The sequence below is a fragment of the Halobellus sp. Atlit-38R genome, from assembly GCF_003665925.1.
GTDB classification, from domain to species: domain Archaea; phylum Halobacteriota; class Halobacteria; order Halobacteriales; family Haloferacaceae; genus Haloquadratum; species Haloquadratum inordinatus.
In genome coordinates this window covers 56,472-170,350 of sequence record NZ_QXIJ01000008.1, presented here as the reverse complement: position 1 = coordinate 170,350, position 113,879 = coordinate 56,472, and the positions used below count along the sequence as shown (strand labels likewise).

The following is a 113,879-nucleotide window of genomic DNA, read 5'->3' as shown; positions in this document are numbered from 1 at the left end:
GTGTGAGGATCTCGACCTCCCGGTCGTGTATCACACCGGCGGCTCCGGGCTCGACGAGTACGTCCGCGCGGGGTATCAGGAGATGATCGAGACGCACACGCTCGGGTTCCTCGAATCAAATATGTCCCAGATCGTCAGCGTCGCCTGCCAGGGCGTCCCCGAGAAGTACCCCGACCTCGACATCGTGTTTATGGAGTCCGGCGTGACGTACATTCCGGGCCTCGTCAGCCGTCTCGACGAGGAGTACCTCAAGCGCCCCGAGGAAGCGCCGCTGCTCGATACGCGCCCCAGCGAGTACATCACGGACTTCTATTTCGGCACGCAACCGCTCGAAATCTCCGCACGGAACGAACTGCTCGAACTCTGCTTCGATATGATCGGGACCGACCGACTCCTGTACGCCTCCGACTACCCCCACTGGGATTTCGATAGTCCGTCCATCATCAACGATCTACCGATGCTCGACGACGACGACCGACGCGCGATTCTGGCGGGCAACGCCGAAGGGGTGTTCGGACTATGAGCGACGGCCTCGTCGAGGTCGGTCCTGCGACCGAGTTCGAGGACGGCGACCACGCCATCGTCGAGGTCGGCCGCGCGGAAGTCGGCGTCGTCCGCGCCGACGGGGAGTTCTACGCGCTCAGAAACCAGTGTCCGCACGACGGCGGCCCTGTCTGTACGGGCACCGTCCAGCGCGAACTCCTCGGCGAGTTCACCGGCACCGGCGAACGCGTCGAGCAGTACTACGGGGAGGAGTGCATCATCTCCTGCCCCTGGCACGGCTGGTCGTTCGAGTTGGAGACGGGGACGCACATCGGCGACGAGCGCATCCAACTGCCGATGTACGACGTCGTCGTCGAGGACGGGATCGTCTACGTCGACACCGCCGAATGAACCGCACGGGGCAATCTACTTGTGTCTCAGCGGTGAGGTGATCGTATGCACGTCGCGATCATCGGCGGCGCGAGCACCATCGGATCGACGGTCGCCTACACGCTCGCCGGGCTGGCACCGACCGTCGACGTCTCGCTCGTCGACATCGACGAAGGGGCGGCCTGGGCGCACGCGACCGACGTCTCTCACGCGGGCTATCACTTCGCGAACGCTCCGGGTGCGTCCGCGGGGTACAACCCGGACTCCGTAGGGACGATCGACTCTGCGACGCCCGGGGAGTTGCCCGCGCTCGATCCCGACCTCCTGATCTTCAACGCCGCCGCCCCCCAGCCGGAAGACGCCACCGACCGCGGCGCGCGCGAGGCCGAACTGGAACGCAACCGCGAGATCGTCGAGGACGTCGCGGAGGACCTCACTGCGCTGGATCCGACGCCGCTCCTCGTCGTCACGAACCCGATCGACCGCCTCGTCTATCACTTCTACTCGCTCCTCGGGTGGCCCCGGCGCTGCTTCCTCGGCTACTCGCTCTCGGAGACGGCGCGAGCCGCGGACGCTCTCGCCGACGGACTCGGCGTCCACCGAAACGACGTCTACTGTCCGATGATGGGCGAGCACGGGGAGAACGTGGTGCCCGTCTTCTCGCGGGCCCGCGTCGATGGCGAACCAGTCGAGATATCCGCCGACGAGCGCGCGGACGTCCGCGAGTTCGTGCGCGACGTACCATTCGAGATCGCGAAGAAGCGCGGCGTCGGCGAGACCTCCCGCTGGGTCACGAGCGCCGGCGTCACCCGCGTGGTTCGTACGATGCTGGCCGCAGACGAACAGGCTACGCGCGATAGCGACGGGACCGGCCCGTTCTGTCTGTCGACACCGCTCGCAGGCGAGTACGGGTTCGAGGACGTCGCGCTCAGCGTCCCCGTCGACGTCGACGCCGGCGGCGTTGCGGCGATCCACGAGTGGGAGCTCACCGACGAGGAAACCGAACAGCTCACCGACGCGTACGACGCCGTCCGTGCAGATCTCGCGTAGGATTCTCTTCAGGACCGCTGTCTCGCTACGAAAAAGAGAACCCGACAACCTGCGGGCAGATCACGCCGTCGTCGGTCGGCGTGCTGCTGACCGCCGAGATGGCGTGACCGAGCGAAACGTCGTCCGGTCGATGGCGTCGACCGCGGCTGGGGTGCTGTGATCGCGAGGTGATCGTGCGTTCGCTGTGTGGATGTGGTGGGGTATCGGCGTCGCTAAGCCGCTGGGTGCCTCTGTCGGTGGTGCCTCTCGAGCGTCCTGCGAGCACGTGCCACGAGTGTCTCTGACTTCCGGTTTCGTGGATCCCCGTGCGATCCTTCTGTCCCATATTACAAAACGTTTGCCCTGGTGTCGTTCTGCTAATCGGAACGGACGCCGCTGGAGTTGCGTCAGTTCGAGGGGACGAACTCGTTGGTCGCGTACTCGCCCACGTCGAAGCTCTCTTCGACGAAGCCGAGGTCGACCAGTTCGTCGATCGCGAACTGGAGCCGTTCGATGTCGATCCCGATGTCCTGTCGGTAGTAGTCCTGGTTCGTGAGGAAGAACCCGTCGACAAGCGACTCGGGTAGCTCGAAGTGTTCGGCCGCCAGCGAGACGACTTCCGAGCGGTTGTCGTAGCAGTAGTTGACGAGTTCGTCGAGGTCTTCGCCCCACGCGCTGATCGCGTCGGACTTCTGGTCGATGGCGTTGTTCGACGCGACCGTGTACGCGAACGGGTACGCTTCGTCCCAGAGGTCCTGACTGCGGTAGACCTCGGTGAAGCCTTCGGCGCGGGCCGACACCGCGAACAGGGCGGGGAAGATCCCCGCGTCGATCCGCCCGTCGTTGATCGCCGAGACGAACGTCGGGAACGGCAGTTCGACGATCTGCGCGTCGCTCCCGAAGCTCAGATCTGCCTGCCGGATCCCCTTTTCGAGAATCGCGTGCGTCCCCGTCCCCTGTGCGTTGACGCCGACGTTCTTCCCTTCGAGGTCGGCGATCTCGGTGATGTCGGAGTCCGGACCTGAGAAGATGGTGAACCCGTACCATTCGGGGTGGGCGTCCCAGAAGTCAGTCGAGATCATCGTGATGTTGCCCGGAACGGCTTCCTGGCGGACTGCGGAGGCGTAACTCACCGTAGTCAAGAGGGCCATATCCACTTCGCCGGCCGCCATCGAGTTCAGCGAGTCGGGCGTACTCTCGTTACGCGTCACGCTGAGTTCGTATTCGGAACCCAGATTCGTGAGCTGATCTTGAATCTCCGGAATCGCGAAGAGCGAACCCAAGTTCTCGACCGGGACGGTAAAAGCGAGCCCCAGCTCGGGGGTGCCGCCGCCGCCCGTGATGCCGGAACAGCCAGCGAGACCCGCTAATCCAATTGTACCAGCCGCCGCACCGGACTTCAGGAACGACCGGCGCCGAATGTTATCGAATGCCATCATCGAATGGGATAGATACGGGAGTATATAAAATCACCTGTCTCCCTGGAGGGATGCAATCGTCATACTGCGGCCAGACGCACTGGCCTGTTTCGGCGCCAGCGTACACGCGGTGCTGACAATCGCTCGCCGTCCCGTACCCTCGAACGGAGCTGTCCCAGTACGGCGGAGTGTCCCGTCACCGCGAACGCGGTGGCGGCCTCTGTTCATCTCACTCCTGCGACATCCCCGTCACGACGGGGCGGTCCGCCTCCAAGAGGATCGACTGCGTCTTGCTCCCGAAGACAGCCTTGCCGACCGGGGTGCGCTGTCGCCCACCGATGACGAGATACTTCGCGTTTCGTCTGTCGGCCTCAGCCAGGATTTCCTCGACCGGTTCGCCCACGCGCCCTTTCAGGACCGTATTGGATGGGCCGTCGAGTGTGCCACGGACGACGTCGCGTGCGACACCGGTGGCGTGGCGTTCGCCGTCGTCGACGGTGTACTCCTCGGTCTCCTCGTGGGGGTGCTGGTCGGCGCCGCCGTACGAGGCCGGCGTCGTGACCGTCAGCGACGACCCGCCGCCGGCGGCGCTCCTGAACTCCTCGAAGACGTCCTGCGGCATTACGTGCAGTACCACGTGCTCGACGTCGAACGCCTCGGCCAACTCAGCACCGCGTTCGACGGCGTGGCTGGGAATCGTTTCGCCGTCGACCGCTGTGAGTATCGTCATACACGATACTCTAAGTGGGAGCTAATAAATCGTGGTGCCGATTCTACACCTCTCGGCCGGTCGCCATCGGGCGGTTGCTCACACTCTGAGGGACATTCGGCACCAAGGCGTCGAGAATCGCAACCTCGTCACGCTCGATAGAATCACCGAACGTCACCACCCGCGATTTTATTACCGGGCCCACGAAACACCCCGTTCGTCGAATGAGCGATAGAGAGTCAGACATACGTGCATCTCCAGCTGTCGGCGACGACGGCGGTGGCGAGGTGCGGTATCTCTCCCAGCGAAATCTGGAGGTACCCACCCATCAGATCGTCTCCCCGGACGGCACCTACGACCAGGGAGCGATCCCGGACCTCGACGACGAGGAGTTGTGCGACCTGTACCGGTGGATGGTAACAGATCGGGTGTTCTCACGGCGGATGGTGAACATCCAGCGGCGCGGTGAACTCGGGACTTTCGGGTCTACCCGAGGTCAAGAGGCGAGCATCATCGGCAGCGCGTTCACGCTGCAGCCCCAGGACTGGCTGTACGTCGGGCGCGCGTGGACGCCGATGTTTATGCGCGGCGCGTCGATGAAAGATATGATCCTGTTCTGGCGCGGCATCGAGGAGGGCCAACAGGCCTTCGCGCGTCAGAACTCCCAGATCGCGATCTCGATCGGCTCACACCTCCCGCTCGTCGCGGGCATCGCGTGGGGAATGCAACTCGACGACGCCGACGCGGTCTCGACCGCCTATCTCGGCGACGGCGCGACCAGTACCGGCGCGGCCCACGAGGGCATCAACCTCGCGGGATCGCTCGGACTGCCGGCGCTGTTCTTCTGTCAGAACAACCAGTACGCCATCTCGATGCCCTTCGAGCAACAGAGCGGTGCGAACACCATCGCCCAGAAGGCGCTCGCGTACGGTATCGACGCCATCCGCGTCGACGGCCAAGACGTGCTTGCGGTGTACGACGCGGTCCAGAGCGCGCGCGAACGCGTCAAGAACGGCGATCCGGTGTTCGTCGAATCCGTCACGTACCGCCTCGACGCGCACACGACGAGCGACGATCCCACCCGGTACCGTGACGACGAGGAAGTCCAGCAGTGGGAAGAAAACGATCCGATCGAGCGCTACCGGATGTTCCTGAAGTCCGAGGGCCTCTGGTCGGAAATCGACCACGACGCCATCGTCGAGGACATCGAAGCCGAGGTCGACGAGGCGCTCGCGGCCGCGAACGAGTTCGAAGAGCGCGGCGTCGCAGAGATGTTCGCGTACGTCTACGACGATCTGCCGCCCGAACTCGCGCGCCAACTGGACGAGTTCGAGGAACTGCTCGAACGCCGACCCGAGATGTACGACTACATCGAACAGCGACCCAAAGGATGACTATGCAGGCTACTATCGTACAGGCGGTCAACGACGCACTACACACGGAGATGGAACGCGACGACCGAGTCGTCGTCTTCGGCGAGGACGTCGCCGAGAGCGGGGGCGTCTTCCGCGCCACCGACGAACTCCTCGAGGAGTTCGGAAGCGACCGCGTCGTCGACACGCCACTCTCGGAGATCGCGATCGTGGGCGGCGCGGCGGGAATGGCGATGTACGGCTACCGCCCCGTCGCCGAGATCCAGTTCTCGGGCTTTCTCCCCCCGGCGTTCGACCAACTGGTCACGAACGCGAGTCGGATTCGCTGGCGAACCCGCGGCGAACTGAGTGCGCCGATGGTCGTCCGGATGCCTTACGGCGCGGGCGTCCGCGCGCTCGAACACCACTCCGAGAGCCTCGAAGGGGCCTACGGCCACATTCCCGGCCTCAAGGTTGCGGTGCCGAGTACGCCCGCGGACACGAAGGGACTGCTCACCGCGGCGATCCGCGACCCCGATCCGGTGCTGTTTATGGAACCGAAGCGGATCTACCGCTCCGTCCGCGACGAGGTCCCCGAGGGCGAGCACGAAGTCCCGCTCGGCGAAGCGGCCGTCCGTCGCGAGGGCTCGGAGTTGACGGTCGTCGCCTGGGGCGCGATGATGCCGGCGACGCTCGAGGCGGTCGAGCAGAGCGGCGTCGACGCCGAGGTGATCGACCTCCGCACTATCTCGCCGATGGACGCCGAGACGGTCGTCGAGTCGGTCAAGAAGACCGGCCGCTGCTGTGTCGTCCACGAAGGACCGCGAACGCTCGGCGTCGGCAGCGAGATCATCGCCCGGATCAACGACGAGGCGCTGATGTACCTCGAAGCCCCGGTCGAGCGCGTGACCGGCTTCGACACGCCCGTCCCGCTGCTGTCGATGGAAGACTTCTACTTCCCGCACCCCCCGCGGATCGTCGAAGGCATCGAGCGCGCGCTGTCGGTCTGACGACGCCGTCACACTCTAACTCCGGACTCACCGGCTCGGATCATCCTTCGGTCTAGATTCGACGTATCGACCACAGCGTTTTTATTTTCGTTTTGCCGGAGTCCGAAACCCGTGATCGCAGGGAAATACTGAAAGGGGAGTGCGTCGACCGAAGCGTATGGTTGAGCGAACTTTCGAGCTGCCGGACCTCGGGGAGGGTATCGCCGAGGGCGAACTCGTCTCGTGGCTCGTCGCAGCGGGCGATACTGTGGAAGAAGATCAGGTCATCGCCGAGGTAGAGACAGACAAAGCGCTCGTCGAGATTCCGAGCCCCTACGACGGGAGCGTCACCCGACTTCACCACGACGAGGGCGAGATCGTTCCGGTCGACGCCGTCATCGCCACGTTCGAGGTCGAGGGCGACGAAGAAGCGGCGACCGAGCGCGACTCGTCGAACACCAGTGCCGACGCCGAAAGTAGTCCCGGAGAGACAGTCGCCGACGCAGCCGACACCGACGCGGCGGCCACAGGCACACCCGCCGACGCGGCCGCAGACGCTGGCCCGGGCGAATCGCCTGTCCCGTCGGGTCGCGTGTTCGCGTCGCCGAGCACCAGAGCGCTCGCGCGGGAACTCGGCGTCGACATCGGCGCCGTCGAGGGCAGCGGTCCGGGTGGCCGCGTGACCGGCGCCGACGTCCGCGCCCACGCACAGGGTGCCGAAACTCCCGAAGGCGAGGAATCCACTGCTGGGGCAGCGACCGCAAGTGCCGCAGCTGCCGACACCGCGACGACGACTACCGACTCCGAAGCGGCGGCCGCAGTCGGAAACGGCACGGCCGAGGCTGTCGAGCAGCGAGGGAGTGGCAGTGGCGCTGCTGCCGAGCGAGACCGCACGCTCGCGATGCCGGCGACGCGACAACTCGCGGCGGACCTCGGCGTCGATCTGAACGCCGTCCCCGCGAGCGAGGAGCGGGAGGGCGAACCGTTCGTGACGCCGGACGACGTTCGAGCGTTCGCGGCGGAGGGTAGTGACGGGGCCAGCGGCGCCGCATCCGGCGTCGCCGGCGCGACGACCACCGAGGAGGCGAAGTCGGCCACTGAACCGGTGACGGCAGCAGACGAGCGGGCCGCGGCCGAAGCGTCTGACGAGGGCGCCGCAGCCGGCGATCTCGCCGACCGACCGGGCGAGCGAGTCCCGTACCGCGGCGTTCGGCGCACGATCGGCGAACAGATGGCGGCGTCGAAGTACACCGCCCCGCACGTCTCCCACCACGACGAGTTCGACGCGACCGACCTGGTCGAGTTGCAGTCGGAGTTAGCAGCCGCCGCCGAGGACGAGGGCGTGAAACTGACGTATCTCCCGTTCGTCGTGAAAGCGATCACGACGGCGCTCGCGGAGTTCCCGTACCTGAACGCGAGCCTCGACGAGTCGGCCGAGGAGATCGTCCTCCACGAGGAGTACAACGTCGGGATCGCCGTTGCGACGGACGCGGGGCTGATGGTGCCAGTCGTGAAGCACGCCGACGAGAAGGGGCTGAAGCAACTGGCCGAGGAGATCCGCGACCTGGCCGAGCGGGCGCGGAACCGACAGATCAAGCCCGAGGAGATGCAGGGCGGCACGTTCACCATCACGAACATCGGGGTCATCGGCGGCGAGTTCTCCTCGCCGATCATCAACCACCCCGAAGCCGCCATCTTCGCGATGGGGCCGATCAAGAAGCGCCCGTGGGTCGTCGACGACGAGGTCGTCGCCCGGAACACGATGCGCTTCTCGATGTCGGTCGATCACCGCCTCGTCGACGGCGCAGACGCCGCGCGGTTCTCGAACCGCGTGAAGGAACTGCTCGCAGAACCCTCGCGACTCCTCCTGGAGTAACCACAATCTCGGTTCCATCCGCGGATTCGCCCCGCCGACGCGGACGGATGACTTTTTGACTGGGGAGCGAGACGAGAGGGGTATGGTAATGGGCGATATCGCGACGGCGACGGATCTTCTCGTGATCGGTGCAGGACCTGGGGGCTACGTCGCTGCGATCAGAGGCGCACAGTTGGGTTTGGACACGACGCTCGTCGAGAAAGACGCCTACGGCGGCGCCTGTCTGAACCGCGGCTGTATCCCATCGAAAGCCTTCATCCACGGCGCCGACGTCGCCCACGAGGCGCGCAACGCCGAGGAGATGGGGATCCACGCCGATCCGGCGATCGATATGGTGCAGATGCAGGAGTGGAAGTCCGACGTCGTCGACCAACTCACGAGCGGCGTCGAGAAACTGTGTAAGGCCAACGGCGTCTCACTGCTCGAAGGGACGGCCGCGTTCGAGGACGAACACACCGCCCGCATCGCCCACGGCGGCGAGGGACAGGGGATGGAGACCGTCGAATTCGAGCACGCGGTGATCGCGACCGGCTCGCGACCGATCCAGGTTCCCGGGTTCGACTTCGCGGACGACCCCGTGCTCTCGTCTTCGCAGCTCCTCCGGATGGAGTCCGTCCCGGATCGACTCGTCGTCGTCGGTGCGGGCTACATCGGGATGGAACTCTCGACGATGCTCACGAAACTCGGCACCGACGTGACCGTCGTCGAAATGCTCGACGACGTGCTCCCGGCGTACGAAGCCGACGTCAAGCGAATCGTCCGCAAGCGCGCCGAGGAAATCGGCATCGACTTCCACTTCGGTGAGGGCGCGACCGGCTGGGAGGAGACGGCCGACGGCGTGCTCGTCTCGACCGAAACCGAAGCCGGAGACGTCTCCGAATACGCGGGCGACGCCGTCCTCGTCGCGGTCGGGCGACAGCCAGTCACCGACACGATGGAACTCGACGCGATCGGCCTCGAACCGAACGACGCCGGATTCATCGAGACGGACGACCGCGCGCGAACGGACGTCGAGAACGTCTTCGCAGTCGGGGACGTCGCGGGCGAACCGATGCTCGCGCACAAGGCGAGTGCCGAGGGAATCGTCGCCGCCGAAGTCGCCGCCGGCGAACCGGCCGCGCTCGACCAGCAGGCGATCCCCGCCGCGGTGTTCACCGATCCTGAAATCGCCACGGTGGGTCTGACCGAGGACGATGCCGCAGACGCCGGCTTCGACCCCGTCGTCGGGAAGATGCCGCTCCGTGCCAGCGGGCGCGCGCTCTCGATGGGCGAGTCCGACGGGTTCGTCCGCATCGTCGCCGACGAGGCGAGCGAAATCGTCCTCGGCGGGCAGATCGTCGGCCCGAACGCCTCCGAGATCGTCGCCGAGGTCGCGCTCGCAGTCGAGATGAGTGCGACGCTCGAAGACGTCGCCGGCACGGTGCACACGCATCCGACGCTCGCAGAGGCCGTGATGGAAGCCGCCGAAAACGCGCAGGGACAGGCGATTCACACGCTGAATCGCTGACCTGGAGCCAGCCCAATCCGCGGCGCGCTGCAATCATTTCGTTTCCATCCAAGGAACTATCCCTCCGCAGTCGGTGGATCGGGTATGCCGCACGATCGAACGATCCAGCGCGTCGGTATCCACGAGTGGGGAACGCATCCGGTTCCACCCGCACATCTCCGGGACCTTCTGCGGGAAATGGACGGACTCGATTGCGAGTTCGCGGTGTGCGACACCGACGACGTAGCCGACTTCGACGGCGTCGTCACGCTCTTTCACCACGACGAGTTCGTCGGGGCCGTCGAGTGGGTGCACAACATCCGGTCGGGGTACGACGATTTCCCACTCGACGACTACCGCGAGGCCGGCGTGACGATGACCAACAGTACCGGCGTCGCGGGCGACCTCGTCGCCGAGACGGTCACCGGTTTGGTCCTGACGCTCGCGAAGGGACTCCACCGCTTCCGCGACCGACAGAACGACGGCGAGTGGGAGCGACTCCCCTGGCAGCGGCCCTTCGAGATCAGCGGCGCGAACGCCTGCGTCGTCGGTCTCGGCGAACTCGGGGGCAGCGTCGCGACCCGACTCGGCGTGCTTGGAATGAACGTCGAGGGCGTCGACATCCGTCCCGTCTCGGGTCTCGGACTCGACCGCGTCCACGACGTGTCGCGCATCGAGGACGCCGTCGCCGATGCTCGTTTCGTCGTCCTCACGACCCCACTGACGGACGCGACCCGCGGACTCGTCGATGGAGACGTCCTCGATGCGATGCGCGAGGACGCATATCTGGTCAACGTCAGCCGCGGGCCGATCGTCGAGCAACACGCGCTCGTCGACGCCCTCGAAAACGACGACATCGCGGGTGCAGCACTCGACGTCTTCGATCCCGAACCGCTCCCCCGGGACTCTCCGCTCTGGGAGATGGACGAAGTCGTCGTGACGCCGCACGCCGCCGCCCAGGCGAACACCTACGGCGATCGGATCGCCGACCTCGTCGAAACGAACATCGGCCGACTCAACGACGGTGCGACGCCGTGGAACGAGATCGTGTGAGTCGAAGCGCCCGCGGACGCCTTTCCACTCCCTCGCTCGTCGCTTCCGATCCGGGTCATCGGAACCGTTCCCAGATTCTCGCCGGACGATACGACGTGTGATTCACGAGACTGACGACAATCGCTACGAGTGGCTTGGCAGCTTTCGCCTACGACGTAGTCGCGTTCCGATCTCGCGAAATCTGCTAGCCAAGAGAGGATCTCACGATCTGGACCCCTCGTTCTTCGTGTACGTCATCTCCCAATTGACGATTCTTCCGTGGTTCGATCGGGAACATTCCTACAGAGTCGTTCTTCTCTTACGAACAACTATTCGTATCTAGTTTGGGTCGAGTAGTCTCTCGATGCAAATGGGTTCGTCCGAAGGCGTGGTCCGACGCGATCCAGATGCCGACGCGCGTCACTGCTCGATACGTTCCGCCACAAAAAGCGGCCGACGGGAACTACGAATGTGTCTGGTTGAGTTCGATGATGTTCGCGGCCCGCCGAAGTTCCGGAAGGATCTCCTCGTCGATGCGCTCTTGATCCATTCGGCTGACCGGGCCCGACACGCTCAGCGCGCCGGTGATGTCGCCGTCGCTCAGGATCGGCACGGCCACGCAGTTGAGTCCTTTGATCCGTTCTTCGCGGTCGTACGCGCACTCGCGCTGTCTGATCTCGGTCAGTTCCTCGAACAGTTCCGCTCGATCGGTGATCGTCCGGTCGGTTTTCGCCGGGAGGCCGTGGCGCTCAATAATCGCGTCGACGCGGTCGCGCGGGAGGTACGCGAGAACCGTCTTTCCGAGCGCGGTCGTGTGCAGTCGGACGGACTGTCCCGTGTACGAGTCGAGGCTGACAGCGTTCTCTCCGTGCTCGCGGGCCAGAAACACCCCGAGGCCCTGCTCTTCGACCAGTAGGTTGGCGTACTCGCCGGTGGCCGCCGCGAGGCGCTCCATCTCTGGGGTGGCAACCGTGTAGAGTCGCTCTCTGGACCGTGCGTAGCCGCCGAGGTCGAGGAACCGAAGCCCGACCTCGTACTGTTGGCCGTGCTGTACGACGTAGCCTTCGTGTTCGAGGGTCCGGAGGTAATTGTGGGCGCTGCTCTTCGGGATGTCGAGGTGGTTCGCGAGTTCGGTGACGGTCGCGCCGTCGCGGGACTTGAGCGCCTCGACGATCCGAAACGTCGTCTGCGCCGTCTTCACGGGCGTTTTCGGCTCCGCGTTCGTTCCATCCATACGATGTTCATAATCGTTCGGAACATAATAGTTGTCGTTCGTTTCTCGTGTACGACCGTTCGAACACCGGGGTATCGCGCTATGATTGGTCCCACACCGAGCATCACGCAGGGCGTCCCACACACTGGGACGCCGACCGCCGTGTCCCGAATCGGGCTAGCGGACCCGGTAGACGGCCAGTCGCACGCCGTTCGGCTGGCGAGTCCCGGCGGCGACGAAGACGCTCTCGGTGAGCCACTCCAGATCGGGGGCGGCCGTCTCGAACTCCGGGACGGACGCGAAGTAGACGTCGTCGGGTTCGACCGGGAGTCCGTCGCGCAATCGCTGGCTCGTCTCCGGATCGGCGAGTCGCATCCCGCGGTTCTCGACGTACACTCGCTCGCCGTCGGTCGTCTCGAACGCGTACTTTGCGACGAGTTCCGTCGGTCGCCGCTCCCGGTAGAGTTGGTAGTCCGCCCCCGCTTCGAGAACAGTCCCTTCGACACGCCCCGACACAGTCCCGCCCAGGATGGGGATGATCCGTCGCTGTCCGTCGCCGGTTTGACCGATCTCGATCGGCGACTCGACGTCGATCTCCAGTTCCATCACGCGTTCGAGGCCCAGTTCCAGGTTCGGATCGTCGGTCTGCCAGGTATCGTCTGCCATATTTTCCCTGTACCTCGAATATACATAACCGTTGTGCGTGAAACTCGATCCGCCGTCGGTCAATCCATCTCCGACGGCGGGTATAACATATGTACCAGTGTTATCTTAATGTACTTTCGCCGCCAAGTGAAATCCAAACATAACGGTATAAGTAGTATATAATCTATATTTTAAATCTCTATTAGTATATTCACTTAGAGCTCTTGAGTACCCGATTTCTAACTGTCATTGAGGACCAAATTTAGTATATGAAATATGGTATAACACCGTAAATAACACTGAACAGATTGTACCCGGATGCAAAAGCCTCGACCAGTTTCGTCGACTCGCTATCTCCGACTCGGATGGGACGCCGGTATTCGGCTCGGCGGGTCGAACGCCCTCAGGCTCGCAACTCCGCTTCGACGAGCTCGACGGCATCTCGGACCGCGCCCACCGAGCCCAGGTGTCCCGCACCGACGGCCGTCTTCATCGCTTTCGCTGCCGCGCCGGTCACGACCTCCGGACCGAGTTGGGCCACCGTCCCCTCACCGATTGTCACGATCCAGCCCGGGACCTCGAAGCGGTAGGGATCGAGTCTGGGATCGAAATCGTCACCGTTGGCACTCTCGTAGTCGACGAGGCGGGCGATGTTTGCAGCGACCGTTCGCGCCTCACGGAGCGCGGCGGACGCAGAGGCGGGCACGGGCTCGCCGTCGGCGTCGACGGCGCGAGCGGCGTCGCCGACCACGAACGTGTGCGTGTCGAGTCGGAGGCCCTTGCGAACGATCGGACGGTCCCCAGCCATCGCGTCCGTGCCTCGGATTCCGCCGGTCCAGACGAACACGTCGGCGTCGAACCTTCCGCGATCGGTCTCGACAGCGTCCGCCGTCGCGCGCTCTACCGTCGTTCCGGTCGAGATCGACACCCCACGGGATTGGAGCTCGTCGCGAACCGCTTCTCGGAAGTTCGGCGGGAAGTTCGGCGCGACGTCGTCCAGTTGTTCGAGAAGCGTGACCTCGGCGTCGACGCCTTCCTCGCGTGCCAGCGCGGCCAGTTCGCCCGCGGTCTGGACGCCCGACAGGCCCGCGCCACCGACCACGACGTGAATCGGCTTCCCTCCGCCGTCTGTGGAATCCGTTCCGAGCGCGTCGAAGAAAGCCTCCCGGATCGCGAGCGCGTCGTCGACGGACGTCAGCGGGAGTCCGTGTTCTGCGACGCCCGGGATACCGTAGTCGGCGGTCGTCGATCCGAGACAGACGGCCGCGTAGTCGTACGCAACCACATCGCCGCTGGCGAGATGGACCCTCCGTTCGTCGCGATCCACATCGGTTACGTGGTCGGTTCGGACCGCCGCTCGATCGAAAAGCTCCGACAGCGGGACTCGAATCGCGTCGGCGACGCTCGGGCGTCGGATGACGCGGTGGACTTCGTGTTTGACCAGGTGCGTGTCAGATTCGTCGACGACGACGAGGTCGACCGATGGCGGGAGTGTCGATTCGAGACGGCGCGCCAGCGTCACGCCGGCGTAGCCGGCTCCGAGGATCACGACTCGCATAGCTTATCGTTCGGACCGGAGGGCAAAAGGGCGAACGGCCGTTTTGCGGCGACGACGGGAAACGCGGACCGAGACGGGGCGACGCACGAGGGGCAGAGACGACGCGAGCGGCTGTGGCGGCGCGAGCGCGGTCAGAACAGGGCGTCGGACTCTGAGAGGATCTGTGCGGGGCCGCCGACCTCCCAGACGTCGGTGTCGACGCCGACCGCTGCGATCCGGTTCTCGACGGTATCGACGTGCTCTGCGGTCGTGTTGACGTAGACGCTCGCGCCCGTGTCGGTCGAAAAGAAGACCGGGACGTTCTCGTCCTCGCGCAGCTCGCGGACGGCGTTGAACACGGCAATCGTGTCCGGCTGCCAGTAGACCCAGCCCGCGGGTCCGGTCATCGTCGTCGCCGTCAGAGACAGCGAGTCGTGTTCGGCCAACTCGAACGCGCGGTCGAAGTCGGCGTCGTAGAGCGCGTCACGCATCTCGTCGATCTGGTGGTGGACGTGCGCCATCCGCGCCTGGAACATATGGCTCTCGGCGGCCTCGCGGTGGGCCTGCTCGGTCTCCTTGTAGGCGGGGACGTGCGCGGCGACGATCCGGAGTTCGTCTTCGAGGTCCGTCTCGATCCGTTCGGATCGGCAGTCCCGATCGTTCATCCCCGAGTAGAGGTGCGAGAACGCGCCGGTGACAGCGCGGGCGGCCGACGACGAACCCCGACGTGCGATCGTCGAGACCTCGGGGCGAGTCATATCGAGGCCGGCGGCTTCCGCGAGGGCCATCGCGGCCGCGGCAAAGCCCGAAGACGAGGAGCCGAAGCCGATGTTCGAGGGGAAGGAGTTCTCGGATTCGAGTCGGACCGGGTGTTCGACGTCGGCGAGGTCGCGGACGTGCTCGACGACGGCGTCGATGCGCTCGGCCCCGCGGCCCTCGACGCGGTCGCCGCCGATCAGGTAGACGTCCTCCTTGGCGTCCGGCTGAAATTCCACTGTCGTCGTCGTGGCGCTCGGTGCGGTGCAGACGCTGATGCTGTCGTGATACGGGAGGCGAAGCTCCTCGTCGCGCATCCCGTGGTACTTGATCAGTCCCTGGATCGGATGCGCCTTGGCGGTCGCCTTCATACCCCTACGCGGGAGGGACGGCGGGTTAAACGTCCCGATGACTCGATCGGGTGGGCAGAAACGCTCCGTTCAGCGAGTACTTACAGTCCTATACCGACCGCGTACGGCCACGGAGCCCCGGCGAGGGCGAGAAAGACGAGCGCGCCGCCGAGAAGCGCGACGTTCTTCAGGAAGTTCGTCATCTCCGACTGCTGCTGCTCTTGAGGCACGGCCCAGAAGTCGTGCATCGCCGGGGTCGAGACGAGCAGGAACAGCGCGACTGCGCCCGCAGCCAGCGCCGGGAACGCGCCGATCGCGATTCCGAGGCCGCCGAAGAGCAACATCCCGCCGCTGAAGACGACAGCCAGGCGCCCGGCCGGGATGCCCTTCGACTCGGCGTACCCGGCCATCTGGTCGACTCCCTGGAAGTGATTCAGTCCCATAAACGCCAGTACGACGCCGAAGAGAACGCGTGCCAGGAGGAACGCGATTCCTTCGGAACCTGCGTCCAGTTGCAGTACCATCGGTGAGATATCTGGTATCATCACAGTATGTAGTTCGTAGACGAACCGATATATAATTTTCCTGACTTTAATGATACCAGGTGACGTCGCCGTAACGTGCTGAAGCGGCCAACGCTTTCTTATCCTGATAGCGAGAATCGGGATGGGAAACAGCCACTACGGGCCCGAGAGAGCATTTTCGCGTTCAGACGCCGAGAACACGAATGCTGTTTGTAGAAATTTACAATACCTTATATAGCAGGCGGTCGATGGTGTGGTATCGACCGTAATTCGCGTCGACAGTCGGTGGACTGTAGTGGTAGCACGCCGACTACGCCGGCGACGCGAGCGGGTCCCCACCTATGACACGCAAGGCACTGGCAGTCCTGATCGTCGCATCGCTCCTCGTAAGTACGGTTCCTGCCGCTGCGCTCACCTCCAATCCGAACATCCAGACAATCACGCCCGATCCCTCGCTCCAACCCGGCGGCGTGAACGAACTCTCCTTCCAGTTGGTGAACGACGGCGAGGGTGCCGAAGACGAAACTCGCTCGGCGCACAACGTCCACATTCGTCCGCGTGACGTCGGCCGGATCGACGTCGAGACCAGACACCTCTACGTCGAACAACTGCCCGACGGCACGCCCGCCGGTCTCTCGCTGAAACTGAACGTCCCTTCAGACATCGAGAGCGGCACCTACCGGATCCCCCTCCGACTCTCGTATGAGTACGACAGCGGCGCGGGCAACGACGTCGAACGGAAGACCACCATCTACCTCCCCGTTCGCGTCGAGTCCGGCCCCCGATTCGACGTCGTCGACACCAGTTCGACGGCGACCGTGAGCGGACAGGGGACCCTCGAAGTGACGGTCCAGAACGTCGGCGACTCCGCGGCGTACGACTCGACGCTCACGCTCTCGTCGTCAGCCCCGGACGTGCAACTCGGGTCCAGCCAATCGAGCACGCGCTTTGTCGATACCTGGGAACGCGGCGCGAACCGGACTTTCGAGTTCGAGACGACGCTCGGTGACAGCGCGACTGTCGGCAACTACTCGCTCGGCGCGCAGATCGACTTCGAGAAGCCCAGCGGCACGACCGGATCGACGCCCTCCCTGACTGTGCCGTTGCGGGCGCTCCCCGAGATGACGTTCTCGGTGGACGACGTGAGCAGTTCGCTCCGCGTCGGTGAGACCGGAACGCTCTCCGGGACGGTCACCAACACGGGTCCGAAGGCCGCAAACAACGCGGTCGTTACGTTCCCCGATCCGGGTCCGACAGTCACGCCGATCGAAACGTCGGTCGCCGTCGGGTCGCTCGAACCGGGTGAGTCCGCGCCGTTCGAGTTCGACGTCGAAGTGACGAGCAGTGGGTCCGCAGGCCCGCGACAGTTCGATCTCGCCGTCGACTACCGCGATCAGGACGGCTCCTCGCGACAGTCCGACGACATTCCCACGCGCGTCGAAGTCGGTCCCAAGACGCCCGAGTTCGACGTCGAACCGGTCAACGGGACGCTCAGCGCGGGCTCCGACGGTGAGTTCGAGGTGACTGTGACGAACACCCGCGACTACGCGGTCTCGGACGTCTCCGCGAAGATCTACATGGACTCGCCGCTGTCGTCGTCGGACGACGAGGCGTTCGTCGACCGCCTCGAACCCGGCGAGTCGGAGACGGTCGTCTTCCAACTCAGCGCCGGCGGCGGCGCGACGGCGAAGACCTACCCGGTGAAGATGGACTTCCAGTACGACGACGAGGACGGTGACACGATCATCTCCGACACGTACCAGATCCCCGTCGACGTGACCGCTAGCTCCGGCGGCGGGCTTCCGATCGTCCCGATCCTCGTCGTGGTGGCGCTCGTCGTCGTCGCCGGCGGATACCTCTACTACCGCCGGCAGGGCTGACCGATGCGGCTCGACTACCAGCGGTTCGTCGACTGGGCCGACGACAAGATCGTCAACTACTCGACGCGGGTGATTCTGACGTTCCTGCTCGTCACGGCGGTCTTCGCGGTCGGCCTGGGTGGCGTTTCGACCGAGGCGGGGACCCAGCAGTTCGCCGAAGACATCCCGGCAGCGAATGCGCTCGAACGGATCGAAAACGAGTTCCTGCCGGTGTTCTCGCCGAGTCCCGGTAGCACACAGCTCGTTCAGAAGGACGCCAACGTCCTCTCGAAGCGGTCGTTGCTCACGATGCTCAGGGCACAGGAGGCGCTCGAAGATCGAAACGATATGTACGTCTCCGAGACCTCTTCGGCGGCGTCTGTCGTCGCCCAGACGATCGACCCGTCGGCGACGACGCTCGAAGAGCAGATCATCGCGTTGGAACGAGCGACCCAGACCGACGTCCGCCGGGCCGTGCGTGAGAACGCGGACAATCCCGGCTTCACGGGCACACTGAGCAACGATTTCAACCGGAAGGCGGCGTCGGCGTCGTCGACGATCGGCGTCGTCACGCACGATCTGCCGCAGGACGTCGGCGGCGGCGGGGCCGGACAGTCGGGTGACAGCCCGATGACGTCGATCCAAAATCAGGCCCAGCGGATCGTCGACGCCGAACTGGACGCCGACATCACCGTCTTCGGGAGCGGGATCATCGCCGACGAGTTCGGGACTGTCGTTACCGATTCACTGCTCATCGTCACGCCCGCGGCCGTCCTCCTCATCGTCGGCTTCCTCGTCGTCGCCTACCGCGACTTGCTAGATCTGCTGTTGGGCGTCATTTCGCTCGGGATGGCCGTAATCTGGACGTTCGGCTTCCTCGGACTTGCAGGCATCCCGTTCAACCAGATTATGATCTCGGTCCCGCCGCTGCTCTTGGCGGTCGGGATCGACTTCGGAATCCACGCGATCAATCGCTATCGGGAGGACAGAGCGACCGGCCTCGACGTCGAGGAGGCGATGACCGTCGCGACCGATCAGTTGCTCGTCGCCTTCTTCATCGTCACCGGCACCACCGTCATCGGCTTCCTCTCGAATCTCGCCTCGGACCTGCCGCCGATCCGCGACTTCGGGATCGTCGCCGGCGTCGGCATCATCTTCACGTTCCTGATCTTCGGCATCTTCCTGCCCGCCGCGAAGGTGTGGCTCGACCGCCGCCGTTACGACTGGCCCATCCCGACGTTCAGCCAGAGCCCGATCGGTGAGGAGGGGTCGGCGCTCGGCGAGGCCCTCTCGGTCGGCGTCACGCTCGCGCGGTACGTGCCGATCGTCGTCCTCGTGTTCGCGCTGGTCTTCAGTGCTGGCGCCGGCGCCTACGCCACCGGCGTCGACACCTCGTTCACCCAGGAGGACTTCCTCCCGCCGGAGGAGGTCTCACCGCTGTTGAAGTCGCTCCCGGAACCGTTCGCACCCAGCGACTACGGCGTCGTCGGGACGCTGAACTTCCTCGAAGACAAATTCACGAGGACGCAGGGGGGGTCAGTGACCATATACGTCGAGACGCGGATGGAGAACGACGCCGCGCTCGAACGGATCTATCGCGCCGGACAAGATCCGCCCGACGAGTTCGTCAGCGCGGACGACCGGCGCGCCGAGGCCACGAGCATCGTCACCATCATCCAGGACTACGCGGAGCAGGACCCCGAGTTCGCCGCGCTGGTCGAGCGGAACGACCGCAACGACAACGGCGTCCCGGACGACAACCTCCCGACGATCTACCGGGAACTGGCGACCTCACCGGTCGGCGACCGCGCGTCCGAGTACCTCTCTGAGGACCGCCGGAGCGCGCGGATCGTCTACTCGGTCTCCGCTGACGTGTCCGACGACGAAGCGACCGTGGCCGCGAGAGAGGTCGCAGAGCGGTTCCGCGGGGACGCGACGGCGACTGGCAACACCATCGTCTTCCAGGAGGTCTCCGATCTCATCTTCGAGTCCGCGGTGACGAGCCTCGGACTCGCACTCGGGGCCACGGTCGTCTTCCTCGTGGTCATCTACTGGGTGCTCGAAGGGCTCCCATCGCTCGGCGTCGCGAACCTGGCCCCGATCGTCGTCTCCGTCGCGGCCGTCGCCGGGACGATGCGAGCGCTCGGCATCTCGTTCAACGCGTTCACGGCGACGATCCTCTCGCTCACGATCGGGCTGGGGATCGACTACTCGGTGCACGTCGTCCACCGGTTCATCGACGAGCGTCGTGAGCGGGCGCTCATCCCGGCTCTCAGACGGACCGTCATCGGGACCGGTGGCGCACTCCTGAGTAGTATGGCGACCACGGCCTTCGGAATCGGCGTCCTCGTCCTCGCAGTCCTCTCGGTGCTCGGACAGTTCGGCGTGTTGACGGCGATTTCGATCATATACTCGTTCCTCACGTCCCTGCTCGTGCTCCCCTCGGCGCTCGTCGTGTGGGATCGGATCGTCAACGACGACCCCGACGTGCCGATGGGGCATCCAACGGGCGAAACGCCCGAGGAAACCGTCGCCGAGCCATCGCTCGACGAATCTAACGGCATCGACGGAGGCCCGTTATGAACGCTGGCCCCGGCTCCGATACGACCCAGAATCTCTCCGAGCACGAGGCGGTTTCGTCGCTCGAACGCCTCGGCCTGTCGAACTACGCCGCGCGGGTGTTCATCGCGCTGCAGCGACTCGGCGTCGGCACGGCCAAGCAGATTCACGAGGAGACGGACGTCCCGCGCTCGCAGGTGTACGGTGCGGCCGAGGAACTCGCGGATCTCGGCCTCGTGGAACTCCAGCAGTCCACGCCGAAACGCTACCGTCCGGTGAGCCTCGACACGGCGCGGCGGCAACTCGCCGAGTCGTTGAAACGGGAAGCCGATCGCGCTTTCGCCTTTTTAGAAGCCCAACGGGCGGCCCGAACCGAAGAGGAGACGCGCGACGACGTCTGGACGGTCCGCGGCCGAGAGCCGGTGAACCGGCGGGTCGTCGAACTGGCCCGGCAGGCCACCGAGACCCTGTTGTTCGGCGCCCCTGCCCCCGAGTTCGTCCCCGAGGACTTCGTCGGGATCGTCGAGGAGCGTCGTGACGCCGGCGTCGCTGTCCGGGTCGTCAGTGAGAGCCCGACTGTCCGCGAGATGTTCGCGGAGGTCGAAGGGATCGAAGTGGATACGCCCGTCCAAACGGAGGGGATGAATCACATCGGCCGCGTCCTCCGAATCGACGAACGCGCCGTTCTTCTCTCAGCCGTCTCTGCGGACGATTCTTCGGAGGAAACAGCGATCTGGTCGGCCGACACCGCGATGGCCGAAATCCTCGCCGGCGCGATCGCGGGGAGTATCGATTCGCTCGTTCGCGGTTCTAGATGAGGCCGAGGGCCGCCACACCGTGCGTCAGGGCGGCGGCGATCGGGATCAACAGCGCGGTCCGGAGCACCAGGATGAGGGTGAGATCACGGAACCGCATCGGGACGTCGTCGAACATATCGACCATCATCGGAGCCGACGCGGCGAAGAAGATCGCTTGCGCGCTCGTGATGATCACGACGAACACCTTCGTAGCGATGTCCGTCCCCACGGCGAGCGTCGCGCCGATGAAGTACTCGGCCGCGCCGCCGATGATGGCCGTCGCGGCCATCTGCGGATCCGGAATCGCGAGCGCCGACATCACGGGCACGAGCGGGGCCGCGAGGTACTCGAAGACCGACGTGTGGGCTTCGAGCAGGAGCACGGTCGTCGCGATCGTCAGGACCGTTCCGAGAATCATCGCGGTGAGCTTCGTCCCGTCGACGAAGCCATCGATCGCGGCGCGGTGGATCGGATCGCCGTCTTCGGCCGTCTGCATCGCCTGATTGAGGGCAAAGCGGAAGTACTCGCTGACGGTCCCGGTGAAGGCCGGCTCGGGGTTTGGTTCGGCGACGTACTCCTGTGGGACGTTCGAGAGCGGCGGCACACGGACGAGAATCGCCGCGACGATGAGCGTCGCGATCATATAGAGCGCGACGAGCAGCGGGAAGATGTGGAGGAGTTCGAGTACGGCAGCGACCGCGCCGACCGTCCCGAGGTTCGCCGTCGCGAAGCAAGTACAGATCACGAACACCTCGCGCTTGTCGTAGCCGCCCCGATCGAAGACGTTCCGCGTGAGGTAGTAGCCGACGCTGAACGATCCGAGCCAGGAGGCGGCGCTGTCGAGCGCCGCGCGTCCGGGCAGATTGAACAGCGGTTTCATAATCGGCTGTGCGAGCGTCCCGATGAACTGGAGCCCGCCGAGTTCAGCGAGCAGGTTGACGAAGATCCCGCCCAGCGGGATCACGAGGACGATCGTGATCATCAGGACGTCCCAGACGATCCCGGCGATCCCGTCGGCGAGGATCAGTTCGGGACCGAACCCGAAGAACATCGGTACGCCGAGGAAGATCGCGATGACGCGGAACGCCCAGAACGGCTTCGACGTCTTCCAGTAGCCGATCTGGAGCAGACGTTGCGTCCGGTCGTTCAGCGAGATCGTGCCCTGGTAATGCAGCATCGAGATCGTCGTCAGGATCCCACCGGCGAACAGGATCAAGAGCACGAAGACCTCGACAGCAAGGAACGATGCGTCCGTGATGAACGACATCAGGATGTCGAGCGGGATCGTCGTCTGTCCCTCCCACTGGACCGGGAAGAGGAAGAAGAACCCGCCCGTGATGAACGAAATGAGGAATTTCAGTAGCGGTCGCGTCCGCCATTCGATCGTTACGTCGTCTATAGACTTCTGTTCGGGTTGAACTGACTCGCCCGAGATGTGGTCACTGTTTTCCCAGCTCTGGCCACCTATCATAGGTTGCCAAAAAATAATGCTATAAAAAAATACTCCGATCTTCTGTGAGCAACGACTACATTATTTATGAACAATACGGGGAAATTGTGTTACAATGCGTAACAATTCTTTATTCATCCCGTATTCCATCCCGTATCCCGGGACACCGTCCAGTGGCGTTGGCGCCTGCGTCACTCAGCCGTACTGAGGATCACCGGGCGGTCGGATTTGAGGCTGACGTCCTGGGTGACGCTCCCGAAGAGCGCTTTGCCGGCAGGCGACCGCTTTCGTCCGGCGAGACAGAGCATCGCGGCGTCGACTTCCTCTGCCTTCTCTATGATGTGCTGGACGGCGTCGCCGCTGGATTGACTCACTTCCACGGGGAACCCGGCCGCTTCGAGACTCTCGGTGGCCGCTTGCACCGATTTGAGGTCTTCGGCGTTCGCCCCCTCGTCGTCGGTCCGGAAGACGTGATAGATCACGACCCGGACCTGCTCGGTATCCATCGGCAGCGCGGTGATCGCTGAAACCTGTTCGTTCGCCCGTTCGACGTCCGTATCGATGCAGAGTAGTATCGTTTTCATCGTGGGTCAGTTGTGTGATTGCGGGTGGCACGCACGGTCGGCGTCGGAGACCGACGGTCGCACTCCGCCGTGTTCGGAGTATCCTCTCGGTCTCCCATTAATGCCTATCGTTACCGCGGTCCCGGTCGTCGAAGCCGCGGTTCCGGCCACCCCTGCCCGTTGCGTGCCGCGTTCTCACCAGCGGACCTGGAAGCCTGACTCATCCGCGGGTGCTTCGTACTCGACCTCGACGTCGTCGACTGAAGCGGCCGAACTGCCGGTGTGGCACCAATCGATCATCTCTTCGACTGCGGATTCGGGACCCTCGAAGACGGCCTCGACGCGGCCATCGTCGAGATTCTTGACCCATCCGTCGACGTCGCGCTCGCGGGCCGCATCGCGTGTCGACGCGCGGTAGTAGACGCCCTGGACGGTTCCGCTGACGAAGACGTGCGCTCTGGTTCGCTCGTCGCTCATCCTGCTCGACGATTGCGGCGGCGGACAAAAAGAGGCTGTCGTCAGGTGGCCTGTCGGACCCGCCTCGAAAACACAGACGCGAGCCTCTCCCCGGAACCCTCGGCTGAGCGGCTGTCCCGAGTGGGTCTCGCTGGCGTGCGAGTCCGACCCGACGGTCGTCATCCTCGGCGTGCTCCTCACGCTCGCGCTCGGCGGTCTGTCTCAGCTATGCGACGGCATCTGCTCCTGTGTGATCCGGATCAGCACCCACACCGAGAACCACGCGAAGATGAACAGGAAGACGAGCGCGGTGGTCGACAGCACTCCGAGAGGGTTCGCCAGCTCGACCAGGATTGGCATCGCGAACAGGAAGACGACCGCGACCGTAGCCCCACCTGCGAGGAATTCGAGGTACGTCGAAAGCGTGATGCAGTCCGCACTGGGCTCTGGCTCCCGGCGACTATGGTGCTCCGCTTCCGTGGTGTCTGGTGTGAGCATACATACCACTGTTTAAAATTACAGGGTCGATTGTGATAAATATACCTCGTCGCCGATCGTACGTGTGACGACGTGCTCTAGGCGGGATCCGGTGTTACCCGAGTAGATATCGCGCCCAGGGGTACCGTTCGACGAGCGTCTCTCCGCCGAGATCGTACTGTTCGATGTACTGACCCAGGCCCAGAATTCGACCGGCACCGAACGCCGCGACCGAGAGGAACACGAGCATATACGCGAAGTCGCCGTTGATGTACCCGTGGGAGACGCTCCAGTTCCCGAGATAGAACAGGAGCATCAGGAACGCGCCGAAGAACGCCGCGAGGCGGGTCAGGACGCCGAAGAGGAGCCCGAGCCCGATGAGCACCTCGCCCCACGGGACGGCGACGTTCACGAAGTCGACGAACCAGGGCGTCTGCCCCATCGAGACGAACAGTCCTGCTACGGGGCTGCCGTTCGCCGGCGGTGCGTTCTGGAGGTAGCCCGCCGCGCCGAAACTCCCCGAGAGCACCTTGTCGAAGCCGCTCTGGAAGAACGCCAAGCCCATCATCAGTCTGAGCGCGAGGATGAACCAGACGCTCAACGAGTGGAGTTTGCCTTCCGCTGTGTACCCTGCAAGCGTACTCCGGAGTTGAACTTCTTGTACAGACATCGTTGAAGCATCTCGAAGACGGTTATTAAATGTATGTGCCCAAATTGAAACTGATTGCGGAAAATAGCGTGAATCCACACACTATATTCCCAATATTGTACGATATATAAAATATGGGGGGGCGGGTTCGTTTCGGACCGCGGGCGACGCCTCCGGACCCCGTAAATGCGGTCCGAGCCCGTCGCGATTCGGAACGCAAGCGTGAGTTTATAGGCGATCGGCGGGCCAGATAGCGTATGGAACTTTTCGGGACCGCCGGGATTCGCGGATCGGCCACAGAGCGGGTGACGCCTGAACTCGCACTCGACGTGGGTCGGGCGGTCGGCGCCGACGCCGTCGAATCCGCGGGCCCACCGACGGTCGTCGTCGGCCGCGACGGACGGACGACCGGCCCGGCGCTCGCGGCGGCCGTCGAGGCGGGACTCGAATCGGCCGGTGCGAACGTCAGGCGGGTCGGGGTCCTCCCGACGCCGGCACTCGCATATGCCTCACAGGGACGACACGGCGTGATGCTGACGGCGTCGCACAACCCACCGACCGACAACGGGATCAAACTGTTCGTCGACGGCGAGGAGTACGATCAGACGCTCGAACAGACGATCGAAGCGCGGGTCGCGAGCGATCACCCGCCCACCGCGTGGGACGAGTGGGGAGCGTCCGAGGGTCTCGCAGTCCTCGACGACTACCGTCAGGCGATCGTCGAGTACGCCCGCGACTACGGTGCGGACGCCGACGAACTCGACGTCGCGGTAGACTGTGGGAACGGGATGGCCGCCCTCGGAACGCCGCAAGTCCTCCGAGAACTCGGCGCTCGCGTCGTCACGCTGAACGGACAGGTGGACGGTCACTTCCCGGGTCGAGAGTCGAAGCCGACGCCGGAGTCCCTCGCCGACCTCCGGGAGTTCGTCCGCGAGGGTGCGTTCGATTTCGGAATCGGGCACGACGGCGACGCCGACCGCATCGTGATCGTCGGTGCCGACGGGGAGGTCGTCCACGAGGATACGATCGTGGCGATTCTGGCCGCACACTTCGTCCGCGCCAGCGACGCGGCCGATCCGGTCGTCGTGACGACGCCGAACGCCTCCGGTCGGATCGACGAGCGGGTGCGCGACGCCGGCGGGCGCGTCGAGCGCGTTCGACTCGGAGCCCTCCACGAGGGGATCGCTGCGGCCCGCGCCGAGGGGGGCGACGTGGTCTTCGCCGCCGAGCCGTGGAAGCACATCCACCCGCGACACGGCGGCTGGATCGACGGCGTCGCCTCCGCGGCCGTCCTGACGCGTCTCGTCGCGGGCGAAGGCCTCGACGGCCTCCGAGAGCCCGTGACGGAACGGCCCTACCGGAAAGTGAGCGTCGACTGTCCCGACGACCTGAAATCGACTGTGATGGAGCGACTCGAGACGGCGCTTCCGGAGGCGTTCCCCGACGCCGGTGTCGACACCGAATACGGCGTCCGACTGGAGTTTCCCGACGCCTCGTGGACGCTCGTGCGACCCTCGGGGACGGAGCCGTACGTCCGTGTGTACGCGGAAGCCGACGACGTGAACGCGCTCGTCGGCGAGGTGACCGACGTCGTCGCGGCTGCCGTCGACCGGGCGGACGCCTGATCTGCGCCTTCCGGGCTGCTCGACACGCACTTGCTGGCCGACGCACACCTCGCTACTCGACGCATACCTCGGCTCCGCGAACGTTCGGATGCGTGTCCAGTTTTTCGTCCACACAGAGACGTGTGCAGACGCGGAAACGACGAATTTATGCACATCTCGCTGCCCAGTGTTCAATAGGAGTCCATAATATGGATAGACGTACGTTTGTCAAGGCCACTGGTGTCGCGGGAATCGCTGGACTAGCCGGCTGTAGCGGCGGTCCCTCTGGGGGATCCACGGCCGAACCGACGACCGAGTCGGGCGGTTCTGACAGCGGCGGCGAGGGCGGCGAGACGACCGCTGCGGAGACGACCGAGAGCGACGTGGCGGCCAACGTCGGGATGGTCTACGCCACTGGCGGCCTCGGCGACGGGTCGTTCAACGATCAGGCCCAGCAGGGCGCGCTTCAGGCCGAAGAGGAGCTCAGCATCTCGTTCAACGAGGCACAGCCCGACGAGGTGGCCCAGTTCAAGACGTTCCAGCAGCAGTTCGCACAGTCGACGGACCCGAACTACGACCTGATCTGTGCGATCGGGTTCCTGCAGGCTGACGCGCTCTCGCAGACGTCCGAGAGCTATCCGGACCAGAACTTTATGCTGGTCGACAGCGTCGTCGACGCGCCGAACGTCGCGAGCTACACGTTCAAGGAACACGAGGGCTCGTACCTCGCGGGCCTGATGGCGAGTCTCCTCACCACGCGAGACTTCTCGGCCGGCGCGGGATCGACCGCCGGCGACTCGACGAGCGTCGGCTTCGTCGGCGGCGTCGAGTCCGACCTGATCAAGAAGTTCCAGGCCGGATTCGAGGCGGGCGTGAACGCCGGCAGCGGCGACGTCGACGTCCTGACGAACTACGTCGGCGGCTTCAACGACGTGGCCGGCGGCAAAGAGGCCGCGACGGCGATGTACAACAGCGGTGCCGACATCGTCTATCACGCGGCGGGGAACACCGGCACGGGCGTCTTCCAGGCCGCCCAAGAGCAGGGCAAGTTCGCGATCGGCGTCGACCGCGACCAGTCGATCACGAAGCCCTCTTACGCCGACGTCATCCTCGGGAGTATGGTCAAGCGGGTCGACACCGCCGTGTACAACGCGATCGAGTCGGTCGTAAACGACAACTTCCAGGGCGGTAGCGTCGTCTCTCTCGGCCTCGAACAGGACGGCGTCGCGCTGATCGAAGGCGACCAGCTCGGCTCGGAGCTTCCGCAGGACGTCACAGACGAGGTCGCCAGCGCACGTGAGAGCATCATCGCGGGCGACATCTCGGTCCCCTCGACCCCGCAGTAGGCCGACACAGCGACGTTCGAGCCACTACACATCCAAACCTATTCGTTTATCACCGAACCACGGAGAAACAGATCTATGGCCACAGCCGTCCACCTCGACGGAATCACGAAGCGGTTCCCCGGGGTCGTGGCGAACGACGACGTGGACCTCGCCGTCGAGCGCGGGACCGTACACGCACTCTTAGGAGAGAACGGGGCCGGGAAGACGACGCTTATGAACGTCCTCTACGGACTCTACGAACCCACCTCGGGCCGCGTACTCGTCGACGAGGAGGTCCGCTCGTTCGACTCGCCGAGAGACGCGATCGACGCCGGCGTCGGGATGATCCACCAGCACTTCATGCTCGTGGATCCGATGACGGTCACCGAGAACATCACCCTTGGCAACGAGCCGCGGAAGTGGGGCGGCCTCGCTGTCGACCGCGCGGCCGCCCGCGAGGCGGTCGTCGAACTCTCGGACCGCTACGGCTTCGACGTCGACCCCGACGCCCGAGTGGAGGACATCTCGGTCGGCGAGCAACAGCGCGTCGAGATCCTCAAAGCACTGTATCGAGGCGCCGACGTACTCATTCTCGACGAACCGACGGCCGTCCTGACGCCGCAGGAAGTCGAGGAACTGTTCGGCGTCCTCGAAGAACTGACCGCTCAGGGCAAGACGATCATCTTCATCACGCACAAACTGGGCGAAGCGATGCGCGCGGCCGACGACATCACCGTCCTCCGGGACGGTCGCAACGTCGGCAGCGTCAACGCCGACGAGACGACTCGCGAGGACCTCGCGGAGTTGATGGTCGGTCGCGAGGTCTTACTCGACGTCGATCGCCCACCCGCGGAGACGGGCGACGTCGTCGCCTCCGTCTCGAACGTCGTCGTCGACGACGACCGGGGCGTTCGCGCCGTCGACGACGTCTCGTTCGACGTTCGGGCGGGCGAAGTGTTCGGAATCGCCGGGGTGGACGGCAACGGACAGTCCGAACTCGTCGAGGCGCTGACGGGGCTTCGACGCCCCCAACACGGCCGGATCGAATTTCTGGGCGACGACGTCACCACCGACTCCCGCCGACAGCGAATCGAGGAAGGGATGGCATACATCCCCGAAGACAGACAGGAACGCGGCCTCGTGATGGACTTCGACCTCACCGAGAACGCGCTGTTGGGGAGTCAGCATAGCAACGAGTTCGGTCCGAACGGCCGCATCGACTGGCCGGCGACCAGAGCCCACGCCGAGGCGATCATCGACGAGTACGACGTTCGACCGCCGGACGCCGACGCAATATCGGAGTCGCTGTCGGGCGGGAACCAACAGAAGTTCATCGTCGGCCGCGAGTTCGAGCGCGACCCCGAACTCGTCGTCGCCTCACACCCCACTCGCGGCGTCGACGTCGGCTCGATCGAGTTCATTCACGAGCGGCTCTTGGAACTCCGCCAGCAGGGCGTCGCTATCCTGCTCGTCTCCTCGAAGTTAGAGGAGGTACAGGGGCTCTCGGACCGACTCGGCGTCATTTACGAGGGCGAGTTCATCGACGTGGTCGACCCCGACGAGACGACAGAAGAGGAGCTTGGACTACTGATGGCCGGAGAGCACCCGGACGAAGACGACGCGGACGTATCGCCCGACGCGACAGAGAGCAGTTCGGCCGAGGCCGCCACGGGCGGTGACCGCCCGTGAGCGTCGGTGACCGCGTCCGCGACGTGCTCGCCCGCCTGGCTAACGCCTCGGCGACCGAGCGGATCCTCATCAGCACGGCGGCGCTCCTGCTCTCGATCTTCGTCGGTGCCGTCCTGGTGCTCGTCGCCGGCCGGATGACGGCGTGTACGCCGAACGAGGCGGTCTACTACTTCGGCACCGGCTTCTGTTACGACCCGATCCTCGTCTTCGATCGGCTCTTCCTCGGTGCACTGGGTGATCCCCTCAGCGGCGGCTGGTCGCCCGACGGGCAGTTCTCGGTCACGCTCCGTGAGACGACGCTCCTGATCTTCGCTGGGCTGTCGGTCGCGCTCGCGTTCCGCGCCGGCATCTTCAACATCGGGACGCAGGGCCAGATGGTCGTCGGCGCGCTGGCGACGGCGGTCGCCGTCCTCTGGGGTGCGACGCTCGTCTCGGGCGTCCTCGGAACCGTCGTGTTGGTCCCGTTCGGAATCCTCGTCGGCGCGGTCTTCGGCGGCCTCTACGGCGCCATCCCCGGGTTCCTGAAGGCGTACGCCGACGCCAACGAAGTCATCACGACGATTATGCTGAATTTCATCGCGACCGGGGTGACGCTGTATCTGGTCAGCGGTGTGTTCAAAGACCCCGAGAGCGCGGCGAATCAGACCGTCCCGTTGCCGGAGTACGCGCAGTTCCCGACGGTGCTCTTCGGCGGTCGCCAGGACTTCTCGCTCGTGGCGCTGTTCTTCGGACTGCTCGCGATCGCCGGGCTGTACTACCTCCTCGAACACACGGCGTTCGGATACGACGTCCGAACCAGCGGCATTCAGCCCGAGGCCGCCGAGTACAGCGGCGTCGACGCCCCGCGGACGGTCGTCGCGAGTCTGACGCTCTCGGGCGCGCTCGGCGGCGTCGCCGGTGCGATGTACGTGATGATGATCCTCGGGACGTTCCAGACGGGCGTGCCCTCCTACGGATTCGACGGCATCACGGTCTCGATCCTCGCCGGCAACAACCCGCTCGGGGTCGGTATCGCCGCGCTCCTCTTCGGCGTGCTCAAGAGCGGGACGACCGTCGTGCAGTTCGCGACCGACGTTCCGCCGCAGCTCGTCGGCGTGCTCCGTGGGCTCATCATCCTCTTCGTCGCGATGCCGGAGTTCTTCCGGCTCGTCGGCAAGCGCATCACAGACACCGGATCTCGCGCGGTAGCAACCGACGGCGGACGCCCGGAGCCGGCCGCCGGGAGTTCTGGCACGTCCGGCGACGACGGGGGTGAATCAGATGAGTGAGGCGACGGGCAGCGCGTCGGAGGAGCCCCGACGCGACGAATCGGACGGCCTGCTCGATACGCACTCGCCGCGGAAGATCGTGGCGTGGGCCACGGTCGGCGGACTGGCCGTCCTACTCGCGGCCGGCGCGCTCTTTCCGGACTCGCTCGCCGGCACGCTCTCGGACGTCATCACCAGCCGCAACACGCTCGCGTCGGCGCTGCGGCTCTCGGTTCCGATCGCCTTTGCCGCGCTCGGCGGCATCTTCGCCGAGAAGTCCGGCGTGATCAACATCGGACTCGAAGGCCTGCTCATCATCTCGGCGTTCACCGCCGTCTACGTGACCGACGTCACGGGCGGCGTCTGGCTCGGCTTCGGTGGCGGCATCATCGCGAGCACGCTGCTCGCGGCGCTCTTTGCGGTCGTCACGATCCGATTCCGAGCCGATCAGATCATCGCCGGCCTCGCGGTGTGGCTGATCGCGCTCGGTCTCGCGCCGTTCGCCTCGCAGGTCATCTACGGCGGGCCGAACACGTCGACCGTTCCGACGATCGGCGCCATTTCGGTACCGGTCCTCTCAGAGATCCCGTTCTTCGGAGCGCTCTTTTCGGCGTCGCCGTCGGTGTACCTGCTCTTTCTGGCGGTCGCACTCTCGTGGTACGTCTTCGAGCGCACGTCGTTCGGGCGGTGGATCCGCGCCAGCGGCGAGAACCCGAAGGCGCTCGACACCGCCGGGGTGAACGTCGCACACGTCCGCTACGCCGCGGTGCTTCTCTCCGGCGTGCTCTCGGGGATGGGTGGTGCGGCGCTGTCGCTGGACCTCGGGCAGTTCACTGGCAACGGCCCGACGATGGTCAACGGCAAGGGGTTCATCGCCATCGTGGCGTACCTGTTCGGCAACTACAACCCGATCGGCGCGTTCCTCTCGACGATGCTGTTTGCGGGCCTGGACGCGATGCAGACTGCGCTCCAGTTGCAGGGCATCGGGGTCCCCCGACAGCTCATCCGGATCACGCCGTTCGTAATCGTGATCGTCATCCTCGCGCTGGTCGGCCGGACGCGGACGCCCGAGGCGGCCGGCGAGTACTACGAATCCGGCGAGGAGTGACCTCCCGACCGGTCCACTCGGGCCGTCGCACAGATAAAGAGTTTTCCGCTCGCACGCGAGAGACGGAACGATGAGTACCTCCTACGAGTACGACGTCGTGGTCGTCGGTGCGGGGACGGCTGGCTGCTACGCAGCGGCCACCGTCGCCAGAGAGGGCCTCGACGTCGCCATCGTCGAGCGGAAAACAGCCGAGGAAGCCGGACACATCGCGTGCGGTGACGCGCTGAAGGGCGCGGACGCGTTCCCGGAGGCGATACCGAAGTCCCAGATCGAGGGCGCCTTCACGAACACGGGCGTCGATCACGGGCGCTTCGAGATCCCACAGGAAGACACCGTCCTCGATATCCCCGTTCCCGGTGAACTCGCGGTCATCGACCGCTGGGAGTACGGTCGTCTGCTCATCGAGGGTGCAGAGTCCGCCGGCGTCGACTTCCACTACGACACGGTGGTTCAAGACGTCACCCAGGACGACGAGGGGACTGTCACCGGAATCCGCGGGACGCACAAGGGCGACGTCGTCACCTACGACGCCGACGTCGTCGTCGACGGTGCGGGCTCGCTGTCGCTCCTGCAGGACAAGACCGACTTCTCGAACGCCACCTTCGATACGAACGTCTCGTACTCGCAGTTCTGCTCTGCGTATCGGGAGATCGTCGAAGTCCCCGAGCCCGTCGAGTGGGACGACGCGCTCGTCTTCAAGCCCACCGAGCGCGCCGCGGGCTACCTCTGGTACTTCCCGCGCACCGAGACCACGATCAACGCCGGATTGGGCTTCCAGATGAACGAAGAGCCGATGAAGCTCGTCGACGACTTGCGCCGCGACCTCCAGCACCGCCCCGAGTTCGAGGGTGCGACGGTCACGGACAAACTCGGCGCGGCGCTGCCGACGCGCCGCCCCTACGACTCCGCGGTCGCCCCCGGCTTCCTCGCCGCTGGCGACTCGGCGGGCCACGTCAACCCCACGACCGGCGGCGGTATCGCCGGCGCGGCCTACGCCGGCACTTACGCCGGCGAGCAGGCGGTCAAAGCCATCTCGGAGGGCGACGTCGGCGAGGAGAACCTCTGGCGCTACAACGAGCGCGTGATGGACCACTTCGGCGCGCGCTACGCCGGCCTCGACGTCTACAACATCCTCTCTACCGCGGTCGACGTCGACGACCTGATGGGCCTTCTCGCGTCGCTCCCCGGCGAAAAGCTCGCCGAGGCGCTGTACTCCGGCACGACCTCTTTCGGCCCGACGCTGCTCGCGAAGACCGTCAAGGATTCGTACGGCTACTGGGGGCAGATCCTGCACTTCTACAAGACGAAGAACCTCGCAGACGACCTGATGCAGCACTACGGCCGGTATCCGGGTCGCCCGGAGGCGCTCGACGTCTGGCAGGCAGAGCGCGACCGCCTGATGGACGACATCTATGCGGTCACCGGCGCGGAACCGAAGTACTGACCCGCGGAACAGAGTACCGTCTACGCGCCGCCTCTCACCCGATCGTACGCTGCCGGCCGCGACGGGGGCTGACGCACCGAAGACACTTACACCGCACCGGAATACGTGCAGGGGTATGGACCGACGAGTCCTCCTTGCGAAATCTGGTGCCGCCCTCCTAACCGCCCTCGCCGGGTGCGGGACCGACCGCTCGCCCGAAACCGCCGATCGAACGCCGTTGACGACGACGGACCCGCCTCCGTCCTCGACAGCTACCGATACGCCGGAACCAACGATTCCGATCCAGACGCCGGCGGAGGGCAACTGCGATCCGGCTGACCGACTCCGTCCGATGCCTGATTCTCCCCGAGCGAGAGAGTATCCGACGCATCCGGGCAGCACCGACCCACCGACCGTTCGATCGTTCGCGACCGGGTACGAGCGCGCTTATCGGTACAACTCCAGACTGCCCGAATTCGAGAGTGTGCGGGTCGACGTCGATTCCCCCGAGTGGGCCGTCGCCGACGTACAGAACGGACTCGCCGTTGGTCTCGACGGACGCGTCCAATTCGACGATACGTCGACGTCGTCTGCGACGGCCACGCCGCTGCCGTCTGGGTTCTTCGAGTTTGCCGTTTGGTACTACCTCACTGAGCGATTCGCGCTGCGGACTGAGGCACACACTGGGCCTCTCGAAGAAGGAGACGAGCCAGATCTTCGGAGTGGAACCATCGTCGCGTGTGGATCGCCGGGCGGCTGAATCGCGTCGTATTCACCGCTTGAGCGACGCGACGGTGTCGCCGTCACGACGTTCGATCCCCACCAACCCGTCCTCTGCCAGGTCCTCGAGAAGCCCCCGGAGCCACTCTCTCCCGTACGCTCCGTCCGGCGCGTAGTCGACCCGCACCCGCGGCCCCAACTCGTCCAGCGCGAGTTCGTCGTACTCCTTGAGCGTCGAGACGACCCGCCCGCGCATCTGTCGACGGCTTCCCTCGAACTCGGGCTGGGTCGGCACGTCGGGGGCGGTGAAATCGCCCGTTTCGTAGGCGTGACACCACTCGCGCCACGGGCACCCGGCTTCGTCGCACTTTGGAACCTTCTCGCAGGCGACGCCGCCGAGTTCCATTATCGCGTTGTTCCAGACGCGAGATCGGCCGCCGGGCATCAGTCGTTCGGCCCCGCGTTCGAACGCCGCGTCGTCGTCGGGGAGGTCGAAGGCGCGGTACAGCACTCGCTTGACGTTCGTGTCGACGACGGCGTCGCCGTTGTTGAACGCGAACGACGCGACCGCGTTCGCCGTGTACGGGCCGACGCCCATCAGTTCGGAGAGTTCGTCGGGCGTCCGCGGGAACGCTCCCTCGTACTCGTCTCTGACCTGCTGTGCCGCCTCGTGGAGGTACTTCGCGCGGTTGTTGTAGCCGAGCGAGTGGTCGCTCCAGAATGCGACGACGTCGGCGCGGTCGGCGGCCGCGAGGTCGGCCGCGGTCGGCCACCGGTCGAGGAAATCCTCCCAGGCGTCGACGACGCGGTCGAGTTGCGTCTGCTGGCTCATCACCTCCGAGACGAGAATCTCGTAGGGGTCGTCGGTCTCCCGCCAGGGGAACGCGCGGTGGTCGGCCTCGTACCACGACACGAGCGCCTCGCGGACGCTCGATAGGGTTTCCTCGTCGATCCGGAGCGCCTCGCCGTCGGTCATCGTCGGAGTCTGGGACCGGCGGGGCTTGTGAATTCTGATCGGCGCGTGCGACCCCGTCGAGAGCGCACCGAGACGAAAGCCGTTTGGCCGCGCCACCCGAGAGCCTGGGGTATGAGTCTCGACGAACTCACCGCGGACGTGGAGTCGGCCTACGGCGACCTCGACGAGGAGCAGTCGGTGTCGCTGGACCGGGAGACGCGCCACGAACTCGCGATGCTCGCGTCGGCGTTCGGCACCGAGGAGACAGACGAACTGCTCCGGCGCGCGGTGCATCTGCTCTTTCAGACGACCGTCGACCGCGGGACGCTCGATTTCCACCTCCGACAGGGCTACGACGTGACCTACGACGAGTACCTCTCCGGAATGACGTTCGAGGAGATGACCGGGCAGAACCAGTACCCGCAGCGCGACGACGAACGCCGCTATCAGATGTAGCGTCCGCCGCCGGTAGCGGGCGACATCGTCGAAGCGGAGAACTTTATCCCGACTCGCCGACGAAATTCGGTATGGACACCGACGAAGTCGAACGACGGATCGAAGCGGGGATCGAAGACGCGGACGCACAGGTCACGCTCCCGCGCGTCCCCGACGAGGACCACGAGGACGCGCACTTCGCCGCCGTCGTCGTCTCGCCCGCGTTCGAGGGGAAGTCGCTCGTCGAACAGCACCAGATGGTCTACGACGCGCTCGGCGACGCGATGACGACCGAGATCCACGCACTGGAGATGAAGACCTACACGCCCGCGGAGTACGAGGAGTTCGCGGGCGACGCGGCCTGACTCTCGGGCGATCGCGACACGGCTCTCACGTTTGTCTCGACAGCGTCAGCCGCTGAACTGCCGCTCGAACCGCGTGATGGCGTCGTCGGTGCCGGCGACGACGGCCTCGTCGTCGGCCCGGAAGGTGAACTCGGCCGGCTCGAACTCGGTGACCGTCGCTTCGTCTCTGATGATCGCGACGACTGTACTTCCGGTTTCGGCCCTGACGTCCGCCTCGACGAGCGTCTCACCGGCGAGGCTCGCTGCCGGCATCCGGACGACGCTGATCTGTTTGTCGTACGCGAGCACCTCCTCGTCCTCGAACGCGGTCGACGCCAGCATCCGGCCGCTGACGGTGGCGAGCGATTGAACGTAGTCTGCGCCCGCGCGGTACAGTTTCTGCACGTCTTCTTCCTCGTTGGCTCTGACGACGATCTGGAGGTCGGGATTCAGTTCGCGGGCGATGAGCGTCGTGAAAATCGCGGTCGTGTCGTCGGCGACCGTGAGGACCAGCGCCGACGCGTCTTCGATGCCCGCTTCTCGCAACACGTCCGGGTCGCGCGCGTCACCGATCACGTCGACGTTCTTCGCGGCCTCGACGTCGAGGACGGTCAGCCGAGAGCTGGTTCGTGCCAGCGCCTCGTAGGCTGCTTTCCCGGAGTCTCCGTAGCCGGCGAGGACGATGTCCTGTGAGGAGAACCGCCGGACGGCCGAGGTCGTCGCCTCGCGAAGTTCCTCCACCTGCGAGTACTCTCCGGCCACCAGCAATCGCGTGCCGTCCTCCAGTACGTCCCCGGGCTCGATCGGCGTCTCGAACTGGCCGTCGAACCAGACGCCGATGACGTTGACGCCGAAGCGTTCGCGCAGTCGCGCTTCGGCGAACGTCTGGTCCGCGAGGTCGCTGTCGGCTGCAACCGTCACCTCGATTACCTCGAAGTCCTCGTCGATAGCGACGCCGGCGTCGAGGTTCGTCCTGACAGTCGTCGGCACCTCCTCGGCCAGGCTCTCGCCGAGCAACTGCCGCGGCGAGAGGACGCTCTCGGCGCCGGCGACGCGGTGGTACTGCGCGAGATCCGTGTCCTGGACGAGCGTGATAATTCGTACTTCGGGAGCGGCGTCGCGCGCCGCAAGCGCGATGCTCGCGTTAGTGTCGTCGGCGACGTCGGCGACGACGGCGACCGCCGACTGCACCTGCGCGTTTTCGAGCGTCTGCGTCGACTCCGGGTCGCCGTGGATGACCTGATAGTCGTCTTCGTGTAACTCCCGCGCCGTGTCGGCGTCGGCTTCCACGAGGACGTACTCGCGGTCGCGGGCGTCCAGTTCCGTGATGAACGTGTCCGTGTGCGGCGTGTGGCCGCAGATGACGACGTGGTCTCGAAGATCCGCGATCGACTCGGGCGCGGAGGGGGTGAGCACGTCGCGGAGCCACGGCACGGCGAGCACGTCGACTGCGGTGAGGATGAGACCGATGCCGGTGAGTTGCATCACGATCGCTAAGGCGTTCATCCGGAACGTCTGCCAGGGGGCGTCCTCGCCGTAGCCCGTCGTCGTGAATGTCTGGATGACGACTTCGAGCGACCGATACAGCGGCTGTGGCCGGTTCTCCCAGTGGGCCATCCCGGCGTTGTACACGGCGGTGAAGACGAGCGTCGTCAGGACGACCAGCGCGAGGTAGTAGACTCCCCGACGGGTACGGAACGCCATATCTGCGCGTACAGGGCACCGATAGTTATACTGTCGGACGCGGGCCGGGACGGCGACGCGTCGGGAGCATCAGAAGCGTCGGGCGCGCCGGGAGCGGCGGGAGTGCCGGTACGACCCTGTCAGGACACAGGAGAATCGAACCGACGGGTTTTACGCGCCGGCCGGTCGTCGCTCCGAGTATGTCCGACGACGAGTATCGCATCGAGCGGGACAGCCTCGGAGAGATGCAAGTGCCGGCGGACGCCTACTGGGGCGCACAGACCCAGCGGGCGGTCGAGAACTTCCCGATCTCGGGGATCGGCTTCGGCCGGCGCTTCGTCCGGGCGCTCGGCGTCGTCAAGAAGGCCGCCGCGCAGGCGAACCGCGACCTGGGCCTCCTCGAAGCGGAGACTGCCGACGCCATCGTCGAGGCGGCCGACGAGGTCATCGCCGGCGAGCACGACGACCAGTTCCCCGTCGACGTCTTCCAGACGGGGTCGGGAACGTCCTCGAATATGAACGCCAACGAGGTCATCGCCAACCGCGCCGCGGAGCTCCGCGGCGAGTCCATCGGCGACCGCGTGGTCCACCCGAACGACCACGTCAACTACGGCCAGTCCTCGAACGACGTGATCCCGACGGCGATGCACGTCGCCGCGCTCGAAGCGGTCCAGAAAGACCTGGTGCCGGCGCTGGAGACGCTCGCGGAGGCACTCGAAGCGAAAGAAGCGGAGTTCGACGGCGTCGTCAAGACCGGCCGCACGCACCTCCAGGACGCGACGCCGATCCGGCTCGGCCAGGAGTTCGCCGGCTACCGGACGCAGGTCGAGAAGGGGATCACCCGCGCGGAGAACGTCAGCGACCACCTCGGCGAACTCGCGCTCGGCGGCACCGCCGTCGGGACCGGCCTCAACACCCATCCGGAGTTCCCCGAGCGCGCCGCGGAGTACATCTCCGAGGAGACCGGTCTCGAATTCCGCCCGGCCGACAGCCACTTCGAGGCGCAGGCCGCCCACGACGCGATGAACGAGGCCCACGGCGCGCTGCGGACGGTCGCGGGCTCGCTCAACAAGATCGCGAACGACCTCCGACTGCTGGCGTCGGGGCCGCGAAACGGCCTCGGCGAGGTCGAACAGCCGGAGAATCAGCCCGGCAGTTCGATTATGCCCGGCAAGATCAACCCCGTCGTCGCCGAAGCGGTGAATCAGGTCCACAAACAGGTCGTCGGCAACGACGCCGCCGTCTCGGCCGGGGCCGCCGAGGGTCAGATCGATCTGAACCTCTACAAGCCGGTCATCGCCCACAACTTCCTGCAGTCGAGCGAACTGCTCTCGAACGCCTCGGAGGTCTTCGCCGAGCGCTTCGTCGCCAAACTGGAAGCCAACGAGGACGTCTGTGAGGAGCAGGTCGAGCGCTCGATGGCGCTGGCGACGGCGCTGAATCCGACGATCGGCTACGACAAGGCCAGCGAGGTCGCGAAGACCGCGCTGAAAGAGGACAAGACCGTCCGCGAGGTCGTCATCGAGAAGGGCTACCTCTCGGAAGCAGAGGCCGACGAGGTGCTCGACCCCGAGACGATGACGCACCGCGGGATCCTCGGCGACGACTGAGCCGTCGATCGGAACCGACGATTTCGATTCACGCGCCGTTTTCCGCCCCGCCCACGTCCAGAATTTTTACGCTCGCCGTCGTATCAGGGGCTATGGCGGGCCCACATCCTCAGGAATTGCGCCGCGTCGTCGAGCAGTTCCCGACGCCGCCCGACTCCGAGCAGTTCGACCGCGCCGACGACCTCCTCGACGGCGTCTACAGCGCGATGGCGAGGTCGTGGTACCCCGAGTTGGAGCGCCGCGTCGACGCCTACGCGGACGGCGACGTCCTTCGGGAGACGGTGCTCGAACACGTCGAGTCGGTGCCGTCGTTCCGACTGTCCGACGGGGCGACGCCGCTGCGTGACCGTCGTGACGCGCTCCGGCGGGCGGCCGACACTCTCGACGAGATCGCGGCGGTGTCGGCGTGGTACGCGGACCTGCGGGCGTTGCTGTCGGACCGACCCGAGGAGTTGACGCGCTTCGAGCGGGTGCTGCACGATTTCGGGTACACCTTGGCACACGGGTTGTTTCTGGGCGCGTCGTCGCCCGAACAGGTAGTGCGGCGACTCCGCGTCGCCTACCGCTCGGTCGGCGTCCGGATCGACGACACCGGCTCCGAGGCCGGGTGCGAGCGGACGACGTTCACCTGCCCGTATCGCAACGTCGCGGCCGGTCGCTACGGCGACCGGTGGGTGTGTCACGAGAAACTGGACCGCGTCGACGACGGCTACGTGACGTACCTGCGAGAGCGCGGCATCGACTACCAGCGCCCGCGGGGGTGTACCGACTCCGAGCAGTGCTACTCGACGGTCGCCAGAGACGGACCGCGGCAGTGGTGGCCGCGCACGCCGCCCGCGGCGGTCGGGGAACACGCCGACCCGTGACCCGAAGCGAGCGCTCCCGCGACGCTATCGGATTCGAGGTCGAGAGCGTTCGGCGCATCCAGCGCAACTACGGGGCCTGGGCGCCGCTCTACGATTGGTTCGCGCGAGCGACGTCCTCGATCGGCGGCGTCCGCGCCGGGTGCGTGGCGGCGCTCGGTCTCGGCCCCGGGGACACGGTCGTCGAGTTCGGCTGTGGTCCCGGTGTCAACCTCCCCGCGCTGCGTGAGGCCGTCGGCCCCACTGGGCACGTGGTCGGCGTCGACATCACGGGGCCGATGCTCGACCGCGCGCGGTCCCGCGTGGCCCGACACGGCTGGGAGAACGTCTCGCTCGTGCGGGGCGATGCCACGACGCCGCCGATCAGCGCGGTCGACGGGGTCCTCGCAACGTTCGTGACGTCGCTGTTCGAAGATCCCTACGCAGTCGTGAGTCGGTGGTGCGGCCTCGCCGACAGCGTCGTCGTGGCGAACTTCGTCCCCCGGGGGAGCCGCCCCGCGAACGCCGCACTCGATCTGTTCGTTCGCCTCAACGGCCGGCTGTTCGACGTCGAGAGCGCGGACGCGCTTTCCCTCCTCGACGAGCGGACGGCCGACTCGCGACGCGCGCTCGTCGACTGTATGGACGAGGTCGCATCCGAGGAGTACGTTTTCGGGACCATCGCGGTGAACGCCGGCCGCAGAAGCCCCGAACACAGCGCCCGAGAGTAGCCTGTCGCGAACGCGACACCGACGCGGTACCGCACCAGTTCGTATCGCGGCATACCGTTTCTCGTCCCCGCGAAAAGATCGATACGTTGATACCCGAACCCGTCGATTTTCAGGTATGCAGGGTCTCCAGTACAGTCGCGACAGCGGTCGGGATCTCCTCGAATGCCGACACTGCGGCGCGACGTTCCCGGAGGGAAAGGCGACGACCGACGGCTGGCACTACGCCTGCCCCGAGTGCGAGGAAGGACGCGGCATCGGCGACGGACTGCGCCGGCTGTAGTCGACGCCGACCGCTCGCCCGTCGCGGTGTGGATGCGCCGCCCGTGAACGCGACCCCGTCGCGGGTACGAACGTGCTACCCTAAACTGCGACCCCCGCCGTACCCGCCGGCGCGGACTGAATCATTTTTTACGCCGGGGGTTCGCACTCATTCGTAATGACCGCGTACGACTACGACGATCTCGGCCTCGTCGCGGGCCTGGAGATCCACCAGCAACTCGATACCGCGACGAAGCTGTTCTGTGGGTGCCCGACCGAGGAGCGCGACCCGGACGCGGCGACGCGCTCGTTCACGCGCTACCTGCACCCGACGAAGAGCGAACTCGGCGAACTCGACGAGGCGGCGCTCGAAGAGAGCCGCGTCGAACGGGAGTTCGAGTACCTCGCCTACGACACGACCTGTCTCGTCGAAGAAGACGAGGAACCGCCGCACCGACTCGACGACGAGGCGCGCGAGGTGGTGCTGCAGATCGCCGAACTCCTCGATATGGAACCGGTCGATCAGGCCCACGTGATGCGAAAGCTCGTCATCGACGGCTCGAACACTTCGGGCTTTCAGCGGACCTCGCTCATCGCTCAGGACGGTGCGATCGAGACGAGCGACGGCCCCGTCGGCGTCGAGGACCTGATGCTCGAAGAGGAGTCCGCCCAGCGCGTCGAAGAGCGGGGCGACGACGTCACGTTCTCGCTTGATCGCCTCGGCGTTCCGCTCGTCGAGATCGGGACGCGCCCCGACATCGACTCGCCGGAGCAGGCCCAGGAGGCCGCCGAGACGATCGGGATGCTCCTCCGCTCGACCGGCGCGGTCAAGCGCGGCCTCGGGACGATCCGCCAGGACGTGAACGTCTCGATCGCGGAGGGTGCCCGCGTCGAAATCAAAGGCGTGCAGGCGCTCGACCAGATCGACGAGATCGTCCGCCAGGAGGTCGGCCGCCAGGTCGAACTACTGGACATCCGCGAGCAACTGCACGAGCGCGACGCGTCCGTCGGCGACGTGACCGACGTCTCTGCGGTGTTCGCCGACACCGACTCGGGCGTGATCGGCGGGGCGCTCTCGGACGGCGGTTCCGTGATGGCCGTCCCACTGTACGGCTTCGACGGACTCGTCGGGCGCGAGATCCAGCCCGACCGCCGGCTCGGAACCGAACTCTCCGATCACGCCAAGCGGCACGGCGCGGGTGGCATCTTCCACACCGACGAACTGCCCGCCTACGGCGTGACCGAAGACGAAGTCGACGCGCTACGTGAGGCGGTCGACGCCGGCGACGACGACGCGGTCGCTATCGTCGCGGCCGACACCAAAACCGCCGAGATCGCCATCGAAGCGGCCGCCGAGCGCGCGGAAACGGCCATCGAGGGCGTGCCCGAGGAGACGCGCGGCGCCAACGACGACGGGACGACGCGCTACCTCCGGCCCCTCCCCGGCGCGGCGCGGATGTACCCCGAGACGGACGTGCCGCCGGTCGGCCTCGACCCCTCGGAGGTCGAGACGCCGGAACTCCTCACCGAGAAGGTCGAACGCTACCAGTCCGAGTTCGACCTCGACGCCGGACTCGCCGAGCAGGTCGCCTACGGCCGGCGGATGCCGCTGTTCGAGCAGGCAGTCGAGGAGGGAATCGACGCGACGTTCGCGGCCGGACTCTTGGAGTCGACGCTGACCGAACTCCGCCGCGACGACGTCGCCGTCGCGGAACTGACCGACGAGCACCTCCTCGCCGTGATGCACCTCGTCGAGGACGGCGACCTCGCGAAAGAGGGCGTCCAGGACGTCCTCGCGACGCTGGCCGAGAACCCCTCGCTCTCGGCCGAGGAAGCCGTCGAGGAAGCCGGCCTCTCCGGCGTCTCCGAGGACGAAGTCCGCGAGGCCGTCTCGGAGGTCGTCGACCGCAACGCAGACCAGGTGGAAGCCGAAGGAATGGGCGCGTTCTCGGCGTTGATGGGCGAAGCGATGGGCGCGCTCCGCGGGAAAGCCGACGGTGAGATCGTCAGCGACGTGCTACGCGAGGAGATCCAAAAGCGGGCCTGAGGGCCGACGCGACCGACAGGACCGTATACATCCGCGTACCGGTTTCACCGACTGCTCGGTGCGCAATCAGTTGCAAACGCTACTATATCTGTGCTACCAATTCTCAATACCAGATGTGATATCTGGTGGCAACTCTTTTCACCGTGGTGATATCTGACGGTATATGGCGGAGATTACGAACGAATGGGAAAATACTGCGGGGAGCGGGGACGGACACGAGGGGATCTTCGAAAAACTCACCAAGTACACCCCGAGCGGTCACTCGATTCCGGAGGACACCTGGCGCGGTCGGCACAGAAATATCGTACTGCTGTTACTTGCGCACATCCCGTTTCTGTTCGCGCTCGGGCTGTACGAGGGGACCGAATCGATCAGTGGGGCGACGTTCCCGGCGTACTCGCTGCCAGAAATCTTCCTGCGGCTGGGCGTCCTGTTCGGGTTCGCCCTCCTCGCGAGTTGGCCTCGACTCGGCCGCCGCGTCCGGACGTCGCTCGCGACGATCGGGCTGGCGACGGGGTCTGCCGTCCTCGTGTACTTCTCTGGCGGCCTGATCGAAGCGCACTTTCACTTCTTCGTCGTGATGGGCGTCGTCGCCGTCTACGAGGACTGGCTGCCGTTCCTCGTCGGTATCGTCTACGTCGCGATCCAACACGGCTACTTCGGGATGACGGCACCGGAGGCCGTCTACAACCACACCGCGGCGATCGCAAATCCGTTCGTGTGGGCGTTCATCCACGCGGCGTTCGTGCTGGCGCTCGCGGCCGCGCTGATGACGAACTGGTACTCGATCGAACGCTCCCGCGAGCAGGCCAGACAGCGGTTAGCCGAGACGGAAGCGGCCGAGGAAGCTAAGGCCGAGGTCGAGGCGAAACAGCGGGAGGTCGAACGCCTGAACGAACACCTCGAAGCCAAGGCAGACGCCTACAGCGCGACGATGGCCCGCGCCGCCGACGGCGACCTCGGCGCTCGACTCGACGCCGAAAGCGAGAGCGAGGCGATGGTTCAGATCGCCGAGGGCTACAACGAGATGATGGACGAGATGGAGACAGCGGTCCAGGACATCCAGGCGTTCGCACAGGAGGTGACGGCCGCGAGCGAGGAAGCCTACGTCGGCGCCGAGGAAGTCAAACAGGCGAGCGCGGACGTGAGCGAGTCGGTTCAGACGATTTCGGAGGGGACCGACGAACAGCGCGAGATGCTCGAAGAGGTGTACGCGGAGATGACCGACCTCTCGGCGACCGTCCAGGAGGTCGCCTCGTCTGCCGAAGGGGTCGCAGAGACCTCACACGAGACGGCAACCATCGCCGACGCCGGCGAGGAGACCGCCCGACAGGCGATCGACGACGCGCAGGGCGCCCAGTCGTCGATCGACTCGACCGTCGAGCACGTCGAACGCCTCGAACGCCAGATGGCCGAGATCGGCGAGATCGTCGAACTCATCAGCGACATCGCAGAACAGACGAATATGCTGGCGCTGAACGCGAACATCGAAGCCGCGCGCTTCAGTGGTGGGAGTGGCTCCGGCAACGGGGACGGCTTTGCGGTGGTCGCCGACGAGGTCAAGCAGTTGGCCGAAGAGACCCAGGAGTCGGCGAACGACATCGAGCAACTCATCGAGGAGACGCAAGCGCAGACCGAGCGCACGGTCACGGAGGCTCGCGCGGCCGACCAGCAGATGCAGGAGGGCGTCGAGGCCGTCCAGGACGTGCTCGACGCGTTCAGTCAGGTGGCGACGAACACCGAGGAGACCGACAGCGGCATCCAGGAGATCAGCGAGGCCACCGACGACCAAGCCGTCAGTGCCGAGGAGGCGGTCGCGATGGTCGAAGAGGTCTCCGAGATCAGTCAGACGACCGCCGAGGAGTCCGCAGACGTCTCCGCGGCCGCAGAAGAGCAGGCCTCCTCGATCACCCAGGTCAGCGCCAACGTCGAGTCGCTCACCGAGCAGGCCGAGCAACTCCAGGCGCTGTTGGCGAAGTTCGAGGTCTCCGCAGCGCCGTCACCGGCCGAGAGCCCGAGCGCGACGTCGCCAGCGGGATCCGATGTCGCGCTGGGCGACGGCGGCCGCTGATTCGGCCATAGTCTCCGTTTTCTGATTCCTCGCCACTCTCATTCGATCGGGACCCGAACTGCCGATTCTTCCGCGCGTTCCCGGAGCCGTGCGATGCGGTCTTCGATCCGTGGATGCGTCGAGAAGTACTCGCGCAGTCGACGTTCGTCCTCTGAGGGGACTTCGCCGTGCGTCCACAGCGGCGAGGCCGAGCCGATATCGGGCCTCGTGGCTCGATCGAGTTTCTGGAGTGCGCTCGCGAGCGCGAGCGGTCGACCCGTCACCTCTGCGGCGCGTTCGTCGGCCGCGAACTCCCGTCGGCGCGCGTGCGATCTGAGGAACAGCGTCGCCGTCAGGCCGAGGAGCCCGACTCCCATCTCGATCCGTGCTCTGAGCCGTCCGGGAATCGTCTCGGCCCACGACTGGGGCTCGCCGCGGAGCCACGCGACGCCGAGCGCGGCCCCCGTCACGAGGAACACGAGCGGTGAGAGGAGCAACTCCAGCGTGATGACCACGAACTGAGTGAGGCTGAGCGCCGTGGTCTGGACGAGACTGTCGTGCCGTTCGAGGTGCGCGAGTTCGTGGGCCAACAGCGCCTCGAACTCCGCGGCGTCGAGCAGGCGAAACAGCGAGGCGTCGACGACGAGCGTCCCACGGCCGGGCGTCGCGAGCGCGAGCGCGTTTGGCATCCCGAGCCGTGCGACCAACAGCCGCGGGCGTTCGACCGCCATTTCGTCTGCGACCGCCGCGAGCAGATCGTAGACGACCGGCGCACGCGACGCCGGCAGTTCCCACGCGTCGACGGTAGCGAGGATCTTCCGCGTTCCCAGACGAAGGCTCAGAAACGCGACGACGAGCGTCCCGCCGCCGACGCCGAGGACGAGTACGACCGGACTGGGGCGGAACTGCCAGATCGTCGTGAGAACGACGATGCTCCCCAGCGCCAAGAGTCCGTAAAACGACAGCACTGCGACCCCGACGGTCATTCGCTGGAGGCGGCTCGGCCGGGGTGAATCTCCCTGGTGCCGACTTCCGGACGGGGGTGCCGACATCTGTTTCGTTACGGTTCCGTTAGGCCGCTCGTTCAGTCTGTGTGGACGCTGTCCGCTGCCGTCTGGTCCTCGCGCTCAGAGTCAGACGCGTCGGTTTCGACGAGGTCGGTTTGGTCGTTGTCGGGGTCGTCTGCGGCGTCGCCGTTCGTGTGATCGCCGAAGGTACGGTCGCCGAGCAGGTCGTTCGCCCGCCGGAAGATTCCCGTGAGGGTGGTGATCTCCCGCTCGGTCGGGTGCGCGCGGCCGAGCAGCCGTCGCATCATCACCCGCGTCTTCTCGCGTTTGTGCTCGCGGCTCTCGATGGAGCGGTGGAACTCCTCGAAGAAGTCGTAAAAGCGGTCGATGTCGGCTTCGTCGGCGCGTTCGCGCTCGACGTCCGGCAGTTGCGTCTCCTCGACGGTCAGCGACCGGAGTTCGTACAGGAGGATCGTCGCCGCCTGCCCGAGATTCAACACGGGGTAGTCGCCGCTGGCGGGGATCGAACAGACCTCGTCCAGTCGGGTCAACTCGTCGTTGTCGAGGCCGGTCCCCTCGCGCCCGAAGACGAGCGCGGTCTGTGTGTCGACCGTTTCCAGGCTCTCGCGAACCTCGACGGGCGTCTTGAACGGGAACCGCTCGTGCTTTCGGCTGTCCTCGTTCGTGATCGCCGTGGTCCCGATCGTGTGGTAGTTCTCGACGATCTCCTCGAAGGTGACCTCGTCGGCGTTCGGAAGGACGTCCTCGCGAGCGTGCCCGGCGAAGCCGTACGCCTCGCCATCCTCGCTGAGTTCCGGGGGATCGACGAGCTTCAGGTCCGTGAGTCCGAAGTTCTTCATCGCGCGGGCGATCGTGCCGACGTTCCCGGGCGTCTTCGGCTCGACGACGACGACGACGGGGTCGTGACTGCGTCCCGTCATCTACTTCGTCGGGTACTCCCGACCCAGATCGACGTCGTCGAGCGGTTCCTCCTCCGCATCGTCGTCGACAGTCGTAATCTCGCCCGTCCGCAGGTCGATACGCTTGCGTTCGCCCTCGTACTCCTCGTTCAGGCGGCGGTTGAGCTCTGCCGGGTCCGGCGGCGTCGGCAGTTCGTCGGGGTCGGTGTCGACGTGTTCGAGGCCGCCGTAGCCCTCGGGAGCGCGGTTGCCGGCGACGAACCACTCGTGGAACTCGTCGCGGAACGTCTCCGTGCCGGCGGCGTCTTTCCCGTTCGCCTCGCGGAACCAGTAGAGGAAGTCGGCCTCGTGCTCCGAACAGAGGAGCACTTCCTCCATCGGCTCGCCGTAGACGATCTCAGCCTGGTTGCAGCGCTTTTTGTTCTCCTCGCCGTGGACGAGATAGCAGGCGTCGCAGGGTTTTCCCTGCAGGTACGTCAGACGGATGAGTCGCTTTCGCGTGTCCTCCGGTACGTCGTCGAGCGACCGGAACTCGCCGTCGTCGGTAAACACCTCCTCCTCGTCGAAACGCCAGCCGCGGAGGCCGATGCTGACTTTGGCCATCGAGGAACGGTAGCGTGCGATCGGATAAAAAGAGCGTGCCTCGGGGGTCGGCCGTGACGTTCCAGAAGAAGACGCCGGGGGAAGTATCAAGGCGCACCGTCGGAAACGCCCTTCTATGCCTGCGGACGAGCCCTCGTCGTCTTCGTCATCATCTTCGTCGTCGCCTTCGACGCCCCCGCGTTCCGGCACCGAGCAGTCCTCGTATCCCGACACCTCGCCGCTGTCGCCGCGGATGGAGGCGCTGCTACTCGGCCGCGACCCCGACACTGCGGTTCGCCTGTCGGCCGTCGCGGGTACGCTCTTCGCCGTCACGTTCGTCCTGCACCTCCCCCCGCGGCTCGTCGGCTGGCTGTCGTTCCCGTTTGGACTCTTTTTGCCGCTTCTCGTCGGCACAGCCTTCCTCGCGGCCGCGGTCGGTGCGTATCGCAACGACGGCTTCTTCGTCGCGCTCTCGCTCGCCGGCGGTCCGAGTTTCGGATTTTACCTCCCGCTCGGGCTCTTCGAGTTGACGTATCCCAGTGCAACGGTCCTCGAAGGGCTGACGATCGGCGCGACGGTCACTGTCGTCGCCGGCACGGCCGGATTCCTCGTCGGCGCGGGCGGGCGGCGAGCGATCCGCCGAATCCGCGACTGACGACGGAACTCGGCGGCCGATTCACCGACGCGCGGATCGATTCACCGTCGGCGCTCGGAGCGTGCGCCTTTTCCTTCCCCCGCGAGAACGCAGGGGTATGGACCCGAAGCGGGAGCTCACGAGCGTCGACCTGGCCGCCCTCGTCACCGAACTGAACCGGTACGAGGGAGCGAAGGTCGACAAGGCCTACCTCTACGGCGACGACCTGCTCCGCTTCCGGATGCGCGATTTCGACCGCGGCCGGGTGGAACTCATCCTCGAAGTCGGCGACGTCAAGCGGGCACACGTCGCAGACCCCGAACGCGTCCCCGACGCACCCGGACGACCGCCGAACTTCGCGATGATGCTGCGGAACCGACTGTCGGGCGCCGACTTCGCGGGCGTCGAGCAGTTCGAGTTCGACCGCATCCTCGTCTTCGAGTTCGAGCGCGGCGACGAGAACACGCGCATCGTCGTCGAACTGTTCGGCCAGGGCAACGTCGCCGTCCTCGACGAGACGGGCGAAGTCGTCCAGAGCCTCGAAACGGTCAGGCTCAAATCACGCACGGTCGCCCCCGGCTCGCAGTACGAGTTCCCCTCCTCGCGTCTCAATCCGCTCACGGTCAGTTACGACGCACTCTCCCGGCGGATGGAGGACTCAGACACCGACGTGGTGCGGACGCTCGCGACGCAGTTGAACCTCGGTGGCCTCTACGCCGAAGAGCTCTGCACCCGCGCGGGCGTCGAAAAGACGATGTCGATCGCGGACGCCGGCGACGACGAGTACCGCGCGCTCCACGACGCGATCGAGGACCTCCGGACGCGACTCCGCTCGGGTGACTTCGACCCCCGCGTCTACACCGACGACGACGGCGCGGTCGTCGACGCGACGCCGTTCCCGCTGGAGGAACACGAGCGCACGGGCCTCGACAGCGAGGCGTACGACACCTTCAACGACGCGCTCGACGAGTACTTCTACCGGCTCGAACTCGAAGACGACGAACCTGAGGAGACGGGTCGCGAGCGCCCGGACTTCGAGGCGGAGATCGAGAAGAAAAAGCGGATCATCGACCAGCAGGAGGGCGCGATCGAGGGGTTCGAAGCGCAGGCCGAAGCCGAGCGCCGTCGCGCCGAGTTGCTGTATGCGAACTACGACCTCGTCGACGAGGTGCTCTCGACCGTCCGTGAGGCTCGCGAGAACAGCGTCCCCTGGGACGAGATCCGCGAGACGCTCGCGGCGGGGGCCGAGCAAGGGATCCCCGCGGCCGAAGCGGTCGTCGACGTCGACGGCGCCGAGGGAACGGTCACGATACAACTCGACGACACCGAGGTGGAAGTCAACGTCGACACCGGCGTCGAGAAGAACGCCGACCGACTCTACACCGAAGCCAAGCGCGTCGAAGAGAAGAAAGAGGGCGCACTCGCGGCAATCGAGAATACCCGCGAGGAACTCGAAGCCGTGAAACAACGGCGCGAGGAGTGGGAAGCCGACGACGAGGACGAAGACGAAGCCGAGGAGGAAACCGAACCCGAAGACCGCGACTGGCTCGAGATGGAGTCGATCCCGATCCGCACCTCCGAGCAGTGGTACGAGCGCTTCCGGTGGTTCCACACCTCCGACGGCTTTCTCGTCATCGGCGGCCGCAACGCCGACCAAAACGAGGAGATCGTCACGAAGTACCTGAACAAACACGACCTGTTCTTCCACACGCAGGCCCACGGTGGTCCGGTGACGGTCGTGAAGGCGACCGGGCCTTCGGAGCCATCCGAAGCGGTCGAGTTCCCGGAATCGACGAAACAGGAGGCCGCCCAGTTCGCGGTCTCGTACTCGTCGATCTGGAAAGAGGGCCGCTACGCCGGTGAGGCGTATATGGTCACGCCCGATCAGGTCTCGAAGACGCCCGAGTCCGGCGAGTACATCGAGAAAGGCTCGTTCGTCATCCGCGGCGACCGGACGTACTTCAGAGACGTCGCTGCCGAGGTCGCGATCGGCATCCAGTGTGAGGGGGTCACGCAGGTCCTCGGCGGCCCGCCGTCAGCGATCGAAGCGCAGGTCGAGACGTCGATTCGCGTCCGGCCCGGTCGCTACGCTCAGAACGACGCCGCGAAGATGCTCTACCGGGAGTTCCGCGAACGCTTCACCGACCAGAAGTTCCTCCGAAAGGTCGCGACCCCGGACAAGATCCAAGAGTTCCTGCCGCCCGGCGAGAGCGAACTCGTCGAGTAGCGCGATTCTCGTACGGCAGGCAGTCCCGAATTTGACTGCGACTGCTGTTATCACCAATCTCGGGGGTAAGCCGCGCGTACTGTCCGTACGTGGTCTATATTTATCTTTGATGACATCGTACTGTACGCTTGGAGCAAATCGGCTGTTCTGCGTCAGAGGCCAGACGGGACGCCCGTCGACGGTCACAGCGCAGCAGACGGCCACGCTCGGTGATCATTATGATACAAGACTCGCTGCAGTACCTCAGAAACGACGAGAATTGGGTTACGACCGTCCTCATCGGAGGGATCCTCAGTCTGCTGGGCGTCCTGGTCGTCCCGACGCTTTTGGTCCTCGGATATCTGGTACGGGTCGTCCGCGGGACGATGCACGGCGAGGAACAGCCGCCAGTGTTCGACGAATGGGGCGACCTGTTCACTGACGGACTCAAGGCGTTCGTCGTCGTCTTCGTCTACGGGCTGATCCCTGGACTCATCGCGGCGGTCGTCATCGGCGGCGGGATCTTCTCGTTCGTCGTGGGCGGCGGATCCGACTCTGCGGGCCTCGTCGGCCTCGGAATGGCAGGGATTCTCCTGGGAAGCCTACTCGCGCTCGTGTTGAGCCTGCTGGCGGCGTACGTCGTCCCGGCGGCGATTTCGAACCTCGCGCAGACCGATCAACTCGGGTCCGCGTTCTCGATCAGCGAACTCCGTCCCGTACTGACCTCGGGCACGTACGCGACCGCGTGGGTGTACGGCTTCGCGCTCATCATCGCGGCCAGCCTCGTCGCTGGCGCGCTGAACGTGATTCCGTTACTCGGACTCCTTGCGGGCGGATTCCTCGGATTCTACGCCGCGGTCTCTGCGTACTACCTCATCGGCCAGGCGTGGGGCGAGATCCGCGACGTCGAGATGCGCGAGAGCGACTCCCTCGACGAGCAGGCGGCCGTGTGAGGCGAGCGCCGACGAAAGTACCCACCGATCTTTCCGAAACCAAATCCCCCACAGTTACTTACTCGCACTGATTCCTCTCAGCCGATGCTGTCGGATGCCCTCCACTATCCGCTCGATAGCGACGACTGGCTTCGCACGATACTCATCGGGGGACTGCTGAGCGTCCTCTCGGTGCTCGTCCTCCCGGTCCCGCTCCTCCAGGGGTACTACGTTCGCGTGTTGCGCGGCACGACCCGCGGAGACGCCGCCCCGCCGGCCTTCGACGAGTGGGGCGACCTGTTCGTCGACGGCCTGAAACTGATCGGCGTCAACATCGCCGTCTCGATCGTCGTCGTCGTGGCGATGTTCGTCGTCGGGATCGTCACTGGCTTCGGCTCCGCGATCGGGTCCGGCGCGGGCCCCGTGATCGGATCCGGAGCGAACGGCGGTCTCGGCGGACTCGGCGGGCTCTTGACCGTCGTCGCGTTCTTCGCCTTCGTCGCGTTCGCGCTGCTGCTCGGCTACGTCGCGCCCGCGATGTTCGCGAATTTCGCTCGCGAGGACTCGATGGCGTCCGCCTTCGACGTCTCGACGGTGCTCGCGGCGGCGACGACCGCCGACTACCTGATCGCGTGGGTGCTCGCCGTCGTCGTCGCGCTCGTGCTCGGGACCATCGCGAGCCTGTTGGGTATCGTCGTCGTCGGGATCTTCGCCCTCTTCTACGTGCAGGTCGTGACGTACTACCTGTTCGGCCGCGGGTTCGCCGACGGCCTGGCGGACGCCCAGCGCGGGTCGCTATAGCAGGATCTTTCTCCCCGCGTCCGAAATCGGGGATATGCGAATTTCGAGCCGCGGCCGCGGCGAGGAGGGGCGCGAGCGGATGACGCTCGTCCCCGAGAACGTCGACGACCTGTGGCACCTCTCGCACGTCCTCGAATCCGGCGATCTCGTCTCCGGCGACACCACGCGCCGTATTCAGCGCGACGACGAGAACCTCCGGGACACGGGCGGCCAGCGCGAGCACCTCTTCGTGACGATCGACGTCGACGACGTCGAGTTCGCGCGCTTTGCGAACCGCCTGCGCGTCGGCGGCGAGATCGTCGACTGCTCGCGCGAGGACCAGCTCGGGCACCACCACACGCTCAACGTCGAGGAACACGACGAGATCACGATCGAGAAGCACTTCAAGCCGGACCAGGTCGAGCGGATCGAGGAGGCCGAAGCGGCGGCCGAGAACGCCGACGTCGCGATCGCGACCGTCGAGGAAGGTGAAGCACACATTCACACGGTCGCACAGTACGGCACCGAAGAGCGCTTCTCGTTCACTGCGCCGACCGGCAAGGGCGAGTACGCCCGCCCGCGCTCGGAACTGTTCGCCGAGCTGGGGAAGGCGCTCGCGCGGATGGACGTCGACGCGATCATCCTCGCCGGCCCGGGCTTTACGAAGCAGGACGCACGGGATTACATCGCGGAGAACCACCCCGACGTCGCCGACCTGCTCACCGTCGTCGACACGGCGGGCGTCGGCGACCGCGGCGTCCACGAGGTGCTGAAACGCGGCGCCGTCGACGAGGTCCAGACGCAGACCCGGATCTCGAAGGAGGCCGAACTCCTCGACGATCTGATGGAGGGCATCGCGACCGGCGAGAAAGTCGCCTACGGGATCGACGAAGTCGCCGAGGCCGCGGAGTTCGGCGCCGTCGAAGAACTGCTCGTCGTCGACGACCGACTCCGACAGGAACGGCAGGGCGACGGCGACTGGGACGTCGACGTCAACGAAGTCATCCAGTCGGTCGAACGGCAGGGCGGCGAGGTCACCGTCTTCTCCGGCGAGTTCGACCCCGGACAGCAACTCCGGAATCTGGGCGGCATCGCGGCGCTGCTGCGCTATCGGCTGCAGTAACGGTTCTGTCGCTTCGCCTCCGACTTATTCGCCGGTGAGCGCCTGGCTGCCGGGCGCGAAGTCGATCGTCTCCCCCAGGCCGGCCTCCGTCGCCTTCTCGTAGAGCAGGTACGCGCCGGCGACCGTTTCGATGCCGGTCCCGCCGCTGTCGAAGACGGTGATCTCCTCGTCGGACTCCCGACCGGGGGCGTTGCCGGCGACGACGTCGCCCAGCTCGGCGTGAACGTGGTCCTCGTCGACGACGCCTTCGTCGAGTGCGTGGAGGAACGAGCCGGCGTCCTGGAACGCGCGGTCGCGGAGGTCGGGCACGTACTTCGCGCGCTCGATGGTCGCGGCGTCGAGTTCGCGCTTCTCGGGGTTGTACTGGCCCATCGCGGTGACGTGGGTCCCCTCTTCGAGCGCGTCGCCGTCGAAGACCGGTTCGCTGGCGTTCGTCGCGGTCACGACGATGTCAGCGCCCTCGATGGCCGCGGTGGCCGAGGCGACGGCGGCGACGCTGCCGTCGAGTCGGCGGTCCATTTCGCCGGCGAACTCTTCGCGGTGTTCTTTGGTCGGCGAATAGACCCAGACGGTCTCCAGATCGCGGACCGTCGCCAGCGCCCGAAGTTGGCCGCGGGCCTGTGCGCCGCTGCCGATGATCGCCGCGGAGCTGGCGTCCTCGCGCGCCAGTTCGTCGGCCGCGACGGCGCCTGTCGCGCCGGTCTTGAAGGGGTTCATACTCGCGCCGTCGAGCAGCGCGAGCGGTTCGCCGGACTCCGAATCGAAGATCGGCGTCGTGAACCACGCGTCCTCGGCTCCGAAGCCGGCGGTGTACATATAGCCGCCCATCGCGCCGGTGTCCGGGAGGATCGCCGCATACGTCGTGAGAAAGCCCGGCGGATCGGCGTTGCCGAGCTTCGTTCGCGGTTCGGCAGGAGCCCCCTCGCCGCGCTGTCGGTACGCGTCGCGGACGGCGTCGACGAACTCCGCGGGCGTCGCGAGGCCGTCGACGTCCGAACTTTCCAGAAACAGCGTCTCAGTCATACGACCGCGTTCGACGGCCAGCGGTAAGAACGTGCGGGAAACTGTGGGACGCGGGATTCGGAAACGAATACGCGGGACGTATCGTGCAACAAACGGCGATGCGACAGGGAGCTGAACGTTCAGTCGGCGTTCTGTAGCCGAACGTTCTGTCGGGTGTCGGTCCCGTCGAAACTGGATCGGGCACCGGAAACCGGCGCGCGGACGAAGAGTGCGTGTCCGATGATTCCTGCCGCGACGGCGGCCGCGATGGGCACTGCTTGGGTGAGAGAGAGGCTGGTCTGCATAAGGCCGCCGGTCAGGCCGAACAGTGCGAGTGGAATGAGTCCGAGAACGTAGTCGTAGTACCCTGTCATAATACAATATATACTACGGGAGTAGGGAATATAATTGTTTTCCATCTCTAACTGATATATTTGTCGTCGCTGTTTGGATGGTTTTTCATAAGTTATGAGCCCCGATTCCGGCTCAGAGACACTCAGACCCGAAATAATTGGGTCGCCGAATTGTACAATTTGTACGTTTTTGCCCGCGTATTAGTGTGACAAAGTAGCATACCAACCGATGCAGCGTGTCTCACACCGGAGCGTTGAACTGACCGGTCGCCGGAACGTACGACGTGAACTCGAACGATCGGTCGATCGTGGCGTTGGTGATGCTCGCTCACGGGATGGTCCACACCTACGAGCTTTCGATCCCGATCTTCGTCTCGATCTGGCTCACGGAGTTCGACGTGCTCTCGCTCGGCGTCGCCGAGTTCGAGGTGACGGCGGCCACGCTGGGACTGGTCGTGACCGCGGGCTACGGCCTCTTCGGTGTGGGTGCGCTCCCCGGCGGCGTCCTCGTCGATCGCATCGGCTCGCGGCGACTCATCACGCTCTGTCTGTTCGGGATGGCTGGCTCGTTCGTCCTCCTCGGCGTCGCGCCGAACCTCCTCGTGGTCACGCTCGCGCTGCTCCTGTGGGGCGCGGCCGCGAGCGTCTACCACCCGGCGGGTCTGACGCTCCTCTCGAAAGGCGTCGAAGAACGCGGTACGGGCTTCGCCTACCACGGAATCGCCGGGAACGTCGGCACCGGCTTGGGACCGCTGCTGACGGCGATTCTCCTCCTGTTCGTGGACTGGACGATCGTCGCCGTCGTTCTCGCCGTGCCGGCGCTCGTCGCCGGCGCGTACGCGATCCGCGCACGGTTCGACGAGACTGCGGCCGTCGCATCTGAGGACACCGTCTCCGACGGTGGAGGTGGGTCTGACGGCGACAGCAGAGCCGAAGGCGGCGTCGCCTCGCTCCCGGAGTTCGTCTCCGAGACGCGGCGGCTCTTCGCTGGGGCGTTCGCGCTGGTCTTCGTCGTCGTGATGGCGTCGGGATTGTACTACCGCGGCGTCCTCACCTTCCTCCCGAACCTTCTCGAATCCTTCCCGGCGTTCGCACCAGTTCCACTGACGTCGCTACTCCCGCCGTTCCTCACCGACGCCCTGGGAATTCCCCCCGGATCGGGACGCTCGCTCAACCCGGAGCGGTACTTCTACTCTGGACTGCTGATCGTCGGCGTCTTCGGGCAGTATCTCGGCGGCAAACTCACCGATCGGATGCCGGTCGAATACGGGCTGGCGGGCGGCTTCGGCCTGCTGGCCGTCCTCGCGGTCGTGTTCCTTCCCGCCGCGAACGCGGGGCTCGCACCACTCTTGGTCGTCGGTGCGATCCTCGGCTGCGCGCTCTTTCTCGTCCAGCCCTTCTATCAGGCGACCGTCGCGGAGTACTCACCGGCCGGCACGCGCGGCCTCTCGTACGGCTTCACGTACCTCGGCGTGTTCGGCGTCGGCGCGCTCGGCGGTACTGTCGCCGGCGCGATTCTGACATATGCGACTCCAACAGCTCTGTTTGCGACGCTCGCCGGGTTCGGTGCCGTCGGATCGGGAATCGGCGTCGTACTCGCCCGACGCGGCCGATAACAGCGACGTGGCGACGACGCTCGACGAAAAGAACGGCCGGCAATTACCGGAGTAGGGCGAAGAACAGCCAGCGACCCGCGATCAGTGCGACGCCGCCGACCAGCAGCACGACGACGCCGAACGAGACCTGGAAGCCGCCCGAGAACAGCGGCGACGCGCGGAGCACGAAGCCGATAATCGCTGCCGGAATCCACGCCCGGATCGCGAGCGGGATCGCTGCCTTCGCCGACTCGGCTGCGCCGGCGGAGTACGCGCCGATGAGCGGGCTCGCGACCGCCCAGCCGACGAGGAACGGGACGAGCGTCAACAGCCACGCGACGGGGGCAGTCGAGAGGTACTCGACGCCGTTGTGGTTGATCACGCCGATCGTGAGGACGGCCGAGAGCGCCAACACGTCGACGACTGCGAGGGGAAAGGCCTCGGCGTCGATGCGTCGTGCGAGGAACGACTCCTCGGATGATGCCATACTCGTCGATTTGGACGCTCCCTAATGGCTCTCTCGGATTCCATCTCGTAGCAGGTGCGGATCGAGTCCCGACTGGCTCTCGACTCACTCTCGGGGGACGCGGCCGACGACGACGTATCCGAACCCCTCGCGGACGATCCGCGCGTCGAATCCTGCCTCCAAAAGCGCCTCGCAGAGTTCCTCGGGCGTCCAGAACGTCGGGTCGAAGCCGACGAGTTCCTCGGCGGCGACGAGCGCGCGGCCGCGGACCCCCCGCGGGTGAAACTCCTGGACGACGAGCACGCCGCCGGGACGGATGACGCGCGCTGCTTCGGCCAGCCCCGCCATCGGGTCCGGGAGATGATGCAGCGCGTCCACGACGACCGCGGCGTCGACCGCGTCGTCGGCGATCGGCAGGTCGCCGGCGTCGCCGCGGACGGCCTCGTGACCCGCGGCCCGAGCGCGCGCGAGCATCCCGGCGGAGACGTCGACGACGACCGGATCGATTCCCACGCGAGCGAGCCCCCGCGAGGCTCGACCGGTCCCGCCCGCCAGGTCGATCACGCGGTCGATCGGCCGGTCGGCGAAGGCGAAGGCGTCGCGCAACCGACCCACCCGCGCCGGCGGCATCGCGACGTCGTAGAGTCGAGCGACACGGTCGAAAAAGCGGACGTCGCCGGGGCCGAAACGAGAGGACATAGATTCGCTACGGCAGCGGCGGGAAAGGAACTGTCGGACCGCCGCACTCTTTTCTATGCCCGCCGTCTCCCTCCACGATGGAGTACGTCGTGCTGGGCTGGCCGTCTGACGGGCCGACGCTCAGGCTCGATTACAGACGGTTCGCCTACGCCGGGAAGTTCGTGATGTCGAACACGGGCAAGGCGGTCGTCCGGGATGGAAGCAGTGACACCGAGGAGTTCGACACCGACGTACGGGCCGCGCTCGCGTTCAACGCCGACCGGACCGAGTCAGACACGCTCTGGTACCGCTACGTCACCGTCCGCTCGGACGCGAAGGGCGAGGGGCTCGGCCCCCGGCTCGCGGCGTTCGTCGCCCCACGCGCTGCCGAACGGGGCTACGATCGACTGCGGATCGCCGTCAACAACCCCTTCGCTTACGAGGCGATGTACAAAGCCGGGTTCGAGTGGACCGGCCGGGAAACCGGCCTCGCCGAACTCGTTCTCGAACGGCCGGCCGACGCGTCCGAAGACGTGCTCGCGACGGCGGATACGGCGACGTACCAGGACGGACTCGACCGGTACCGCGAGCGCGACCTCGGGGAGCCGGAGGCGTCGTTTCTGGCCGACCGCGTCGGCGCCGATCCACCCGCCGCCGTCACCGCGCACCGTCTGTCCTGATCCCGTTTCGGAAGCCGGCTCGGACCCGGACGATTAAATTGCCGTGCGGTCGAATTCCGGACAATGGGTAACGCAGATCTGCGGAGTCTGGCGGCGCTTTCGGCGGTCGACTTCGACGAGGTGGCCGGGAGCGTCGTCGCCGTCGACGCGCACAACTGGCTGTACCGGTATCTGACGACGACGGTCAAGTTCACGCGAGAGGAGGCCTACACCACGGACGCGGGTGAAGAAGTGGCGAATCTGATCGGCCTCGTGCAGGGATTACCGAAGTTCTTCGAGCACGACCTCGTGCCGGTGTTCGTCTTCGACGGCGGCGTGACGGAACTGAAAGACGACGAAGTCGCCGAGCGACGCGCCGCTCGCGAGAAAGCCGAGGAACAGAAGGCAGCGGCCGAAGAGCGCGGCGACGACGTCGCCGCCGCCCGCCTCGAAGCGCGGACCCAGCGCCTCACGGACGTCATCCACGAGACGACGCGGGAACTCCTCGAACTCTTGGACGTTCCGGTCGTCGAAGCACCCGCGGAGGGGGAGGCTCAGGCGTCGCATATGGCACTTCGCGGCGACGCCGACTACGTCGGCAGCGAGGACTACGACACGCTGCTGTTCGGTGCGCCATACACGCTCCGACAACTCACCTCGAAAGGGAATCCGGAACTGATGGACCTCGAAGCGACACTCGCCAAACACGAGATCACCCGCGAGCAACTCGTCGACGTCGCGATCCTCTGTGGCACGGACTTCAACGAGGGCATCTCCGGCGTCGGGCCGAAGACGGCGCTGTCGGACATCCGCGAGCACGGCGACCTCTGGGCGGTGCTCGACGCCCGCGAGGCGTACATCGAGAACGCCGACCGCGTCAGAGACCTCTTTCTCGACCCGCCTGTCACGGACGATTACGCGTTCGATACCGACCTCTCGCCCGATATCGAGGCCGCACGCGCGTACGTCACCGCGGAGTGGGAGGTCGCCGCCGACGAGGTCGCACGCGGCTTCGAGCGTATCGAGTCCTCGCTCGTCCAGACCGGCCTCGACGAGTGGATATGATCGGTGAGCGTGTCGGGAGCGTGAACCAGACGGCTGTGAATCGAACACGAAAACCGGGAGACATCGGATCTGTGACGCCCCGTCCCCACCGCTAGCCGGTAACTCAAACGAGCGTTCCACCTATCCCAACTGGTATGATACCGTCAATCATCTGTGGTGACAATGCGTCGCCGCCGCCTCCTCTCGCTCGCCTCCACCCTCGCGTTCGGCTGTCTGTCGGGGTGTCTCTCTCCGACGGGATCCGGCCCCGCCACGAGGTCGCAGACGCCCGAATCGCTGCCTCCGAGTGGCTACGGAACCATCTCGGAGTTCGACGCCGGCGACCCGTTTGCGACGCGGCGCGTCGGTGACCCCTCCGAGGAGCACCACCACCGCGTCGTGGTCTGGAACGACGACTCCGAGCGCCGATCGATCGGCATCCGCCTCCGGGACGTCGACGCCGACGCGTCCGTTCTCGACGCCGCGCCCACGTTCCCGGCCTACGGCTCGCTGCTCGTCGAGGTGTATCGCCCGACCGACTACGTCCTCGACGTGGCGCCGCCGACGGACACCGACCGCACGCTCGGCATTCGCCGAGACTTCGTCGACTGCAACGACTCGGCGACGCACGTCGCCGTCCGTCCCGACAGCAGCATCCGCGCACGCGTCGTCTCGACGGCGCTCGCCTGCAACGTCGGATCGACAGCGGCAGGCGCAGCCGAGGCGACGCCCGCTTCGACCGCGAATACGACCGGAGACCGAGCGTGATTCTCGTCCGTTCGCGCCGCGTCCTGTCGCGTTCGCACGTCTTCGGGCACCCGATCGCACCACGCCGTCGATTTGCGCGGTAGCTTTTTGTCCCGTCGCGGTCCCTCGTTCGGTATGTCCGTTCTCGAGATGGGTCGTTCGCGACTCTCGTGGTGGGTAGTGGGACTCGCCCTCGGAGCGGCGCTCGCGTACATCGTCTACTCCTTTATCGGGACGTTCGTCTTCGGCCTCTTCCTCTATTACGCCACTCGGCCGATCTACCGGCGGATCAAAAAGCGGATCCGACCGCCCAGCCTCGCGGCCGCGATCGCGCTCTTCGTGTTGGCGTTGCCCGCGCTCGCGCTCATCACGTACACGGGAGCAGTCGCCGTCAGCGAACTGGTTCGACTCACGAACCAGGGCGTCTTCGACCTCTCGCGGTATCCGATCTCGGCCGATCAGCTCGAACGGTTGACGGACTTCGAGCGGCTCCTCACCTTCGATCCAGCGTCGCTGACGTTCGCGCAGGTCCAGCAGGTCGTCTCCTCGATCGGCTCTGCGAGCAACGTTCTCGCGTTCGTCGGCGTCGGCCTCGTGCATCTGTTCGCGATGATCGCACTGGCGTTCTACCTGCTCAGAGACGATGCGAAGCTCTCGCGCTGGCTCAACTCGCGGATCGCCGACGACCGCGGTGTGATGGAGGCGTTCCTCGGCGGCGCCGACCGCGATTTCACGAACATCTTCTTCGGAAACATCCTCAACGCCGTCCTCACGGGGACGATCGGCGTCATCGCGTACTCGATCCTGAACCTCGTGGCTCCGCCGGGCGTCGCAATTCCCGCAGCGGCCCTCATCGGCCTGCTCGCTGGCGTCGCGAGTCTCATCCCCGTCGTCGGGATGAAACTCGTCTACGTCCCCGTCGCCATCTATCTCGGCGGTACGTCGTATCTCTTCGATCCGGCGACGCTGTGGTTCACGGCCGTCTTCGTCGCCGTCTCGTTCGTCATCGTCGATACGATCCCGGATCTCGTGCTTCGTCCGTACGTCTCCGGCCGCAATCTCCACGTCGGCGCGGTGATGATCGCCTACACGCTCGGCCCGTTGCTGTTCGGCTGGTACGGCATCTTCCTGGGGCCGATCGTGCTCGTGCTCATCGTGAACTTCGCCCGTCACGTGCTGCCGGTGCTGATCGCCCGGGAGCCGCTCGTTCCGTACACGGTCGATCCGGGTGTGGTGACGCCGCGGGGATCGACACAGGTCCCAGCGGCGAACCCCGACGTCGTTGCCGACGGGCCGAAAGCCGAATCTGACGAGCCAGCCGATGATCCGGGAGATGACACCCCGGAGACGGACGGTGGCACGGAGACGGCAGGCGGCTCCTCACGCGGCGACCGGGACGATGGCAACGCTACTGGCGAGTTCGAGTTCGGAACGGAACTGGCAGACTCACGAGACCAAGAGCCGACCACAGAGTGAGGTACCATCCCGGGCGCGCGGTGGCGCACTGCCCGGATCGACGATTACGGGTCGACGACGGAGCAGCCACCTCGCGCCGTTTCGTACTGTCGGACAGAACGATGTGGAGCGTATCGACACCCCGTGGGTGCCAACGTGATTCACGAACTGCTGTCCGACAGTATCAGTCGTCGATGCCTTCGAAGGAGACGTTGATGTACGTGCTCTCCCAGTCTTTGCGTGCCGCGATCTCGCGGCGGCCGCGGCGGGTGAGCGTGTAGTAGTTCGTACGGCGATCACGCTGCCCTTTGTCGACGAGTCCTTTCTCGACGAGCGTGTCGAGGTTCGGATAGAGCCGGCCGTGATGGATCTCCTTCTCGTAGTACTCTTCGAGTTCTTCTTTGATCGCGAGCCCGTGGGGTTCGTCGAGTCCGGCGATCACGTACAGCAGGTCGCGCTGAAATCCTGTCAGGTCGTACATCGGTGGATTCTACTTGTATATTAGTGTTCTCCAAAATAAACATATCGACCCACTGTGCGCTTGGGAGTGCCGATCACGGGCCGAAAACTCGATACGTATCGATGAGCTTTCCTAAACATATCGTTACGCTTACCACTACCTGATCAGGGTCCTAATATGTCTGATTAATTATTATTACACGCCCGGTAGCGGACTCCATTCGCGGCCCGATCGCGGTCGACCACCGTTACAGATACCTTACAATTCCACCCACCACGGATTTCGCTCGTCGTCGACGCCCGAGCACCGGAGGCGACACTGTTCCCCGAGTGATCGGTCTCCGGACAGGCGAGTGACAGAGACGTTTCTCGACGATAATAGTCGGAAAAGGAAGCAAGCCGCGTGAAAAGCACGCGGATGCTTGCCGCCCTGAATTGGTCCCCGCTGACGCTTCGGCCCTCCAGACGAAGCGTCACCCGATTGTAACCGACTCCTGCACATAAATATGTCGGCTACGACGAGGATTCGTTCTCCCCACGCGCTCGTCGAGAGCCGACGTATCCCGGCCGCTCACAGCTGTCATCGCCGTTTTATCGATCGTGTTTCGGCGCAAACCCCGTACCTGTCCTGCGGTTTTGCTTCGTGACTCTATCACGGCGCGGAGTCGGCATCGCCATCGCGACGCGTTTTTCTCGCTCGCCGGAGAACGGCCGGTATGCGAATCCGTGGCCGCCGCCGCTGCAAAGACTGCGGGCGCGAGTGGTCGTACTTCGATACGGGCCGGGTAGACTGCCCGGACTGCGGGAGTATGCGGAGCGTCGGAACTGGCGACCGAGAGCGACACACCGACAGCGCGGTCGAGTTGGACCTCTCCGTCCCCCGCGCCGAACTCGATGACGCGACCGACATCGACGATATCGCCTCGGAGTTGAAAACGACTCTCCGTGATTACGTCCGTCAGCGCGGCTTCGTCCGCGCCGGCGAGCTCCAGTCGGTCGACGACACGGTCCTCGCCGCCGCGGAACTGCTCCACGCGGTCGACGTCTTCGGACGGACCCGAGACCCGGACGACGAGATGCAGTGGTACGTCCTCGAACTCCTCCGTGGCGCCGACGACGGCCAGCGCCCCGATCCGTCGTCGGTTCCGGCGTCGATGACCGACGCGCGCGGCCTCGCGTACGCCGAGGTACTCGACGCCTTCTGTTCGGACCTCGGGACGTGGCTCGACGACAATCCGGACCCGGCCGCGCGACAGGTCCGAGAGGCGCTCGCGACCCACGTCAAACGCGTCGACGCGGTCTACGGTGACGTCCCAGCCGAGGAGTCCGAACTCCTCGTTCGAGCGGCGCGCGACCTCGTCTCGTATCTCGTCGACGACGACGAGATGGCGCTGACGACGGCTCAGGAACGCCTCTCTCGACTCGGCTGAAGAGGGGCATATGCAACACCGACCGCACGACCTCGACCGCGCGACGGCAACGACTTTATCGCCCGCAGGCACTTCTCCCGCTGATGGCTGATCGCTTCGACCAGCACGCCGTCCGGCATCGAATGAAACTCCTCCGCGAGGACGGCGACGTGACGCTGTACGAAAATCGGGACGGCGTGGAATGCCCGGCCTGTGGGGAACCCTTCACGCGACTGCTGCTGACCGAACGCCGAACGCACTCGTTCGGCCTCGACGGCTCCGAACGACTGTGCGTCGCCCGCGAAGACGATCGGCTCGTCGTCTGCACACACAGCGAGTAGTGCCGCGACACCGATCACTCCCGGCCCCTGCGAGGCATTTTATACGATACCGGGGCCAGCACCCGCGTGTTCTGAACGCAGACCGTGACGGTCACGGCGGGTGTGTGGCGCGCCGTCACGGCGTCGTAGTCGTCGGAGGCGCCACCTGCTCGCCCTCTCGCCACACAGAGCGTCTGCTGGCCCCGTGGGAAATCAGCCCTTGATGTTACAGACCGGGAACGTCCGTGCGACCTTGTCGCCGATGCCGAGTTCGTCTGAGACGCGGACCACCTCGTCGACGTCCTTGTAGACGCCCGGGGCTTCCTCGGCGACAGTCGCTCCCGACTGCGCTTTCACGTAGATCTTCTGCTGGTCGCGCAGTTCCTCTTGGACGGTCTCGCCCCAGAATTCGCTTTTCGCCTGCGTTCGGCTCATCGTCCGCCCAGCGCCGTGTGCGGTCGACCCGAACGAGAGCTCCATCGAGTGCTCGCCGCCGCGGAGGACGTACGATCCTGAACCCATACTCCCGGGGATGATGATCGGCTGGCCGACGTCACGGTACGCCGACGGGATCTCGGGCCGCCCGGCCGGGAACGCGCGAGTCGCGCCTTTCCGGTGGACGTAGAGCTCACGTTCGGCCCGGTCGACCGCGTCCTCGGGGTTAGTCGGATGGCCGTCGGCGTCGACGGCGACCTCGTGGACCTCCTTCTTGCCGATGTTGTGGGCGACGTCGTAGAGGAGTTCCATCTCCATCTCCTCCCAGTCGCGGTCGAAAATGCGCTCGAAGACGCGGCGCGTCCGATGCATGATCAGTTGCCGATTCACCCAGGCGAAGTTGATGGCCGCACACATCGCGCCGTAGTACTCCTCGGCGAGGTCGGAGCCTGCGGGCGCCGCTGCCAGCTCTTTGTCCGGGAGCTCTGCGAGCAGGTCGCCGTGTTCCTGTTCGATCTTCCGGAGGTAGTCCGAACAGATCTGGTGACCGAGTCCCCGAGAGCCACAGTGGATGAGGACGACCACCTGGTCCTCTTCGAGGCCGAACTCCGCGGCGACGTCCGATCGATAGACGTCAGTCACGCGCTGGACTTCGAGGAAGTGATTTCCTGAGCCGAGGCTCCCGATCTGGTTTTTCCCGCGGTCTTTGGCCTTCTGGGAGACGGCGCTCGGGTCGGCGTCGGGGCGCATCCCCTCGTCTTCGCAGTGGGTGAGGTCGTCTTCGACGGCGTAGCCGTGTTCGAGCGCCCAGTCGACGCCACGGTCGAGAATCTGCTCCATCGTCTCTATATCAGATTCGACGACGCCGCCGCCACCGAGTCCAGATGGAATGTTCGAAAAGAGGGCGTTGACGAGTTCCTCCTCGTGCCCGCGGAGGTCGTCGTACGTCAGGTTCGTGCGCATCATCCTGACGCCGCAGTTGATGTCGTAGCCGATCGACCCCGGCGAGATACAACCGGTTTCGACGTCGGTCGCGCCGACGCCGCCGACGGGGAACCCGTAGCCCTGGTGCCCATCGGGCATACAGACGGCCCGTTCGGCGATGCCCGGCAAGTGCGTCGCGTTGCGGAGTTGCTGGAGCGTCTTGTCGTCGCTGATCTGTTCGAGCAACGCTTCACTCGCGAGCACCCGCGCCGGAACGCGCATCTCGCCTTCCCGCGGAATCTCCCATACGTGTTCGCGGACGCGTTCGAGACGAATCCCGTCGAACTCGCGAACGTCGTCGCTATCGTCGGTCATACTCCAACAAACGATAGCCTGTGAGGAAAGCGTTCTCCTCGATGCCCGCTTCGACTGCCACCGATCGCTTGATCGCCTACTCCAGGTACGCGTTGCGCACCTGCTCCCACTTGTTCTTCGACTCCAAGTGCTTCTGGAGCGCGTCCGCGTAGGCCTGCGTCAGCCGCTCGGCGGCATCGACTCGTTCTTGGTCGGTCCCGCTACTGCCGTTGCCGAGACCGAGCGCACCCTTGAGAGAGTCCATCAGTCCGCCGCTGCTCGACTTCTCCTCGCCAGGGGCGCCACCCATCTGCGCCATCTGGGAACGGACGTTCTCCAGTTCGGGCATAATCTGCGGCAGCTTCTCCGTGTCGGCGACGATCCGTGCCCGGTCAGGATCGTCGGCATGTTCGATGTCGAACTCGGTCGCCGTCATAATGAGGCCCCACTCCTGGCTCGTAAACCGCGAATTTTCGACCCGATCGTTGAACTCCCTGTCGACAGTCATCCGATCGCCGACGATGCTGTCGGTCCAGTCTGCCATACCCCGGTGTACGGCGGTCGCTGGTTTGAGCGTTTCCCTCACCGGAACGACTGGTTGTGGACCCGCTTCGAACTCGATTTGGCTCCATTACCGCCTCGGCAGGTGTGCTTTTACCATCGGAGGACGGGGACTACGTATGGACCGGTACGATCTCCTCTATCGACTCTATCAGGAGTACGAGACGGATACGCTCCGCGATCTCCAGAATTTCGTCGATCTCTTTCCACCCGTCGACTCCCGTGTCGCACTCGAATACTGGCAGGATGCGAGCGACGATCTGGAGGCGCGCAAACGCGAGATCGCCGAGTCGTTCGCCGCCGGCGAGACGCTCGCCGACGTCGCGGCGCGAGCCACGCGCGAACAGACGTTCACGGCGCTGGACCTCTACTCGAAGTACGGTCGCCCGGTCAACGCGCTCGTACTCGACGTTGACGAGACGCTCCGTTCGGCCGGCCGTACGGACAACGAGATCCCTCGTGAGACGCTGCATCTCCTCACTGAACTCCACGAGGCGGGCCTCCCGATAATCATCTGCACGGGACAGACGCTCGAAAACGTCAAGGGATTTATGATACAGGGGCTCGGAACCGAGTTGGTCCACTCGGGGTCGTTCAGCATCGTCTACGAGGCGGGCACCGGCGTGTTCACGCCCGGTCACGGCTCGGACACGAAGCGACTCCTCTACGAGACGCTCGAAGAAGAGGTGCGTGAGGTCTTCTCGCTCGTGCGCTCGCGCGTGTTGACGGCCGCCCCGGAAGAACTCCGCCGCTCGGTCCACCTCCAGGGCAACGAGTTCAACGTGACGCTGAAGCCGAACTTCGACGTGGGCAGCGACGCCGCCGAAGCCGTCATCGACGAAGGCCTCGTCTATCTTGTCGACCTGCTCGGACGGGCAGTCGTCGAGGCCGTCGAGGGCATCAGCGACGTCGGCATCGAGTCGCGGACGGGCGACAGCGAGGGGCCGGGGCGCTCTGCGGACTGGGCACGGGCGTACTACGCCGCCTCCGACCCCGAGATCGCCGACGTCCTCGACAGCGAGGACGCGACGCCGTCACGCGAGGTCGAGGACATCCCCGCGGACGTGCAGGCTCGCTTCGATCGGATCGACGTCGCCTACTACCACGCCGACGCGGCGGAGATCGGTTCGCTCGACCTCGACAAACCGACCGGCGTTCGCGGCGCGCTGGACGTCCTGGGCATCGACGACCCGTTCGTGTTGATGATGGGCGACAGCAAGTCCGACCTGCGGGTGATGGAGTGGGCCGAAGACGTCGACGCCGGGATCGCGGCGGCACCGAAACACGCCTCCGAATCGGTACTCGATCACGTCCGCTCGACGGACGAACTGGTCTACGACCCCGGCGACGCGGGCTCCGTGCTGCGAATCGTCTCGGTACTGAACCGCCTGGACGAGTGGTGATGGCGTCCGACGCGATGAAGCGCTTACGCGGTGCGCGAAAGTACCTCGCGCCCGACGGCAGCCTCGCCGAGTCGTCCAACTTCGTTCGCCTGTGGGTGCTCGCGCTCGCGACCTACGGTGTCGGCGACATCGTCACCACGATCGCGATCATCGAACACAGCCCGGATCTTCGCGAGGCCAACGCGTTGGTCAGGCTCAGCGTCGACGCATTCGGCATCTACGGACTCGCGCTGTTGAAGTACGCCGTGTTCGGCATCACACTCGCCATCTCGCTGGTCGCGGCGGCCGACGACGACGAGTTCTTCGCGTACCTCCCACCGGTGGTTCTCTCGCTCGTCGGCACGTTCACGATGGTCTACAACGTCCGACTGTTGATCGGGTGAGTGGCGCACTCACCGCAGGCAGCGGCGACGCCCACCGCGACTCCCTCTATGCAATCGCTTCGAGGAGCGTCGTCGACGGCTCGAAGGTACAGTGGACCGAAAGCGTCGTGCGGTCCGATTGGATCTCGTTGCCGACCGCGGCGTCGACCCGCCACTCGACCACGACGCTGACGGTCTCGTTCGGGTCGAGTTCGAGCGACCGGGTCGTCTCCGCAGCGTCGGCCAGCGCCACGTACCCGTCGGTACTGCCCACGAGGTACGAACGGCCGCCGCGTTCGCGCGTGATCGCGATCCGGACCGCAAGGTGATCCGAAAGCTCGCCCTGCGTTGCAGTGTCGTCGACGGTGGCTTCGGGTTCCGTCAGCCCGTTCTCGTCGTCGACCGCTCCGCCGACGGCGAACGTCGCGGTCACGGACTCGTCTCGCGGATTCGATACCTGAGCCGTGCTCGTTCCGCGACCGCCCGGGAGCACGTCCTGCGCACCGAACAGCGCCGTGGTTCGGTTCGCCTCGGCGCCGTTTTCGGTCTCCGATCCGCCGTCTTCGGTCTCTGACCCGCCGTCTGATCCGTCGGACCCGCCGGACTCGCCGCCGGCGCTCCCGGTCGAATCACTCCGGGTTTCCGCTTGGTCGTTCGACGTCGAGGCGCTGTCACCCGAGGCGGTGACTGTGTTCTCGTTCGGTCCCCCAACCGTCCGTCCGGCGGGCCGATCGACGACGAACGCGTACCCGTCAGTGTCGGTCACGGTCGCAACGCTGCGACCGTCGGCGTAGAGGCGCGCCGTCACGGCAACGGCGCCCTCGCGGCGGGCTGTCGATCCGGGCGTCGCCACGTCGAACCCGTCCGACTGCGTGTGATCGAGGTACGTCGTATTCGGTCCTCCGACGACCGTCGCGAGGTCGATGGCGTCCGTCCCCGACTGGACCGATTCGACCGACGCGCGGTCGACGACGACCCACGTTCCGTTCGGGAGTCGGCTCCGCACGACGAAGTCGACCCGACTCACGTCGCGTTCGAGATCGAGGCTCCCGCCGAGCGCTCCGGTGACGACGCCCGCGTCGCCTGCCTCGTTGCGCACGTTGGACGGGTCTGTCGCCGTCACAGTGATCCCGGCGACCTCGGACGCGGAGTCATCGCCGAGGAGAGCGGGAGACGGTGGGCCGGTCGCGTCGAACACGCCGGTGGATACGAAGCCAGCTCCCACGCCGCCGAGAACGGTCGCGAGCACGACGACGGCGAGGAGTTTCGTCCGAGTGATTCCGACGGGCACGTCGATGGCGCTCATCTATGCGTCCTGCGACGACGGTGTCGCGGTCGTCTCTCCGTCTTTTGTCGCCGTGGGCGTACTCGCGGACTCAGTGCTTTCAGAGTCTGTGCCCGCGGACTCAGTGCTTTCAGTTTCGGTGGTGGTTTCGTCAGTTTTGGGTTCGGCCGTTTCAGTTTCGGTCGCCTCAGAGTCGTCCGTTTCAGTTTCGGTCGCTTCGGACTTGGGCGTCTCTGTTTCGGCTGTTTCAGTTGTTTCGGGGTCGGAAGCCGCAGATTCGGTCGTCTCCGCCTCGGCCTCGCCGTCGGTGGTGGCCTCGTCGCCGGAACCGCTCTCTGATCCGTTGCTGTCAGCGCCGTTACTGGGTGCGGTCCCGTTCTGCGCAGTGTCGTCGTCCGGCGTGGTCTCGTTCTGTGACGCGCCGTCGGGGTCAGACGACGGTTGCGCCGGCGTCGAGGCGTTCTCGGCCTTTCCGTCCGTTTGGTTTCCGGTGCTCGCGTCGTCGCCGGCAGTTTCGTTCGTCGAGGCGCTCCCATTGGCCGGCACGCTCTCGTTTCCGTCGCTCGGCTCCGGTGCGTCGCTGACTTGGGTACCGCCGACACTCCCGTTTCTCTTGGTGTCGTTGCCGGCCACCGTCCGGTTGCCGTCGACACTCTCGTTTTCAGTCTGGTTCACGTCCGCGTCGCTGTCGAACGCCGCCGCGGCGTCCCCTCCGTTCGATCCCGCTGGTGACGCTCGCGACTCGTTCGGCACGAACAGCCCGAACGGACTGAAGCCGGTCGTGGTCGCGGTCAGTTCGTACCAGCCGTGTTTCTGTTCGCCGACGGCAGTTTCTAAGAAGACCCAGCCGCCCGCGCCCTTGTGGCCGATGACGACGTCGTCGACGTCTTCTCCAGTCCGATCGAGCCACGACTCAGAGACCCACACCGAGAGCTTCGCACAGCCGTCGCCTTCGACTTCGAATGTCGCCGCGGCTTGGAGGTCGCTTTGGCTTTGGTTCACCGTGGCGTTGCCGACCGTACAGGTGTCGAGCGGTTCGACGTCGAATCCGGAGACACCGCCGCCGGCGGTGTCGGCGTTCGAGGCCGTGAGCCCGACCGCTATCGACTCGTTGTCAGACAGCAGTGCGACGGTCGCACTGCCGGACATAGACGCGACGACGACCAGCGCGAGCACGAGTGCGAGGACCCGCCGGGCGTCGATCGAGAGATTGCTGCTCATTCGCTTCCTCCGTTAGTGTCGTCCGTCCCGATCGCCCACTCGGCGTCCTCGAAATTGTACTTCACCCAGTACTTGTCGGGGCACGGGTCGTTGGTCGCACGCGGCGGGTCGCCGCTCTCGGGGAACTCGCTGCCGTCCTGCTCGTAAGTCGCTACCAGAGTGAGGTCGGAGTTCTCGCCGCCGCTGTTGATGCTGAACGGCGTCGATTCCCCGTCGTACGCGAAGACGTCCAGTTTCGTCCCGTGCTTGAGCAGGACGTGATCGACGTGCGACGGGATCGTCGTCACTTCGAGCGTCGCCGCCCGGTCCGTGTCGCCACAGGTCCGTCGAGTAAATTCGACGTCGCTCTGTGTGACTGACTTCTCGCTACAGAACGCGGCGAAACTGATCCCCTTGCCACACGCGACATTCTCGTCGCCGCCGTCGTCGCAGCCGTCACACTCCGGGAGGCCAAGATCGTAGGCCATCGGATCGTCGAGGTACCGCTCTTGCACGGCCCGGAACTCGAACCCGAAGTCGACCCCGACGTCGCCGTCGACGACCTCGGTCAACTCCCACGAGAACGAGACGGTCCAGGTCTCGTCGCCGTCCGGAAGCGCCTCCGTCGAGAGCGCGCCGCCCGAACCGTACGCGGCGCGGAACTCCCGGAGGGATCCCTCGAACAGCACAGTCGTACTGCCGTCGTGGTCCGCCAGCTCGACCCGCACGTCGATTTTCTCCTCGGTCGGTGTACACGTCGGACAGGGAGCGACGAGCCAGACGTACGCTGGGTTGTCGTCGACGGCGAGTTCGAACGAGGCGGTCTCGGGTTGGTAGAGTCCAAGCGATGCGGTGTACGAGTCGTTCTGCCACTCCGCGGGGGACAGCACGTCGACGTCGAGATCGAACGAACCGGTGGTGAATTGCGCCTTGGTTGTCTCGGTGTCTGTGAGCATCGCGGCGACGCCGCTGCCCGAGCCGGCCGCCGCACCGGTCGCAGCGAGCCCGTACAGGAGTTTCCGCCGCGACAGTCCGCCCGGCCCGTCAGCCACCGTGCGTCCCCCCGTCAGTTTCTACGGTGGTGGTCTCGCCGGCGGCTGCGGCCGCGGCTCCGCCGTCGGGATCGTCTGGAGGGCCGTCTTCGGTGTCAGCAGGGGGAGCGTCATCTCCGGCGGTGCTCGCGTACAGGCCGCCGACGAACAGGAAGCCGATTCCCGTCGCAACGGCTCCCGTGATCGCCCAGGCCTCCGTGAGCTTGTACGCCGCGTACGCGCTGTAGGGGAGATACAGCGCGAACACGACCGCGAGGAGCTGGAGGCTCGATCGAGTCAGCGTGATCGCCGAGCCCTCGCTGTCGACGTCGGCGGCACTGTGGCTCCCGACGCTCCCGGCGGCTCCGCTATTCCCGTCAGTCGCGGCCGCGTGGCCGCCCGCAGTCTCCGGTCCGCCGTCGCCGCCCGTCTCCACGTCGTCGTCGACAGAGTGCAGGAGGGTCCACAGCTCGGAGCCGACGAACAGCGCCAGCGGCACGACGACGGCCGCGACGAACCCGACAGGGGTGTTGACGGCGTTGACGACGTATCCGATCAGCGGGATGACGAACAGCACCTCGCCGATCACCCGATCGTACGGCACGGTTCCGCTGTCGGGGTCTTCGTTGGCGTCGCCTTTCGTCACGTAGGCCTCGCCGCTCTCACGCTCGACCACGTCGACGACGCGGTGGGTCGTCGGCGTCTCGCTGTCGGTTTGGAAGGTGATGATGTCGCGTTCGGTGATCTCGTCGGGTGATGCCTCGCGGACGATCACGGCGTCGCCGGGGCTCATCGCGGGCTCCATACTCCCCGAGAGAACGACGAATCCGTGATCCGCGCCGACGACCTGGGGGACTCCGTACACCACGAACGGCGCGACGGCGGCGATCAGGAGGATCACGCCGACGACGTGCACGGCGGTCCGGAGCCACTCGTCGTCAGTCACACCCATCGTCGTTCACCTCGTGCGGCTCCCGAGAGACTGTCCGGTGTCTGTGTGTCGTCGCGATGCAGGTGCTGATCGTGCCCTCGTGACCAGCTGCCAGCGGGTGAGGTGACAGTGAGCGATCTCCACCCCTCCGTTCGTGCGATGTTCCCCGTGCACACGACAGGAATGCGGAGTATCGGGCTTAGCTATCGACCGATTAGCGGCGTTTGGCGACCGCGTAACCGGCTGTTTAACGACCGACCCGGCTCTCGGGCCGTTCGGCCGGGGGTCCGCGGACGCCCGTAACAAGCTGTTAATCCATCTCATACTGTCCGTTCCCATCCTGTCAGTCATCTCTACACGCCTCCACGGTGACGCCGACGACGAACTGGGCCGAGTCGCCCTGAATCACGTTCCCCGCGCGCTCCGGAATCGACCACCGGAAGGTGACGTAGACTGCATCGCCGACAGACAGACACGACTCGCCGCTCCGACTGAGCGGATACCCCTCATCGAAGACGGGATCGGCGTCGACTTCCGCGAGCGTGCCCGAAGCGATCATCTCGTCGCCGTCGGTCACGAACGGGATATTCTCGTTCGCGCCGTTCCCGGTGCCGAGGCCCATATCGCGCCAGAGTTCGATCGTCGCGAAGTCCTGGAGTTCGCCCGTCTCTGCGGTTTCGTCGCCGGCGGCACGCTCGGGCTCGTTGCGCCCGTTCTCGGCGGTGTCCGTGAGCGCAAAGTGGAGGGAGACCGCAGCCGATCGAGCGGCGGTTCCGCCTGGCGTGTCGTCGGCGAGGCCGGCCCGGAGCGTGACGGCTCCGGTATCACCCGGGAGCACCGCCTCGTCGACGACGAGGCCGACGTCGCCGGTGTGCCCGGTCGAGCCCGTCGACAGGTCAGTGTCCTCCGTGACGACGCCGTTGACGGTCTCGCGCCAGTCGAGCGCGACCGTCGGCAGCGACTCACCAGCCTGGATCTGCGTCGACTGATTCGGCTCGACGGGGTCGAGACCGGCGGCGCTCCGCGCGGGGGCCGCCCCGAACGCGAGCAGCGCAGTGCCGGAGACTGCACCGAGTACCTGTCGGCGTGTTGGATTGTCCATCGTCGGTTCGGTACCTGATCGCTACTCCGCGTTCGACTGGTCGTTGTGACGACACTGCTCGGTGTAGAAGCCGAGGTCGAAGCCGACGGAATCGGACTGGATCTCGTTGCCGACGTCGGTCGGGAGCCACCACGCGAGGCCGATGTAGTGGTCCGTCGACGGCTCGAAGCAGCAGTCCTCGCCGTTCGGCTCGTCGCCGTTGCCGTCTCCGGTCGAGGCGGCGAGACAGAAGTCGACGTGGCTGATGTCCTGACCCGTGGGAGTCTGCAACTCCGTATCCTCGTCGCTCTTGGCGCCGATCGCCCCGTCGTCCTCGGTGAAGTCGTCGTCGCGGTCCTCGTTGTCGTAGCTGTAGACGTTTGCGCCCTGATTGCCGCCTTTGACGATGACTTTCGCGACGCAGTAGCCCTCGTCGCTGTCGATCGACCAGTCGGTGACGGTCTGGTCCCCGTCGACGAGAGCGGTCGTCACCGTGATCGTGCCGTAGGGCGTGTCGTATTCTTTCTCACCGCTCTCTGGGAGCGGTCCCTCGGGCGCCTCGTCCGTCTTGAGACCCTGGATAAGGCCGAAGTCCGCGCATTTGGGGTTGAATCCGATCGTGATCTCGGTCGAGCCGTCAGTCAGCGGCGTGTCGACAGTGACGTCGTCGTCGGTGGCGTGCAGACTATCGTAGACCTTCTCTTCTGGACAGTCTCCCGCCGGCGGTTCGACGATCGGTCCGCCGGTGTCGCCGGGACAGAGCTGAACGCCGTTTCCGCTTTCGAGGAACAACAGGAGTTCGCCGAGCGAGAGCGTCGGCGTCAGATAGCCCGCGCCGTCACCGCCGTCGCCGACTTCGGCGACGTTGTCGCCGTCGTCGTACCACAGGCGGGTCTGGATCGCGTCGAGGAGTTCGCCGTCCGATCCCGGACTCTCGACGGTCCCGTCCTCTGCGGCGGACTCGCCTTCGGGCTCTGTCACGCCGCCTTCAGCGTTCGATCGGAGCGCCCCGCGGAGCCAGACGTACCCCGGATTCCCGCAGAGGTGATAACTCAGCGTGAGCTCGCCGAAGTCGCCGGGTTTGACGTCGTCGAGACTGACGAGCGGCTTTGGTTCCTCGTTCTCGGCGTCCCAGGTGTCGTCGTTGTCCGTTCGGAGCGCACCCTCGGCCTTCGGATCGAGGTCTTCGTCCATATCGGCGCCGTCTTCGCAGATGTAGCCGACGTCCCGTTCGGTCGTTTCGCCCGGCTCAGACGCGAACGCCTCCTGGATCCGATCGCCGTCCGGGTCCGGGTACGCTTCGATGGACGTCGCGCCCATATAGTCTCCGAGGTCGCCCTCAGCGACCCAGACCATCGGATTCTCCGGGTCGGGGAGCGGGACGTATCCCGAGGTATCTGCAGGCTCGGATCGGGTGACGTCGAGGCCGCCCGTCGGGTCGGCGAATCCGTACGCCTGCGGGAACGAGTAGTGCTCTTCCCAGTCGACTTCGAGGTCGAGTTCGCCCGCGGTGAGCGTGTTGTTCTCGAACGATTCGGTGTCGTTGAAGTACGCACTCGTGCCGAGGCCAGCGCCGGCTGACGCCGCGCCGATGGCACCGAGTGCGCCCAGCACTTTCCGTCGTGAAAGTTCCATTTGACTTTTTGTCATCTGAACCCTCTCCCCAGTAGCGGGAACACCCACCGGCAGAGTCGAACTGCCGACCGCGAAAAAACCGCGACGCACCGGCCTGGGCAGTGACGTAGTTCAGGTCTATTTCCTGGCGGCTACGCCGTCACTAGGTGTTATTCGAGCTCCCCGCAGTGCTGTCGATCTGACCGTTATCTGGGTTTGGACCGAGAATCACATCCTGGTCGGCAAGCGACATAAATGCGCCACTAGAGTACTCGTCTGCCCACGGGTTGGTCGGGTACTTCCCGTCAGGAGTGACAGAATCGCCGTTCTCATCGGTTCCGCGGAAGCGGCCATTGGGGTTGTGGCGGGACTGCTCCGAGTAGAAGTCGAAGCACACCGTGATGGCGTCACTCTGCACTTCGTTGCCGACCTCCTTCGGGAGCGACCAGCGGACCGTGATGTACTGAGACGTTCCGTTTCCGAACGGATCGATGGGTTCGCCGTCCGGATACGCACCACCGACGACGTCCGGTGAATCTCCGTCACGAACGCCGTCGAGAAGCACGGGGATCGAGCCATACTGACCCTGTTCCTGCGTCGCCTTCAGATCGAGCGGTTTCTGGATGTAGCGGTCGTTCCAGATATTGCCCGTCTGCTGTCCATCGACCACTGTCGCGTTTTGGTTCTGGTCGTAGAAGGAGCGGAACGCAAGGTTCTCGTCAAGCTCCCCGTAGCCGTCAGTATCCTCTCCTTCGGCTTCGAGCTCTGCATCGGTCTGACCGTTTTCCATCGAGTTCTTGAGACGGCCGCGGAACCAGACCCACGCGGGATTGTGCTCATTCAGAATCTCGAACCGGATCCATCCGGAGTCGCCTGGTTTCACATCGTTGAGTTCGATTCCGAGCCCATCCCCATTGGTGTCGGTCGGTTCGACGAGTTCTGGGTCGACGTTGTTCCCGTAGTGACTGACCTCCCACCCGATCTTGAGGTCGAGCTTACCAGCGGTGAAGGATCCGCTCGTGCTCTCCGAGTCACTGAAGAACGCCGTCGTTCCCATACCAACGCCTGCGGATGCGATACCGATCGTGCCGAGCGCTCCGAGCGCCTTTCGGCGCGAGAGCTTGAATTCGTCTTTTCCGGACATTCTCATTCATCCCCCTGCGGGGGAAACCCACCGGCGGAGTCGAACCGCCGCCGCAGCCGTCGTCGAGGCGCCGACTGCGGACCCAGTGTGGGTGAGTCCACACTCCACCCCACAGGAGACACCCCATTAGCTAATCGCGAGTTTGCGCAGCTAACACCCGGGTTGTAGGATTATCGCCGTATTTTCGGCACAAAGAGCGGCTGAAACGGTGGCAGCAATCACTTGCTGCGACGAAGACTCTGGACTGAGTGTAGCACCCATCTACTCACGACAGCCGCGAAAAATAGCGTATTATCGACGCGGAGTGGGGTCGCAACAGTGATTCGAGTCTCTACAGCGTCGTTGAACCCGTGAAAAACCCGATTAACGACTCGTTGAGGGTTCTTGCACGACGTTAATCGGGTTGATTACTATATGCTTACCTCGTTGATACGCAGGTAGACCTGTCATATGAGTATCCGATCGACGCAGACGGGCCAGGGGCTTTCGGAGACGGATATCCACGACCTCCTCCGGAACGACCGGCGGCGACACACGATCAAGTGTCTGCAAGAACACGGACGCGAAGTGATGCTTCGGGATCTCGCCGAGGACATCGCCGAACTGGAGACTGAGGAGTCGCCGCCGCCGCGGAACATCCGCGACAGCGTCTACATCTCGCTGCACCAGAATCACCTCCCGAAGCTCGACGACGCCGGCGTCGTCGACTACGACCAGGATCGAAAGACGATTCGGCTCAAAGACAGCGCGCGTGCGGTCGACGTGTATATGGAGGTCGTGACGAAGTACGGCGTGACGTGGGCGACGTACTATCGGGCGCTCGGCACGGTCTCGCTCTTTCTCGTCGTCCTGTCGCTCACCGAGGTACCGCTCGTCTCCGCGGTCGATCCGCTCATTTTCGCCAGCGTGTTTCTCGCGATCATCGCCGGCTCGACGCTCTATCAACTGTGGTCGCGTCGCTGGCTGTATCTGAATCAGCTCTCGTGAGCGTTCCGTTCGGATCGACGAGCAAGCGAGGATACGAGACGTTCCGATAGTCGCCTCCTCGGAATCAACGTGCGTCGAAAAAGTGTCCTGTCCCGTGTCGGTGCCGCGGCCGTCAGTTCAGAGGGCGTTCGGTGACAGTTGCGCCTCGAACAGGCGCGTCCCGCAGTCGTCACACGTCGCGGCCACGACCTCGAAGGACCGACAACACGACTCAACCGTCTCCTCGTCCAGCGTGACTGCGCCATCGCAATCGGGACACTGATCGAGCCACAGACGGAGCGCGCCGAGCACTTCCAGTCGGGTTTCGTAGTCGAGTTCTTCCCACGCTGCCGACCGCGCGTGGAGCACGGCGTCGGCCGCGACGTCCGCGCGGTAGGCGGATTCGGACTCCCACCGACCGATCGTCACCGAGTCGGCGACCGCGACGAACGCGTTCGGCTGCCGCTTCGTTTCTATCTCCGCCCGGTCGACGCCGAGCCCCTCGAATAGCAACTGGTCGCCAGGTTCGCTATCGCCGACCGACTGGCGCGCCATCTGCGCGTCCCACGACTCGCGGAACGCCGGCATCAGACACAGGTCTTCGCCTCCCTGGCACCGTTCGAGGACGTCGAGATCGACCAGAAATCGCTCGATGTCGCCCGGATCCTGTTTCCCCGCGCCGAGCGGGGCCGGAGCCTCGTGGGCGTCGAACAGCCCCAGCACCGAATCTGGGAGATAGCGCTTGGTCAGCGTCGGCGTTCCGGGGATCAGATACCCGCGGAAGTAGATCGCTGCGACCCCGACGACGAGCAGCGCGATGCCGAGCGAGAGGCGGATCGAGGCGAGTCCGATCGCCAGAATACCCGCGATTGCTACATTGACCACTGTGCACGGGAGACACCGGTTCGCCCCGGTGTACTCCGGCTGCCGCCACCTGAACTGCGTCTCTCCGATCGCTTTCATCGGTCGTCTGGTGACTTCCTGTCACTATAGCTAATCGTCGCTTAACCGACACAGTGCGTCTGTTCAAGACGGGTCGGACGTGAAGCGGTAGTGGATCGAGGCCGTCGTGCTGTCTGATTGGATCTCGTTCCCAACCGTGGGGTCGATCCGCCACTCGACGACCAGCGAGACGGGCTCGTTCGGCTCGATCGCCAGCGACGCTGTCGCGCCGGCAGCCGTCGACAGCGGGACGAATGCGTCTGCACTGCCGGCGACGTACTCCCGATCGCCGGACTCTCGAACGAGGACGATCCTGACGTCCAACTCCGACGAGAGTTCGCCATCTTCGGGCGTCTCGTCGACCACCGATTCGGGCTCTGTCACGCCGTTTTCGGCGTCGATCGCGGCCCCGACAGTGACCTCTAGCGTAGTCATCTCCGCCGACGTCGGCTCCAAGACCGCCGCCGACTTGCCGGCACTCCCCGGGACCACGTCCCCGGTCCCGAAGAACGCCGTCGTCGGAGTGGTGCTGTCTGTCGTCTCGTCCGCGTCGCTTGCGTCGGCTCCACTACCTGATTCGGGACCGCCGTCCGATCCCGACCCGGTCTGAGTGATCGTGCGTCTAGTCGTGTCGGTCGGATCGCTGGCTCCGGTGGCGTCGCTGTTTTCCTCCGTCGCCGACTCGTCCACCGGCGCGAACGACATCGTCGCCGGTGCTGGTCGATCGACGGTGAGTTCGTAGCCGTCGACGTCCGTGACTGTCGCAATCACTTCGTCGCCGACGAACAGTCGCGCCGTGACCGCGATCGCGCCGCGGCGGACCGCGACGGTCCCAGGTTCTTGGACGTCGAAGCCGTCAGACTGAGCGGCATCCAGGTAGATCGTGTCTGGCCCGCCGACGCCGGGCTCCAGGTTCAACTGGCCGGCCGGAACCCCCGTCGCGGTCCCGGACGCTGCGACCGCCCACGTTCCGTTCGGCAGTCGCGTCTGGACGACGAATTCCACTCGGTCGGCTCCCTCGGCGAGCGTGAGTGTCCCGCCGAGCGTCCCGCTGACGACGCCTACATCACCTGCGTCGTTCCGGATGGCGACGGGGTCGGACGCCGTGACCTTGATCGTCGCGAGGGGCGCCGCAGCGTCACCGACCTCGGCCGGGCCAGGGCCTCGCGAAAGGGTGAAGCCGTCCGAGAGAACACCGACGCCCGCTCCCGTGAGTGCCATCGCAATCACCACGACCGCCAGGAGGTGTTTCCGCGAGAGCGTCGCCGGGACGCCCGATGGGGTCATCACTCCGCGCCCGTGCCCGAGTCAGCTCCGCTCGCTGCGTCGCCCGTGTCAGAGCTGTTAGACGCCGACTCGCTGTCTTCGTTCTCGGCCTTCTCATCGTCTCCGCTGCTGCTCTCGCCGGTAGCCGTATCGGACGCACTCTCTAGTTCGTCGCCGGGTTCACTCCCGTCCGGGTTCTCGGACGCGGAACCGCCGACTGGCGCCTCGGTGGACTCGTCGGCGCCCGGATCGCCGTCGCTCGATTGCTCGATGCCGGCGTCGCTCTCTGTCTCGTCGTTTCCGTCACTACTCGTCGCGGCGGCGTCCTCACTCTGGGTTTCGCCGCGAGCGTCGCCGTCGCCGCTCGCTCCGTCAGTGTCGGCCGTGTCGTCACCAGATCCGTCCGCGTCGGTTTCGGTGTCGTTCGGCTCCGACGGCGATTCGTCGGGCGAGTCACTCGCCACGGCGTCGCCGTCGCCTGACGGCTCGGGCTCTTCGACGGTCGCACCAGCCTCCGAAGTCGACGCGTCCGTGGTCGCGTTCACCCCTGACTCTGGCGCTGCGTCCGGCCCACCGGACTCGTCGTTCGCGCCGTTCCCGGACTGCGTTGCGTTTCCGACGATTCCGCCTCCGGCCGTCGCGTTCCCGGCGGTCTCGTCTTCGACCGGGTCTGCGGCCACTTCACCGACGGTTTCGTTGGCTGGGTCGCTCCCCGTCACATCGTCCGAGACGTTCAGATCGCCGCGGTCACCGGGCACGCCGGGAGCGGCCGCTTCGTCCGGTCCGCTCGCTCCGGTGGCTGCCGCGCCTGCGGCGGTGTCCACGAACGTTTCGTTGGGCACGAACAGCCCGAAGGGGCTGAATCCGTCCGTGACTGCAGTCAGTTCGTACCAGCCGGCCTGCTCGCGCACGACCGTCGTCTCGAAGTACGCCCATCCGCTCGCGTTCTCGTGACCGATGACGACGTCGTCGACGTCCGTGCCGACGCGGTCGAGCCAGGACTCCGAGACCCAAACCGAGATCTGGGCGCAGCCGTCACCCTCGACGTCGAACCGCTCTGTGAGCTGCAGCGTCGCGGCTTCGTGCTCGACCGTTTCGACCGGACAGGCCGCGACCGACTCGACGTGGAACTGGGAGACGCCGCCGTGATCGTCGACGGTCAAGCCGACGTCGATCGACTCGCGATCCGACAGCAGTGCCGTCGTCGCACTGCCTGATACGGAGGCGACGACGACGAGCGCCAAGGCGACTGCGAGCAGCCGTCTGCCTCCGTCGCGCCGCCAGCTATCGAACGTCATCGCGCCACCGCCAGTGTCGTCTGATTTCTCATTCCTCGTCACCGCCACTCGAATCGCTCTGTCCGTGATCGATCTGGTCGTCGCCGTTCGAGGCTCCGAACTCGTGTTTAAGCGAGTACGTGCCCGGGCACGGGTCGCTGTTACTCCGCGGCGGCGTCCCGCTGCCTGGGTACTCGTTGCCGTCCTGCTCGTAGGTCGCCACCATCACGAGATCGGACTGGTCACCGCCGGTGGTGACGCGGAACGGCGTCGCCTCGCCGTCGTACGCGAAGACGTCCAGAGTCGTCCCGTGTTTGAGCAGGACGCGGTCGACGTGCGCCGGCAGGGCAGTGACGTCGAGCGTCGCGTATCGATCGGTATCTCCGCACAGATGACGCGCGAAGGCGACGTCCGCGGGGTCGATCGGCTCGTCGCTACAGAACGCGACGTAGCTGATGTCCTTCCCGCAGTCGCCGGTCTCGTCGCACGGTGCACACGCCGGGAGGCCGAGATCGTACGCGCGCGGGTCGCCGAGGTGTCGCTGCTGGACGGCCCGGAACTCGAATCCGAACGCTACGTCCGTGTCTGCGACCGGCTCGGTCAGCGTCCAGGTGAACGAGACGGTCCACGTCTCGCCGTCGCTTGCGAGCGCCTGCGTCGAGAGCAACGCTCCCGATCCGTACGCCGCACGGAACGCGCCGAGCGTCCCGTCGAAGAGCGTCACCGTGCCCGCTCCCGGAATCGTCAGGTCGAGCCGCACGTCGAGTTTCGATTCGATCGGCTCACACGACGGGCAGGGGGCGACGAGCCAGACGTACGCCGGGTTGCTGTCGACCGACAGCTCGAAGACGGCCGTCTCCGACTCGTTGATCCCGAGCGACCCGGTGTAAGCGCCGTGCTGCCAACTCGACGGCGAGCGCACGTCGACGTCGAGGTCGAGCGTGCCGACCGTGAATTGTGAGCCAACGCGTTCCGTGTCGGTGAGCATCGCGGCGACGCCGCTGCCCGAGCCGGCCGCCGCGCCGGTCGCAGCGACCGCGTACAGGAGCTGTCGCCGCGACAACCCGAAACCGATACGTCCCTGCCCTCGATCGTTTTCACCTCGCTGTTCGTCGGTTCCGCGCTCTCGTGTCACATCTATCGTCTCCACTGTGTTCGATGGCCGTTCCGGGAGAGATTGCCTCTCTGCGCCGGCAGGCGCAGATTTTCCGGTGGACAGATCACTCCCGCTCTGTTCTGTCTCGAAGTTACGCATCGTCGTCTCGCCCCCTGAGTTCGCTACCGCCGTCGGCAGCGGTCGATCGGTCGGGATAGACGGCGTCGGCGTCGTCGCCATCGACCGGCGGCATCGGAACTTCACTCGGCAGGTCGCTGTCGGCCCCCTCGGTGGAACTCTCCGCGCTGCCGTCCGCGTCGCTGTCGGCATCCCCGTTTGCGTTCTCGTCGCCGCGGGTGCCGACGTACAGGCCAACGGTGAACAGGAGCCCGATCGCAGTCGCGATCGCAACCGCGATCGTCCACGCTGCGATCGTGGTGTACGCGACGTACGCGCTGTACGGGAGGTAGAACGCGAACACCAGCCCCAGGAGTTGGAGGCTCGACCGCGTCAGGGTGAACGACGCAGTCGCCGACGTCGATCCCGATTCGGCTGGGGTCGGCTCCTTCGACGCTGCCTCAATCGGCGCCGGCGCGTCGTCTCTCGCCTCGGCCGCTGCTCCCCGTGACGACGTCCCGCCGCTCGTCGCCGCACCCGTCTCGCTGTCTGCCGATCCGCTGTCTGCCGATTCGCTGTCCGCCGATCCGCTGTCGATCGACTCACTCTCGACCAGCTCGCCGTCGACCGATCGGACGAGCGTCCAGACCTCCGAGAGGACGAAGGCGACCAACGGTCCGACGACGACCACGGCGAAGCCGACGGGGGTGTTGACGAACCGGACGACGTAGCCGAGCAGCGGGAGCGTCACCAGCACCTCGCCGAGCACCTGCTCGTGAGAGACGGTTCCGCTGTCGGGATCTTCGTTGGCGTCGCCTTTCGTCACGTAGGCGACGGTCCCGTCCCGTTCGATGACGTCGATGACGCGGTGGGTCGTCGGCGTCTCGCTGTCTGTCCGGAAGGTGATGACGTCCCGTTCGGTGATCTCACCCGGCGCGGCCTCACGGACGACGATCGCATCGCCGGGGCTCATCGCGGGTTCCATACTGCCGGAGAGGACGACGAAACTGTAGTCGGCGCCGGCGACCTGCGGCACGCCGTAGACGACGAACGGAGCGACGAGACCGACGAGCAAGAGCACGCCGAGTACGTTTGCGACCGTTCGCAGCGCGCTGCGCTCACTCGTCATCGTCGCGGCCCTCCAGTCTCGCCAGCAGGTGAATCATCACTGGAGGAGAGATGGACGCTATCGGGCATAGCTATCGCCGCGTTAGGGGAGTTCCCCGTTTCGGCATCGTCGTCTTGAACGCCCGGAACGGTCGTCGATCCGGTGGCGCGGAAGTGCATTCCTGCACGTAACGAGGCGTTAAACGCGCTGCACCGCGATGTGATCGCGCTGAGGCGCGACATATCTTGGACGGCGGTCATACGCGACACCTCCGAGCGGCGAACCCGACGGTGAACCGCGCACTGTCGCTCTGAACGACGTTGCCTGCGTCGATGGGAATCGCCCAGCGGAACGAGACGTAGACCGCCTCGCCGACCGTGAGACACGATTCACCATCTCGGGTGAGTCCGTACCCGCCATCGGCGAACGCAGGGTCGTCAGCGACCGTTGCGAGCGTACCCGACGCGATCACGTCGTCGCCGTCGGTCAGAAACGGGATGTCCTCGTTGCTGCCGTTCCCGGTCCCGATGCCCATATCGTTCCAGATCTCGATCTCGGTGGCGTCCTGCAGTTCGCCGACTGTGGGCGTCGTGTCGTTCGCCTCCCGTTCGGGCTCTGTGAGGCCGTTCTCAGCGGTTTCTGTCAGCGAGAAGAGGAGGGCTAGCTCGGCGGATCCGACGGTCTCGCCCTCCCCGGCGTCGACGAGCGTCGCCCGGAGCGTGACAGCCCCAGTATCGCCCGGCAGGACCGCTTCGTCGACGACGAGGCCGACGTCGCCCGTACGGTCGGTCGAGACCGCAGTCAGACCCGTGTCCTCGGTAACGACGCCGTTGACGGTCTCGCGCCAGTCGAGCGCGACCGCCGGTAACGAGTCGCCGGCCTGGATCTGCGCCGATTGGTTCAGTTCGACCGGCGCGAGTCCACTAGCCGCTCGCACCGGCCCCGCGCCGACCGCAACGAGGCCCGTGCCAGCGACCGCCGCGAGTATCTGTCGTCGTGTGGGTGTCTTCATTTTGAATCCGTTTCGAGAAGTCACACGCCGGAGCACGAACCGGTCGTCTACCGCACCTGCGCGGCAGCGATCCGGTGTTCCAGCAGTGATGCTCGCTTGCGTCGGTCTATGCCGCCTGGTCGACGCCGTCGTTGTGGCGGCACTGCTCGGTGTAGAACGACAGGTCGAACGCGACCGAGTCGCCCTGGAGTTCGTTCCCGGCTTCGAGGGGCAGAGACCACGCAAATCCGATGCAGTGGCCGACCTCGGGCTCGAAGCACTCGATCGTCTCGGGCGTCGTCCGGTCGCCGTCGAGGTGGATGCCGTCGCCGTCGAGCGCGCCCAGCGCCTCCGCGAGCGTCCCCTCGAAGAAGACGATCTCGCTGGTGAACAGGTCCGCCAGCGTCTGGAACGTCGACACGAGGTTCGTCGGGTCCGGGACGTCCCGGAAGTACGCGGGGTCGTCGCCGCTGCTATCCGCCGCACCGGCCATCTCGGTGAGGATGGCGTCGTTCGCGTCGGCACCGACACCGATGGTGTAGACGTTCGTCGCGGGTGCGGGCGAGGACGCGCGAGCGTCGTCCGCGGCACTCGTCGGGGAGGCGTACGGCGTGCCGTCGCCGCCCTGGAAGGAGTTGCCGTCCGAGAGGACGACGTTGATCGGCGTCGTGTCGACTCTGCCGTTGTTTGCGAGTTCCGCCTGGGCTTCGAGGACGCCCTCGCCGATGTACGTCCCCGTGCTGATGCCGGCGCCGCCCGAGGGGTCCGTCGTGCCCGCGCCGACGATGTCGGCGAGGACCTGCCGGAGGCCGTTGAGCGCGCCGCCGGGCGCGATGAGACCCGCGAGATCGGACGTCAGCGGCGACCCGAGTTCGATGTGGGGATCGCCGCCGGAGGAGCCGTTGAAGTAGACGACGCCGACCCGCGCGTCCGCGTCGGTGTCGATGAGCTCCTGCACGAGCGCCGCCGCACCGACCTCGGCCAAGTCGATCTTGGTCGTCTCGTCGTAGCCGAGAATTGGGTCGTCGTTGACGACGCCGCCGTACTGGCTGTACAGCATCGACCCGGAGACGTCGATCGTGAGCATAATGTCCGCACTGTTGAGGCGGTTGTCGCAGTTCTGATCGTACCACATCCGCACGTCGACGTTCTCCGCGAGGTCCGCGTCGTTCGCGTCGTCGCCTTCGGCGACCCGTTCGGGCTCGGTGTTCACACCGCCGCTCTCGACGATGTCCGCGGCACGCATCCAGATGTACCCTGGGTTGTCACAGAGGTGCAGGCTGAACGTGACCTCGCCTTTGTCGCCGGGCTTCACGTCGTCGAGTTCGATCAGGTGCTCCTGACCGTTGTAGCTGGCCGCGTAGTTCTGATCGAAGTTCGTACAGGTCAGGTAGTCGACGAGATTCCGACTCTCGTCGCCGTAGGTGTACGTTTCCCCGCCGATCTCGATCGACTGCTCGCCGTCGCCGTCGTGGTCCGGGTGCGCGTTGACGTACTCCCAGGACTCCGTCGGCCCGTAGTAGGACTGCTGCCAGTCGATCTTGAGATCAAGCGTCCCGGCAGTGAGCGTGTTGTTCTCGAACGATTCGGTGTCGTTGAAGTACGCGGTGGTGCCGAGGCCGGCGCCCGCCGAAGCGATGCCGACCGCGCCGAGGGCTCCGAGCACTTTGCGTCGCGAGAGTGCGTACGTCTGATCGTTGTCTGTCATAGGTGAGTTCCCCTGCGGGGGACACCCCGTCGCGGAGTCGAACCGCGTCGCGGCCGTGGCCGCTCGCAACCGAGGTTGCGAAGCACCGGCACGAGGTTGAACGTCGCCAGCACCCGTGCTACGGCGACGTGGTGTTCGTCTCGTTCGTCCCGCCAGCGACCCCGGGGCTGTCGCCCATCTCGTTGTGGCGCGACTGGACGGCGTTGAAGCCAACGTCGAAGGAGACACTGTCCGTCTGGACGTCGTTGCCGACCTCGATGGGGAGTTCCCACTCGAAGCCGACGCACTGGGTGGTCTGGCCGGGGTACGGCTGTCGACCATCGGCGGAGCGGTCGCCGTCGAGTTCGACGCCCTCTTCGAGGAGCGCCATCACGTCCGCGAGCGACCCCTCGGCGATCAGCAGTTCGCCCGCGAGGACGACCTGCGCGATCTCCGCGTAGACGGTGTCGAGATCGGCGGGGTTGGGCGCGATGAACGCGTCGTCGGGCGAGGTCGCGATGTCTTCGAGCAGGCCGGTGGCCGCGTTGCCGAGCGCGATCGTGAAGATGCGGATGCCCGCGTCCTTGGCGTCGTCGGCCTCACTGAGTGCAGCCGATGCGTTGGACTGGCCGTCGCTCAGCAGGATCATCACTTTCGACGCGCCAGCGGTGGCGTTCGTGCCGTTGAGCAGTTCGTCCGCCCCTTCGGCGATACCTGCGGCTATCGAGGTCCCGCCGCCCGCGGAGTAGCTGTTGATGGCGTTCTTGACCGCCTGGTAGTTCGTCGTCAGTTCCTGGTCCGTCGTCGCAGTGGTCGAAAACGAGATGGCGGCAGCCTCGTCCGGGCTGGAGAGGTTGTCGACGAACCCGTTCGCGGCGGTCTTCAGAGCCGAGAGCGGGGAGCCGCCCATCGACCCGGAAACGTCGCTGACGAGCGCGACTTCCAGTTCCTGCTGTTCACCGGTTCCGGTCGGCTCGTAGACGTTGTCGCAGTCTTCGTCGTACCAGACCCGAACCTGCATTCGGTCGGCGAGCTCGCCGATCTCGCCCGCGTTGAGGTCGTCGACGCCCATCTCGGGCTCGGTCATACCCATCTCCGCGTTCGAGCGGAGGCCACCGACCATCTCCAGCCAGCCGGGGTTGTCACAGATGTGGATGCTGATCGTCACCTCGCCGTAGTCGCCCGGCTTGACGTCCGTGAGCGTGAACACCGGGATGCCGTCGCCGTTGACGAGGAACTCGTCGGCCTCCGGCGAACAGAACTGGAACTCCTCGCCCGTCACGAAGTCTTCCCACGCCTGCATATCCGCCGGCGAGGGGGCCTGATCGAGGAGGTAGACGCCGTCGCCGAGGTCCTCGGCGTCCGGGTAGCCCATCGCTTTGATCGCGTCGAGCCGACCGGGGCCGCCCCTGTAGGTCGATTTGTAGTCGAGCTTGAGGTCGAGGCTCCCCGCCGTCAGCTGATTATTCTCGAACGTTTCGTCGTCCGTGAACAGCGCGCTCGTGCCGAGGCCGGCGCCGGCCGAGGCCACGCCGACCGCACCGAGTGCACCGAGGACTTTCCGCCGCGAGAGGTCGAATTCGTGTTCTGTCATTGGTCTGTGTTCGTCGTCCGGCCGCGGACGCTCCCCGTTCGGGGAAGACCCACCGACGGAGTCGAACCGTCACGACCCGCCGTCGGGTCGGTCCACCGGGGTGGGGGAAGCGCAGTGCAGGAACCGCCGGCTCAGATGACGTAGAGCGGGCCCTGCCACGGCTTGTCGTCGCCGGGCGTCGCGACCGCCTGCGTGGTGCTCGCGTTGCCGTCGACGATGTTCGCGATGACGCCGACGGAGCCGAATCCGGCCGTGTCCATTCGGATCACGTCGCCGTCGAGCATCGGGCTGAAGTCACCGATCGATGCCCCAGCGCTGTTGTTCGCGAGGACGAACGTGCCGTCGGACTCGAGCTTCACTTCGACACTGTAGGCGCCGCTCGAATCGCCGAGGAAGACGCCGACGTTGTCGCTGCCGGCGGTGTCAGCGGGGAAGGATTCCGCGAGACCGGAGAGGTCGACTTCGACGACGTTCTCGTTCGCACGGAGGGTGAAGGAGCCGGGGTAGCCGGCCTGTGCGTCGGCGGGCTGGGTGACGACCGTGCTCGACGCGTCGACGTCGACGAAGGGGCTCATCGGCGAGCCGTTGTGCCGCGACTGCTCGGCGACGAAGGTGAAGTCGAAGTCGAGGGCGTCGGTCTGGATCTCGTTGCCGATCTCGACCGGGAGCTCCCACTCGATGCAGAGACACGGGCCGGTCTGCGTCTCGACGTCGGGCGAGCCGGGGTACGGCTGCGGGCCTTCTTCGTTCCGCGCGATGTCCATCAGGAAGCCGAAGAGGAGTTCCTCGCTGAGGTCCGCGAGCGTGTAGTCTTCGGGGTTGTTCAGCGCCACCGGGTTGACGCAGTCGAAGCCGACGAGCTCTCCGTCCTCTTCGATGGGGGTGATACCTTCCGCGTACGAGATCGTGACCTGGATGGACTCGCTCAGTTCGCCGAACCCCGCGCCGTCGTTGGGGAGACCGATCGAGCCGCCGCCGCTCGCGTCGGCGTCCATCTCGGGTTCCGTCTGGCCGTTCTCGTAGTCGACGACGCCGCCCGAACCCAGCCAGAGCCAGGCGGGGTTGTCGACGATCTTCGGGCAGAACGCCAGCGCACCGCTGTCGCCCGGCTTGACGTCGGAGAGCTCGTACGCGTATATGGCGTCTCCTTCGCCGTCCACCTGTCCGCTGCTGGCACTGCTCCCGTAGCTGCCCTGGTCCGACGACGTCCAGTAGTCGACGAACAGGTCGAGGGAACCAGCCACCAGGGAGTTATTCTCGAACGACTCCTCGTCCGTGAACAGCGCGCTCGTACCGAGTCCTGCGCCCGCAGACGCGACGCCGATCGTTCCAAGAGCCGCCAGTGCCTTCCGTCGTGAGATTTCGAACCGTTCTGTCATGGTTTGTGTTCCCCCGTGGGGGATGCCCACCGGCGGAGTCGAACCGCCCTCGCGAGGACCGATCGTCGCTGGTCCGCCGCGGCGCCCTGAGTGGGTGTTTCCACACTCTACCCCCACCCCTCATACCCCCATAGCTAATTGCGAGTTTTCCTGGCTAACGGTACTCACGGGCTCTTAACGCGACGTTTTGGAGGCTCGTAGAACTCACAGACAACGGAATCGACTTCGGAGATCGACGAATCCGGGGCGGGCGGGGAATGACGGCATTGAACGGCAAATCAGAGTGGAATGACGATCTTGCTGCCGCCGAGTGAGATTCCAAGAGGATCGATCCGCGGTTAACGATACGTTCAGCGCTTCTGCTTTGTTTTCTTGAAGATGATTACTATATACTTGTGTGAGCAATGAATAATTACCCGAGGGCAGGTATGAGTTATAGATCACAATCCACGAGGCAAAGAATCTCAGAAACGGATATTCACGACTTACTTCGCAACGATCGACGCCGATACGCGATCAAGTACCTCCAGGATCGCGGGCGCGAGGTGATGCTCCGGGACCTCGCCGAAGAGATCGCCGAAATCGAGACGGGGGAATCACCGGCGCCGCGGAACATCCGCGACAGTGTCTACATCTCGCTGCACCAGAGTCATCTGCCTCGACTGGATTCGGCCGGCGTCGTCGACTACGATCGTAATCGAAAGACGATCAGACTCCGCAAGGAGGCACGCACGGTCGACGTGTATATGGAGGTCGTGACGAAGTACGGCGTCACCTGGGCGACGTACTACCGGACGCTGGGAACGCTCGCGCTGTTTCTCGTCGTGCTCTCGCTCACCGGCGTGCCGTTGTTCGCTGCGGTCGACCCGCTCGTCTTCGCGAGCGCGTTCCTCGCGATCATCGCAGGCTCGGCGCTCTATCAGATCTGGTCACATCGGTGGTTCTACCTCTCTCGGCTGTCCTGAACGCTCGTTCACCGCCCGCGCTATTGTCCCACTGCCCGAACCGCCGACCGAACCCGTCCGTAGCCATAACGGATCCGACAGAGAAATACGATCGATTGCTGCTTTGACCGAGTCGCGTTACTGTCTCCTCACGTCACTCTACCTGGATTTCACCCGGCGGGAGCCGCGCCTCGAACACCCGCGTCCCACACTCGTTACACGTCGCGGCGACGACCTCGAAGGAGCGACAACACGACTCGACCGTCTCCCCGTCGAGCGAAATCACTCCACTGCAGGCGGGGCAGCGATCGAGCCATAATCGAAGCGCGCCGAGCACCTCCAAACGCGCCTCGTCGGTGAACCTCCGCCAGGCCGCCGTGCGGTCACGAAGCACTGCGTCCGCGGCGCAGTCAGCGAGGAACGCGGCTTCTGACTCCCACTTGCCGACTGTCACCGAATCGGCCATCGCGACGAACGCGTGCGATCGCCGCGCTGTCGAAACGGGCTGGTCGCCGGCGGTGCTCTCGAAGAGTAACTCGACCGCTTCATCCGGGTTTACCCGGTCGATCTGCTCGAACCACGCATCCCGAAACCTCGGCGAGAGACACAGGTCCCCGCCACCTCGGCACGGTTCGAGAGCGTCGACGTCGACCAGAAACCGCTCGATATCGACGACTGCGGGCGGTCCCGCGCCGAACGCGACCCCCGGTGTGTCGTGCCCGTCGAACAGTTGGAGCACCGAATCGGGGAGATACCGCTTGGTCAGCGTCGGCGTTCCCGGCACGAGGTACCCGCGGAAATAGATCGCCGCAAGTCCGACCACGCCGACCGGTACGCTGACGAAACTGATGCCGACAGCCAGGACTCCGGTTAATGCGACGTTGACGGCAGTACATGCGAGACATCTGTTCGGTCCCGTGTACTCCGGCCGTCGCCACTGTATCCTCCGCTCGCCGACGATCCTCATCACGCGAATGCTTCGCAGGGTGGCGGCATAGCTAATCACCGCATAAGTGACGGAGCCGGTATTCCCGTGCTACCTGACGTGATAATCTCGTAACACGAAGGGAGATACTTATGCTGTCGAAAAATAATGTCCGTTACGTGAAACCTTCTGGCGTTAGTGTGCGGCCCGCGACACTCGACCCAGAACCCGACGGGTCGATAGAGGCCCTCTCCGAGGAGGAACTCTTCGAGGTGCTCGCGAATCACCGGCGGCGGTACGTGTTGCGGGTTCTTTCGGGGTCGGACGCCCACGACATCGGGTCGCTGGCGGAGACAGTCGCCGCCTGGGAGAAGGGAACGACCGTCGAGCGAGTCACTCGCGAGGACCGAAAGTCGGTCTATACGGCACTCCAACAGCTTCATCTGCCGAAACTTCACAACGCCGGGCTCGTCGTCTACGACAAAGACCGCGGAACGGTTCGGCCGACAGCCGCCAAAGAGGAGGTCAATATTTATCTGGACGTCGTGCGGGGCAACGACCTCCCCTGGCACGAGTACTATCTGGCGCTGTCAGCCGTCAGCGCCGCCCTCCTGCTCGTCGCGTGGCTCGATTTCTTCCCCTTCGGGCTGCTCCCCGACGCCGGCTGGGCGGGACTCGTCGTACTCAGTTTCTTCGTCTCCGCCGTGTTTCACTACCGGTCACACGAGCAGGCGCGAATCGGCGTTCGCAACCGTCCGCCGCCGGAGTGAGATCGACTGCCGGCCGACGACCAAAGACTTTCACTGTACCGAGTAAACCGACTGCTATGGGAACGGATTACTCCGAGCTGCACGACCCGAACGCGGAGTACACGATGCGAGAGCTCTCCGCGGAGACTATGGGCGTGACGGCGAGACGCGGTGGCGGCCGCGACGTCGAGATCACCGACGTGCAGACGACGATGGTCGACGGGAACTTTCCGTGGACGCTCGTGCGCGTCTACACCGACGCCGGCATCGTCGGGACCGGCGAGGCCTACTGGGGGGCCGGCGTGCCGGAGCTCATCCAGCGGATGAAGCCGATGATCGTCGGGGAGAACCCCCTCGACATCGACCGGTTGTACGAACACCTGATCCAGAAGATGTCCGGCGAGGGCTCCGTCGAGGGCGTCACCGTCACGGCTATCTCCGGTATCGAGGTCGCCCTGCACGACCTCGCGGGGAAGATTCTCGAACTCCCGGCGTACCAACTGCTCGGCGGCAAGTACCGCGACGAGATGCGTGTCTACTGTGACTGCCACACCGAAGACGAGGCCGATCCGGAGGCCTGCGCCGACGAGGCCGAGCGGGTCGTCGAGGAACTCGGCTACGACGCGCTGAAGTTCGACCTCGACGTGCCCTCGGGGCTGGAAAAAGACCGCGCCAACCGGCATCTCCGCCCCGGGGAGATCCGGCACAAAGCCGAGATCGTCGAGCAGGTCACAGAGCGCGTGAAGGACCGCGCCGACGTCGCCTTCGACTGCCACTGGACGTTCTCGGGTGGGTCCGCAAAGCGCCTCGCGGCCGCGATCGAAGACTTCGACGTCTGGTGGCTCGAAGACCCCGTCCCGCCGGAGAATCTCGACGTTCAAGAGGAAGTCACGAAGTCGACGACGACGCCAATCACCGTCGGCGAGAACCGCTATCGCGTCACGGAGGTGCGCCGGCTGATCGAAAATCAGGCGGTCGACATCGTCGCCCCCGACCTGCCGAAAGTCGGCGGGATGCGTGAGACGCGGAAGATCGCCGACGTCGCGAACCAGTATTACGTTCCCGTCGCGATGCACAACGTCGCCTCGCCCGTCGCCACGATGGCGGCTGCCCACGTCGGCGCGGCGATTCCGAACGCACTGGCCGTCGAGTATCACTCCTACGAACTCGGCTGGTGGGACGAACTCGTCGAGGAGACGGTTATCGAGAACGGCTCGATCGAGGTCCCCGAAACGCCCGGTCTCGGTGTGACGCTCGATATGGACGCCGTCGCGGAGCGAATGGTGGACGGCGAGGAGTTGTTCGACGAGGCGTAGGGGCGGCCCGATTCGAACTGCCCGCTCTCACCCGCTGTTCGACACTGCCGGGTCGATACCCAGCCGCCGAAGCGCGTCGGCCGTGTCGTCGCCGGCCAACCGGATCGTGTACGTCGCGACGAGCCTGGCGGTCTCCCACGCCGAATCGCTCGCACACCGCGTTTCGAGCAGTGAGATGCCGTCGTCGAGGACGGCCGCCGTCTCCGCGCGGAGGTCTCGAAAGAGACCCGCGCGCCGGTCGTCGCCGCGGGCGGTGAAGAAGGACACGAGCCGCTCGTGGGTCCGGAGCGTGACCAGTGGACGGCCGACCATCCCGCCGGCGATGCGCTCGACAGTCGCGTCACGGGCGCGGAGATACGCGTGCATCGGCCCTGGGGGCCCGCTCTCGGGGCTCCAGCCGTCCAGTTCGCTCGCGACCCGGCTGCGGTGTTCCGTCTCCTGCTCGGCGACCGACTCGAACGCAGCGCGGGCGTCGTCGTCTCCCTCGTCTTCGGTCCACTGTCGGAACGTTTCCCGCGCCGCGTGTTCGCTCGCTGCGGCGGCAACGAGCAGCGCCTCGGGAACCGGATCGCCCCCGGCGGCCGCGTAGAGAAACTGTTCGGACCCGAGCAGCGCCAGCGACGAAGCTTCCGCTGATTCGACTTTCTCACGGAGCCAGTCTCCGTCGCGAGCTTCGCGGCTCATATCGAAAACGAGCGGTCGCAGCACCTAACGGTTTCTGCCGCCGTTGCGACAGTGCGTCGCACGCGCCGCACCGTCGTCGGCGGAGGAGTATCAGACCTGATACCGGGGAGCGAACAATCTTATGTCGAGATGTTGGTCCCCTACATATGAACGACCGAGGCGTCGTAGTAACCGACGACACGAGGGGCCTCGTCGACGGCGACGAGCTAATCGACGCATTGGGAATCGACGAGTCAGAACGGGAGTGGCGCAAGTCCTTCGTTCGCCTCACGGAGGCGGACAAAGAGCGGATGCGTGCGCTCGAACCGACGTTCGACGACATAGCCGACGAGATCGTCGACGAGTTTTACGACCACCTGACGAGCGATCCTCGGGCCACTGAGGTCCTCGGTCGGTCGAGCAAGGGCGTCGATCAACTGAAAAAGACCCAATCACAGTATCTGCGCTCGCTCGCCAGCGGCGAGTACGGTCGGGACTACTTCGCACAACGCGCTCGCATCGGCAAGATCCACAATATGTTGGATATGGGGCCGAAGTTCTATCTCGGCGCGTACAGCATCTACTACGACGGTCTGATGTCGGCTATCGGGGATGCGGTCAAAGAGGAGTTCGGTGGCTCCGCTCAGAGCGACACGGACCGATCTGCTTCCACGACGCAGTCCGGCGGGGACGACACCGACCACGCAACCGACGGCCTGTTCTCACGGATTGTCGGCGGCGCGAACGAACGCGGCGACGAGGGCGGAGCGGGCGGTGCCGACGCTGTTGCCGACGCCGACACGAACGGCGACGTCGACGCCGCAGTCGACGCCGTGGTCGACCGGGCCAGTTCGCTCCTCAAAGTGCTCGCGATCGATCAACAGATCGCGATGGACACCTACATTCACGCCTACAGCGAGGAGGCGCGCCGCGAGGCGGAACACCGCGAGGAGTTGGCCCGCGAGGTCAAACAGGACCTCAAAGACCCGATCGAAGACGTCTCCTCGGCCTCGTCGGTCGTCGCCGAACGCTCCGCGACGATCCGCGACATCGCAAACGACCAGGCGGGCGATATGGAGGAGGTCGCCGCGGAGGTCTCACAGATGAGTGCGACCGTCGAGGAGATCGCTGCGACCGCCGAGGACGTCGAAAACACGAGCGACGAGGCGGTCTCGCGTGCGCGCTCCGGCGAGACCGCCGCCGACGAGGCGATCGACGTGATGGAGGAAGTCGCAGACGCCGCGAATCAGGCCTCAGCCGATCTCGAACGGCTCCAGGCCCAGATCGACGAGGTCGACGAAGTCATCGAAGCGATCGACGAGATCGCAGAACAGACGAATCTGCTCGCACTGAACGCCTCGATCGAGGCCGCGCGGGCGGGCGAAGCGGGCGACGGGTTCGCCGTCGTCGCCGACGAGGTGAAACAACTCGCCGAGGAGTCCCGACAGCGCGCAAGCGACGTCGAGGAGACGGTCGGCCGCGTCCAAACCGACGCCGCCGAGACGATCGAGAGCCTCTCGGAGACAACCGACAAACTCCACGAGGGTATCGACCGCGGTGAGGACGCGATGGACAGCCTCGACGAGATCGTCGACGCGGTCGAGCGAACGACCGAAGGAATCGCCGAGGTCGCGACCGCGACCGACGAACAGGCGGTCAGCGCCGAGGAGGTGACGGCGATGGTCGAGACGACGCGCGAGCGCTCCGAAGAGATCGCAGACCGCGTCGACGACGTCGCGGAAGCCAGCCGCGAACAGACCCAGCGAATGGACACGATTCAGGACGCCGCGGATCGCCTCGTTACGGCCGACAGCGACGCCGAGTCGACCGGCTCCGGAGGGAGTGGGATGCCCTCTGACCTCGATTTCGACGCCGAACCGCCGGCTGGAATCGACACGTCAGACGCGGATGGCCCACCGCGTGAGGTCCTCTCGAACGGCAGTTCGATCGAGAACGGCGAGGACTCTGAATCCGACGAGTCGTTCGCGTTCGTGGGAACCGATGGCGGCGTCTCTGTTAGCGGGCCCGGAGACGACACGGACCGATCCGACAAATAGGGTTCTCTCGCTCTTCTCCCCGCCAGGGAAGCGACCTCAGTCGTCGTCCGCTGCAGCAGCGGCGCCGGCCGCGTCTTGCTCGATGCTCGGTGGGTAGACGCCGCGCTTCAGCTTCAGGTCGCTCTGCGGGCGGGCCATACACGTCAGCGCGTAGTCTTCCCGCTCCTCGTCGGTGAGCCCACGTGCGGCAGGTTGGGTGACCTCGCCCTCGACGATCTCCGCCGAACAGGCGAGACACATCCCGACGCGGCAGGAGTACTCCTGGGCGATGCCCGCTTCCAGACAGGCCTTGAGAATCGTCTGCTTGTCCGACACGTCGACGGTCTCGCCGGTGCCGACGAACTCGACGGTGTACTCGGTCATACCTCGCCGTTCGGTGGACCGTTTCAAAACTCTTTGCGAAGCGGTCGCGTCCCGGTCGTGTCGGCGTTTCGACCGGATTATACCTCGTCGACCGCGGGGCCGCCGTCGGCTTCCGCCTCTTTGTCCTCCGATCGGACCGTCATCACCGGCGCGTCGGCGGTGCGGACGACCTTCTCGGCGACGCTCCCAAGGAGGAAGCGGCCGACGCCGGTTCGGCCGTGCGTCCCCATCACGACGAGGTCGATTCCTTCCTCGGCCACGTAGTCGACGATGACGCGGTGTGCGATACCCGTCTCGACAGTCGTGACGACGTCCACGCCGACCTCTTCGCCGCGCTCTTCGACCTTCTCGACCGCGCTGTTGCCTTCCTCTTGAAGAGCCTCGATGACGATATCCGAGCCCATCTCCAGCGAGGAGTACGCACCCGTGTCGACGACGTACAGCGCGTGTACCGTCGCGTCGTACTGTTTCGCGAGTTCGATGGCGTGTTCGACTGCGCCCTCGGTCGCGGCGCTTCCGTCAGTCGGAACGAGAATCTTGTCGTACATCGTCTCACCCGGCCCTACGTCGCGAAGGTTTTAGAAGGTACGCTCGATTGTCATCCGGTTTCGTCGGCCGTCGATCCGTCCTCGTCGACAGCTACTCGTCCTCGGCTCCGGTAGCACCGTCGGCGTCGGCCGACTGGTCGACCTGCGGTTCGTACGTTCCTGGTGCGTTCTCGGCCGTCATCTCCTCGGGGTCGTCGCCGCGGAACCGAAGGATGGCCGCCTCGCAGGCCTGCAAGCCGTCGACGCGCTCGACGCCGTCGTCGAGGGCGACGGTCTCGACGACGGTCCACGACTCCGCGTCGGCGTCGAAGGCGAGTCCTTTCACCCACTCACCGGTGGCGACGAGCACCCCGGAGGCGCGGCCCTCGTCCTCGATCGGGACGGCCAGTTCGAGCGCCTCGGCGTCGTTCAGTTGGAGCAGTTCCTGGGGTTCCAGCGGCCGCGGCGGCAGCGCGTCGACGACGGTCATACCCGCGCTGGGTCGGGACGCCGTTTGTGCGTTGCGGATCGGCTCGACGGTCGCAGTCGTGACTGTGTGGATCGACCCGGGACGTCGCGGTCGTCGCTGACGGAGACACGGTCGGTGTCGGCGGCCCCTGGATCACAAAGTTTCTACCCTCCGGGCCGCGATGGATCGCTATGTCTCGCGAGGGCGACGCCGCGCCCGGAGGTTCCGAGCGAACGCCGGTGTCGCTCGCCGGCCTCTCGTTCCGACGTGACCGCGTTCTCGGCGTCGTCGTCGCCCTCGCGTTCGCTGGCCTCCTCGTCCGACTCGTCGGCCTCGGCGCGCGCCCGTTTCACTGGGACGAGGCGCGTGTCGGCTACTGGACGCTCCGCTATCTCGACACCGGTGCCTACCAGTACCGTCCGATCGCCGGCGGCCCGCTGCTCCCGCTCGTCGGTCGCACGCTGTTCGCCCTCGTCGGCGTCTCAGAGTGGGTCGCCAGACTCCCGATCGCCGTCTTGGGGGCGGCGCTCCCGCTCGTCGCACTGCTCTTTCGCGACCGTCTCGACGACGCCGAAACGGTCCTGTTCGCCGCTCTCCTCGCGTTTCAGCCGCTCGTCCTCTACTACTCACGCTTCCTCCGCGGCGACGTGCCGCTTGCGCTGTTCGGCTTCGCGTTCGTCGGCTTCGCCCTGCGGGCGTGGGACCGCGACAGCCGACGCGACGCATACGCTGCCACCGTCACACTGGCGCTCGCGGCGTCGGCATCCGGATTCGCTGCCGGCTATCTCTGCTGTTGGCTCGCGGCGTGGGTCCTCGTCGTCGAGCAGCGCAGCGTCGCCGCCGACGGCGGAGCGAGCGCCCGAGCGGCGGTGGCAGCGCTCCGAGCGCGACTCGCGGGGACGACGACGGCGGCCGCCCGCGCCGCGCTGCTTTTCGTCGGGACGACCGTCTTTCTGTTCGCCCCCCGGGCAGGTCCCGGCGTCGACGTCGGACTCTACGATCCGACGGAGTTCCACCTCGCGATCTACGAGGGGACGGTCGGCGCGCTCTGGCGCTTCGTCGGCGTCCGCGTCGTCAACCGCTATCCCGACGGTACGCACTCGCTGCTCCCGTACCTCGGCGACGCGGCTGGAGCCCTGACTGCGGTCGCGCTCCCGGTCGTCGCCGTCGGCGTCGGAACCACGCTCTGGGTGCGCTACGCGTCGGCCCGCCGGCCGCTGGTCGAGGGCGTCGGCTACTGGGGGCTTCTGGCGGTCGTCCTGTTCCCGACGATCGCGGAGGTCTCCGCCTCGTGGACGCTCGTGCACGTCGTCGTCCCGCTGTCGCTCCCCGCGGCGGTCGGCTTCGCAGCGCTCCTCCGCCGCGGAGTCGCTGCCGCATCCGGTCCCGACGTCGATACCGGAACCGTCGTCGCGGTCGCACTCGTCGTCCTCGCGGTCGTCGCGCAGGTGGGTGCCGTCACCGCCGGAAGCGTCTACGGGCCGTCGGACCGCGACAACCGACTCGCGCAGTTCGCCCAGCCGAGTGACGACCTCGAACCGATCGAAGCGGCGGCACGCGCTGCTGCCGACGGCGACTCGTCGACGGCAGAAGTTCTCTACGTCGGTGCGGCGTACCACGTCACGCCTGACCGGACGACCCGGTTCCCACCGGTGAGCGACGCCTGGGGGAACCGACTGCCGCTGCCGTGGTACGTCGAAGCGGCGGGCGCGGACGCGACGAGCACGGCGAACGTCTCGACGTTCGGTTCGGCGTACGCGAACGCGTCGGAACCGCCAGTCGTGATCGCTGCGCCCACACACCGAACCGAGCTCGCGGAGCGACTCGGATCTGACTACGAGGCGACGACGTACCGCCTTGGCCTGTGGAACCGCGAGGTCGTCGTGTTCACGGCCCCAGAGAGACGATGACCCACCCGTCGGAATCAAACTGCCCCATTTATACCAACAGTAGCCAAAGTCCACTTGGTATGACTGGCGGGATACGAGTGTTGCACGTCGACGACGACCCCAACTTCTTAGACCTCACGTCGACGGTGCTCGCTCGGCAGGACGACCGCCTGGAAGTCGTCACTGAATCTGTCGCGGCCAGCGGTCTCGAACGGCTCACGGACGGCGGGGCGTCGTTCGACTGCGTCGTCTCGGACTATCAGATGCCCGAAATGAACGGGCTCGAACTGCTGGAGGCGGTCCGCGAGCAGGCTCCCGACCTCCCGTTCATCCTCTTCACCGGCGAGGGGAGCGAGTCGATCGCGAGCGACGCCATCACACGCGGCGCGACGGACTACCTCCGGAAGGGCACACAACTCGAGCAGTACGAACTCCTCGCCAACCGGATCACGAACGCCGTCGAACGGTACCGCAGCGCCCAGCGCGCGGCCGAACTCGAACGGATCCGTCGCGTGCGCAGCGAGATCAATCGGGCCGTCGTACACGCCGACACCCGAACGGAGATCGAACGCCAAACGTGCCAGCTCATCAGCGAGGCCGACCCCTATCGCTTCGCGTGGATCGGCAGGCACGACGCGGACGCGAACGCCGTCGACCCCGTTGCCGCCGCGGGCGTCGATCAGGGCTATCTAGACGCCATCGAGATCACGACCGACAGCGGTCTAGAAGAGTCCGGTCCCACCGCGAAGGCCGTCCTGACGCGGGAACTCTCGGTCGTACAGAACATCCCGGAAGACGCGACGTACGAACCGTGGCGCGCCCACGCGCTCGACCGCGGCTATCGGTCCAGCGCGGCCATTCCGCTGGTGTACGACGACGGCCTCCACGGCGTTCTCAACGTCTATGCGGACCGAACGAACGCCTTCGACGCGCAGGAACGCGACCTCCTCTCGGAACTGGGCGCGGACGTCGCACACGCACTCCACCGCGTCGATGCCGACGCCCACCGCGAGCGCTACGAGCGATTAGTCGACGCGTCCTCGGCCGGCATCTTCCGGGCGACCCCCGACCCGAACGGCCGGATCGTCGAGGCGAATGCGACGCTCGCGACGTTACTCGGCGCTGACACTCCCGAAAGAGTCACGGGGCACGCCGTCGAGGACTTCGTTCGCGGGGCAGCAGACCTGGCCGAACTACGCCGTCGACTCGACCGCGACGGAGTCGTGCAGAACTACGACGTGCCGATTCGGACGCTGACAGGCGAACACCGCTGGGGGTCTCTCACGCTTCTGAAGACCGAAGAACCCGACGGCACGTACGTCGATGGAATCGTCCGAGACGTCACAGAACGCAAAGAGCGCGACCGCTCGCTTCGACTCTTTCGGGAGGCCATCGAAGCGTCGGGGCACTCGGTGTACTTCACGAAGCGAGACGGCACGATCGTCTACGTGAACCCGGCGTTCGAGCAGACGACGGGATACGACGCCGACCAAGTACTCGGACAGAACCCGCGGATATTGAAGTCCAACGAGCACGATCGGGAGTTCTACGAGGAGTTGTGGGGGACGATTCTGGACGGCGACGTCTGGCGAAGCGAGATCGTCAACAAGACGAAATCCGGCGATCGATACGTCGTCGATCAGACGATCGCCCCGGTCGAAAGCGAGGACGGCGATATCGAGCGCTTCGTCGCGGTCAACGCCGATATATCCAAACAGAAGGAGCGCCAACAGGAACTCGAACGGAGCAGAGAACGGCTCCGGGCGCTCTTTGAGGAGTCGCCGGACGCGATCACCGTCCACGATGTCGAGGGGAACGTCGTCGACGTCAACCGACAGAACGTCGAGAACCTCGGGCACTCGCGGGAGACGCTGCTCTCGATGAACGTCGCCGAAATCGAGGCGGACCACTCCGCCGACGAACTCCGGACCGTCTGGGACGACGCCGCCATCGGAGAGCGGATAAAGCTTCAGGGCCGGCACCGACGGCGCGACGGCACGACTTTCCCCGTCGAGGTCTGGATCACGAAGATCAGATTTCACGGTAACGAGCGGTTCATCGCGTTCAGCCGCGACGTCTCCGAGCGTCACGAGTACGAACAGGAACTCGAACGGCAGATCGACCGCCTCGAACAGTTCGCGACGGTCGTCAGCCACGACCTGCGCAATCCGCTGAACGTGGCCGAAGGGCGGATCGATCTGGTCCAGTCGGAACGTGCGAGTGACCGCCTGAACGCGGAGGCCGGAGCGGAGCATCTAGACGTCGCCGCGGAGGCGCTCAAACGGATGGAGGAACTGATCGAAGACCTGCTCGTGCTAGCGCGCGAAGGGGGTCGCGCGAACGCGACCGACGCCGTCGCGCTCGGCAACCTGATGGACGAGTGCTGGCGAACCGTCTCGACGGCGGAGGCGTCGCTCGTGATCGACACGGACCGCACGATCATCGCGGATCCGGCGCGGCTCCGGCAACTGTTCGAGAACCTCCTCCGCAACGCCATCGAACACGCGGGCGAAGACGTGACGATCACGATCGGCGACGTCGACGGCGGCTTCTACGTCGCCGACGACGGCCCCGGCATCCCCGCTGAGGAGCGCGAGGACGTGTTCGCGACCGGCTACTCGACCGCGGACGACGGGACCGGGCTCGGACTCAACATCGTCGATCAGATCGCCGAAGCACACGGCTGGACCGTCACCGTCACCGAGAGCGAGACCGGCGGGGCGCGATTCGAGATCACGGGCGTCGAAGTCCAGGAGTGAGCGCGGGTCGGGCCTGAGAGGAGAGGAGACCGTTCAGCGGAAGCCCATCGCTTCGATCTGCTCTTGATAGCGATTCCGGATGGTGACTTCCGTCACCTGCGCGACGTCGGCGACCTCGCGCTGGGTCTTCTTCTCGTTGCAGAGCAGTGACGCTGCATAGATCGCCGCGGCCGCGAATCCCGTCGGCGACTTCCCCGAGAGGAGGCCCTGTTCTGCGGAGACGTCGATGATCTCGGTCGCCTTCGATTGGACCTCCTCGCTCAGCCCGAGCGAGGAGGCGAAGCGGGGGACGAACTGCTTTGGGTCGACCGGCTTCAGCTCGAGGCCGAGTTCCTGGGAGATGTAGCGATACGTCCGACCGATCTCCTTCTGTGGAACGCGCGAGACCTCCGCGACTTCGTCGAGCGAGCGCGGGATGCCTTCCTGCCGGCAGGCGGCGTAGAGCGCGGAGGTGGCGACGCCTTCGATGGAGCGGCCGCGGATGAGGTCCTCGTTGAGCGCGCGTCGATAGATGACCGACGCGACCTCCCGTACCGATCGTGGTACGCCCAGCGCCGACGCCATCCGGTCGATCTCCGAGAGCGCGAACTGGAGGTTGCGCTCGCCCGCGTCCTTGGTCCGGATGCGCTCCTGCCACTTCCGTAGTCGGTGCATCTGCGAGCGCTTCTCCGAGGAGAGCGAGCGCCCGTAGGCGTCTTTGTCCTTCCAGTCGATCGTCGTCGTCAGCCCCCGGTCGTGCATCGTCTCCGTGATCGGCGCGCCCACGCGGGACTTCGACTGCCGCTCGGAGTGGTTGAACGCCCGCCACTCGGGCCCGCGGTCGATCTGTTGTTCGTCCAAAACTAAGCCGCAGTCGTCACACACCAACTCCCCCTGATCGGCGTCCGTGACGATGTCCGACGACTCGCACTCCGGGCAGACGAGTCGCTCGTCGTCTGTCTGTTCGGTCTCCTGCTCTCGCTGGCGCTGACGACGCGAACGTTCCATTATAAGGTTTGTGGTGAAGGGTCTATTTAAGCCTTTGTGACAGAATCTCTAGACTACTCTGCGAACGCGACCCCCAAGCGGTATATGTCCCGGTCACTCGATGGCAGGTATGCGCGCTGTAACCCTCGTCGCCCTGCTTCTCGTGGTCGCCTCCGGGTGTCTCGGCGGGACGCCGGGAGCGGGTGCCGGGCCGACGGAATCGGCGGCCACCGCGGCGCCGGTCGAGGGCGACGAAGTCACGGTCACGGAGGTCGTCGACGGCGACACGATAAAAGTCGCGTATCCGAACGGGACGCGCGAGACTGTCCGGTTGCTGGGCGTCGACACGCCCGAGGTGTACGGTGAGAACACCCCTGACGAGTTCGAGGGCATCCCCGAGACGACCGCCGGAGCGGCGTGTCTCGGCCGGGCCGGCGAGGACGCCTCGGCGTACGCGAAAGACCGACTCGCGGGCGAATCCGTGACGCTCGTCTTCGACGAGCAGTCGGATCGACGGGGCTACTACGGGCGGTTGCTCGCGTACGTCTACGTCGACGGCGAGTCGTTCAACTACGCCCTGCTGAGAGAGGGCCACGCTCGCGTGTACGAGAGTACCTTTACCGAACGTGAACGATACGAGGACATAGAAGTGACGGCGCGCGAGTCCCGTCGTGGGCTGTGGTCCTGTATCGAGGGTGACGTGACGGCGACTGCGAGCGAAACTACCGCGCTCGCCGACGGTGGTGAAGGGCCGCTCGCGATCGACACGCTTCACGCCGACGCGGAGGGCAACGACAACGAGAATCTGAACGACGAGTACGTCGTCTTGCGCAACGTGGGTGAGGAGCGTCTCGACCTCTCGGGGTGGACCGTCACCGACGAGGCCGACCACACCTACACCGTCCCCGAGGGCACCACGCTCGATCCCGGCGCGACGCTGACGCTTCGGACCGGGTCCGGAACGGACAGCGACTCGACGCTGTACTGGGGAGCCAGCGGCGCGATCTGGAACAACGGCGGAGACGTGGTCACCGTCCGCGATGAGAGCGGATCGACCGTCGTTCGGCGCTCGTACTGACGCGCGACGGCAACGCCGCGTGCTACCCGGCTGCCGAATAACTCCCCGTTTTCGAGAAGCCTTTTTGTATTATCGGAGGGTATTTCATCGCGATGAGACCGAACTTCGCGCCGCACCGTCTCGCGAGCGGGAGCCTCCGCAGCGCCTCACGGAGGTGGCTCTGATGGCGACGAAGTCGGCACTGGAGACGCAACTGGCTGTCGTCGCGGGCTTCGAGGACCCGCGTGCGGACCTCGAACAGTATCCGACGCCCCCGGAGTTAGCCGCCCACGTCGTTCACGTCGCCGACCTGAACGGCGACATCGAGGACCGACTCGTCGTCGACCTCGGGACCGGAACGGGAATGTTAGCGCTCGGTGCCGCGCTCCGCGGCCCGTCCCGGGTGGTCGGCGTCGACGTCGACCGGACAGCGTTGACGACGGCCACGGCGAACCGACGACGCGTCGGGACGAAGACCTCGATCGACTGGGTGCTCGCCGACGCGACGCGCGCACCGCTGTGTCCCGCCGAACCGACGACCGTGTTGATGAATCCGCCCTTCGGCGCCCAGCGCGGCAACGAACACGCCGATCGGGCGTTCCTCGAAACCGCCGCTCGGCTCGCCGACGTGTCGTATTCGGTCCACAACGGCGGTTCACAGGAGTTCATCGAAGCATTCGCCGCCGACCACGGCGGCGCGGTGACGCACGCCTTCCGCGCGACGCTCTCGCTCGATCGGCAGTTCGAGTTCCACGACGCGGACTCCGAAGACATCGACGCCGAGGTGTACCGGATCGAGTGGTCCGGCGGAGACGAGTAAGGCGCCCCCGCTACTCGTAGGTCTCTTTCGAGAGGAGTTGCAGTCTCGTCTCGTCGTAGGAGACAAAGACGCGCGAGCGGTTCCGCGTGAAGGTCAGTCCGTCGACGGTCACCGACTCGTTTTTCGCGGGGAGGCCCGCACTGAGTGAGTCGTTCCCCTCGGTGACCCGAAGATAGTACTGGCTCTCGTTGGGGACGACTGTCACGTTCCGCCCGGCGAGTACCGGCCCGGCAGTGACCGGGTCGGACGTGTACACTACCCGTGCGGAGTCGGTGTTGCCGAGCGCGACGCGGTAGGCCGTCCGGTTTCCGAGGACGTTCCACCCGTCGCGCTGTGCATAGACGGTCTCGCGCCAGCCGACGCCGCCGAGACGGACGGCGACCTGGCCGTCGAACGCCAACCGGCCTTTCGGGACCGCTGTGCTCCAGATCCCGCGCTGCTCGCTGCGGACGATAACGCCCGAGGTGTTGACGGCTGTCGTCTCGCCGAACGCCTCGATGTCGACCGCCGCGACGAGACCGTTCTCGACGTTCTCCGCGTAGGTCACCTCGTAGTCGCGGACGGTCAGTTCGTCGCCCGGGAGGTCGCCCGAGGTTGCCGTGTACAGATTCGCGGGCACGGCCGGCCCGGCGATGGCGGCCGTCGAGAGCAGGAGGACGCCGACGGCGACCTGCCAGTTCCGGACGACGCCGCTGTCGCCGGCGAGTTCCCAGCGAAAGAGCTCGTCGTCGCGGGCGACGACGGCGGAGGCGACGACCAGCGACAACAGCGCGACTAAGACGACACCCGCCGCGCGGTAGAGGACGTACGTCTCACCGCCACGGAACCAGTAGACGGCCCACAGCGACTGTTCGGTGGCGAAGAGGAGCGTCCCGAGCCAGAGTCGCCGGGCGCTGGGACGATCGGCTCGACGTCGGGCGCGGACGACGACGAGCCCCACGAGGACGCCGATCAGGAGCCCCAGCGCGTGGCCCTGAATGGCGATGTCGGCCCACCACGGCGAGATGTAGGCCGGGCGCGCGCTCCGGGTGAGGATCGGCGTCTGGAGCGCGTTGTACACCAATCGGAGGGCTCCGCCGCCGGCGAGCGCGATCACGGTTCCGAGCGGATAGTTGACGAGCGCGGCCCCCGCGAACGCGAACACGACGCCGGAGAAGCCGATGATCGGGCCGATCGCGAAGAACGAGGTGAGCAACCCAACTGCGAGGACGACAGCGGGAAAGATCACGAACGCGCGGACGTACGGATTCGTGCGCCACGACGAGAACGACTGCGTGCCGCGCTCGCGGGTGAAGTGCCCCCACGCGTACTCCGCGAGCGGAGCGAGGGTGAGCGTCCCGACGAGATTCCCGATGAGATGGCCTGGACCGTTGTGCGAGAACGCGGCCGAGAGCATCCCGAGCGGGTACAAGTACGACCACGCTCGAAACGGGAGCGTCACCGGCGCGTTCCAGCGGGCCCACCCGCCCTGCAAAAAGAGGTAGACCGCGAGCACGAAGCCGGCCGAGAGGAGCGTTCCCCAGGGGAGACCCAGGACGAAGCGCTGTCGCAACTGTGCACCGAACGCAGAGGGTTGATCGAAGAGGAACGCCGCGGTGAGAGAGAACACGAGGGCGGCTACGACCGCGACGCGCAGGAGGAGATCGACCGGGAGAGCGTCCATCGTACACCCGGAGTAGACGAGCAGTTAAGAAACTACGGCGTTTCGGATCGTGGCGACGGGACGACCGCGGTGACACCGATAGCGACTAACGGGAGTGGAGTGCCGACTGCAACCGACGAAAGCCGAGTGACGCTGCAGGTGCGAGCGGTGAGTCGCGTCAGCCCGTGATCGACTGCTGTCCGACTCAGAGCTTCCCTTCTGCGTCCTTGGCGAGTTCTTCCATCCGCTTGCCGACCCGTCCGGCGTTCGAGAACTCGTCTTCGCTCATCGCCGTCGCCAGCGCGTTGCCGAGGACGAAGACGGCGTGTTTGTGCTCGCTCTTGGACTTGTGGACGTGCGAGGGGTCGACGTCAAGTTCCTCGTAGGGGTCGAAGATGCTTCCGTCGACGTCCTCGCGTGCGGCGAAGTTGTCTTTGATGATGACCATCTGTTCGTGCAGTTCCAAGAGCTCGTCCTTGTGCATAGACGTGGATACGTGAGAGGCCGTTTTAAGGATTATTGGTGGGAACTGACACGGTCGGACGCCGACCGAAGCCGTCGCTCCTCGTTCGGAGACGGGAGGGCGACCCGGCGACCTGCCGCAGCGTGTGCACCCGAGACACGTCCGATCGCGCGCTGCCGTGCGACCGAGTTGTGAGGAAGACGTGCAGACGCTCCTATCGCGTGAGAGAGGCGTGTTAGAAGACGTACTCGTCTTCGTGACCCATCATCCCGTCGTCTTCGAAGCGGTCTTCTTCGTCCATCGGGCCGCTCGTTTTGAACGCGCGAATACCCGTCGAGAGGAGCTCTGCGATGGCTTCCTCGCGGTTTACGAACTCGCCCTGATCGACGAGCTGCGCGATCTGCATCTCGAGGTGCTCGGGGACGTTGATGTTCACCTTGGGCATTTGAACGTGAGGGGGTTTGAAGGCGGGTTATTTAAACCCTGCGGCGAATATTCAGGGTATGAGAAAACATCGTTTACCAGATTCAAATATATATTTTTGCCTCGAAGATAATTATTGACGTCGGAGCCACACACTGGTTCGATGACGACAACTCTCGTCGAAAGCCGGCACCGTTAGGTCGCCTCGGGCATCAGTTGCGGTATGGTCGAGGACGTCACGGACCTCTATCGGGAGTTCGGCGACCGGCGACTCCCGCCCGGACAGCACGAGACGGACGGCTTTCCAGTTCTCTCGAAGAGCGGCACCCCGTCGTGGACGCCCGAAACGTGGTCCTTCGACGTGTGGGGTGCCGTCGACGAGGATCTCTCCCTCTCGTATGCGGAGTTTCGAGAGCTGCCGTCGACGACGCAACGACAGGACTTCCACTGTGTCACCGGCTGGAGCACCTTCGACTGTGAGTTCACCGGCGTCACGTTCCCGACGATCGCGGACCTGGCTGGCGTTCGCGACGACGCCGTCCACGTGCTGTTTCACGCGATCGACGGCTACACGACGGATCTGGCGCTCTCGGAGTGCCTCCGCGAGGAAGTCCTCTTCGTCTACGAACACGACGGCGACCGGCTGGCCGAGGACCACGGCGGTCCGTTGCGAGTCGTGACGCCACACAAATACGCCTACAAGGGCGCGAAGTGGGTCGAGGGCGTGGAGTTCCTGACCGAGCCCGAACGAGGCTACTGGGAACGGCGCGGCTACTCAGACACCGCGAATCCGTGGAACGAGGAGCGCTACGGCTAGATAAGTACTACGCGGCCGTCAGCCGATTCTTCGAGTTTGGTGGTATAGTCAAATAAAAGAGCGTGGCGTCCTGAAAGCCGGTAATGGAATCGTTGCGGACCGACGCGGCGGGGCATCACCTCGTCAGCCGATCGGTCCCTATCGCAGCGCCGTCGTTTCGGGCCGTGCTCCGCGAAGCCGACGCGCCGCGAACCGTCTGGAGTGCCCCCGAAGAGGCGACGGTCGTCGGGAGCGGTGCGGCGGCGACCCTGACGGCCGACGGATCGAACCGATTCGACGCGATCCGGGAGGCCGCCGAGACGCTGTTCGCCTCCGGCGACGTTCACGCCGGAACGGAAGCCGCGCGACCGCGTCTGTTCGGCGGGTTCGCCTTCCACGGCGACAGTACGTCCGGCCCGCCGTGGGAGGACTTCCCCGGCGCGAGATTCGTGTTCCCGCGCGTGCAGGTGACGTGGACGGACGGCGACGACCCCGACGCCGACGCGTGGCTGACGGTCAACGCTGTCGGCAACGACGTCGACTCGGCGGCGGTCGAAGCCCGACTCGCCGACGCACGCGAGCGGATCGAGTCGCTCCCGGACGCCAAACCGCTCGTCGACCCGCCCGGCGTCAGCGGTCGACGGCGGACCACGGCCCGCGCCGACTGGACGGCGGGCGTCGAGGCCGCGGTCGACCGAATCAACTCGGGCGACCTCAAGAAGGTCGTCCTCGCACAGGCGCTCGACGTCGACCTCGAAGACGACCTGTCGCTGCCCGACGTGTTGTCCCGCCTTGGGCAGAAGTACCCCGACTGCTACCGGTTCTTGATCGAACCCGAACCCGCAGACGGGCGGCCGCAGCCGTCGTTCTTCGGGGCGACGCCCGAACGGCTCGTCTCCGTCCGCGGTCGGACGGTCGAAACCGACGCGCTCGCGGGGACGACGGGACGGGGTGAGACGCCCGCCGAAGACGAGTGGCTGGCCCAGGAGCTCGCACGCGACGAGAAGAACGCCCACGAGCACGATCTGGTCGCCGAAACCATCGAGGAACAGCTCTCGCCGTTCGCGGCGTCCGTCAGCCCGGGCCCCCGGCGGATCAAGCGCCTCGCCACCGTCCAGCACCTCTGGACGCCGATCACGGCGACGCTCGACCGGGACGAACACGTTCTCTCACTCGTCGAGGCGCTGCATCCGACGCCCGCTGTCGGCGGCCTCCCGCCCGAGGCGGCCCTCGAAACCATCCGCGAGACGGAGCCGTTCGACCGCGGCTGGTACGCCGCTCCGGTCGGCTGGATCGACGCCGCCGGCTACGGCACCTTCGCCGTCGCGCTCCGCTCGGCCGTGGCTCACGGCGACGTCGCGACCCTGTTCGCCGGCGTCGGCATCGTCGCCGACTCAGACCCGGACCGCGAGTGGGACGAAGTGCAGTTGAAGTACCGCCCAATTCTCGACGAACTGGAGACTGACGACACGAAATGACGCTCTGTCGACCTGTATCTCGATGACTGATCCGAATCGACCTTCGGCGACCGACCCGAATCGAAACACGCTCTGGGCACGCGCGCTCGTCGACGAACTCGCTGCCGTCGGCATCGACGCGGTCTGTATCTCGCCCGGCAGCCGATCGACGCCGCTGACGGTCGCGTTCGACCGCCACGAGGACATCCACGTGTTCTCGCACCTCGACGAGCGGTCGTCGGCGTACTTCGCGCTCGGTCGCGCACGACGCACCGGCGACGTGACGCCGCTGGTCTGCACGTCGGGGACGGCGGCCGCGAACTACCACCCGGCGGTGATCGAAGCCTCTCAGTCCCGCGTCCCGATGCTGCTGCTGACGGCGGATCGTCCCCCCGAAATACGCGATTCCGGCGCGAATCAGACGATCGACCAGGAGAAGCTCTACGGCGACGCCGTCCGCTGGTACCGCGACGTCGCCGAACCGGAAGCGACGCCGCGAAAACTCCGATCGCTCCGGACGACGGCGGCGCGCGCGGTCACGAAAGCGACGGGCACTCCGGCGGGGCCAGTCCACCTGAACTTCCCGTTCCGCAAGCCGCTGGAGCCGACGCCGGTCGAAGGCGACGTGCCGACTGATCTCCCCGAGAGCGCCACGGCGGGGCGGGACGGCGCCTTCGTCGACACGACAGCCGGCGCACCTGAACTCGACGACGACGCGCTACGCACGCTCGCCGAGAAGTTCTCGGAACCGCGCGGCCTGCTCGTCGTCGGGCCCTCGGACTCGCCCGGCGTCGACCCCGAAGCCGTCGCGGCGTTCGCTCACGCCAGCGGCTTCCCGGTGCTCGCGGACCCGCTCTCGGGCGTCCGCTACGGCGGTCTCGTCCGCACGACGCCCGTCGTCGGCGGGTACGATGCCTTCCTCGGCGAGCGCGTCCGCGAGGCGTGGCCCGATCCCGAGGTCGTCGTCCGCGTGGGTGCGTCGCCCACGTCGAAGCCCCTCCGCGAGTATCTCGCGGCCGTCGACGCCGATCAGTACGTCGTCGACCCTGCCGCTGGCTGGCGCGAGGCGGAGTTCACCGCGACCGACCTCGTCGTCGCCGACCCCTCGCGGTTGCTCGGTCGGCTCTCTCGGCTCCTCGCCGGCCCCGGAAGTCGCACGTGGCAGGAGCGCTGGACCGACGCGGACGCGGCACACAAGGCCGTGCTCGAGGAGTACGACGAATTTTGCGAAGGGCGCGTGCTCGAAGACGTCGTCGACCTCGCGCCCGATCCCTCGACGATTTTCGTCTCGAACTCGATGCCGGTTCGCGATCTCGACCGCTTCGGGACGCCCACGACGAAGACGTACACGGCTCTCGGGAACCGGGGGGCCTCGGGTATCGACGGCATCGTCTCGACGGCGCTCGGGGCTGGCTCGGCGACGACCGACGAGCTGACGCTCGTCACCGGCGACCTGGCGTACTACCACGATATGAACGGCCTCTTGGCGCTCGGGCGGTCCGACGTTGAGGCGACGATCGTCCTCGTCAACAACGACGGCGGCGGCATCTTCCATATGCTCCCGATCGAGGCGTACGACCCGCCGTTCAGTTCGCAGTTCGTGACACCGCACGGGCTCGATTTCGAACCGACCGAAGACCTGTACGACCTCTCGTTCGCGCGCGTCGAGGGCGCCGACCGCGACGCCTTCCGCGACGCGTACGCCGAGGCGACGACCAGCGAGGGGTCCCACGTCGTCGAAGTCGCGACCGACGCGGAAGCGAGTCACCGCGTCCGCGATGAGCTCCGCGAGCGGACGGTCGAACGAGTGCTCGAAGACACGACGTAACTATCGGACTCGTCGCAGCGCACGCGGACTGAAGGACCACGCGAACGCGACTGCGACGCGAAACGAATCTTTTTGCAGATTCCCGCCGGTCTCCCGGTATGGTCTCGGAACTCTTCGACGCGACGCGCTGGGAGCAGGTCGACGGCGCCGACGCGTTCGACGACATCACCTATCACCGCGCGAGCGACGTCCCCGTCGTCCGCATCGCCTTCGATCGCCCGGAAAAACGCAACGCGTTCCGCCCGGGCACGGTCGACGAACTCTACGCCGCGTTAGATCACGCCCGCAAGCAGGCCGACGTCGGGTGCGTCCTCCTGACCGGTAACGGACCGTCGCCGAAAGACGGCGGGTGGGCGTTCTGCGCCGGCGGCGATCAGTCGGTCCGTGGCGAGTCGGGCTACGAGTACCGCGACGACGACGAAGCCGACGAGGGTGAGGACCCGCTCGTCAAGGAGGCGAAAGCGGGCCGACTCCACATCCTCGAAGTCCAGCGTCTCATCCGATTTATGCCCAAACCCGTCGTCGCCGTCGTGCCCGGGTGGGCCGTCGGCGGCGGCCACTCGCTGCACGTCGTCTGCGACCTGACGCTCGCTTCCGAGGAGCACGCGAAGTTCCTCCAGACCGACCCCGACGTCGCCTCCTTCGACGGCGGGTTCGGCTCGGCGTACCTCGCGAAGCAGGTCGGTCAGAAGAAGGCCCGAGAGGTGTTCTTCCGCGGGAAAACGTACTCAGCGGAGGAAGCCGTCGAGATGGGGATGGCGAACGAAGCGATCCCGCACGAGGACCTCGAGGACGTCGCCCTCGAGTGGGCCGCAGAGATGACCGATAAATCGCCGACTGCGATACGAATGCTCAAATACGCGTTCAACATGACCGACGACGGGCTCGTCGGCCAGCAGGTGTTCGCCGGCGAAGCGACGCGGCTCGCCTATATGACCGAGGAGGCGCAGGAGGGCCGCGACGCCTTCTTGGAGAAGCGCGATCCGGACTTCAGTCAGTATCCCTGGCACTACTAATCCACCTTTTTCCACGGTGGGTTTCCTCGCGGCGCGTCGCGCCGCTGCGGGAACCCACCGCGCAAAAACCTGGAGGGAAAAAGCCGCTCGCTCGGCCTACGGCCTCGCTCGCGGTACATTTAGTCGACAACGGATCAGGACCCAGCCGACAGCTACACCGATTCTCGCTAGTCGACGCAGCTATACTATGAGGGTGTCATAGAAGACTTCCCACAGTTATACACGAACCGCTCAAGACAGGGAAATTACTCTACGATGATATACACGCGGTATGTTTCGTTTTGGTATTCCATATATTCAGTCTCATCCCAGATACTGTAGTCTACGGTTTCCGGTATTGGAGCGAGCCCATTTTCCGAATTCACCGCTGATCTAAATACAGACTGTTGATCCTCAGACAGGTTCTCGTACTGTATGATACTTTTGTTAGTCGTATTATTGATCTCAGAGGAATGAACTTCAAGCGCACGGGCAGTACCATCTAACTGATCGTAGAGTAAAGCGGCACCAATAGCTGTAGACGCAAGGAGAACAATCACTACGACTCCGACCCAAAATTTCCTCACTCCCATACCCCTGCTTCACCACTTTGATGGTGAATGTTTTCTGCTCGTCAATTCTTGGGCCACTATTTTGCGAACAAGAACTGATATCAATACAGACAGCGGATCTCCCTATTGATTCCGAAAGTACATTTCTGTGATTTTAATCAACTATTCTACTGATTTGTATCTCGTCGTCTTCGATTCTGATTGTCAAATGTAATGCGCCCCCCTCACCGGGATTCCAAAGATCATCATTGGACAGACCTGCTTCAGTTTCGACCTCTACCTCGTGTACGTGCTGGTGATTCCCAATACGGTTGTATCTGGTTTCTCCGTTGGCTCCCAATTCAAATTTCTTATCGAGAACCACACTACCAGACTGTCTATCGGTGATCTTAACCGACCCTGTAACCGCGGAATCTGTCGGATTGTTTACCATCACATCGTATCCAAGTAGCCGAGAAAGACAGCCTGATAAACCAATTACTATAGGTAGCGTAATTCCTTTGAGAATATTCCGCCGTCTTAATGTCATATGAACAGTAATTTCAATTTCATATGGTATATGCCTTCTCATCGCTCACATAGATTGTGTTTGCACGTGTTCGCCCGTCATCGACCGACATCGTACGATCGGCTGTGTCGGCAGATGCAAACGCTACTGAAGGAAGTGCCACCGCGGTGCGCGCGGCGTTCACCGCGAGGCGAGCGAAGCGAGCAGAGCGGCTTTTTTCCCTCCAGGTTTTTTGGCCGGGGTCGAGCGCTGCCGCAGGCAGCGCGAGGCCCCGGTGAAAAAAGGTGGATGGGAAGTTTCACAGCACCTCCGTCCCGACAGTTCGACAATGAGCACGCAGGACATCACGCGACGGGAGGCGTGGGTAATCGCCGCCCGTCCGCAGACGCTCCCGGCGGCGGCCTCGCCGGTCGTCGTCGGTGTCGGCCTGGCGCTCCACGACGGCGTCTTCGCCGTCCTGCCCGCACTCGCGGCGCTCGTGGGGGCCGGCTTGATCCAGATCGGAACCAACTTCGCTAACGACTACTACGACGCGATCCAGGGCGCAGACACCGAAGAGCGCGAGGGGTTCACCCGCGTCACGGCTGGCGGCCTCATCGATCCCGCGAGCGTCAAGCGGGCGATGTACCTCACGTTCGCCGCGTCGATCTTGCTCGGCACGTACCTCGTCTACGTCGGCGGCGTACCGATCGTCGTAATCGGCCTACTCTCCGTCGCCTCGGGAATCGCCTACACCGGCGGCCCGTACCCGCTCGGGTACCACGGGCTCGGCGACCTCTTCGTCTTCATCTTCTTCGGCCTCGTCGCCGTCGCCGGGACGTACTACGTGCAGGCTGCGGCTGTACTTGCAGGACCGCTTCCAGTCGGTCTCCCGCCGGAGACGGTCCCTGTCGCAGCCATCGTCGCGGCGCTCCCGGTCGCGGCGCTCTCGACGAACATTCTCGTGGTCAACAACGTCCGCGACAAAGAGGAGGACGCCACGACGGGTAAACGGACGCTCGCCGTCCGGTTCGGGTACGGCTTCGCCCGCGCGGAGTGGATCGCGATGCTCGTGCTCGCGTACGCGGCTCCGCTGTGGTTCCTTCGACAACCGGGATTCACGCTCGGCGTCGCGCTCCCGTACCTCACGATTCCGCTAGCGCTCGACATCACGCGGACGATGCTCACCGAGACGGCCGGAGAGGTGCTGAATCCCACGCTCGAACGAACGGGTCGACTGCTCGCCGGATACGCCGTCCTGTTCGCCGTCGGGCTCTCGCTCACCGGGTTCCCGCTGTGATGCGTTACGAGCCGTTCTCACTCCGACTGGCGTCCCCACTCGACACCGCAGCCGGCCGGATCGAGCGCCGCGATGGATTTCTCGTCCGCGTCGAACGTGACGGCGTCGACGGAGTCGGAGAGGCGACGCCACTCCCGGGCTGGACCGAATCGTACGAGGCGTGTGACGCCGCGCTCGCTGAGGTTGTCTCTGAAGCGCCCGAAGCAGAGGTGGAGACGGCGGCTGCCGAACTGTCTGCGGAGGCGCGACCCGCCGCACGGCACGGCCTCGGACTCGCGACAGTCGACGCGGAGGCTCGCGCCGTCGGTGAGTCGCTCGCGACGTATCTCGCTGCCGATTCGCCCGCAACGTCTGTTCCGGTCAACGCCACCGTCGGTGACGGAACCGTGGCGGAAACAGCGGCAGCGACCCGGGAAGCCGTCGAGGATGGCTACCCCGCGGTGAAAGTGAAAGTAGGCGCGAGAACGCCCGAGGAAGACGAGGCGCGACTTCGCGCGGCCCGGGACGTTGCCGGCGAACACGTCGAACTCCGCGCGGACGCGAACGGTGCGTGGACCGCCTCAACCGCACGGCGGATGCTCGGCGTCGCGGCCGATCTCGACTTCGCGTACGTCGAACAACCG

105 protein-coding genes (2 of these 105 cut by a window edge) are annotated in these 113,879 nt (G+C 65.5%); 55 read left to right on the top strand and 50 right to left on the bottom strand.

Annotation, left to right across the window (positions count from 1 at the left end; all coding sequences use genetic code 11):
- The 3 genes in view from D3D02_RS12560 to D3D02_RS12550 are tightly spaced (at most 45 nt apart) and all read left to right on the top strand, a layout consistent with a single transcriptional unit that may run on beyond the window.
- Positions 1–523 carry the end of an amidohydrolase family protein gene (locus tag D3D02_RS12560; protein ID WP_121570337.1) on the top strand. Its footprint begins 566 nt before the window's first position, so the window shows 523 of its 1,089 coding nt (coding positions 567–1,089); its start codon lies off the left edge, out of view; its stop codon occupies positions 521–523.
- Positions 520–894, top strand: a complete 375-nt coding sequence (locus D3D02_RS12555) for a Rieske (2Fe-2S) protein (protein ID WP_121570336.1) — start codon at positions 520–522, stop codon at positions 892–894. The genes D3D02_RS12560 and D3D02_RS12555 overlap by 4 nt, the downstream gene beginning before the upstream one ends.
- Positions 895–939: 45 nt before the next feature.
- Positions 940–1,923, top strand: a complete 984-nt coding sequence (locus D3D02_RS12550) for a malate dehydrogenase (protein ID WP_121570335.1) — start codon at positions 940–942, stop codon at positions 1,921–1,923.
- A gap of 386 nt (positions 1,924–2,309) precedes the next feature.
- On the opposite strand, the gene D3D02_RS12545 is transcribed toward D3D02_RS12550, so the two are convergent.
- Positions 2,310–3,338, bottom strand: coding sequence for an ABC transporter substrate-binding protein (locus tag D3D02_RS12545; RefSeq protein WP_233560651.1), 1,029 nt, complete (start codon positions 3,336–3,338; stop codon positions 2,310–2,312).
- Between the two features lie 211 nt (positions 3,339–3,549).
- Positions 3,550–4,050, bottom strand: coding sequence for a universal stress protein (locus D3D02_RS12540; RefSeq protein ID WP_121570333.1), 501 nt, complete (start codon positions 4,048–4,050; stop codon positions 3,550–3,552).
- A gap of 203 nt (positions 4,051–4,253) precedes the next feature.
- Between D3D02_RS12540 and D3D02_RS12535 the strand changes: the two genes are divergently transcribed.
- The 5 genes from D3D02_RS12535 to D3D02_RS12515 all read left to right on the top strand — a co-directional run bounded on the left by D3D02_RS12535 (position 4,254) and on the right by D3D02_RS12515 (position 10,785).
- On the top strand, positions 4,254–5,423 hold the full coding sequence (locus D3D02_RS12535; RefSeq protein WP_121570332.1) for a thiamine pyrophosphate-dependent enzyme: 1,170 nt from the start codon (positions 4,254–4,256) through the stop codon (positions 5,421–5,423).
- A 2-nt stretch (positions 5,424–5,425) separates the two neighbouring features.
- Positions 5,426–6,391: an alpha-ketoacid dehydrogenase subunit beta gene (locus tag D3D02_RS12530; RefSeq protein ID WP_121570331.1), complete on the top strand. Its 966-nt coding sequence runs from the start codon at positions 5,426–5,428 to the stop codon at positions 6,389–6,391.
- A gap of 157 nt (positions 6,392–6,548) precedes the next feature.
- Positions 6,549–8,246 carry a 2-oxo acid dehydrogenase subunit E2 gene (locus tag D3D02_RS12525; RefSeq protein WP_121570330.1) on the top strand — a complete coding sequence of 566 codons (1,698 nt, stop codon included), beginning with the start codon at positions 6,549–6,551 and terminating at the stop codon, positions 8,244–8,246.
- Between the two features lie 82 nt (positions 8,247–8,328).
- A complete protein-coding gene (gene lpdA, locus D3D02_RS12520) occupies positions 8,329–9,753 on the top strand; it encodes a dihydrolipoyl dehydrogenase (RefSeq protein WP_121570329.1) in 1,425 nt (474 codons plus the stop codon).
- A gap of 84 nt (positions 9,754–9,837) precedes the next feature.
- Complete coding sequence (locus D3D02_RS12515) at positions 9,838–10,785, top strand: D-2-hydroxyacid dehydrogenase (RefSeq protein WP_121570328.1); 948 nt, start codon at positions 9,838–9,840, stop codon at positions 10,783–10,785.
- Positions 10,786–11,227: 442 nt separating this feature from the next.
- On the opposite strand, the gene D3D02_RS12510 is transcribed toward D3D02_RS12515, so the two are convergent.
- From D3D02_RS12510 to D3D02_RS12490, 5 genes are all read right to left on the bottom strand, one after another.
- On the bottom strand, positions 11,228–11,998 hold the full coding sequence (locus D3D02_RS12510; RefSeq protein WP_121570327.1) for an IclR family transcriptional regulator: 771 nt from the start codon (positions 11,996–11,998) through the stop codon (positions 11,228–11,230).
- 156 nt (positions 11,999–12,154) lie between these two features.
- Positions 12,155–12,643 carry a DUF3237 domain-containing protein gene (locus tag D3D02_RS12505; RefSeq protein ID WP_121570326.1) on the bottom strand — a complete coding sequence of 163 codons (489 nt, stop codon included), beginning with the start codon at positions 12,641–12,643 and terminating at the stop codon, positions 12,155–12,157.
- 382 nt (positions 12,644–13,025) lie between these two features.
- Positions 13,026–14,180, bottom strand: coding sequence for an NAD(P)/FAD-dependent oxidoreductase (locus tag D3D02_RS12500; protein WP_121570325.1), 1,155 nt, complete (start codon positions 14,178–14,180; stop codon positions 13,026–13,028).
- Between the two features lie 131 nt (positions 14,181–14,311).
- Positions 14,312–15,286 carry a phosphomevalonate decarboxylase MvaD gene (mvaD, locus tag D3D02_RS12495; RefSeq protein ID WP_121570324.1) on the bottom strand — a complete coding sequence of 325 codons (975 nt, stop codon included), beginning with the start codon at positions 15,284–15,286 and terminating at the stop codon, positions 14,312–14,314.
- Positions 15,287–15,366: 80 nt separating this feature from the next.
- Positions 15,367–15,810, bottom strand: a complete 444-nt coding sequence (locus D3D02_RS12490) for a DoxX family protein (RefSeq protein ID WP_199723083.1) — start codon at positions 15,808–15,810, stop codon at positions 15,367–15,369.
- A 320-nt stretch (positions 15,811–16,130) separates the two neighbouring features.
- Here D3D02_RS12490 and D3D02_RS12485 point away from each other — a divergent pair, with 320 nt between their 5' ends.
- Genes D3D02_RS12485 through D3D02_RS12475 form a run of 3 tightly spaced genes read left to right on the top strand, consistent with a single transcriptional unit; the run spans position 16,131 to position 21,025 of the window.
- A complete protein-coding gene (locus D3D02_RS12485) occupies positions 16,131–17,669 on the top strand; it encodes a COG1361 S-layer family protein (protein ID WP_121570322.1) in 1,539 nt (512 codons plus the stop codon).
- Positions 17,670–17,672: 3 nt separating this feature from the next.
- On the top strand, positions 17,673–20,231 hold the full coding sequence (locus D3D02_RS12480; protein ID WP_121570321.1) for an RND family transporter: 2,559 nt from the start codon (positions 17,673–17,675) through the stop codon (positions 20,229–20,231).
- Entirely contained in the window at positions 20,228–21,025 is a 798-nt protein-coding gene (locus D3D02_RS12475; protein ID WP_121570320.1) for a TrmB family transcriptional regulator, read from the top strand. The genes D3D02_RS12480 and D3D02_RS12475 overlap by 4 nt, the downstream gene beginning before the upstream one ends.
- Here D3D02_RS12475 and D3D02_RS12470 read toward each other — a convergent pair.
- The 5 genes from D3D02_RS12470 to D3D02_RS12450 all read right to left on the bottom strand — a co-directional run bounded on the left by D3D02_RS12470 (position 21,018) and on the right by D3D02_RS12450 (position 24,620).
- The gene (locus tag D3D02_RS12470; RefSeq protein WP_121570319.1) at positions 21,018–22,475 is read right to left on the bottom strand and encodes a YjiH family protein; all 1,458 of its coding nucleotides are present in this window, start codon (positions 22,473–22,475) and stop codon (positions 21,018–21,020) included. The genes D3D02_RS12475 and D3D02_RS12470 overlap by 8 nt on opposite strands.
- A 170-nt stretch (positions 22,476–22,645) precedes the next feature.
- Positions 22,646–23,038, bottom strand: a complete 393-nt coding sequence (locus D3D02_RS12465) for a universal stress protein (RefSeq protein WP_121570318.1) — start codon at positions 23,036–23,038, stop codon at positions 22,646–22,648.
- A 174-nt stretch (positions 23,039–23,212) separates the two neighbouring features.
- Entirely contained in the window at positions 23,213–23,494 is a 282-nt protein-coding gene (locus D3D02_RS12460; protein WP_121570317.1) for an acylphosphatase, read from the bottom strand.
- Between the two features lie 201 nt (positions 23,495–23,695).
- Complete coding sequence (locus D3D02_RS12455) at positions 23,696–23,971, bottom strand: hypothetical protein (RefSeq protein WP_121570316.1); 276 nt, start codon at positions 23,969–23,971, stop codon at positions 23,696–23,698.
- A 94-nt stretch (positions 23,972–24,065) separates the two neighbouring features.
- Positions 24,066–24,620, bottom strand: coding sequence for a DoxX family protein (locus D3D02_RS12450; RefSeq protein WP_121570315.1), 555 nt, complete (start codon positions 24,618–24,620; stop codon positions 24,066–24,068).
- Positions 24,621–24,856: 236 nt separating this feature from the next.
- Here D3D02_RS12450 and D3D02_RS12445 point away from each other — a divergent pair, with 236 nt between their 5' ends.
- The 7 genes from D3D02_RS12445 to D3D02_RS12415 all read left to right on the top strand — a co-directional run bounded on the left by D3D02_RS12445 (position 24,857) and on the right by D3D02_RS12415 (position 33,755).
- Positions 24,857–26,224: a phosphopentomutase/phosphoglucosamine mutase gene (locus D3D02_RS12445; RefSeq protein WP_121570314.1), complete on the top strand. Its 1,368-nt coding sequence runs from the start codon at positions 24,857–24,859 to the stop codon at positions 26,222–26,224.
- Between the two features lie 188 nt (positions 26,225–26,412).
- The gene (locus D3D02_RS12440; protein ID WP_121570313.1) at positions 26,413–27,549 is read left to right on the top strand and encodes a BMP family protein; all 1,137 of its coding nucleotides are present in this window, start codon (positions 26,413–26,415) and stop codon (positions 27,547–27,549) included.
- 75 nt (positions 27,550–27,624) lie between these two features.
- Positions 27,625–29,217: an ABC transporter ATP-binding protein gene (locus D3D02_RS12435; RefSeq protein WP_121570312.1), complete on the top strand. Its 1,593-nt coding sequence runs from the start codon at positions 27,625–27,627 to the stop codon at positions 29,215–29,217.
- The gene (locus tag D3D02_RS12430; RefSeq protein ID WP_121570311.1) at positions 29,214–30,485 is read left to right on the top strand and encodes an ABC transporter permease; all 1,272 of its coding nucleotides are present in this window, start codon (positions 29,214–29,216) and stop codon (positions 30,483–30,485) included. The genes D3D02_RS12435 and D3D02_RS12430 overlap by 4 nt, the downstream gene beginning before the upstream one ends.
- Positions 30,478–31,572, top strand: coding sequence for an ABC transporter permease (locus D3D02_RS12425; protein WP_121570310.1), 1,095 nt, complete (start codon positions 30,478–30,480; stop codon positions 31,570–31,572). The genes D3D02_RS12430 and D3D02_RS12425 overlap by 8 nt, the downstream gene beginning before the upstream one ends.
- 70 nt (positions 31,573–31,642) lie before the next feature.
- Entirely contained in the window at positions 31,643–33,016 is a 1,374-nt protein-coding gene (locus D3D02_RS12420) for a geranylgeranyl reductase family protein (RefSeq protein ID WP_121570309.1), read from the top strand.
- A gap of 115 nt (positions 33,017–33,131) precedes the next feature.
- Entirely contained in the window at positions 33,132–33,755 is a 624-nt protein-coding gene (locus D3D02_RS12415; protein ID WP_121570308.1) for a hypothetical protein, read from the top strand.
- A gap of 12 nt (positions 33,756–33,767) precedes the next feature.
- On the opposite strand, the gene D3D02_RS12410 is transcribed toward D3D02_RS12415, so the two are convergent.
- Entirely contained in the window at positions 33,768–34,691 is a 924-nt protein-coding gene (locus tag D3D02_RS12410; protein ID WP_121570307.1) for an A/G-specific adenine glycosylase, read from the bottom strand.
- Between the two features lie 111 nt (positions 34,692–34,802).
- On the opposite strand from D3D02_RS12410, the gene D3D02_RS12405 reads away from it, so the two are divergent.
- Both D3D02_RS12405 and D3D02_RS12400 read left to right on the top strand, forming a co-directional pair.
- A complete protein-coding gene (locus tag D3D02_RS12405) occupies positions 34,803–35,126 on the top strand; it encodes a hypothetical protein (protein ID WP_121570306.1) in 324 nt (107 codons plus the stop codon).
- A 71-nt stretch (positions 35,127–35,197) separates the two neighbouring features.
- Positions 35,198–35,470: a BolA family protein gene (locus D3D02_RS12400; RefSeq protein WP_121570305.1), complete on the top strand. Its 273-nt coding sequence runs from the start codon at positions 35,198–35,200 to the stop codon at positions 35,468–35,470.
- Between the two features lie 45 nt (positions 35,471–35,515).
- Here the strand turns inward: D3D02_RS12400 and D3D02_RS12395 are convergent, their stop codons facing one another.
- Complete coding sequence (locus D3D02_RS12395; protein ID WP_121570304.1) at positions 35,516–37,153, bottom strand: TrkA family potassium uptake protein; 1,638 nt, start codon at positions 37,151–37,153, stop codon at positions 35,516–35,518.
- Between the two features lie 179 nt (positions 37,154–37,332).
- Here D3D02_RS12395 and D3D02_RS12390 point away from each other — a divergent pair, with 179 nt between their 5' ends.
- From D3D02_RS12390 to D3D02_RS12370, 6 genes are all read left to right on the top strand, one after another.
- Positions 37,333–38,742 carry a class II fumarate hydratase gene (locus D3D02_RS12390; protein WP_121570303.1) on the top strand — a complete coding sequence of 470 codons (1,410 nt, stop codon included), beginning with the start codon at positions 37,333–37,335 and terminating at the stop codon, positions 38,740–38,742.
- Between the two features lie 92 nt (positions 38,743–38,834).
- Complete coding sequence (locus D3D02_RS12385; protein ID WP_121570302.1) at positions 38,835–39,608, top strand: hypothetical protein; 774 nt, start codon at positions 38,835–38,837, stop codon at positions 39,606–39,608.
- On the top strand, positions 39,605–40,315 hold the full coding sequence (locus D3D02_RS12380) for a class I SAM-dependent methyltransferase (RefSeq protein WP_233560650.1): 711 nt from the start codon (positions 39,605–39,607) through the stop codon (positions 40,313–40,315). Before D3D02_RS12385 ends, D3D02_RS12380 begins: the two co-directional genes overlap by 4 nt.
- 115 nt (positions 40,316–40,430) lie before the next feature.
- Positions 40,431–40,595 (top strand): HVO_2901 family zinc finger protein, encoded by a 165-nt coding sequence (locus D3D02_RS20945; protein ID WP_199723082.1) that lies wholly within the window; start codon positions 40,431–40,433, stop codon positions 40,593–40,595.
- Between the two features lie 156 nt (positions 40,596–40,751).
- Positions 40,752–42,620, top strand: a complete 1,869-nt coding sequence (gatE, locus tag D3D02_RS12375; RefSeq protein ID WP_121570300.1) for a Glu-tRNA(Gln) amidotransferase subunit GatE — start codon at positions 40,752–40,754, stop codon at positions 42,618–42,620.
- A 163-nt stretch (positions 42,621–42,783) separates the two neighbouring features.
- Positions 42,784–44,691: a methyl-accepting chemotaxis protein gene (locus D3D02_RS12370; protein ID WP_121570299.1), complete on the top strand. Its 1,908-nt coding sequence runs from the start codon at positions 42,784–42,786 to the stop codon at positions 44,689–44,691.
- A 38-nt stretch (positions 44,692–44,729) separates the two neighbouring features.
- On the opposite strand, the gene D3D02_RS12365 is transcribed toward D3D02_RS12370, so the two are convergent.
- The 3 genes from D3D02_RS12365 to D3D02_RS12355 all read right to left on the bottom strand — a co-directional run bounded on the left by D3D02_RS12365 (position 44,730) and on the right by D3D02_RS12355 (position 47,200).
- Entirely contained in the window at positions 44,730–45,656 is a 927-nt protein-coding gene (locus D3D02_RS12365) for a M48 family metallopeptidase (RefSeq protein WP_121570298.1), read from the bottom strand.
- A gap of 98 nt (positions 45,657–45,754) precedes the next feature.
- Entirely contained in the window at positions 45,755–46,618 is an 864-nt protein-coding gene (locus D3D02_RS12360) for an RNA methyltransferase (protein WP_121570297.1), read from the bottom strand.
- A complete protein-coding gene (locus D3D02_RS12355; protein ID WP_121570296.1) occupies positions 46,619–47,200 on the bottom strand; it encodes a hypothetical protein in 582 nt (193 codons plus the stop codon).
- Positions 47,201–47,315: 115 nt separating this feature from the next.
- On the opposite strand from D3D02_RS12355, the gene D3D02_RS12350 reads away from it, so the two are divergent.
- From D3D02_RS12350 to D3D02_RS12330, 5 genes are all read left to right on the top strand, one after another.
- A complete protein-coding gene (locus D3D02_RS12350) occupies positions 47,316–47,834 on the top strand; it encodes a hypothetical protein (protein ID WP_147435613.1) in 519 nt (172 codons plus the stop codon).
- A gap of 97 nt (positions 47,835–47,931) precedes the next feature.
- Positions 47,932–50,040: a ribosome rescue protein RqcH gene (gene rqcH / locus D3D02_RS12345; protein ID WP_121570294.1), complete on the top strand. Its 2,109-nt coding sequence runs from the start codon at positions 47,932–47,934 to the stop codon at positions 50,038–50,040.
- A gap of 218 nt (positions 50,041–50,258) precedes the next feature.
- Positions 50,259–50,972: a DUF4013 domain-containing protein gene (locus tag D3D02_RS12340; RefSeq protein WP_121570357.1), complete on the top strand. Its 714-nt coding sequence runs from the start codon at positions 50,259–50,261 to the stop codon at positions 50,970–50,972.
- Positions 50,973–51,056: 84 nt separating this feature from the next.
- Positions 51,057–51,752 carry a DUF4013 domain-containing protein gene (locus tag D3D02_RS12335; protein WP_121570293.1) on the top strand — a complete coding sequence of 232 codons (696 nt, stop codon included), beginning with the start codon at positions 51,057–51,059 and terminating at the stop codon, positions 51,750–51,752.
- Between the two features lie 34 nt (positions 51,753–51,786).
- Positions 51,787–52,854, top strand: coding sequence for an mRNA surveillance protein pelota (locus tag D3D02_RS12330; protein WP_121570292.1), 1,068 nt, complete (start codon positions 51,787–51,789; stop codon positions 52,852–52,854).
- A 24-nt stretch (positions 52,855–52,878) separates the two neighbouring features.
- Here the strand turns inward: D3D02_RS12330 and D3D02_RS12325 are convergent, their stop codons facing one another.
- Together D3D02_RS12325 and D3D02_RS12320 are read right to left on the bottom strand one after the other, a co-directional pair.
- Entirely contained in the window at positions 52,879–53,877 is a 999-nt protein-coding gene (locus D3D02_RS12325; RefSeq protein ID WP_121570291.1) for an ornithine cyclodeaminase family protein, read from the bottom strand.
- Positions 53,878–53,996: 119 nt separating this feature from the next.
- Positions 53,997–54,230, bottom strand: a complete 234-nt coding sequence (locus tag D3D02_RS12320) for a hypothetical protein (protein WP_121570290.1) — start codon at positions 54,228–54,230, stop codon at positions 53,997–53,999.
- A gap of 263 nt (positions 54,231–54,493) precedes the next feature.
- Between D3D02_RS12320 and D3D02_RS12315 the strand changes: the two genes are divergently transcribed.
- Complete coding sequence (locus tag D3D02_RS12315) at positions 54,494–55,825, top strand: MFS transporter (protein ID WP_121570289.1); 1,332 nt, start codon at positions 54,494–54,496, stop codon at positions 55,823–55,825.
- A gap of 43 nt (positions 55,826–55,868) precedes the next feature.
- On the opposite strand, the gene D3D02_RS12310 is transcribed toward D3D02_RS12315, so the two are convergent.
- A complete protein-coding gene (locus D3D02_RS12310) occupies positions 55,869–56,291 on the bottom strand; it encodes a DUF3054 domain-containing protein (RefSeq protein ID WP_121570288.1) in 423 nt (140 codons plus the stop codon).
- 84 nt (positions 56,292–56,375) lie between these two features.
- Entirely contained in the window at positions 56,376–56,969 is a 594-nt protein-coding gene (locus D3D02_RS12305) for a class I SAM-dependent methyltransferase (RefSeq protein WP_121570287.1), read from the bottom strand.
- Positions 56,970–57,046: 77 nt separating this feature from the next.
- Between D3D02_RS12305 and D3D02_RS12300 the strand changes: the two genes are divergently transcribed.
- The 4 genes from D3D02_RS12300 (at position 57,047) to D3D02_RS12285 (ending at position 60,874) form a co-directional block, all read left to right on the top strand.
- Positions 57,047–57,628, top strand: coding sequence for a GNAT family N-acetyltransferase (locus D3D02_RS12300; RefSeq protein ID WP_121570286.1), 582 nt, complete (start codon positions 57,047–57,049; stop codon positions 57,626–57,628).
- Between the two features lie 63 nt (positions 57,629–57,691).
- The gene (gene fen / locus D3D02_RS12295) at positions 57,692–58,672 is read left to right on the top strand and encodes a flap endonuclease-1 (protein ID WP_121570285.1); all 981 of its coding nucleotides are present in this window, start codon (positions 57,692–57,694) and stop codon (positions 58,670–58,672) included.
- 162 nt (positions 58,673–58,834) lie between these two features.
- Positions 58,835–59,419, top strand: coding sequence for a hypothetical protein (locus tag D3D02_RS12290; RefSeq protein WP_121570284.1), 585 nt, complete (start codon positions 58,835–58,837; stop codon positions 59,417–59,419).
- A 114-nt stretch (positions 59,420–59,533) separates the two neighbouring features.
- Entirely contained in the window at positions 59,534–60,874 is a 1,341-nt protein-coding gene (locus D3D02_RS12285; RefSeq protein WP_121570283.1) for an AI-2E family transporter, read from the top strand.
- Between the two features lie 163 nt (positions 60,875–61,037).
- Here D3D02_RS12285 and D3D02_RS12280 read toward each other — a convergent pair whose 3' ends face one another.
- On the bottom strand, positions 61,038–61,334 hold the full coding sequence (locus D3D02_RS12280; RefSeq protein ID WP_121570282.1) for a PadR family transcriptional regulator: 297 nt from the start codon (positions 61,332–61,334) through the stop codon (positions 61,038–61,040).
- A 694-nt stretch (positions 61,335–62,028) separates the two neighbouring features.
- Between D3D02_RS12280 and D3D02_RS12275 the strand changes: the two genes are divergently transcribed.
- Both D3D02_RS12275 and D3D02_RS12270 read left to right on the top strand, forming a co-directional pair.
- On the top strand, positions 62,029–62,742 hold the full coding sequence (locus D3D02_RS12275) for a hypothetical protein (RefSeq protein WP_121570281.1): 714 nt from the start codon (positions 62,029–62,031) through the stop codon (positions 62,740–62,742).
- 83 nt (positions 62,743–62,825) lie between these two features.
- A complete protein-coding gene (locus D3D02_RS12270) occupies positions 62,826–63,062 on the top strand; it encodes a flagella cluster protein (protein ID WP_121570280.1) in 237 nt (78 codons plus the stop codon).
- Positions 63,063–63,254: 192 nt separating this feature from the next.
- Here D3D02_RS12270 and D3D02_RS12265 read toward each other — a convergent pair whose 3' ends face one another.
- Both D3D02_RS12265 and D3D02_RS12260 read right to left on the bottom strand, forming a co-directional pair.
- A complete protein-coding gene (locus tag D3D02_RS12265) occupies positions 63,255–64,775 on the bottom strand; it encodes an RtcB family protein (protein ID WP_121570279.1) in 1,521 nt (506 codons plus the stop codon).
- Between the two features lie 76 nt (positions 64,776–64,851).
- A complete protein-coding gene (locus tag D3D02_RS12260) occupies positions 64,852–65,298 on the bottom strand; it encodes a DUF5799 family protein (protein WP_121570278.1) in 447 nt (148 codons plus the stop codon).
- A gap of 136 nt (positions 65,299–65,434) precedes the next feature.
- On the opposite strand from D3D02_RS12260, the gene D3D02_RS12255 reads away from it, so the two are divergent.
- A complete protein-coding gene (locus tag D3D02_RS12255) occupies positions 65,435–66,718 on the top strand; it encodes an HAD hydrolase family protein (RefSeq protein ID WP_121570277.1) in 1,284 nt (427 codons plus the stop codon).
- Positions 66,718–67,101, top strand: a complete 384-nt coding sequence (locus tag D3D02_RS12250; RefSeq protein WP_121570276.1) for a hypothetical protein — start codon at positions 66,718–66,720, stop codon at positions 67,099–67,101. Before D3D02_RS12255 ends, D3D02_RS12250 begins: the two co-directional genes overlap by 1 nt.
- 46 nt (positions 67,102–67,147) lie before the next feature.
- On the opposite strand, the gene D3D02_RS12245 is transcribed toward D3D02_RS12250, so the two are convergent.
- The 7 genes from D3D02_RS12245 to D3D02_RS12215 form a co-directional block, all read right to left on the bottom strand.
- Positions 67,148–68,386 (bottom strand): hypothetical protein, encoded by a 1,239-nt coding sequence (locus tag D3D02_RS12245; RefSeq protein WP_121570275.1) that lies wholly within the window; start codon positions 68,384–68,386, stop codon positions 67,148–67,150.
- Positions 68,387–69,586 carry a hypothetical protein gene (locus tag D3D02_RS12240; RefSeq protein WP_121570274.1) on the bottom strand — a complete coding sequence of 400 codons (1,200 nt, stop codon included), beginning with the start codon at positions 69,584–69,586 and terminating at the stop codon, positions 68,387–68,389.
- Positions 69,583–70,617 (bottom strand): twin-arginine translocation signal domain-containing protein, encoded by a 1,035-nt coding sequence (locus D3D02_RS12235; RefSeq protein WP_158599366.1) that lies wholly within the window; start codon positions 70,615–70,617, stop codon positions 69,583–69,585. The genes D3D02_RS12240 and D3D02_RS12235 overlap by 4 nt, the downstream gene beginning before the upstream one ends.
- Positions 70,610–71,542, bottom strand: coding sequence for a signal peptidase I (locus D3D02_RS12230; RefSeq protein WP_158599365.1), 933 nt, complete (start codon positions 71,540–71,542; stop codon positions 70,610–70,612). The genes D3D02_RS12235 and D3D02_RS12230 overlap by 8 nt, the downstream gene beginning before the upstream one ends.
- Before the next feature lie 328 nt (positions 71,543–71,870).
- The gene (locus D3D02_RS12225; protein WP_121570271.1) at positions 71,871–72,629 is read right to left on the bottom strand and encodes a hypothetical protein; all 759 of its coding nucleotides are present in this window, start codon (positions 72,627–72,629) and stop codon (positions 71,871–71,873) included.
- Positions 72,630–72,650: 21 nt separating this feature from the next.
- Entirely contained in the window at positions 72,651–74,258 is a 1,608-nt protein-coding gene (locus D3D02_RS21190) for a SipW-dependent-type signal peptide-containing protein (RefSeq protein WP_233560649.1), read from the bottom strand.
- A gap of 127 nt (positions 74,259–74,385) precedes the next feature.
- The gene (locus tag D3D02_RS12215; RefSeq protein WP_158599364.1) at positions 74,386–75,366 is read right to left on the bottom strand and encodes a TasA family protein; all 981 of its coding nucleotides are present in this window, start codon (positions 75,364–75,366) and stop codon (positions 74,386–74,388) included.
- A gap of 450 nt (positions 75,367–75,816) precedes the next feature.
- Between D3D02_RS12215 and D3D02_RS12210 the strand changes: the two genes are divergently transcribed.
- Positions 75,817–76,353 (top strand): hypothetical protein, encoded by a 537-nt coding sequence (locus tag D3D02_RS12210; RefSeq protein ID WP_121570269.1) that lies wholly within the window; start codon positions 75,817–75,819, stop codon positions 76,351–76,353.
- A gap of 117 nt (positions 76,354–76,470) precedes the next feature.
- Here D3D02_RS12210 and D3D02_RS12205 read toward each other — a convergent pair whose 3' ends face one another.
- The 9 genes from D3D02_RS12205 to D3D02_RS12165 all read right to left on the bottom strand — a co-directional run bounded on the left by D3D02_RS12205 (position 76,471) and on the right by D3D02_RS12165 (position 87,789).
- Positions 76,471–77,295: a hypothetical protein gene (locus tag D3D02_RS12205; RefSeq protein ID WP_121570268.1), complete on the bottom strand. Its 825-nt coding sequence runs from the start codon at positions 77,293–77,295 to the stop codon at positions 76,471–76,473.
- Between the two features lie 63 nt (positions 77,296–77,358).
- Positions 77,359–78,561, bottom strand: a complete 1,203-nt coding sequence (locus D3D02_RS12200; RefSeq protein ID WP_121570267.1) for a hypothetical protein — start codon at positions 78,559–78,561, stop codon at positions 77,359–77,361.
- A complete protein-coding gene (locus tag D3D02_RS12195; RefSeq protein WP_121570266.1) occupies positions 78,561–79,838 on the bottom strand; it encodes a PGF-pre-PGF domain-containing protein in 1,278 nt (425 codons plus the stop codon). The genes D3D02_RS12200 and D3D02_RS12195 overlap by 1 nt, the downstream gene beginning before the upstream one ends.
- Positions 79,839–79,866: 28 nt before the next feature.
- Positions 79,867–80,952, bottom strand: a complete 1,086-nt coding sequence (locus D3D02_RS12190; RefSeq protein ID WP_158599363.1) for a twin-arginine translocation signal domain-containing protein — start codon at positions 80,950–80,952, stop codon at positions 79,867–79,869.
- A 112-nt stretch (positions 80,953–81,064) separates the two neighbouring features.
- Positions 81,065–82,159, bottom strand: a complete 1,095-nt coding sequence (locus D3D02_RS12185; protein WP_121570265.1) for a signal peptidase I — start codon at positions 82,157–82,159, stop codon at positions 81,065–81,067.
- Between the two features lie 235 nt (positions 82,160–82,394).
- The gene (locus D3D02_RS12180; protein WP_121570264.1) at positions 82,395–83,150 is read right to left on the bottom strand and encodes a hypothetical protein; all 756 of its coding nucleotides are present in this window, start codon (positions 83,148–83,150) and stop codon (positions 82,395–82,397) included.
- A 106-nt stretch (positions 83,151–83,256) separates the two neighbouring features.
- Entirely contained in the window at positions 83,257–84,837 is a 1,581-nt protein-coding gene (locus D3D02_RS12175) for a vWA domain-containing protein (RefSeq protein ID WP_121570263.1), read from the bottom strand.
- 118 nt (positions 84,838–84,955) lie between these two features.
- Positions 84,956–86,410 carry a VWA domain-containing protein gene (locus tag D3D02_RS12170; protein ID WP_121570262.1) on the bottom strand — a complete coding sequence of 485 codons (1,455 nt, stop codon included), beginning with the start codon at positions 86,408–86,410 and terminating at the stop codon, positions 84,956–84,958.
- Between the two features lie 131 nt (positions 86,411–86,541).
- On the bottom strand, positions 86,542–87,789 hold the full coding sequence (locus tag D3D02_RS12165; protein WP_121570261.1) for a SipW-dependent-type signal peptide-containing protein: 1,248 nt from the start codon (positions 87,787–87,789) through the stop codon (positions 86,542–86,544).
- Positions 87,790–88,217: 428 nt separating this feature from the next.
- Between D3D02_RS12165 and D3D02_RS12160 the strand changes: the two genes are divergently transcribed.
- On the top strand, positions 88,218–88,754 hold the full coding sequence (locus tag D3D02_RS12160) for a hypothetical protein (RefSeq protein ID WP_121570260.1): 537 nt from the start codon (positions 88,218–88,220) through the stop codon (positions 88,752–88,754).
- 133 nt (positions 88,755–88,887) lie between these two features.
- On the opposite strand, the gene D3D02_RS12155 is transcribed toward D3D02_RS12160, so the two are convergent.
- Positions 88,888–89,700 carry a hypothetical protein gene (locus tag D3D02_RS12155; protein ID WP_147435611.1) on the bottom strand — a complete coding sequence of 271 codons (813 nt, stop codon included), beginning with the start codon at positions 89,698–89,700 and terminating at the stop codon, positions 88,888–88,890.
- Positions 89,701–89,858: 158 nt separating this feature from the next.
- Here D3D02_RS12155 and D3D02_RS12150 point away from each other — a divergent pair, with 158 nt between their 5' ends.
- On the top strand, positions 89,859–90,428 hold the full coding sequence (locus D3D02_RS12150; RefSeq protein ID WP_121570258.1) for a hypothetical protein: 570 nt from the start codon (positions 89,859–89,861) through the stop codon (positions 90,426–90,428).
- A 56-nt stretch (positions 90,429–90,484) separates the two neighbouring features.
- Positions 90,485–91,723: a mandelate racemase/muconate lactonizing enzyme family protein gene (locus D3D02_RS12145; RefSeq protein WP_121570257.1), complete on the top strand. Its 1,239-nt coding sequence runs from the start codon at positions 90,485–90,487 to the stop codon at positions 91,721–91,723.
- Between the two features lie 27 nt (positions 91,724–91,750).
- On the opposite strand, the gene D3D02_RS12140 is transcribed toward D3D02_RS12145, so the two are convergent.
- On the bottom strand, positions 91,751–92,407 hold the full coding sequence (locus D3D02_RS12140; RefSeq protein ID WP_121570355.1) for a rubrerythrin family protein: 657 nt from the start codon (positions 92,405–92,407) through the stop codon (positions 91,751–91,753).
- A gap of 146 nt (positions 92,408–92,553) precedes the next feature.
- Between D3D02_RS12140 and D3D02_RS12135 the strand changes: the two genes are divergently transcribed.
- On the top strand, positions 92,554–94,443 hold the full coding sequence (locus tag D3D02_RS12135; RefSeq protein ID WP_121570256.1) for a globin-coupled sensor protein: 1,890 nt from the start codon (positions 92,554–92,556) through the stop codon (positions 94,441–94,443).
- A gap of 36 nt (positions 94,444–94,479) precedes the next feature.
- On the opposite strand, the gene D3D02_RS12130 is transcribed toward D3D02_RS12135, so the two are convergent.
- From D3D02_RS12130 to D3D02_RS12120, 3 genes are all read right to left on the bottom strand, one after another.
- Complete coding sequence (locus D3D02_RS12130; RefSeq protein ID WP_121570255.1) at positions 94,480–94,806, bottom strand: 2Fe-2S iron-sulfur cluster-binding protein; 327 nt, start codon at positions 94,804–94,806, stop codon at positions 94,480–94,482.
- A 77-nt stretch (positions 94,807–94,883) separates the two neighbouring features.
- Positions 94,884–95,354: a universal stress protein gene (locus tag D3D02_RS12125; protein ID WP_121570254.1), complete on the bottom strand. Its 471-nt coding sequence runs from the start codon at positions 95,352–95,354 to the stop codon at positions 94,884–94,886.
- Between the two features lie 91 nt (positions 95,355–95,445).
- Positions 95,446–95,823: a hypothetical protein gene (locus tag D3D02_RS12120; RefSeq protein WP_233560648.1), complete on the bottom strand. Its 378-nt coding sequence runs from the start codon at positions 95,821–95,823 to the stop codon at positions 95,446–95,448.
- Between the two features lie 170 nt (positions 95,824–95,993).
- Here D3D02_RS12120 and D3D02_RS12115 point away from each other — a divergent pair, with 170 nt between their 5' ends.
- Positions 95,994–97,712 carry a flippase activity-associated protein Agl23 gene (locus tag D3D02_RS12115; RefSeq protein ID WP_121570253.1) on the top strand — a complete coding sequence of 573 codons (1,719 nt, stop codon included), beginning with the start codon at positions 95,994–95,996 and terminating at the stop codon, positions 97,710–97,712.
- A 59-nt stretch (positions 97,713–97,771) separates the two neighbouring features.
- Positions 97,772–100,450: a PAS domain S-box protein gene (locus D3D02_RS12110; protein WP_158599362.1), complete on the top strand. Its 2,679-nt coding sequence runs from the start codon at positions 97,772–97,774 to the stop codon at positions 100,448–100,450.
- Positions 100,451–100,483: 33 nt separating this feature from the next.
- Here the strand turns inward: D3D02_RS12110 and D3D02_RS12105 are convergent, their stop codons facing one another.
- On the bottom strand, positions 100,484–101,437 hold the full coding sequence (locus tag D3D02_RS12105) for a transcription initiation factor IIB family protein (RefSeq protein ID WP_121570251.1): 954 nt from the start codon (positions 101,435–101,437) through the stop codon (positions 100,484–100,486).
- Positions 101,438–101,537: 100 nt separating this feature from the next.
- Between D3D02_RS12105 and D3D02_RS12100 the strand changes: the two genes are divergently transcribed.
- Both D3D02_RS12100 and D3D02_RS12095 read left to right on the top strand, forming a co-directional pair.
- Complete coding sequence (locus D3D02_RS12100) at positions 101,538–102,494, top strand: lamin tail domain-containing protein (RefSeq protein WP_394337726.1); 957 nt, start codon at positions 101,538–101,540, stop codon at positions 102,492–102,494.
- Positions 102,495–102,657: 163 nt separating this feature from the next.
- Complete coding sequence (locus D3D02_RS12095; RefSeq protein ID WP_121570249.1) at positions 102,658–103,293, top strand: METTL5 family protein; 636 nt, start codon at positions 102,658–102,660, stop codon at positions 103,291–103,293.
- A gap of 10 nt (positions 103,294–103,303) precedes the next feature.
- Here the strand turns inward: D3D02_RS12095 and D3D02_RS12090 are convergent, their stop codons facing one another.
- From D3D02_RS12090 to D3D02_RS12080, 3 genes are all read right to left on the bottom strand, one after another.
- The gene (locus D3D02_RS12090) at positions 103,304–104,956 is read right to left on the bottom strand and encodes a rhomboid family intramembrane serine protease (RefSeq protein ID WP_121570248.1); all 1,653 of its coding nucleotides are present in this window, start codon (positions 104,954–104,956) and stop codon (positions 103,304–103,306) included.
- A 184-nt stretch (positions 104,957–105,140) separates the two neighbouring features.
- Positions 105,141–105,419: a UPF0058 family protein gene (locus D3D02_RS12085; protein WP_121570247.1), complete on the bottom strand. Its 279-nt coding sequence runs from the start codon at positions 105,417–105,419 to the stop codon at positions 105,141–105,143.
- Positions 105,420–105,633: 214 nt separating this feature from the next.
- A complete protein-coding gene (locus D3D02_RS12080; protein ID WP_121570246.1) occupies positions 105,634–105,843 on the bottom strand; it encodes a ribbon-helix-helix domain-containing protein in 210 nt (69 codons plus the stop codon).
- Between the two features lie 201 nt (positions 105,844–106,044).
- Between D3D02_RS12080 and D3D02_RS12075 the strand changes: the two genes are divergently transcribed.
- The 4 genes from D3D02_RS12075 (at position 106,045) to D3D02_RS12060 (ending at position 110,918) form a co-directional block, all read left to right on the top strand.
- The gene (locus D3D02_RS12075; RefSeq protein ID WP_121570245.1) at positions 106,045–106,638 is read left to right on the top strand and encodes a sulfite oxidase-like oxidoreductase; all 594 of its coding nucleotides are present in this window, start codon (positions 106,045–106,047) and stop codon (positions 106,636–106,638) included.
- 83 nt (positions 106,639–106,721) lie between these two features.
- Complete coding sequence (locus tag D3D02_RS12070; protein WP_121570244.1) at positions 106,722–108,095, top strand: isochorismate synthase MenF; 1,374 nt, start codon at positions 106,722–106,724, stop codon at positions 108,093–108,095.
- A gap of 22 nt (positions 108,096–108,117) precedes the next feature.
- The gene (menD, locus tag D3D02_RS12065; RefSeq protein WP_121570243.1) at positions 108,118–109,902 is read left to right on the top strand and encodes a 2-succinyl-5-enolpyruvyl-6-hydroxy-3-cyclohexene-1-carboxylic-acid synthase; all 1,785 of its coding nucleotides are present in this window, start codon (positions 108,118–108,120) and stop codon (positions 109,900–109,902) included.
- A gap of 98 nt (positions 109,903–110,000) precedes the next feature.
- Positions 110,001–110,918, top strand: a complete 918-nt coding sequence (locus D3D02_RS12060) for a 1,4-dihydroxy-2-naphthoyl-CoA synthase (RefSeq protein ID WP_121570242.1) — start codon at positions 110,001–110,003, stop codon at positions 110,916–110,918.
- A 705-nt stretch (positions 110,919–111,623) separates the two neighbouring features.
- Here the strand turns inward: D3D02_RS12060 and D3D02_RS20310 are convergent.
- A complete protein-coding gene (locus D3D02_RS20310) occupies positions 111,624–111,998 on the bottom strand; it encodes a hypothetical protein (protein WP_147435610.1) in 375 nt (124 codons plus the stop codon).
- Positions 111,999–112,305: 307 nt separating this feature from the next.
- Between D3D02_RS20310 and D3D02_RS12050 the strand changes: the two genes are divergently transcribed.
- Together D3D02_RS12050 and D3D02_RS12045 are read left to right on the top strand one after the other, a co-directional pair.
- Positions 112,306–113,256 carry a 1,4-dihydroxy-2-naphthoate polyprenyltransferase gene (locus tag D3D02_RS12050; RefSeq protein ID WP_121570240.1) on the top strand — a complete coding sequence of 317 codons (951 nt, stop codon included), beginning with the start codon at positions 112,306–112,308 and terminating at the stop codon, positions 113,254–113,256.
- Positions 113,256–113,879: the 5' portion of a mandelate racemase/muconate lactonizing enzyme family protein gene (locus D3D02_RS12045; RefSeq protein WP_121570239.1), read on the top strand. It continues 420 nt past the right edge of the window; the window shows 624 of its 1,044 coding nt (coding positions 1–624); the start codon lies at positions 113,256–113,258; the stop codon falls past the right edge of the window. Before D3D02_RS12050 ends, D3D02_RS12045 begins: the two co-directional genes overlap by 1 nt.

Coding starts and splice junctions, on each gene's coding strand:
- D3D02_RS12415 (WP_121570308.1), top strand. CDS start 33,132: ATGGACCGACGAGTCCTCCTTGCGAAATCTGGTGCCGCCCTCCTAACC.
- D3D02_RS12245 (WP_121570275.1), bottom strand. CDS start 68,386: ATGAGCGCCATCGACGTGCCCGTCGGAATCACTCGGACGAAACTCCTC.
- D3D02_RS12425 (WP_121570310.1), top strand. CDS start 30,478: ATGAGTGAGGCGACGGGCAGCGCGTCGGAGGAGCCCCGACGCGACGAA.
- D3D02_RS12510 (WP_121570327.1), bottom strand. CDS start 11,998: ATGGATGGAACGAACGCGGAGCCGAAAACGCCCGTGAAGACGGCGCAG.
- D3D02_RS12370 (WP_121570299.1), top strand. CDS start 42,784: ATGGCGGAGATTACGAACGAATGGGAAAATACTGCGGGGAGCGGGGAC.
- D3D02_RS12365 (WP_121570298.1), bottom strand. CDS start 45,656: ATGACCGTCGGGGTCGCAGTGCTGTCGTTTTACGGACTCTTGGCGCTG.
- rqcH (WP_121570294.1), top strand. CDS start 47,932: ATGGACCCGAAGCGGGAGCTCACGAGCGTCGACCTGGCCGCCCTCGTC.
- D3D02_RS12355 (WP_121570296.1), bottom strand. CDS start 47,200: ATGGCCAAAGTCAGCATCGGCCTCCGCGGCTGGCGTTTCGACGAGGAG.
- mvaD (WP_121570324.1), bottom strand. CDS start 15,286: ATGAAGGCGACCGCCAAGGCGCATCCGATCCAGGGACTGATCAAGTAC.
- D3D02_RS12115 (WP_121570253.1), top strand. CDS start 95,994: ATGTCTCGCGAGGGCGACGCCGCGCCCGGAGGTTCCGAGCGAACGCCG.
- D3D02_RS20945 (WP_199723082.1), top strand. CDS start 40,431: ATGCAGGGTCTCCAGTACAGTCGCGACAGCGGTCGGGATCTCCTCGAA.
- D3D02_RS12050 (WP_121570240.1), top strand. CDS start 112,306: ATGAGCACGCAGGACATCACGCGACGGGAGGCGTGGGTAATCGCCGCC.
- D3D02_RS12240 (WP_121570274.1), bottom strand. CDS start 69,586: ATGAGCAGCAATCTCTCGATCGACGCCCGGCGGGTCCTCGCACTCGTG.
- D3D02_RS12225 (WP_121570271.1), bottom strand. CDS start 72,629: ATGGACAATCCAACACGCCGACAGGTACTCGGTGCAGTCTCCGGCACT.
- D3D02_RS12340 (WP_121570357.1), top strand. CDS start 50,259: ATGATACAAGACTCGCTGCAGTACCTCAGAAACGACGAGAATTGGGTT.
- D3D02_RS12535 (WP_121570332.1), top strand. CDS start 4,254: ATGAGCGATAGAGAGTCAGACATACGTGCATCTCCAGCTGTCGGCGAC.
- gatE (WP_121570300.1), top strand. CDS start 40,752: ATGACCGCGTACGACTACGACGATCTCGGCCTCGTCGCGGGCCTGGAG.
- D3D02_RS12170 (WP_121570262.1), bottom strand. CDS start 86,410: ATGACAGAACACGAATTCGACCTCTCGCGGCGGAAAGTCCTCGGTGCA.
- D3D02_RS12130 (WP_121570255.1), bottom strand. CDS start 94,806: ATGACCGAGTACACCGTCGAGTTCGTCGGCACCGGCGAGACCGTCGAC.
- D3D02_RS12390 (WP_121570303.1), top strand. CDS start 37,333: ATGTCCGACGACGAGTATCGCATCGAGCGGGACAGCCTCGGAGAGATG.
- D3D02_RS12460 (WP_121570317.1), bottom strand. CDS start 23,494: ATGAGCGACGAGCGAACCAGAGCGCACGTCTTCGTCAGCGGAACCGTC.
- D3D02_RS12420 (WP_121570309.1), top strand. CDS start 31,643: ATGAGTACCTCCTACGAGTACGACGTCGTGGTCGTCGGTGCGGGGACG.
- D3D02_RS12410 (WP_121570307.1), bottom strand. CDS start 34,691: ATGACCGACGGCGAGGCGCTCCGGATCGACGAGGAAACCCTATCGAGC.
- D3D02_RS12085 (WP_121570247.1), bottom strand. CDS start 105,419: ATGCACAAGGACGAGCTCTTGGAACTGCACGAACAGATGGTCATCATC.
- D3D02_RS12485 (WP_121570322.1), top strand. CDS start 16,131: ATGACACGCAAGGCACTGGCAGTCCTGATCGTCGCATCGCTCCTCGTA.
- D3D02_RS12195 (WP_121570266.1), bottom strand. CDS start 79,838: ATGACGTTCGATAGCTGGCGGCGCGACGGAGGCAGACGGCTGCTCGCA.
- D3D02_RS12500 (WP_121570325.1), bottom strand. CDS start 14,180: ATGCGAGTCGTGATCCTCGGAGCCGGCTACGCCGGCGTGACGCTGGCG.
- D3D02_RS21190 (WP_233560649.1), bottom strand. CDS start 74,258: ATGACAAAAAGTCAAATGGAACTTTCACGACGGAAAGTGCTGGGCGCA.
- D3D02_RS12525 (WP_121570330.1), top strand. CDS start 6,549: ATGGTTGAGCGAACTTTCGAGCTGCCGGACCTCGGGGAGGGTATCGCC.
- D3D02_RS12125 (WP_121570254.1), bottom strand. CDS start 95,354: ATGTACGACAAGATTCTCGTTCCGACTGACGGAAGCGCCGCGACCGAG.
- D3D02_RS12260 (WP_121570278.1), bottom strand. CDS start 65,298: ATGGCAGACTGGACCGACAGCATCGTCGGCGATCGGATGACTGTCGAC.
- D3D02_RS12545 (WP_233560651.1), bottom strand. CDS start 3,338: ATGGCATTCGATAACATTCGGCGCCGGTCGTTCCTGAAGTCCGGTGCG.
- D3D02_RS12070 (WP_121570244.1), top strand. CDS start 106,722: ATGGAATCGTTGCGGACCGACGCGGCGGGGCATCACCTCGTCAGCCGA.
- D3D02_RS12320 (WP_121570290.1), bottom strand. CDS start 54,230: ATGACAGGGTACTACGACTACGTTCTCGGACTCATTCCACTCGCACTG.
- D3D02_RS12255 (WP_121570277.1), top strand. CDS start 65,435: ATGGACCGGTACGATCTCCTCTATCGACTCTATCAGGAGTACGAGACG.
- D3D02_RS12290 (WP_121570284.1), top strand. CDS start 58,835: ATGCGTCGCCGCCGCCTCCTCTCGCTCGCCTCCACCCTCGCGTTCGGC.
- D3D02_RS12465 (WP_121570318.1), bottom strand. CDS start 23,038: ATGAAAACGATACTACTCTGCATCGATACGGACGTCGAACGGGCGAAC.
- D3D02_RS12435 (WP_121570312.1), top strand. CDS start 27,625: ATGGCCACAGCCGTCCACCTCGACGGAATCACGAAGCGGTTCCCCGGG.
- D3D02_RS12325 (WP_121570291.1), bottom strand. CDS start 53,877: ATGACTGAGACGCTGTTTCTGGAAAGTTCGGACGTCGACGGCCTCGCG.
- D3D02_RS12440 (WP_121570313.1), top strand. CDS start 26,413: ATGGATAGACGTACGTTTGTCAAGGCCACTGGTGTCGCGGGAATCGCT.
- D3D02_RS12270 (WP_121570280.1), top strand. CDS start 62,826: ATGGCTGATCGCTTCGACCAGCACGCCGTCCGGCATCGAATGAAACTC.
- D3D02_RS12175 (WP_121570263.1), bottom strand. CDS start 84,837: ATGACAGACAACGATCAGACGTACGCACTCTCGCGACGCAAAGTGCTC.
- D3D02_RS12335 (WP_121570293.1), top strand. CDS start 51,057: ATGCTGTCGGATGCCCTCCACTATCCGCTCGATAGCGACGACTGGCTT.
- D3D02_RS12490 (WP_199723083.1), bottom strand. CDS start 15,810: ATGATACCAGATATCTCACCGATGGTACTGCAACTGGACGCAGGTTCC.
- D3D02_RS12385 (WP_121570302.1), top strand. CDS start 38,835: ATGGCGGGCCCACATCCTCAGGAATTGCGCCGCGTCGTCGAGCAGTTC.
- D3D02_RS12140 (WP_121570355.1), bottom strand. CDS start 92,407: ATGAGCCGCGAAGCTCGCGACGGAGACTGGCTCCGTGAGAAAGTCGAA.
- D3D02_RS12395 (WP_121570304.1), bottom strand. CDS start 37,153: ATGGCGTTCCGTACCCGTCGGGGAGTCTACTACCTCGCGCTGGTCGTC.
- D3D02_RS12400 (WP_121570305.1), top strand. CDS start 35,198: ATGGACACCGACGAAGTCGAACGACGGATCGAAGCGGGGATCGAAGAC.
- lpdA (WP_121570329.1), top strand. CDS start 8,329: ATGGTAATGGGCGATATCGCGACGGCGACGGATCTTCTCGTGATCGGT.
- D3D02_RS12095 (WP_121570249.1), top strand. CDS start 102,658: ATGGCGACGAAGTCGGCACTGGAGACGCAACTGGCTGTCGTCGCGGGC.
- D3D02_RS12555 (WP_121570336.1), top strand. CDS start 520: ATGAGCGACGGCCTCGTCGAGGTCGGTCCTGCGACCGAGTTCGAGGAC.
- D3D02_RS12100 (WP_394337726.1), top strand. CDS start 101,538: ATGGCAGGTATGCGCGCTGTAACCCTCGTCGCCCTGCTTCTCGTGGTC.
- D3D02_RS12280 (WP_121570282.1), bottom strand. CDS start 61,334: ATGTACGACCTGACAGGATTTCAGCGCGACCTGCTGTACGTGATCGCC.
- D3D02_RS12200 (WP_121570267.1), bottom strand. CDS start 78,561: ATGACCCCATCGGGCGTCCCGGCGACGCTCTCGCGGAAACACCTCCTG.
- D3D02_RS12505 (WP_121570326.1), bottom strand. CDS start 12,643: ATGGCAGACGATACCTGGCAGACCGACGATCCGAACCTGGAACTGGGC.
- D3D02_RS12480 (WP_121570321.1), top strand. CDS start 17,673: ATGCGGCTCGACTACCAGCGGTTCGTCGACTGGGCCGACGACAAGATC.
- D3D02_RS12105 (WP_121570251.1), bottom strand. CDS start 101,437: ATGGAACGTTCGCGTCGTCAGCGCCAGCGAGAGCAGGAGACCGAACAG.
- D3D02_RS12155 (WP_147435611.1), bottom strand. CDS start 89,700: ATGAGGATCGTCGGCGAGCGGAGGATACAGTGGCGACGGCCGGAGTAC.
- D3D02_RS12215 (WP_158599364.1), bottom strand. CDS start 75,366: ATGTCCGGAAAAGACGAATTCAAGCTCTCGCGCCGAAAGGCGCTCGGA.
- D3D02_RS12180 (WP_121570264.1), bottom strand. CDS start 83,150: ATGAAGACACCCACACGACGACAGATACTCGCGGCGGTCGCTGGCACG.
- D3D02_RS12080 (WP_121570246.1), bottom strand. CDS start 105,843: ATGCCCAAGGTGAACATCAACGTCCCCGAGCACCTCGAGATGCAGATC.
- D3D02_RS12305 (WP_121570287.1), bottom strand. CDS start 56,969: ATGTCCTCTCGTTTCGGCCCCGGCGACGTCCGCTTTTTCGACCGTGTC.
- D3D02_RS12275 (WP_121570281.1), top strand. CDS start 62,029: ATGCGAATCCGTGGCCGCCGCCGCTGCAAAGACTGCGGGCGCGAGTGG.
- D3D02_RS12265 (WP_121570279.1), bottom strand. CDS start 64,775: ATGACCGACGATAGCGACGACGTTCGCGAGTTCGACGGGATTCGTCTC.
- D3D02_RS12405 (WP_121570306.1), top strand. CDS start 34,803: ATGAGTCTCGACGAACTCACCGCGGACGTGGAGTCGGCCTACGGCGAC.
- D3D02_RS12550 (WP_121570335.1), top strand. CDS start 940: ATGCACGTCGCGATCATCGGCGGCGCGAGCACCATCGGATCGACGGTC.
- D3D02_RS12445 (WP_121570314.1), top strand. CDS start 24,857: ATGGAACTTTTCGGGACCGCCGGGATTCGCGGATCGGCCACAGAGCGG.
- D3D02_RS12475 (WP_121570320.1), top strand. CDS start 20,228: ATGAACGCTGGCCCCGGCTCCGATACGACCCAGAATCTCTCCGAGCAC.
- D3D02_RS12075 (WP_121570245.1), top strand. CDS start 106,045: ATGGTCGAGGACGTCACGGACCTCTATCGGGAGTTCGGCGACCGGCGA.
- D3D02_RS12250 (WP_121570276.1), top strand. CDS start 66,718: ATGGCGTCCGACGCGATGAAGCGCTTACGCGGTGCGCGAAAGTACCTC.
- D3D02_RS12330 (WP_121570292.1), top strand. CDS start 51,787: ATGCGAATTTCGAGCCGCGGCCGCGGCGAGGAGGGGCGCGAGCGGATG.
- D3D02_RS12450 (WP_121570315.1), bottom strand. CDS start 24,620: ATGTCTGTACAAGAAGTTCAACTCCGGAGTACGCTTGCAGGGTACACA.
- D3D02_RS12530 (WP_121570331.1), top strand. CDS start 5,426: ATGCAGGCTACTATCGTACAGGCGGTCAACGACGCACTACACACGGAG.
- D3D02_RS12145 (WP_121570257.1), top strand. CDS start 90,485: ATGGGAACGGATTACTCCGAGCTGCACGACCCGAACGCGGAGTACACG.
- D3D02_RS12135 (WP_121570256.1), top strand. CDS start 92,554: ATGAACGACCGAGGCGTCGTAGTAACCGACGACACGAGGGGCCTCGTC.
- fen (WP_121570285.1), top strand. CDS start 57,692: ATGGGTAACGCAGATCTGCGGAGTCTGGCGGCGCTTTCGGCGGTCGAC.
- D3D02_RS12470 (WP_121570319.1), bottom strand. CDS start 22,475: ATGATAGGTGGCCAGAGCTGGGAAAACAGTGACCACATCTCGGGCGAG.
- D3D02_RS12120 (WP_233560648.1), bottom strand. CDS start 95,823: ATGACCGTCGTCGACGCGCTGCCGCCGCGGCCGCTGGAACCCCAGGAA.
- D3D02_RS12165 (WP_121570261.1), bottom strand. CDS start 87,789: ATGACAGAACGGTTCGAAATCTCACGACGGAAGGCACTGGCGGCTCTT.
- D3D02_RS12060 (WP_121570242.1), top strand. CDS start 110,001: ATGGTCTCGGAACTCTTCGACGCGACGCGCTGGGAGCAGGTCGACGGC.
- D3D02_RS12285 (WP_121570283.1), top strand. CDS start 59,534: ATGTCCGTTCTCGAGATGGGTCGTTCGCGACTCTCGTGGTGGGTAGTG.
- D3D02_RS12110 (WP_158599362.1), top strand. CDS start 97,772: ATGACTGGCGGGATACGAGTGTTGCACGTCGACGACGACCCCAACTTC.
- D3D02_RS12185 (WP_121570265.1), bottom strand. CDS start 82,159: ATGACGAGTGAGCGCAGCGCGCTGCGAACGGTCGCAAACGTACTCGGC.
- D3D02_RS12160 (WP_121570260.1), top strand. CDS start 88,218: ATGAGTTATAGATCACAATCCACGAGGCAAAGAATCTCAGAAACGGAT.
- D3D02_RS12210 (WP_121570269.1), top strand. CDS start 75,817: ATGAGTATCCGATCGACGCAGACGGGCCAGGGGCTTTCGGAGACGGAT.
- D3D02_RS12350 (WP_147435613.1), top strand. CDS start 47,316: ATGCCTGCGGACGAGCCCTCGTCGTCTTCGTCATCATCTTCGTCGTCG.
- D3D02_RS12515 (WP_121570328.1), top strand. CDS start 9,838: ATGCCGCACGATCGAACGATCCAGCGCGTCGGTATCCACGAGTGGGGA.
- D3D02_RS12360 (WP_121570297.1), bottom strand. CDS start 46,618: ATGACGGGACGCAGTCACGACCCCGTCGTCGTCGTCGTCGAGCCGAAG.
- D3D02_RS12455 (WP_121570316.1), bottom strand. CDS start 23,971: ATGCTCACACCAGACACCACGGAAGCGGAGCACCATAGTCGCCGGGAG.
- D3D02_RS12310 (WP_121570288.1), bottom strand. CDS start 56,291: ATGGCATCATCCGAGGAGTCGTTCCTCGCACGACGCATCGACGCCGAG.
- D3D02_RS20310 (WP_147435610.1), bottom strand. CDS start 111,998: ATGACATTAAGACGGCGGAATATTCTCAAAGGAATTACGCTACCTATA.
- menD (WP_121570243.1), top strand. CDS start 108,118: ATGACTGATCCGAATCGACCTTCGGCGACCGACCCGAATCGAAACACG.
- D3D02_RS12300 (WP_121570286.1), top strand. CDS start 57,047: ATGGAGTACGTCGTGCTGGGCTGGCCGTCTGACGGGCCGACGCTCAGG.
- D3D02_RS12090 (WP_121570248.1), bottom strand. CDS start 104,956: ATGGACGCTCTCCCGGTCGATCTCCTCCTGCGCGTCGCGGTCGTAGCC.
- D3D02_RS12540 (WP_121570333.1), bottom strand. CDS start 4,050: ATGACGATACTCACAGCGGTCGACGGCGAAACGATTCCCAGCCACGCC.
- D3D02_RS12205 (WP_121570268.1), bottom strand. CDS start 77,295: ATGAAAGCGATCGGAGAGACGCAGTTCAGGTGGCGGCAGCCGGAGTAC.